The 112,931-nt window shown below is 63.1% G+C and carries 109 protein-coding genes and 1 pseudogene (2 of these 110 only partly in view); 48 read left to right on the top strand and 62 right to left on the bottom strand.

Going from position 1 to position 112,931, the window contains the following annotated elements; all coding sequences use genetic code 11:
• Positions 1-988 carry the 5' portion of an o-succinylbenzoate synthase gene (locus tag AUR04nite_RS04550; RefSeq protein ID WP_141362383.1) on the bottom strand. Its footprint begins 23 nt before the window's first position, so the window shows 988 of its 1,011 coding nt (coding positions 1-988); it begins with the start codon at positions 986-988; the stop codon falls past the left edge of the window.
• Between the two features lie 81 nt (positions 989-1,069).
• On the opposite strand from AUR04nite_RS04550, the gene AUR04nite_RS04545 reads away from it, so the two are divergent.
• Entirely contained in the window at positions 1,070-1,939 is an 870-nt protein-coding gene (locus tag AUR04nite_RS04545; RefSeq protein WP_141362381.1) for a phosphatase PAP2 family protein, read from the top strand.
• Between the two features lie 4 nt (positions 1,940-1,943).
• Here the strand turns inward: AUR04nite_RS04545 and AUR04nite_RS04540 are convergent, their stop codons facing one another.
• From AUR04nite_RS04540 to pdhA, 4 genes are all read right to left on the bottom strand, one after another.
• Positions 1,944-2,885, bottom strand: a complete 942-nt coding sequence (locus AUR04nite_RS04540) for a DUF3093 family protein (RefSeq protein WP_141362379.1) — start codon at positions 2,883-2,885, stop codon at positions 1,944-1,946.
• Between the two features lie 213 nt (positions 2,886-3,098).
• Positions 3,099-4,511 carry a dihydrolipoamide acetyltransferase family protein gene (locus tag AUR04nite_RS04535; protein WP_141362377.1) on the bottom strand — a complete coding sequence of 471 codons (1,413 nt, stop codon included), beginning with the start codon at positions 4,509-4,511 and terminating at the stop codon, positions 3,099-3,101.
• Between the two features lies 1 nt (position 4,512).
• Positions 4,513-5,592, bottom strand: a complete 1,080-nt coding sequence (locus AUR04nite_RS04530; protein WP_141362375.1) for an alpha-ketoacid dehydrogenase subunit beta — start codon at positions 5,590-5,592, stop codon at positions 4,513-4,515.
• A gap of 1 nt (position 5,593) precedes the next feature.
• Complete coding sequence (gene pdhA, locus AUR04nite_RS04525) at positions 5,594-6,757, bottom strand: pyruvate dehydrogenase (acetyl-transferring) E1 component subunit alpha (protein WP_141362372.1); 1,164 nt, start codon at positions 6,755-6,757, stop codon at positions 5,594-5,596.
• A gap of 226 nt (positions 6,758-6,983) precedes the next feature.
• Here pdhA and AUR04nite_RS04520 point away from each other — a divergent pair, with 226 nt between their 5' ends.
• Positions 6,984-7,436, top strand: a complete 453-nt coding sequence (locus AUR04nite_RS04520) for an Lrp/AsnC family transcriptional regulator (RefSeq protein WP_141362371.1) — start codon at positions 6,984-6,986, stop codon at positions 7,434-7,436.
• 85 nt (positions 7,437-7,521) lie between these two features.
• Here AUR04nite_RS04520 and AUR04nite_RS04515 read toward each other — a convergent pair whose 3' ends face one another.
• From AUR04nite_RS04515 to AUR04nite_RS04470, 10 genes are all read right to left on the bottom strand, one after another.
• Entirely contained in the window at positions 7,522-8,544 is a 1,023-nt protein-coding gene (locus AUR04nite_RS04515; RefSeq protein ID WP_141362369.1) for a BMP family protein, read from the bottom strand.
• Positions 8,545-9,155: 611 nt separating this feature from the next.
• A complete protein-coding gene (locus AUR04nite_RS04510; protein ID WP_141362367.1) occupies positions 9,156-9,941 on the bottom strand; it encodes an enoyl-CoA hydratase/isomerase family protein in 786 nt (261 codons plus the stop codon).
• Between the two features lie 13 nt (positions 9,942-9,954).
• Complete coding sequence (gene paaE / locus AUR04nite_RS04505) at positions 9,955-11,115, bottom strand: 1,2-phenylacetyl-CoA epoxidase subunit PaaE (protein ID WP_141362365.1); 1,161 nt, start codon at positions 11,113-11,115, stop codon at positions 9,955-9,957.
• A complete protein-coding gene (gene paaD, locus AUR04nite_RS04500) occupies positions 11,112-11,609 on the bottom strand; it encodes a 1,2-phenylacetyl-CoA epoxidase subunit PaaD (RefSeq protein WP_141362363.1) in 498 nt (165 codons plus the stop codon). The genes paaE and paaD overlap by 4 nt, the downstream gene beginning before the upstream one ends.
• A gap of 40 nt (positions 11,610-11,649) precedes the next feature.
• Positions 11,650-12,510: a 1,2-phenylacetyl-CoA epoxidase subunit PaaC gene (gene paaC / locus AUR04nite_RS04495; RefSeq protein ID WP_141362361.1), complete on the bottom strand. Its 861-nt coding sequence runs from the start codon at positions 12,508-12,510 to the stop codon at positions 11,650-11,652.
• Entirely contained in the window at positions 12,507-12,794 is a 288-nt protein-coding gene (gene paaB, locus AUR04nite_RS04490) for a 1,2-phenylacetyl-CoA epoxidase subunit PaaB (RefSeq protein ID WP_141362359.1), read from the bottom strand. The genes paaC and paaB overlap by 4 nt, the downstream gene beginning before the upstream one ends.
• A gap of 1 nt (position 12,795) precedes the next feature.
• A complete protein-coding gene (gene paaA / locus AUR04nite_RS04485) occupies positions 12,796-13,782 on the bottom strand; it encodes a 1,2-phenylacetyl-CoA epoxidase subunit PaaA (protein ID WP_141362357.1) in 987 nt (328 codons plus the stop codon).
• Positions 13,783-13,969: 187 nt separating this feature from the next.
• Positions 13,970-14,416 carry a DoxX family protein gene (locus tag AUR04nite_RS04480; protein ID WP_141362355.1) on the bottom strand — a complete coding sequence of 149 codons (447 nt, stop codon included), beginning with the start codon at positions 14,414-14,416 and terminating at the stop codon, positions 13,970-13,972.
• 195 nt (positions 14,417-14,611) lie between these two features.
• Positions 14,612-15,346: an amino acid ABC transporter ATP-binding protein gene (locus AUR04nite_RS04475; protein WP_141362353.1), complete on the bottom strand. Its 735-nt coding sequence runs from the start codon at positions 15,344-15,346 to the stop codon at positions 14,612-14,614.
• Positions 15,343-16,740 (bottom strand): amino acid ABC transporter substrate-binding protein/permease, encoded by a 1,398-nt coding sequence (locus AUR04nite_RS04470; protein ID WP_141362457.1) that lies wholly within the window; start codon positions 16,738-16,740, stop codon positions 15,343-15,345. The genes AUR04nite_RS04475 and AUR04nite_RS04470 overlap by 4 nt, the downstream gene beginning before the upstream one ends.
• 293 nt (positions 16,741-17,033) lie before the next feature.
• Here AUR04nite_RS04470 and AUR04nite_RS04465 point away from each other — a divergent pair, with 293 nt between their 5' ends.
• The 6 genes from AUR04nite_RS04465 to AUR04nite_RS04440 all read left to right on the top strand — a co-directional run bounded on the left by AUR04nite_RS04465 (position 17,034) and on the right by AUR04nite_RS04440 (position 23,708).
• Positions 17,034-19,190, top strand: a complete 2,157-nt coding sequence (locus tag AUR04nite_RS04465) for a S9 family peptidase (RefSeq protein WP_141362351.1) — start codon at positions 17,034-17,036, stop codon at positions 19,188-19,190.
• Between the two features lie 24 nt (positions 19,191-19,214).
• Positions 19,215-20,228: a GNAT family N-acetyltransferase gene (locus AUR04nite_RS04460; RefSeq protein WP_141362349.1), complete on the top strand. Its 1,014-nt coding sequence runs from the start codon at positions 19,215-19,217 to the stop codon at positions 20,226-20,228.
• A gap of 116 nt (positions 20,229-20,344) precedes the next feature.
• On the top strand, positions 20,345-20,791 hold the full coding sequence (paaI, locus tag AUR04nite_RS04455) for a hydroxyphenylacetyl-CoA thioesterase PaaI (protein WP_141362347.1): 447 nt from the start codon (positions 20,345-20,347) through the stop codon (positions 20,789-20,791).
• Between the two features lie 49 nt (positions 20,792-20,840).
• Positions 20,841-22,160 (top strand): phenylacetate--CoA ligase family protein, encoded by a 1,320-nt coding sequence (locus tag AUR04nite_RS04450; protein ID WP_141362345.1) that lies wholly within the window; start codon positions 20,841-20,843, stop codon positions 22,158-22,160.
• A gap of 31 nt (positions 22,161-22,191) precedes the next feature.
• A complete protein-coding gene (locus tag AUR04nite_RS04445; protein ID WP_141362343.1) occupies positions 22,192-22,806 on the top strand; it encodes a TetR/AcrR family transcriptional regulator in 615 nt (204 codons plus the stop codon).
• Between the two features lie 209 nt (positions 22,807-23,015).
• Positions 23,016-23,708, top strand: coding sequence for a nicotinamide mononucleotide transporter (locus AUR04nite_RS04440; protein ID WP_170184084.1), 693 nt, complete (start codon positions 23,016-23,018; stop codon positions 23,706-23,708).
• Positions 23,709-23,771: 63 nt separating this feature from the next.
• Here AUR04nite_RS04440 and AUR04nite_RS04435 read toward each other — a convergent pair whose 3' ends face one another.
• Positions 23,772-24,191 (bottom strand): hypothetical protein, encoded by a 420-nt coding sequence (locus tag AUR04nite_RS04435; RefSeq protein WP_141362339.1) that lies wholly within the window; start codon positions 24,189-24,191, stop codon positions 23,772-23,774.
• A 247-nt stretch (positions 24,192-24,438) separates the two neighbouring features.
• Entirely contained in the window at positions 24,439-26,559 is a 2,121-nt protein-coding gene (gene paaZ / locus AUR04nite_RS04430) for a phenylacetic acid degradation bifunctional protein PaaZ (RefSeq protein WP_141362337.1), read from the bottom strand.
• 89 nt (positions 26,560-26,648) lie between these two features.
• On the opposite strand from paaZ, the gene AUR04nite_RS04425 reads away from it, so the two are divergent.
• Positions 26,649-27,071 carry a hotdog fold thioesterase gene (locus AUR04nite_RS04425; RefSeq protein WP_141362335.1) on the top strand — a complete coding sequence of 141 codons (423 nt, stop codon included), beginning with the start codon at positions 26,649-26,651 and terminating at the stop codon, positions 27,069-27,071.
• Here the strand turns inward: AUR04nite_RS04425 and AUR04nite_RS04420 are convergent.
• The gene (locus AUR04nite_RS04420; protein ID WP_141362333.1) at positions 27,068-27,433 is read right to left on the bottom strand and encodes a VOC family protein; all 366 of its coding nucleotides are present in this window, start codon (positions 27,431-27,433) and stop codon (positions 27,068-27,070) included. The genes AUR04nite_RS04425 and AUR04nite_RS04420 overlap by 4 nt on opposite strands.
• A gap of 32 nt (positions 27,434-27,465) precedes the next feature.
• Entirely contained in the window at positions 27,466-28,194 is a 729-nt protein-coding gene (locus AUR04nite_RS04415) for a tyrosine-protein phosphatase (RefSeq protein WP_141362331.1), read from the bottom strand.
• Positions 28,195-28,331: 137 nt separating this feature from the next.
• Between AUR04nite_RS04415 and AUR04nite_RS04410 the strand changes: the two genes are divergently transcribed.
• Complete coding sequence (locus AUR04nite_RS04410; RefSeq protein ID WP_141362328.1) at positions 28,332-29,237, top strand: serine protein kinase RIO; 906 nt, start codon at positions 28,332-28,334, stop codon at positions 29,235-29,237.
• A 91-nt stretch (positions 29,238-29,328) separates the two neighbouring features.
• On the opposite strand, the gene AUR04nite_RS04405 is transcribed toward AUR04nite_RS04410, so the two are convergent.
• From AUR04nite_RS04405 to AUR04nite_RS04395, 3 genes are read right to left on the bottom strand one after another with little or no spacing between them, the layout of a single operon-like run.
• On the bottom strand, positions 29,329-30,201 hold the full coding sequence (locus AUR04nite_RS04405) for a 3-hydroxyacyl-CoA dehydrogenase family protein (RefSeq protein WP_141362326.1): 873 nt from the start codon (positions 30,199-30,201) through the stop codon (positions 29,329-29,331).
• Positions 30,202-30,203: 2 nt separating this feature from the next.
• Complete coding sequence (locus AUR04nite_RS04400) at positions 30,204-30,998, bottom strand: enoyl-CoA hydratase/isomerase family protein (protein ID WP_141362324.1); 795 nt, start codon at positions 30,996-30,998, stop codon at positions 30,204-30,206.
• Entirely contained in the window at positions 30,999-32,222 is a 1,224-nt protein-coding gene (locus tag AUR04nite_RS04395; RefSeq protein WP_141362322.1) for a thiolase family protein, read from the bottom strand.
• Positions 32,223-32,563: 341 nt separating this feature from the next.
• Here AUR04nite_RS04395 and AUR04nite_RS04390 point away from each other — a divergent pair, with 341 nt between their 5' ends.
• The 4 genes from AUR04nite_RS04390 (at position 32,564) to AUR04nite_RS04375 (ending at position 37,076) form a co-directional block, all read left to right on the top strand.
• Positions 32,564-33,970, top strand: a complete 1,407-nt coding sequence (locus AUR04nite_RS04390) for an MFS transporter (protein ID WP_141362455.1) — start codon at positions 32,564-32,566, stop codon at positions 33,968-33,970.
• 30 nt (positions 33,971-34,000) lie between these two features.
• Positions 34,001-34,963: a 1,4-dihydroxy-2-naphthoyl-CoA synthase gene (locus AUR04nite_RS04385; RefSeq protein WP_141362320.1), complete on the top strand. Its 963-nt coding sequence runs from the start codon at positions 34,001-34,003 to the stop codon at positions 34,961-34,963.
• A 19-nt stretch (positions 34,964-34,982) separates the two neighbouring features.
• Positions 34,983-36,110: an AMP-binding protein gene (locus AUR04nite_RS04380; protein WP_141362318.1), complete on the top strand. Its 1,128-nt coding sequence runs from the start codon at positions 34,983-34,985 to the stop codon at positions 36,108-36,110.
• A gap of 78 nt (positions 36,111-36,188) precedes the next feature.
• Positions 36,189-37,076, top strand: coding sequence for a 1,4-dihydroxy-2-naphthoate polyprenyltransferase (locus AUR04nite_RS04375; protein WP_141362316.1), 888 nt, complete (start codon positions 36,189-36,191; stop codon positions 37,074-37,076).
• Positions 37,077-37,178: 102 nt separating this feature from the next.
• Here AUR04nite_RS04375 and AUR04nite_RS04370 read toward each other — a convergent pair whose 3' ends face one another.
• Positions 37,179-37,469 (bottom strand): DUF4229 domain-containing protein, encoded by a 291-nt coding sequence (locus AUR04nite_RS04370; protein ID WP_141362314.1) that lies wholly within the window; start codon positions 37,467-37,469, stop codon positions 37,179-37,181.
• Between the two features lie 53 nt (positions 37,470-37,522).
• Here AUR04nite_RS04370 and AUR04nite_RS04365 point away from each other — a divergent pair, with 53 nt between their 5' ends.
• Together AUR04nite_RS04365 and AUR04nite_RS04360 are read left to right on the top strand one after the other, a co-directional pair.
• A complete protein-coding gene (locus AUR04nite_RS04365; protein ID WP_141362312.1) occupies positions 37,523-37,948 on the top strand; it encodes a PLD nuclease N-terminal domain-containing protein in 426 nt (141 codons plus the stop codon).
• A 140-nt stretch (positions 37,949-38,088) separates the two neighbouring features.
• Entirely contained in the window at positions 38,089-39,723 is a 1,635-nt protein-coding gene (locus AUR04nite_RS04360; RefSeq protein WP_141362310.1) for an HNH endonuclease signature motif containing protein, read from the top strand.
• Positions 39,724-40,400: 677 nt separating this feature from the next.
• Here AUR04nite_RS04360 and ccsB read toward each other — a convergent pair.
• The 5 genes from ccsB to AUR04nite_RS04335 are packed head-to-tail and all read right to left on the bottom strand — an operon-like array spanning position 40,401 to position 45,145.
• Positions 40,401-41,471, bottom strand: coding sequence for a c-type cytochrome biogenesis protein CcsB (ccsB, locus tag AUR04nite_RS04355; protein ID WP_141362308.1), 1,071 nt, complete (start codon positions 41,469-41,471; stop codon positions 40,401-40,403).
• A complete protein-coding gene (resB, locus tag AUR04nite_RS04350; protein ID WP_141362306.1) occupies positions 41,464-43,092 on the bottom strand; it encodes a cytochrome c biogenesis protein ResB in 1,629 nt (542 codons plus the stop codon). The genes ccsB and resB overlap by 8 nt, the downstream gene beginning before the upstream one ends.
• Positions 43,092-43,847 carry a cytochrome c biogenesis CcdA family protein gene (locus AUR04nite_RS04345; RefSeq protein ID WP_141362304.1) on the bottom strand — a complete coding sequence of 252 codons (756 nt, stop codon included), beginning with the start codon at positions 43,845-43,847 and terminating at the stop codon, positions 43,092-43,094. Before AUR04nite_RS04345 ends, resB begins: the two co-directional genes overlap by 1 nt.
• An 8-nt stretch (positions 43,848-43,855) precedes the next feature.
• Positions 43,856-44,476, bottom strand: a complete 621-nt coding sequence (locus tag AUR04nite_RS04340; protein WP_174787858.1) for a TlpA family protein disulfide reductase — start codon at positions 44,474-44,476, stop codon at positions 43,856-43,858.
• A 6-nt stretch (positions 44,477-44,482) separates the two neighbouring features.
• A complete protein-coding gene (locus tag AUR04nite_RS04335; RefSeq protein WP_141362300.1) occupies positions 44,483-45,145 on the bottom strand; it encodes a histidine phosphatase family protein in 663 nt (220 codons plus the stop codon).
• Positions 45,146-45,342: 197 nt separating this feature from the next.
• Between AUR04nite_RS04335 and AUR04nite_RS04330 the strand changes: the two genes are divergently transcribed.
• Positions 45,343-46,101, top strand: coding sequence for a hypothetical protein (locus tag AUR04nite_RS04330; RefSeq protein WP_141362298.1), 759 nt, complete (start codon positions 45,343-45,345; stop codon positions 46,099-46,101).
• A gap of 95 nt (positions 46,102-46,196) precedes the next feature.
• Here the strand turns inward: AUR04nite_RS04330 and AUR04nite_RS04325 are convergent.
• Positions 46,197-46,838: pseudogene (locus AUR04nite_RS04325) on the bottom strand (redox-sensing transcriptional repressor Rex); the annotation flags it as partial.
• A 30-nt stretch (positions 46,839-46,868) separates the two neighbouring features.
• Complete coding sequence (locus AUR04nite_RS04320) at positions 46,869-47,117, bottom strand: glutaredoxin family protein (RefSeq protein ID WP_307723221.1); 249 nt, start codon at positions 47,115-47,117, stop codon at positions 46,869-46,871.
• A 126-nt stretch (positions 47,118-47,243) separates the two neighbouring features.
• On the opposite strand from AUR04nite_RS04320, the gene AUR04nite_RS04315 reads away from it, so the two are divergent.
• Positions 47,244-48,050 carry an HAD family hydrolase gene (locus AUR04nite_RS04315; protein ID WP_141362294.1) on the top strand — a complete coding sequence of 269 codons (807 nt, stop codon included), beginning with the start codon at positions 47,244-47,246 and terminating at the stop codon, positions 48,048-48,050.
• 103 nt (positions 48,051-48,153) lie between these two features.
• On the opposite strand, the gene AUR04nite_RS04310 is transcribed toward AUR04nite_RS04315, so the two are convergent.
• The 5 genes from AUR04nite_RS04310 to AUR04nite_RS04290 form a co-directional block, all read right to left on the bottom strand.
• Positions 48,154-48,252, bottom strand: coding sequence for a 30S ribosomal protein bS22 (locus AUR04nite_RS04310; RefSeq protein ID WP_005504750.1), 99 nt, complete (start codon positions 48,250-48,252; stop codon positions 48,154-48,156).
• A gap of 138 nt (positions 48,253-48,390) precedes the next feature.
• The gene (locus AUR04nite_RS04305; protein ID WP_141362292.1) at positions 48,391-48,615 is read right to left on the bottom strand and encodes a helix-turn-helix domain-containing protein; all 225 of its coding nucleotides are present in this window, start codon (positions 48,613-48,615) and stop codon (positions 48,391-48,393) included.
• 264 nt (positions 48,616-48,879) lie between these two features.
• Positions 48,880-50,223, bottom strand: coding sequence for an NADP-specific glutamate dehydrogenase (gene gdhA, locus AUR04nite_RS04300; RefSeq protein ID WP_141362290.1), 1,344 nt, complete (start codon positions 50,221-50,223; stop codon positions 48,880-48,882).
• Positions 50,224-50,418: 195 nt separating this feature from the next.
• Positions 50,419-50,853, bottom strand: a complete 435-nt coding sequence (locus AUR04nite_RS04295) for an ArsR/SmtB family transcription factor (RefSeq protein ID WP_141362288.1) — start codon at positions 50,851-50,853, stop codon at positions 50,419-50,421.
• Positions 50,854-50,930: 77 nt separating this feature from the next.
• Entirely contained in the window at positions 50,931-52,094 is a 1,164-nt protein-coding gene (locus AUR04nite_RS04290) for an acetoin utilization protein AcuC (protein ID WP_141362451.1), read from the bottom strand.
• 266 nt (positions 52,095-52,360) lie between these two features.
• On the opposite strand from AUR04nite_RS04290, the gene AUR04nite_RS04285 reads away from it, so the two are divergent.
• Together AUR04nite_RS04285 and AUR04nite_RS04280 are read left to right on the top strand one after the other, a co-directional pair.
• Positions 52,361-53,737, top strand: coding sequence for a TrkH family potassium uptake protein (locus AUR04nite_RS04285; protein WP_246055371.1), 1,377 nt, complete (start codon positions 52,361-52,363; stop codon positions 53,735-53,737).
• A gap of 25 nt (positions 53,738-53,762) precedes the next feature.
• Positions 53,763-54,401: a potassium channel family protein gene (locus AUR04nite_RS04280; protein ID WP_141362449.1), complete on the top strand. Its 639-nt coding sequence runs from the start codon at positions 53,763-53,765 to the stop codon at positions 54,399-54,401.
• 16 nt (positions 54,402-54,417) lie between these two features.
• Here AUR04nite_RS04280 and proC read toward each other — a convergent pair whose 3' ends face one another.
• The 6 genes from proC to AUR04nite_RS04250 form a co-directional block, all read right to left on the bottom strand.
• On the bottom strand, positions 54,418-55,260 hold the full coding sequence (gene proC / locus AUR04nite_RS04275) for a pyrroline-5-carboxylate reductase (RefSeq protein ID WP_246055364.1): 843 nt from the start codon (positions 55,258-55,260) through the stop codon (positions 54,418-54,420).
• 16 nt (positions 55,261-55,276) lie between these two features.
• Positions 55,277-56,107, bottom strand: coding sequence for a sugar phosphate isomerase/epimerase family protein (locus tag AUR04nite_RS04270; protein ID WP_141362284.1), 831 nt, complete (start codon positions 56,105-56,107; stop codon positions 55,277-55,279).
• A gap of 51 nt (positions 56,108-56,158) precedes the next feature.
• Complete coding sequence (locus AUR04nite_RS04265) at positions 56,159-57,175, bottom strand: Ppx/GppA phosphatase family protein (protein ID WP_141362282.1); 1,017 nt, start codon at positions 57,173-57,175, stop codon at positions 56,159-56,161.
• A 31-nt stretch (positions 57,176-57,206) separates the two neighbouring features.
• Positions 57,207-59,993: a type I DNA topoisomerase gene (topA, locus tag AUR04nite_RS04260; RefSeq protein ID WP_141362280.1), complete on the bottom strand. Its 2,787-nt coding sequence runs from the start codon at positions 59,991-59,993 to the stop codon at positions 57,207-57,209.
• 147 nt (positions 59,994-60,140) lie between these two features.
• Positions 60,141-60,794 (bottom strand): ArsR/SmtB family transcription factor, encoded by a 654-nt coding sequence (locus AUR04nite_RS04255; protein ID WP_141362279.1) that lies wholly within the window; start codon positions 60,792-60,794, stop codon positions 60,141-60,143.
• Between the two features lie 23 nt (positions 60,795-60,817).
• Entirely contained in the window at positions 60,818-62,407 is a 1,590-nt protein-coding gene (locus tag AUR04nite_RS04250; RefSeq protein WP_141362277.1) for a DUF7059 domain-containing protein, read from the bottom strand.
• Between the two features lie 74 nt (positions 62,408-62,481).
• On the opposite strand from AUR04nite_RS04250, the gene AUR04nite_RS04245 reads away from it, so the two are divergent.
• Complete coding sequence (locus tag AUR04nite_RS04245; protein ID WP_141362275.1) at positions 62,482-63,054, top strand: GNAT family N-acetyltransferase; 573 nt, start codon at positions 62,482-62,484, stop codon at positions 63,052-63,054.
• 75 nt (positions 63,055-63,129) lie between these two features.
• On the opposite strand, the gene trhO is transcribed toward AUR04nite_RS04245, so the two are convergent.
• Complete coding sequence (gene trhO, locus AUR04nite_RS04240; protein WP_141362273.1) at positions 63,130-64,029, bottom strand: oxygen-dependent tRNA uridine(34) hydroxylase TrhO; 900 nt, start codon at positions 64,027-64,029, stop codon at positions 63,130-63,132.
• A 162-nt stretch (positions 64,030-64,191) separates the two neighbouring features.
• Here trhO and AUR04nite_RS04235 point away from each other — a divergent pair, with 162 nt between their 5' ends.
• Both AUR04nite_RS04235 and AUR04nite_RS04230 read left to right on the top strand, forming a co-directional pair.
• Positions 64,192-64,848 (top strand): GNAT family N-acetyltransferase, encoded by a 657-nt coding sequence (locus AUR04nite_RS04235; RefSeq protein WP_141362271.1) that lies wholly within the window; start codon positions 64,192-64,194, stop codon positions 64,846-64,848.
• Between the two features lie 94 nt (positions 64,849-64,942).
• Positions 64,943-67,273, top strand: a complete 2,331-nt coding sequence (locus AUR04nite_RS04230) for a DEAD/DEAH box helicase (protein ID WP_141362269.1) — start codon at positions 64,943-64,945, stop codon at positions 67,271-67,273.
• 11 nt (positions 67,274-67,284) lie between these two features.
• On the opposite strand, the gene AUR04nite_RS04225 is transcribed toward AUR04nite_RS04230, so the two are convergent.
• The 7 genes from AUR04nite_RS04225 to AUR04nite_RS04195 all read right to left on the bottom strand — a co-directional run bounded on the left by AUR04nite_RS04225 (position 67,285) and on the right by AUR04nite_RS04195 (position 71,885).
• A complete protein-coding gene (locus tag AUR04nite_RS04225; protein ID WP_141362267.1) occupies positions 67,285-67,674 on the bottom strand; it encodes an Rv3654c family TadE-like protein in 390 nt (129 codons plus the stop codon).
• Entirely contained in the window at positions 67,671-68,009 is a 339-nt protein-coding gene (locus AUR04nite_RS04220; RefSeq protein ID WP_141362265.1) for a TadE family type IV pilus minor pilin, read from the bottom strand. Before AUR04nite_RS04220 ends, AUR04nite_RS04225 begins: the two co-directional genes overlap by 4 nt.
• A gap of 3 nt (positions 68,010-68,012) precedes the next feature.
• Positions 68,013-68,195 carry a DUF4244 domain-containing protein gene (locus tag AUR04nite_RS04215; RefSeq protein WP_141362263.1) on the bottom strand — a complete coding sequence of 61 codons (183 nt, stop codon included), beginning with the start codon at positions 68,193-68,195 and terminating at the stop codon, positions 68,013-68,015.
• 114 nt (positions 68,196-68,309) lie between these two features.
• Positions 68,310-68,843 (bottom strand): type II secretion system F family protein, encoded by a 534-nt coding sequence (locus tag AUR04nite_RS04210; RefSeq protein ID WP_141362261.1) that lies wholly within the window; start codon positions 68,841-68,843, stop codon positions 68,310-68,312.
• A complete protein-coding gene (locus AUR04nite_RS04205) occupies positions 68,840-69,520 on the bottom strand; it encodes a type II secretion system F family protein (RefSeq protein ID WP_141362258.1) in 681 nt (226 codons plus the stop codon). Before AUR04nite_RS04205 ends, AUR04nite_RS04210 begins: the two co-directional genes overlap by 4 nt.
• Positions 69,514-70,758: a TadA family conjugal transfer-associated ATPase gene (locus AUR04nite_RS04200; protein ID WP_141362257.1), complete on the bottom strand. Its 1,245-nt coding sequence runs from the start codon at positions 70,756-70,758 to the stop codon at positions 69,514-69,516. Before AUR04nite_RS04200 ends, AUR04nite_RS04205 begins: the two co-directional genes overlap by 7 nt.
• Complete coding sequence (locus AUR04nite_RS04195; protein WP_141362255.1) at positions 70,755-71,885, bottom strand: hypothetical protein; 1,131 nt, start codon at positions 71,883-71,885, stop codon at positions 70,755-70,757. Before AUR04nite_RS04195 ends, AUR04nite_RS04200 begins: the two co-directional genes overlap by 4 nt.
• A gap of 1,103 nt (positions 71,886-72,988) precedes the next feature.
• Between AUR04nite_RS04195 and AUR04nite_RS04190 the strand changes: the two genes are divergently transcribed.
• Positions 72,989-74,011: a DUF4365 domain-containing protein gene (locus tag AUR04nite_RS04190; protein ID WP_141362253.1), complete on the top strand. Its 1,023-nt coding sequence runs from the start codon at positions 72,989-72,991 to the stop codon at positions 74,009-74,011.
• Between the two features lie 523 nt (positions 74,012-74,534).
• Positions 74,535-76,193, top strand: coding sequence for a bifunctional 3'-5' exonuclease/DNA polymerase (locus tag AUR04nite_RS04185; RefSeq protein ID WP_170184083.1), 1,659 nt, complete (start codon positions 74,535-74,537; stop codon positions 76,191-76,193).
• A gap of 3 nt (positions 76,194-76,196) precedes the next feature.
• On the opposite strand, the gene AUR04nite_RS04180 is transcribed toward AUR04nite_RS04185, so the two are convergent.
• Together AUR04nite_RS04180 and nth are read right to left on the bottom strand one after the other, a co-directional pair.
• Complete coding sequence (locus AUR04nite_RS04180; RefSeq protein WP_141362249.1) at positions 76,197-76,874, bottom strand: NUDIX hydrolase; 678 nt, start codon at positions 76,872-76,874, stop codon at positions 76,197-76,199.
• A complete protein-coding gene (gene nth, locus AUR04nite_RS04175) occupies positions 76,871-77,665 on the bottom strand; it encodes an endonuclease III (RefSeq protein ID WP_141362247.1) in 795 nt (264 codons plus the stop codon). Before nth ends, AUR04nite_RS04180 begins: the two co-directional genes overlap by 4 nt.
• A gap of 208 nt (positions 77,666-77,873) precedes the next feature.
• Here nth and acs point away from each other — a divergent pair, with 208 nt between their 5' ends.
• The 3 genes from acs (at position 77,874) to aroQ (ending at position 80,973) form a co-directional block, all read left to right on the top strand.
• The gene (gene acs / locus AUR04nite_RS04170; RefSeq protein WP_407646647.1) at positions 77,874-79,850 is read left to right on the top strand and encodes an acetate--CoA ligase; all 1,977 of its coding nucleotides are present in this window, start codon (positions 77,874-77,876) and stop codon (positions 79,848-79,850) included.
• 133 nt (positions 79,851-79,983) lie between these two features.
• Entirely contained in the window at positions 79,984-80,430 is a 447-nt protein-coding gene (locus tag AUR04nite_RS04165; RefSeq protein WP_141362245.1) for a hypothetical protein, read from the top strand.
• A gap of 90 nt (positions 80,431-80,520) precedes the next feature.
• Positions 80,521-80,973, top strand: coding sequence for a type II 3-dehydroquinate dehydratase (gene aroQ / locus AUR04nite_RS04160; protein ID WP_141362243.1), 453 nt, complete (start codon positions 80,521-80,523; stop codon positions 80,971-80,973).
• Here the strand turns inward: aroQ and AUR04nite_RS04155 are convergent.
• Positions 80,970-82,160, bottom strand: coding sequence for a MarP family serine protease (locus AUR04nite_RS04155; RefSeq protein WP_141362241.1), 1,191 nt, complete (start codon positions 82,158-82,160; stop codon positions 80,970-80,972). The two genes, aroQ and AUR04nite_RS04155, sit on opposite strands and share 4 nt — an antisense overlap.
• 204 nt (positions 82,161-82,364) lie before the next feature.
• Here AUR04nite_RS04155 and AUR04nite_RS04150 point away from each other — a divergent pair, with 204 nt between their 5' ends.
• Positions 82,365-83,042, top strand: coding sequence for a Crp/Fnr family transcriptional regulator (locus tag AUR04nite_RS04150; RefSeq protein WP_141362239.1), 678 nt, complete (start codon positions 82,365-82,367; stop codon positions 83,040-83,042).
• Positions 83,043-83,107: 65 nt separating this feature from the next.
• On the opposite strand, the gene AUR04nite_RS04145 is transcribed toward AUR04nite_RS04150, so the two are convergent.
• Positions 83,108-84,010, bottom strand: a complete 903-nt coding sequence (locus AUR04nite_RS04145; protein WP_141362442.1) for an NUDIX hydrolase — start codon at positions 84,008-84,010, stop codon at positions 83,108-83,110.
• A 61-nt stretch (positions 84,011-84,071) separates the two neighbouring features.
• Complete coding sequence (locus tag AUR04nite_RS04140) at positions 84,072-84,548, bottom strand: RidA family protein (protein ID WP_141362237.1); 477 nt, start codon at positions 84,546-84,548, stop codon at positions 84,072-84,074.
• A gap of 225 nt (positions 84,549-84,773) precedes the next feature.
• Here AUR04nite_RS04140 and AUR04nite_RS04130 point away from each other — a divergent pair, with 225 nt between their 5' ends.
• The 4 genes from AUR04nite_RS04130 (at position 84,774) to AUR04nite_RS04115 (ending at position 91,986) form a co-directional block, all read left to right on the top strand.
• Entirely contained in the window at positions 84,774-87,113 is a 2,340-nt protein-coding gene (locus tag AUR04nite_RS04130; protein ID WP_141362233.1) for a transglycosylase domain-containing protein, read from the top strand.
• Between the two features lie 117 nt (positions 87,114-87,230).
• On the top strand, positions 87,231-88,184 hold the full coding sequence (locus tag AUR04nite_RS04125; protein ID WP_141362231.1) for a metallophosphoesterase: 954 nt from the start codon (positions 87,231-87,233) through the stop codon (positions 88,182-88,184).
• Positions 88,185-88,351: 167 nt separating this feature from the next.
• The gene (locus tag AUR04nite_RS04120; RefSeq protein ID WP_141362229.1) at positions 88,352-90,181 is read left to right on the top strand and encodes an ABC transporter ATP-binding protein; all 1,830 of its coding nucleotides are present in this window, start codon (positions 88,352-88,354) and stop codon (positions 90,179-90,181) included.
• Positions 90,178-91,986, top strand: coding sequence for an ABC transporter ATP-binding protein (locus AUR04nite_RS04115; RefSeq protein WP_141362227.1), 1,809 nt, complete (start codon positions 90,178-90,180; stop codon positions 91,984-91,986). The genes AUR04nite_RS04120 and AUR04nite_RS04115 overlap by 4 nt, the downstream gene beginning before the upstream one ends.
• A 99-nt stretch (positions 91,987-92,085) precedes the next feature.
• On the opposite strand, the gene AUR04nite_RS04110 is transcribed toward AUR04nite_RS04115, so the two are convergent.
• From AUR04nite_RS04110 to purD, 3 genes are all read right to left on the bottom strand, one after another.
• Positions 92,086-93,087: an ABC transporter substrate-binding protein gene (locus AUR04nite_RS04110; RefSeq protein WP_141362225.1), complete on the bottom strand. Its 1,002-nt coding sequence runs from the start codon at positions 93,085-93,087 to the stop codon at positions 92,086-92,088.
• A gap of 194 nt (positions 93,088-93,281) precedes the next feature.
• A complete protein-coding gene (locus AUR04nite_RS04105; RefSeq protein ID WP_141362223.1) occupies positions 93,282-94,187 on the bottom strand; it encodes a phosphoribosylaminoimidazolesuccinocarboxamide synthase in 906 nt (301 codons plus the stop codon).
• 10 nt (positions 94,188-94,197) lie between these two features.
• Complete coding sequence (purD, locus tag AUR04nite_RS04100) at positions 94,198-95,484, bottom strand: phosphoribosylamine--glycine ligase (protein ID WP_141362440.1); 1,287 nt, start codon at positions 95,482-95,484, stop codon at positions 94,198-94,200.
• A gap of 130 nt (positions 95,485-95,614) precedes the next feature.
• Between purD and AUR04nite_RS04095 the strand changes: the two genes are divergently transcribed.
• The 10 genes from AUR04nite_RS04095 to AUR04nite_RS04050 all read left to right on the top strand — a co-directional run bounded on the left by AUR04nite_RS04095 (position 95,615) and on the right by AUR04nite_RS04050 (position 103,535).
• Positions 95,615-95,908: a ribbon-helix-helix domain-containing protein gene (locus AUR04nite_RS04095; RefSeq protein WP_141362221.1), complete on the top strand. Its 294-nt coding sequence runs from the start codon at positions 95,615-95,617 to the stop codon at positions 95,906-95,908.
• A gap of 26 nt (positions 95,909-95,934) precedes the next feature.
• Positions 95,935-96,909, top strand: a complete 975-nt coding sequence (locus tag AUR04nite_RS04090; RefSeq protein WP_141362219.1) for an asparaginase — start codon at positions 95,935-95,937, stop codon at positions 96,907-96,909.
• Between the two features lie 59 nt (positions 96,910-96,968).
• The gene (locus AUR04nite_RS04085; protein ID WP_141362217.1) at positions 96,969-97,349 is read left to right on the top strand and encodes a sterol carrier family protein; all 381 of its coding nucleotides are present in this window, start codon (positions 96,969-96,971) and stop codon (positions 97,347-97,349) included.
• Between the two features lie 4 nt (positions 97,350-97,353).
• The gene (locus AUR04nite_RS04080; RefSeq protein WP_141362215.1) at positions 97,354-97,680 is read left to right on the top strand and encodes a hypothetical protein; all 327 of its coding nucleotides are present in this window, start codon (positions 97,354-97,356) and stop codon (positions 97,678-97,680) included.
• Positions 97,681-97,784: 104 nt separating this feature from the next.
• A complete protein-coding gene (gene purF / locus AUR04nite_RS04075) occupies positions 97,785-99,308 on the top strand; it encodes an amidophosphoribosyltransferase (protein WP_141362213.1) in 1,524 nt (507 codons plus the stop codon).
• 84 nt (positions 99,309-99,392) lie between these two features.
• Positions 99,393-100,535, top strand: coding sequence for a phosphoribosylformylglycinamidine cyclo-ligase (gene purM / locus AUR04nite_RS04070; protein ID WP_141362211.1), 1,143 nt, complete (start codon positions 99,393-99,395; stop codon positions 100,533-100,535).
• 72 nt (positions 100,536-100,607) lie between these two features.
• Positions 100,608-101,111 (top strand): VanZ family protein, encoded by a 504-nt coding sequence (locus tag AUR04nite_RS04065; protein WP_141362209.1) that lies wholly within the window; start codon positions 100,608-100,610, stop codon positions 101,109-101,111.
• 63 nt (positions 101,112-101,174) lie between these two features.
• Positions 101,175-101,744: a M15 family metallopeptidase gene (locus AUR04nite_RS04060; protein WP_141362207.1), complete on the top strand. Its 570-nt coding sequence runs from the start codon at positions 101,175-101,177 to the stop codon at positions 101,742-101,744.
• Positions 101,745-101,781: 37 nt separating this feature from the next.
• Positions 101,782-102,456 carry a response regulator transcription factor gene (locus AUR04nite_RS04055; RefSeq protein ID WP_141362205.1) on the top strand — a complete coding sequence of 225 codons (675 nt, stop codon included), beginning with the start codon at positions 101,782-101,784 and terminating at the stop codon, positions 102,454-102,456.
• Positions 102,453-103,535: a sensor histidine kinase gene (locus AUR04nite_RS04050; protein WP_141362203.1), complete on the top strand. Its 1,083-nt coding sequence runs from the start codon at positions 102,453-102,455 to the stop codon at positions 103,533-103,535. The genes AUR04nite_RS04055 and AUR04nite_RS04050 overlap by 4 nt, the downstream gene beginning before the upstream one ends.
• Here the strand turns inward: AUR04nite_RS04050 and AUR04nite_RS04045 are convergent.
• Together AUR04nite_RS04045 and AUR04nite_RS04040 are read right to left on the bottom strand one after the other, a co-directional pair.
• A complete protein-coding gene (locus AUR04nite_RS04045; protein ID WP_246055361.1) occupies positions 103,532-104,452 on the bottom strand; it encodes a Sir2 family NAD-dependent protein deacetylase in 921 nt (306 codons plus the stop codon). The genes AUR04nite_RS04050 and AUR04nite_RS04045 overlap by 4 nt on opposite strands.
• A gap of 163 nt (positions 104,453-104,615) precedes the next feature.
• Positions 104,616-104,834 carry a DUF3073 family protein gene (locus AUR04nite_RS04040; RefSeq protein WP_141362201.1) on the bottom strand — a complete coding sequence of 73 codons (219 nt, stop codon included), beginning with the start codon at positions 104,832-104,834 and terminating at the stop codon, positions 104,616-104,618.
• A 220-nt stretch (positions 104,835-105,054) separates the two neighbouring features.
• Between AUR04nite_RS04040 and AUR04nite_RS04035 the strand changes: the two genes are divergently transcribed.
• Complete coding sequence (locus AUR04nite_RS04035) at positions 105,055-105,735, top strand: septum formation family protein (RefSeq protein ID WP_218024632.1); 681 nt, start codon at positions 105,055-105,057, stop codon at positions 105,733-105,735.
• A 78-nt stretch (positions 105,736-105,813) separates the two neighbouring features.
• On the opposite strand, the gene clpB is transcribed toward AUR04nite_RS04035, so the two are convergent.
• Complete coding sequence (gene clpB, locus AUR04nite_RS04030) at positions 105,814-108,405, bottom strand: ATP-dependent chaperone ClpB (protein WP_141362197.1); 2,592 nt, start codon at positions 108,403-108,405, stop codon at positions 105,814-105,816.
• A gap of 148 nt (positions 108,406-108,553) precedes the next feature.
• Between clpB and AUR04nite_RS04025 the strand changes: the two genes are divergently transcribed.
• The 3 genes from AUR04nite_RS04025 to AUR04nite_RS04015 all read left to right on the top strand — a co-directional run bounded on the left by AUR04nite_RS04025 (position 108,554) and on the right by AUR04nite_RS04015 (position 110,971).
• Entirely contained in the window at positions 108,554-109,051 is a 498-nt protein-coding gene (locus AUR04nite_RS04025; protein ID WP_141362195.1) for a DinB family protein, read from the top strand.
• A gap of 269 nt (positions 109,052-109,320) precedes the next feature.
• Positions 109,321-109,542 (top strand): GNAT family N-acetyltransferase, encoded by a 222-nt coding sequence (locus AUR04nite_RS18265; RefSeq protein WP_246055359.1) that lies wholly within the window; start codon positions 109,321-109,323, stop codon positions 109,540-109,542.
• 235 nt (positions 109,543-109,777) lie between these two features.
• Positions 109,778-110,971 (top strand): TerC family protein, encoded by a 1,194-nt coding sequence (locus AUR04nite_RS04015; protein WP_141362193.1) that lies wholly within the window; start codon positions 109,778-109,780, stop codon positions 110,969-110,971.
• A 58-nt stretch (positions 110,972-111,029) separates the two neighbouring features.
• Here the strand turns inward: AUR04nite_RS04015 and AUR04nite_RS04010 are convergent, their stop codons facing one another.
• Positions 111,030-112,061, bottom strand: a complete 1,032-nt coding sequence (locus tag AUR04nite_RS04010; RefSeq protein WP_141362191.1) for a hypothetical protein — start codon at positions 112,059-112,061, stop codon at positions 111,030-111,032.
• Between the two features lie 34 nt (positions 112,062-112,095).
• Positions 112,096-112,506 carry a YccF domain-containing protein gene (locus tag AUR04nite_RS04005; protein ID WP_141362189.1) on the bottom strand — a complete coding sequence of 137 codons (411 nt, stop codon included), beginning with the start codon at positions 112,504-112,506 and terminating at the stop codon, positions 112,096-112,098.
• A gap of 129 nt (positions 112,507-112,635) precedes the next feature.
• On the opposite strand from AUR04nite_RS04005, the gene trmB reads away from it, so the two are divergent.
• Positions 112,636-112,931, top strand: the start of a protein-coding gene (gene trmB / locus AUR04nite_RS04000; protein ID WP_141362187.1) for a tRNA (guanosine(46)-N7)-methyltransferase TrmB. The gene runs 562 nt beyond the window's last position; the window shows 296 of its 858 coding nt (coding positions 1-296); its start codon is at positions 112,636-112,638; its stop codon lies off the right edge, out of view.

The following is a 112,931-nucleotide window of genomic DNA, read 5'->3' as shown; positions in this document are numbered from 1 at the left end:
CGGCCAGCAGCTCATAGCAGCGGGCCACGCGTTCACGCCACCAGGCGGTGCGCTGCTCCCCGGGGTCCAGCCGCTTCAGATGGTCCATCTCCGGTTCCACCCGGCGCACCGGCAGGTAGCCCGCGGCGGCTAGCAGCGGCTGGCCGGTGACGTCCTGGGCCAGCAGGGTTCCGGTGGACAGTCCGCAGGCATAGGGCAGCTCGGGCAGGGCGCTAGCCAGGGCGGCGGCCTGGGCCAGCCCCACCGAGGTGTCCAGGGCGCTGGAGACCACCACGTCCAGCTGAGCCTGCTTGGCGATGTCCAGCACCGCCTGGATGCCGCCCAGCGGCTGGGCCTTGATGACCATCAGGTCAGCAGCTCCCAAGCGGGAGACCTCCAGCGGGTCGGTGTGCTTGCGCACCGCCTCGTCCGCCGCGATCTTCAGGCCGATGCCGCGGGCGCGCAGCTGTTCGCGCACCTGCGCCAGCCCGGTGATTCCCGGCACCGGCTGTTCGGCGTATTGCAGGTCGAAGCCGCTGAGCCGCTCAAGCGCCTCCACCGCAGTAGGGATGTCCCACCCCATATTTGCGTCAACGCGCAGCGCCGCCTGCGGGTACAGCCGGCGGGTTTCGGCAACGCGGGCCACATCCTCGGCAAGGCTCTGCCCCTTTTCGGCGACCTTGATCTTGATGGTGTGCGGGGCATCGTAGTTCTCCAGCACCCTGCCTACCTGGTCCGCCGGCACCGCAGGCAGCGTCGCGTTCACCGGGATGCTGCTGCGCAGCGGCTTCGGGAACGGCTGGTAGGCGGCTTCGATGCCGGCGGCCAGCCATTTGCAGGCTTCTGCTGGCTCGTATTCAAGGAAGGCGGAGAACTCGCCCCAGCCGGTGGGGCCCTTGATCAGCAGCGCCTCGCGTTCGGTCACTCCGCGGAACTTCACCCGCATGGGCAGGCGGACCACGTGGCTGTTTTCAAGGATTTCTTCAAGACTAGGCAGCTGCAAACTCATAGCTACTAGCCTAGCCATGGTGGCGATAGTTACACGCCGCAGACCTGCAATCCGGGGCCTTAGGTGTGACACCCTAGAACTATGAGCAGCACAGAAACCGCCTTGAACCCGCGCCATCTCCAGTGGTGGTGGGCCGCAGTGCTGGCTGTGTCGATGTTCGCCGTCGAGTACCTGTTCTTCATCCGGCTGCGCGAAGGCCAGTGGGCCGACGAAGTCGGCTACGGCGTCTGGTCCCAGTGGTGGCCTTCAACTTCGCTGCAGCAGCCGGTGCGCCAATTCCTGGATCTGCTGCCGTGGATCTGCGGGGCGATGGCCGCCGTCTTCCTACTCTACCGGGTGATCAGGGACCGCAGCTTCCTGCGCGCGCTGATTGCCATCATCGCCGCCGGCGGCGCCATGGCAACCACCCAGCTGCTCAAGCATTCAGTCCTGGACCGCCCGGACTTCAACTTCGGCACCCCCGGAAATTCATTCCCCTCGGGGCACACCACGGCGGCCGCCGCGGCCATGGGATTAATGTACATCATGTCCCCGCCGCGGCTGCGCCCTGCCGTGCAGCCGGTAGCGTGGATCTTCGCCACGGCCACGGGCCTTGCCACCCTAGTCTGCGGATGGCACCGTCCCAGCGACATCGCCGCCGGGTTCCTGGTGGCCGCCTTCTGGATGGTCCTTGCCAGCGCAGTGCTGCAGAAGATCCAGCCCCTGAGCCACGAGGTGAAGGAAACGTCCTGGTCGCGCACCGCGGGAATCTTTGCCATCATCTGGTGGGTGCTGGTGATCATCCTGTCCTACCTGCTGCCCCACCCTCATATCCAGAAGGTGCCAGAAGCCCTGCAGATCAGCTATGCGGCGCTGGGAATTATCCACGTTTTAGCGGCCGCGGTGATTGCCGGCCTACTGCTGCGCTCGGTGGTCATAGGTCCGGCACGCAGCGAGCCTGCGGCGGATTAACTGCCTATTTGATCAGCGAGTTCAGCTGGGCCGCCGCCTGCGCCGAATTCGGGATGGTCACCGCAAAGCGCCGCTTGTCCTTCAGCTCGATGGCCAGCCCCTGGGAACGCTTCATCACCACGGCCGATCCGCCCGGGAAGAAGCGCCAGCCCCAGCCGCCCCATTCCATCGGCAGGATTTCTTCACTGGAAACCGAGGCGATCTCGCTGGCATCGATGGTGCGCAGCGGGAAGCCGAAGATCGCGCTGGACACTCTCAGCTTGCCGTTCTTGATGGTCACCCTGATTCGCGCGATGCCCAGCACCACCGGGGCGACCACAAGGATCATGACCAAACTGATAACCAGGGCGACCCAGTTTTCCCCGCCCGCTGTGTCGTCGATCCCCGCCAGCGTGAACAGGCCCATGCCGAAGACAAAGACCCCCAGCAGCCAAAGCCACCATGGCGCGGCAGCGGTTTCGTCGAATTCGCCTGAAGCCAATGACGCCGGAGCGGCCTGCTTGGCAGCCGGCGCAGTTCCCTGGGCCTTGGCAATTCGCTGCCTGCGTTTGGCATGGGAGCGGCGCGAATACTCTTGGAAGATCCCCGAGAGCCACAGCGGCGCCAGCGCCACCAAGGGCATGAGGACCGAAGCGATGATCCATGGCCCGTTATCCGCAAGCGTCGGATCCCCGGCAATCGCGGTGGGAACAGCACAGGTGATGACCAGTGCCGCACTGGTCCACGCGGTCATGCCGCCGACCAGGAGCAGCACAAGGATCAGCAGCGGGTTGCGCCTCAGGGCGATTCCCGCCAGGCCGAGCACGCCGCCGATGATGCTCAGAGTCGTGTTCACTGCGAAGAACACCGACGTTGCGGTGAACCCGTCCGGGTAGCGGCTATCGGACCAGTGGGTTGCGGTGATCTCCGGCAGCGAGCCGCCCAGGAACACCCGGGTGAGCACCACGATGATCAGCGGAAGAACCAGCAGGGTCGTCAGCAGTGAGCGGTTTTTGACGTCAAAGGGTTCGCTGGAAATGATGGTTCCTCTCGCCGGTGCCGTACAGCATCAAACTACTACGTCCCAGTCTATGAAAAATTGACGTGACTAGGAAATATCCGGTTAACGAACGATGCCCTCGAAGCCTTTGGGAGGTTTCGAGGGCATCGTGGCGTCCGCTTAGAGCGAGGCCAGGGCCGACTTAGGATCGGTCATGGCGTCGGCAACGTAGCGCAGGAAGCCTGCCGCGGTGCCGCCGTCGCAGACGCGGTGGTCGAAGCTCAGGGTCAGCTCGCAGATGGAGCGGACCTTGATCTTGCCGTTGACAACCCATGGCTTCTCAACGATCCGGCCCAGTCCAAGGATTGCCGCCTCTGGATAGTTGATGATCGCCGCGGAGCCGTCCACGTTGAACACGCCGTAGTTGTTGATGGTGAAGGTGCTGCCGGAGAGGTCGGTGACCCCTGCCTTGCCTTCACGGGCAACGGAAGCCAGGCGGGCGAACTCTGCAGAGAGCTCCTTGGCGTTCAGCTTGTGGGCGTCGCGCACGTTCGGAACTACCAGGCCGCGGTCTGTCTGGGCGGCGAAGCCCAGGTTCACGCCGTTGAACAGGGTGTGGCGCAGCGAGCCGTCGGCTTCCACGTCAATGCGGCTGTTCAGCTCAGGGAAGCGCTGCAGGCCTGCCACGGCGAAGCGGGAGATCAGGGCCATGATGCTCGGGGCCTGGCCTTCTGCTTCCTTGATCTTGGTGCGCAGCTTCAGCAGCTTGGTGACGTCCACGTCCACCCATACGGTGGCCTCGGGGATCTCGCGGCGCGAGGTGCTCATCGCATTGGCGATGGTCTTGCGCACGCCGGACAGGACCTGCGAGGAAGCCACCGGCAGGCCGGTGCGCTTGTCTGCACCGCCAACTGCTGCTGGTTCCACAGCCGCAGCCGGTGCGGCGGCAGCTGGTGCCGCAGGAGCAGCGACTGGCGCAGCTGCGGCTGCAGGGGCGGCGCCAATCAGCGCCTCGACGTCGCCGCGCAGGACCAGTCCGTCAGGACCGGTTCCCTTGACCTGGTGGATGTCAATGTTGTTCTCGCGGGCCAGCTTGCGCACCAATGGGTTGATGACGCGTACTGCCTGGGTGCTGGTCTCCGAAGATGCGGCGGCGGTGGTGATGCCTGCACGCGGACGGCGACGGCGGCTGGTCTTCTTGGCGGCGCTGGTGCCATAGCCAATCAGCACATTGCCGCTACCCTCGTCCTCTTCTTCTTCGGCCGGGACCTGGGTGCCTGCGAGCTCTTCTTCACGGTAGGACAGCGCGCCCTCGGAAGCTTCAGCGGCTGGTGCAGCAGGCTCATCTTCTCCCCCGGTGTTGACGGAGAAGAATGGCTCGTCGACCAACATCATCTGGCCGGCTTCGCCGTGCAGGGTGGAGACGGTGCCCTCGAAGGGGCTCGGGATCTCCACCAGCGACTTGGCGGTTTCAACTTCGGCAATCGGCTGATCGATGGCTACGGCGTCGCCTTCGGCGATCATCCAGCGCACCAGCTCGGCTTCGGTCAGGCCTTCGCCGAGATCCGGCAGCAAGAAAGTCTTGATGGCCACTTTATGCCTCCCACTGCAGCTGGTCGAGGGTGTCCAAGATGCGCTCGGCGCTTGGCAGGTTGTACTTTTCCAGCGTTGGCGCTGGGAATGGAATGTCGAAGCCGGTCACGCGCAGCACGGGAGCCGCCAGCGAGTGGAAGCAGCGCTCCTGGACGCGGGCGACGATTTCGCTGGCCACCGAGGCGAAGCCCTGGGCTTCTGCCACGACGATCGCGCGGCCGGTCTTGCGCACCGAGGCGCTCACGGTCTCGTCGTCGAATGGAACGATGGTGCGGATGTCCACGACCTCAAGGCTGATGCCTTCTTCGGCCGCCAGCTTGGCAGCTTCCATGGCCACCGAAACGCTCGGACCGTAGGTGATCAAGGTGGCGTCCTTGCCGGCGCGGGCGATGCGTGCAACGCCCTCGGTCTTGGCGGCCTTGCGTGCCTCGTACTCGGCTGCCAGAGCTTCCAGATCAACCTGTTCCTTGGACCAGTACAGCTTCTTCGGTTCGAAGAAGATCACCGGATCCTCAGAGTCGATGGCTTCGCGCAGCATCAGGTAGGCGTCTGCCACGGTGGAAGGGGTGAAGACCTTCAGACCCGGGGTGTGCGAGTAGTAGGCCTCGGAGGAGTCGCAGTGGTGCTCCACGCCGCCCACGCCACCGGCGTAAGGAATGCGGATGACCATTGGCAGCGGCAGGCGGCCCTGGGTGCGGTTGCGCATCTTTGCCACATGCGAGTTGATCTGCTCGAAGGCAGGGTAGGCGAAGGCGTCGAACTGCATTTCGATAACCGGGCGCATGCCGTTCATCGCCATGCCCACTGCCATGCCGACGATGCCGGATTCTGCCAGCGGGGTGTCGAAGCAGCGTTCGTTGCCGAAGCGTGCAGTCAGTCCGTCGGTGATGCGGAAGACGCCGCCGAGGGTTCCTACATCCTCGCCGAAGATGACAACTGACTTCTCAGCAGTCAGGGCGTCGGCCAGCGCAGTGTTCAGCGCCTTGCCGAAGGTCACCGGCTGGTTCTTGGCTGCAGCCTGTGCTGCTGCGCGGGCGGTAGCGTCGGAGACGTTGGGGTTTACCTGCGAAGTGGTAGTCATCTTAGGCCTCCTCACGGTCTAGTTCGTCGACCAGCAGCGCCTGCTGCTCGGCCAGCTGTGGGGTCTTGGTGGAGAATACGTGCTCGAAGAGCTCGCGCGGATCGGTGTTGGCGTCCTGGTTCATGCCATCGCGCAGGTCCTTGGCAACTGCTTCGGCCGCCTCGGTGATCTTTGCGGCTGCTTCCTCGGTGAGCAGTCCTGCATCGTCCAGGTAGGCCTGCATGCGGGTCACCGGATCCTTGGCCTTCCATTCGATGACCTCGGCGTCCTCGCGGTAGCGCTTGTCGTCATCCGCGTTGGTGTGGGCCTGCATGCGGTAGGTGTGCGCTTCGATCAGCAGCGGGCCGTTGCCTTCGCGGGCCAGGCGCACGGCGCGGGTCATGACCGACATCAGTGCCATCAGGTCGTTGCCGTCCACGCGCTCGCCTGCCATGCCGTAGCCGACAGCCTTGTGGGCCAGCGATGGTGCGGCGGACTGCTGGGAGAACGGCACGGAGATGGCGTACTTGTTGTTCTGCACGAAGAAGATCACCGGCAGGTTGAACACCGCGGCGAAGTTCAGTGCTTCGTGGAAGTCGCCTTCAGAGGTTGCGCCGTCGCCGCACATGGCGACAACTACGGTGTTCTCTCCGCGCAGCTTGGCGGCGTGGGCCACGCCCACTGCGTGCAGCAGCTGGGTGGTGAGCGGGGTGGCCATCGGTGCGCAGTTGTAGGCCTTTGGGTCGTAGCCACAGTGCCACTCGCCGCGGAAGCTGGTCATGACCTCCATTGGGGCGACGCCCTTGGTCAGAACCGCTACGGTGTCGCGGTAGGTAGGGAACAGCCAGTCGCCGTCTTCCAGACACAGTGCGGCCGCCACCTGGCAGGCTTCCTGCCCGTGGCTCGATGGGTACACTGCCATGCGGCCCTGGCGAACCAGTGCCGAGTTCTGGTCGTTGACGCGGCGGCCGGTCACCAGAGCCGAGTAGGCTTCCATAAGGCGGGCCGGGCTTGGCAACGGGTATTCGTGGCCTGGTTCGGTGCCCTGCTGGTCTTGTGGACGCAGGGTGCCGTCTGGATCCAGAAGGTTGATCATGTGGCGCGCTGGCAACATGTAATCTTCAGGGCTAATCCCGAACTTCTGGCTGACTTCTGAGATGCGATCTGCGGTAGCGTCAGTGCTCATGTTCTCCCACCTTTCGTGGCGCAGGTGGAGGCACAGGACACCATTGTCCGTGACTCGTTTCACCTAAACATCATTTGCCACTAATTATGCGGATCAGTAGCAATCTGTATCCAGTCAAAGCGTCAATCGTGGAAAGTTGAGCATGAGATCCGTATACTTGTAGACGATTTGCATCAGTATTTTGTGTTTGGCGAAGACTCGTCCGACCCGTGTTTTAGGAGTGTCAATGGCCGCGGAAGCGGAACTCAAACTGGATGATGTCGACCGTGCGATCTTGGCCGAACTCACCAGCGACGGCCGCCAGTCCGTCACTACCGTGGCGCAGAAGGTCCACGTGTCCCGCGCACATGCCTATTCGAGGATTGCCAAGCTTCAGGATGCGGGAGTCATCACCCGCTACACCGCGGTCATTGATCCGGTGAAAACAGGCCTTAAAGCCAGCGCCTACGTCACTTTGAAGCTGCGCCAGCACTCGTGGCGCGAGCTTCGCGACCACCTCGCATCGATCCCCGAGGTGCATCACATCGGCCTAGTCGGCGGTAACTTCGACGTCATCCTGCTAGTGCGTGCCAAGGACAATTTAGATCTTCGCCGCGTGGTTTTCGAGGAGCTGCAGTCGCTGCCAACGGTCCTTGATACGCAGACGCTGCTGATTTTCGAGGACACTGACACCCGCTGAAAGTGTTTATGCATAAAAGACGAACTGCCCTGAAGTCATAGGCTCCAGGGCAGTTCGTCTTTTGGCTTTGGGCAGTCACATTCGTTCAGGAGACTTCAAATTCCGGACCGTTATACTCCGTCTTGACTTCAATCTTGTCCTCAATGATCTGCTTTGACAGCTTTTCAACTTCATTCTTAACGTTTTCCGGGACATCTGGCGCCAACGTCAGCTTCACCGCGTCGGGGTTTTCCAATCCGATTTGAATGCTCTGTTCTGGTTTGTAGTCGCCCTGCACAAAATCTTCGATGGCTGAGAACGCAGCCGCTCCTGAATCCGCAACTGCCGATCCAACGAAAATCTCCGGGTCGTCCTGGGTGAAGTCCCGCACGTTTCCAAACTGCCGCGCTTTCCCCGTCTCCTTCATAGCTTCAGCCACGCCGGGCCGACCGGCGTTGAGCATGGTAAAGATATTGTCAGCACCGGCTTCAATTTCAGCCAAGGCAATCTTTTTTGCCAGCGCTACGTCGTCTTGGTCTCCGGAAAAGTTAGTCAGCACCTTTGCACCGGGATTCGTGTGCTTCACTCCGTCCACAAAAGCAGCTCTGCCTTTCAGTCCAGGCACAGGTCGAATGCCGGACATGTGGCCAACCACGTCACTCTCGGTCAACAAACCGGCCGCAGCCCCAGCCAGCCACGCAGATTCTTCCTGCAGTACTTCATAACTGGACAAGTTTGAACCCTTAACTCCTGACTGAGTCACGACAAACTGAATTTGCGGGTATTCGGCCGACACTACCTCGGCAGCAGCCGAGTTTTGCCCGCCATGGGCGATGATCATGTCGACACCAGTCTCCCCAAGATCTCGAAGCGCCTTTTCGAGCTGCTTCTGCTCAGGCTTCACCCCTTCGATGTGGCTGATCTTCACCCCAAGATCCAGTTCGGCGCGCTGCAAGCCGCGATATCCCGATTCCATGAAACCGCCATCGTCTGAACTGCCGGCCAACAGCATCGCTACGCGGATCGGCTCTGAGGCTGGTGAGCTTGGTGGCTGTTCGGCTTGAGGGGCTGCGCTGCATCCGGTAAGTGCGAGAGCGGCGATTGCCGCTATAGCCAATCGACGTGCCATCTAGTGTTCTCCTGTGCTCGAGAAGTAAAAAAACCGACGTCAAATGACGCCAGCTCATTACAACCCTGCCCGCTGCTCACAGGTCGCGTGACCTAAGTCACTCAATGGGAGAAAAGGTACCATGACAGGATCAGAACCATAAACTCCATTTCACCTGCTGTTCCGAACTCGGCACAGTTAATGGATCAACCCATGTTATTTTCAACCGACTACAAAATTCATTGTAATATTGCGTAGTTCGGCAGGTGGAAAACTGCAATTCACGCCAGACTGGTCGTCAATTCGCACCTTCATGAATTCTGTTAATCCATTCACGCGCAATCACGCCTATAGTGAATGACTATCCCGGTGGGGCGAACACGATTCCACGAGACTTTGGAGTTGAAGCGTTTCTGTATCGGTCCTTTTTTGCACCTTGATAGCCGCGTCTCATCAGCGCGCCCTCGAATATTTCGGACTCGCTCTCAGATCATGAAGACGCCAGCCAAAAGAGACAGCCAACACATGATCTCCGACCATCACCGTCGGAGCATCATCCTGCAGCTTCATGTTCCATAGATGCCACAGTGCCCGGCAATCCTGATCGGATTGCCGGGCACTGTGGCTTTGAACTACTTCTTGCCGGTGAATTCCGGCTTGCGCTTCTCTTGGAAGGACTTGAAGCCTTCCGCATAGTCGGCGGTGTCGCACAGGGCGGCTTGGGCACGGTTCTCGTTGCGCATCGAGGCCCACAGTCCCACGCGCTGGTCGCGGATCTCTGCAACCAGTTCCTTGGAAGCTACGAACGCCTGGGTGGCTCCCTGGGCTACCTTGGCAATGATGTCGTTGCCGCGCCCTGCCAGCTCTTCAGCCGGGAAGGAGCGGGAGAACAGTCCCGAGCGTACGGCTTCGGCGCCCGAGATCAGTTCGGCGGTGTAGATCATGTCCAGTGTGCGGTGTGCCCCCAGACGCTCGGTGAACAGCCAGTGTCCACCGGAGTCCAGGGTTGCGCCGAGGTTGGCGAACGGCGAACCGATCTTCGCATTCTCGGCAACGTAGACCACGTCGGTGGCGATGGCCAGGCCCAGTCCCACGCCCAAGCAGGCGCCCTGCACGAGGGCAAAGGTCGGGGCCGGGAAGCTGGACATTTTCTCCAGCAGCGGCTGGACCTTGCCTTCCAGGTAGCCGATGACATCATCGTCTGCCGGGTTGACGCCGGAGATGTCGCGTCCGGCGCAGAAGCCGCGGCCTTCGCCAGTGAGCACCAGCGCGCGCACTTCCCCGGTTTCCACGGCGGCTGCCGCCTTGTCGAAGGCCTCGGAGAGCTCAGCCAGCGCTGCCTCGTCCAAAGAGTTCATCTTCTTCGGGGCATTGAGCACCACGCGGGCAATCGAGTCGTCAATCGTCAATTCGATCATGAAGTCAGCCTTCCTAGGCGTCGAAGTCGACGCTGAGCTTTTCGGTGGTCGGGTGCGACTGGCAGGTCAGCACATAGCCTGCCTCAACCTCGTCCGGTTCCAGCGCGTAGTTCTCAGCCATGGTGACCGAGCCGCAGGTGACCTTGGCGCGGCAGGTGCCGCAGACGCCGCCGGCGCAGGCGAACGGTACATCCGGGCGGACGCGCAGCGCCGCGTTCAGCACGGTCTCGTTGGCGCGCACTGGCGACTTGACCTCGCCCTGCAGGCCGTCGAGGGTGAAGCTGATCTCGTAGCTTTCCTCGTCCTCTGACACCTCGACCGGGCGGCCGATATGGCCCTGCGGCTTGTTCGGCTCACCAGTGGTGAACAGCTCGAAGCGGACCTTCTCGGCAGGAATCTCCATGCCCGAAAGCTGGTCGCGCACCAGTTGCACCAGCTCAAATGGTCCGCACAGGAACCATTCGTCGACGCTCGGGGCCTGGACCACGGTGTTCAGCAAGGTGGTCAGCTTCTCGGAGTCGATGCGGCCCGAAAGCAGCGGCGAAATGCGCTGCTCGCGGCTGAGCACGTGGTGCAGCGCCAGACGCGATGGGTAGCGGTCCTTCAGGTCTGCCAGTTCTTCAAGGAACATGACGTCCATGGCCGCCTTGTTCGCGTAGATCAAATCGAAGCGGGTGTTCTCATTGGCTTCGAGGATGGTGCGGGCAATGGCCATCACCGGAGTGATGCCGGAACCAGCGGCCACCGCAACAAAGTGGTCCTGGTTGGTGGTGTCGATGGCCGACGGATCGTTGATCTCGGTCAGACGGTGCTTGGAGATGAAGGCACCGGCAGGGCTCATCACGTCGATCTGCTCACCTGCTTCCAGCGATTCATTGGCCCAGGTGGAGAACAGGCCGCCGAGGTCGCGCTTGATGGCGACCTTGATCTCGTCGCCGGTCGGCGCGGCGCAGATGGAGTAGGAGCGGCGCAGCTCCACCAGTTCGCCTTCGGCGTTTGGCAGTTCCTTGCGCAGCGCCACGTACTGGCCTGCAACGTAGTCGTATTCTTCGCTCAGTTCCGCTGGAACAGCGAAGGTGACCTCGATGGAGTCCTTGGTCAGCCGGCGGACATTGGAGACGGTCAGTCGGTGGAAGGAGGCGCGGCGACGGGTTGGTGTGGTTTGTTCGGTCATGAGAGCACCTTGAAGTAGTCGAAGGGTTCCAGGCAGTCTTTGCAGGTGTACAACGCCTTGCAGGAAGTGGATCCAAAACGGGCCAATTCGCGGGTGTTCAGCGAATGGCAGCGCGGACACTTGACGCTCATGCCAAGTGTCACGCGCCCGGCATGCCCCTTCCCTGTGGGAGGGGCAATGCCGTAGGCTTCCAATTTCGCTTTGCCTTCTTCTGTCATCCAGTCGGTGGACCAGGCGGGGGTCAGCACAAGCTTCACTTCGACCTGCTCGAATCCCGCCTCGCCGAAGACCTTGTACAGGTCCTCGGAAATGACGTCCATGGCCGGGCAGCCGGAGTAGGTGGGGGTGATGACCACCTGCACGGCGTTCCCCTCCCCCACGTTGACCTCGCGCAGAATGCCGAGGTCCGCGATGGACAGCACAGGGATTTCCGGGTCGCTCACCTTCGAGGCGATGGCGAACAAATCCTCGGTGTCGGCGATCAGCTTGCTCAAGACTGTTCCCCCTTATCGGGCAAAAGCATTGGTTAATTGGTTACCAGGTGGCACCGGGGTGCTTGCGTGCGAGTACCTGCATCTCGGCGAGGATGTAGCCAAGGTGCTCGGAGTGCTCGCCGCGGCGGCCGTGGGCCATGGCCTGTCCGGTGGCCGGGATCTCAAGTCCGGCATCTGCCAGGACCGCAGAGATTTCCTTGTCCCAGTCCTCGCGCAGGCTCGATGGCAGCACTGCCACCTCCGGCAGCGTACGGTGGATCTCTTCGTCCAGGAACATCTCATCGACGTATGGCCACAGGATTTCCAGCGCGTGGCGCATCTTCTCTGCCGACTCTTCGGTGCCCAAACCCAGGCGGATGGTCCACATGATGGAGTGGTCGCGGTGGTAGTCCACTTCCTTCACTGCCTTGGCTGCGATGGCGGCAAGGGTTTCATCAGCGGATTCAGCCAGCTTGGAGTACAGCAGGTGCTGGTAGATCGAGAGGATCAGCTGGCGGACGATGGTGACGCCGAAGTGCCCGTTGGGCTGCTCGACCATCCACAGCGAGGTGAATTCCTCTTCCTCGCGCCAGTAGGCCAGGTCGTCCTCGGTCTTGCCCATGGCAAGTCCTGCGTAGGTGAGGAATGAGCGGGCGTGGCCCAAAACGTCCAGGGCAATGTTGCCCAGGGCGATGTCCTCTTCCAGCTCCGGGCCGCGGGAGATCCAGTGCGAGAGGCGCTGGGCCAGGATCAGCGAATCGTCGCCCAGGGTCAGCGCGTAGGCGGCAACCTCGTCGCTGGGCGCAACGCCGTCCACTGCGATGTCTTCCGGACGCAGGGCGTTGCCCGGGGTGACGCGGGTGGCGGAGGCCAGCGCATCTCCGAAGCTGTCCAGGGTGGCATCTAGTTCGTCGTGGTTCACAGGTGCTTCACTCCCTCGCTGGCCTTGTAATAGGTCGCGTGGCGGTAGTCCTTGCCCTGTGGGGATTCGAAGAAGGCGTCCTTCTCATCCGGATCGGAGCTGATGATGTCGCTGGACTTTACAACCCACAGGGACACGCCCTCGTTGCGGCGGGTGTATAGGTCACGGGCGTTGCGCACTGCCATTTCGGCATCCGGTGCGTGCAGCGATCCGGCGTGGACGTGGGAGAGTCCGCGGGAGGAACGGACAAATACTTCCCACAGGGGCCAATTGCTCTGGCTCATGTTAGGCAACCTCACTTTGTGCTTGCTTTGCGGCGTAGGCGGCGGCGGCTTCGCGGACCCAGGCGCCTTCGCGGTGTGCTTCGCGGCGGCGCTCCAGGCGCTGGGCGTTGACCGGGCCGTTGCCCTTGATCACTGCCATGAACTCGTCCCAGTTCAGATCCTTGTGGATCCACTGCTTCTTCTCTTCGTCGAAGCGCAGCTCGGGATCCGGCAGGGTCAGGCCAAGGACCTTGACCTGCTCGGCAATCATGCCGACGAAGCGCTGGCGCAGTTCGTCGTTGGAGAAGCGCTTGATGTTCCAGGCCATGGACTGCTTGGAGTTCGGCGACTGGTCATCCGGTGGGCCGAACATCATCAGCGACGGCTCGTAGAAGCGGTTGACGGCGTCCTGGGCCATCTTCTTCTGGGCTTCGGTGCCGCGCGACAGCGAAAGCAGGATCTCGAAGCCCTGGCGCTGGTGGAAGGATTCTTCCTTGCAGATGCGCACCATGGCACGGCCGTAGGGGCCGTAGGAGGCGCGGCACAGCGGCACCTGGTTGGCGATGGCGGCGCCGTCGACCAGCCAGCCGATGGCTCCCATGTCAGCCCAGGAGCGGGCCGGGTAGTTGAAGATCGACGAGTACTTGGCGCGGCCGGTCAGCAGCTGCTCGTTGAGCTCGTCGCGCGGCGTACCCAGGGTCTCGGCGGCCGAGTACAGGTACAGGCCGTGGCCTGCCTCGTCCTGGACCTTGGCCATCAGAATCGACTTGCGCTTCAGCGATGGGGCGCGGGTGATCCAGTTGGCTTCCGGCTGCATGCCGATGATTTCGGAGTGGGCGTGCTGGGAGACCTGGCGGGTCAGGGTCTTGCGGTATGGAGCAGGCATCCAGTCGCGTGGCTCCACGCGCGAATCCTTGTCAATCAACGCATCAAACCGAGCCTGCGCTTGCTCTTCCTCGTAGCTTGGGACGGCATTTAGTCCCGGCTCCTGCGGTGTGGTCGGGGCCATGGGTTCACCTCACTGAAAACTATTTACATACTGACCGTTCGTTCAGTATGTCAGAGTGGGATCTGTCACGTCAACATGCAACCCTGTCTTTGCCCATGTTTCAAGAGCCGGCGGCCGCCCGAACCCGCCGAACGGCGCACAAAGGCCCCGGGGGAAATTTCCCCCGGGGCCCGATTCGCGCCCTGCGCTAGGCGGCGGCAGCTGCCAAGCTGGCGCGCTTGCGGCCGAAGAGCAGGTGGTCGACGGCGAACTTGCCAGGTCCGGCGAGCGCAATGGCGATGCCTGCCGCGGCAAGGATCGCCACCAGCTCATAGCCTCCCTGGTCGACGAAGACGCCGGCCGAGATGTGCACGGTGAACAGCGCGCCGAGCATATCCAGGGCGATCAGTGCGGCGAAGACGCGCGAGAGCACGCCCAGCACCACGGCGATGCCGCCGGCCAGCTCGATGACTGCGACCACGGGGGCCACAACGGCGGCCATCGGCACGCCCATCTGCTCGAAGGAGGAGGCAGTGCCGGCCAGCGTGTACTCGGAGAACTTCTGCCAGCCATGGGCGATGAGGATTCCGCCGAGCGCGACGCGCAGCACCAGCAGGGCAACGGAAGTCAGCAGTGGGTTGTTTCGGTTGGTCATTTCAATCTCCATTGGTCATTCATCGGGGACGAGCGGCTTCGCAACAACTCGTCCACCACGCTACCCATAAAACTTGAAGCTACAATTATAGTTTGCTGTGCCTGCGCTGTGCATGTCCACCTGTATTAAATAACGCCGCCCCGCGGAGGAATTCCCTCCACGGGGCGGCGCCGGGCGCATCGTGCAGTTTGGCAGCTAGAGCACCTTGGACAAGAAGTCCTGCGTGCGGGCCTGCTGCGGGTTGCCGAAGAGGTCCTCCGGCTTGCCCTGTTCGCAGACCACTCCGTCGGCCATGAAGACCACCCGGTCTGCCACCTCGCGGGCAAAGCCCATTTCATGGGTCACCAGCACCATGGTCATGCCGGAGTCCGCCAGCTCCTTGATGACCTGCAGCACCTCGCCAACCATCTCCGGGTCCAGCGCACTGGTCGCCTCGTCGAAGAGCATGATGCCGGGGGCCATGGCCAGCGCGCGGGCAATGGCCACACGCTGCTTCTGGCCGCCGGACAGGGACGAGGGACGGGCGTCGGCCTTTTCCTTCAGCCCCACACGCTCCAGCAGCTCCAGGGCCTTGGCCCGGGCCTCGGTGCGGTTCATCTTCTTCAGCTCCACTGGGGCGAGCATGATGTTCTCCGCCACGGACATGTGCGGGAACAGGTTGAAGTGCTGGAACACCATGCCCACATGGCGGCGCACCTCGTTAATGTCCACCTTCGGGTCGGTGACGTCGAATCCGTCCACCACGACCTTTCCGGAGGTGATGTCCTCCAGCTTGTTCAGGCAGCGCAGCAGCGTCGACTTGCCGGAGCCCGACGGGCCGATCACGCAGACCACTTCGCCCTCGGCGATGTCCAAGTCGATGCCCTTGAGCACGTTGTTGGAGCCGAAGGACTTGTGCAGGTCGCTCACCTGGATCTTGACGTTGCTCACTTGTTGAACCTCTTGTCAGCGTAGTTGGCCAGCTTGGTCAGCGCCATGATGGCAATGAAGTAGATGAAGCCCACGATCAGCAGGGTTTCGGTGACGCGGAAGTTCGCCGCGTAGATCTGCTGGCCCTGGTAGAGCAGTTCGGTGAAGCCGATGGCCAGCAGCAGCGAGGAGTCCTTCAGCGAGATGATCAGCTGGTTGATCAGCGACGGGGTCATCATCTTGAATGCCTGCGGAATGACCACCTTCTGCATCGACTTGCCATAGCCCAGGCCCAGCGAGCGCGAAGCCTCCAGTTGGCCCGGATCCACCGACTGAATGCCGCCGCGCACGATTTCAGCAACATAGGCGCCTGCGTTCAGCGACAGGGTCAGGATGCCTGCGGTCCAGACGCTGATGCCCACGCCCAGCAGCTGCGGCAGGCCGAAGTAGAACATGAAGGCCCACAGCAGCAGCGGGGTGCCGCGGAAGATGTTGATGAACGTGGTGGCGATGCCGCGCAGCACGATGTTGGAGGAGATCTTGAAGAAGCCGAAGAGCAGGCCCAGCACCATGGCGATCGCGAAGGACGCTGCGGTGACCACCAGGGTGTGCCACAGGCCTGTCATCAGCGCCGGGAAGGACTTGGCCACCAGGTCGAAGAAGTTGCTCGGCGCGGCCGCTGCGGGATCTGCAAGGTACTTGTCAAGGATCTTCTGGTACTCGCCGTTGGCCTTCATCTTGGCCAGGCCGTCGTTGAAGGCCGCCAGCAGCGCGGTGTTCTCACCCTTGTTCACAGCGAAACCGTAGGAGCCGCCGGGGACCTTGTCCGTCACGGTCTTCAGGCCATTGCCCTGGGCGATGCCGTAGGCGAGGACCGGGTAGTCGTCGAAGACCGCCACGGCGGAGCCCGACTTCACCGACTCGTACATGGTGGCCGACTGGTCAAGGGACTTGACCTGGAATCCGTACTTGCCGGCAATCGACTTGGCGTAGGTTTCGCCCTCGGAGCCGGTCTTGGCGACGACGGTCTTGCCCTTGAGGTCCTCGTAGCCCTTGATGTCCTCGTTGTTCTTGGCAACAGCCATCTGCACGCCGGATTCGAAGTACGGCTCGGAGAAGTCGTAGATCTTCTTGCGTTCATCGGTGATGGACATGCCGGCGATCACGCCGTCCACCTGGTTGGCGGACAGGGCCGCCAGTGCGGCGCTGAAGCCCAGGGAGCGGACCTCGACCTTGAAGCCCTCTTCCTCGGCAATGGTGTTCAGGATGTCCATGTCGATGCCGGTCAGTTCGCCGTCCTGGCGGAACTCGAAGGGCGCGAAGGTGGTGTCGGTGCCGATGACGAAGGTCTTGCCTTCGACGCTGTCGCTGCCCTGGGCCAGGGAAGCCGGTGCACCGGCGACCAGTGCCAGCATGCCGATGGCCAGTGCGGCGATCCATCGGGTCAGCAGGCGCGGCCGGGGCGCTGTCTTTGTGTTTTCCACTTATCTCAATCGCTTTCTCATAGGCTGGGGCGAGTGGCCCGCGGTGCGGATTGATTCCTATCCCTGTAAGCCTAGGGCGAACAGGTGCCTGAAAAAACCCTTTCGGCCTTTCCCGCGCGTCACCGCGCCCAACTCGCACATTCCCGCACTCGCCGGCACCCGGACTTGTCCGCGCTGAGCATAGCTTCGTACCGCACCGAATTGATCTGGGATTCAATAGGAGTATGACTTCTGAACCGCGCGCGGCAGCCGCGCCTATTGCGCCGAAAATCCCCGTCACCCGCACCTTCCACGGCGACGCCTTCGTCGACAACTACGAATGGCTGCGCGAGAAGGAGAACCCGAAGGTCATCGAGCACCTGCAGGCCGAGAACGCGTACACCGATGAAATCACCGCCGGCCAGCAGCCGCTGCGCGATGCGATCTTCAATGAGATCAAGGCCCGCACCGTGGAGACCGATCTGTCGGTGCCCACCCGCCGGCGCGGCTGGTGGTACTTCACCCGCTCGGTAGAGGGCAAGCCCTACACCCTGCAGTGCCGCGTCAAGGCCCATGAGTCTGCCGAGCTGCGCACCGGGTGGACTCCCCCGGTCATCGACGCCGCCGCGGCGCTGCCCGATGAGCAGGTGCTGCTCGACGGCAACGCGCTGGCCGAGGGCCAGCCCTTCTTCTCACTGGGCGGCATGGCGGTGAACGAAGAGGGCACCCTCATGGCCTACTGCGTGGACAACGCCGGCGACGAGCGCTTCACCCTGTACCTCAAGGACCTTGAAACCGGCTCACTGCTGGAAGACAAAATCGAGGGCGTGTTCTACGGCCTGGCCTTCTCTCCGGATTCCTCCACGGTGTTCTATACGGTGGTCGACGAAACCTGGCGCCCGCACCAGATCCGCGCCCACAAGATCGGCAGCTCCGCCGCCGAGGACGCAGTCATCTTCCAGGAAGACGATCCAGGCATGTGGCTGGGCTTCGAGCTCTCGCCCGACCGCACCAAGCTGATGATCTCCAGCGGCAACTCCGAATATTCGGAAACCAGCGTGCTGGACCTGCTGGACCCGCAGGCCGGAATCCAGCTGCTGGTCCCGCGCAGCCTGCGCATCCTGCACGGCCTGGACCTAATGCCGGGCGACGACGCCCGCGCGGTGATCACCCACGACTTCAATGCCCCGAACAACATGGTGTCCCTGGCAGCCCTAGACCAGCTGGGCGCCGACGCCGACCCGGCCGCCTGGATGAGCATCGTCGAGCACCAGGACACCGTGAAGATCGAGGGCACCGTGCTCACCGGCTCGCACCTAGTGCTCTCGGTGCGCCGCGACACCTGCGAGCGCGTGCAGCTGATCGAACTCAACGCGCTGGGCACCTCCGCGCAGCTCCCCGCCATCGAGCCGGAATTCGAGGACGAGCTGTTCACCGCCAGCCCGGTGTTCGCGGATCTTGAGGCCCCGCTGATCCGCATCAGCTACACCGCAGATTTCACCCCAGCCCGGGTCTACGACCTGTGGCTCGATGACCTGCAGCTGGAACTGCGCAAGCAGTCCCCGGTCAACGACTTCGACGCCGCCAACTACATCTCCACCCGCGACTGGGCCACCGCGGCGGACGGCACCAAGATCCCGCTGACCATCATGCGCCGCGCGGACCTGGACGCCTCCAAGCCCGCCCCGGTGCTGATCTACGGCTACGGCTCCTACGAGGCCTCCATGGATCCGGGATTCGGCATCCCGCGCCTGAGCGTGCTGGACCGCGGCGTCATCTTCGTCATCGCCCACGTGCGTGGCGGCGGCGAGTTGGGTCGCAACTGGTACCTGCAGGGCAAGAAGCTGCACAAGAAGAACACCTTCACCGACTTCATCGACGCCACCCGGCACCTGGTCGACGCCGGCATCGCCGACCCGCAGCGCATTGCAGCTCTGGGCGGCTCGGCCGGCGGCCTGCTGATGGGCGCCATCGCCAACATGGCTCCCCAGTTGTACACGGCGATCGTGGCCCAGGTACCGTTCGTGGACGCGCTGACCTCGATCCTGGATCCGGACCTGCCGCTCTCCGCCCTGGAATGGGAGGAATGGGGCAACCCGATCGAGGACAAGGAGGTGTACGACTACATGCTCTCCTATTCCCCCTATGAGAACATCACCGCCCAGGCCTACCCGAAGATCGCGGCGGTCACCTCGCTGAACGACACCCGCGTGCTCTACGTGGAGCCTGCCAAGTGGGTGGCCAAGCTGCGCGAGATCGGCACCGGCGCCGAGCCGATCGTGCTGAAGACCGAGATGGACGGCGGCCACGGCGGTGCCTCGGGACGCTACGAGTCGTGGAAGTCCCGCGCCTGGGACTACGCATTCATCCTCGATGCCCTGGGCTGCAGCGAACTGAAGTAAGCAACCACCACTAGGAAGGCGGCCATGCGCCACATTCAGATCAACGACTACCGCGAAGATCCGGCAGTGCGCGAACTGCTGGCGCTGGCCGCCGACCCAGTGGACGAACCGGCCCTGCAAGGATTATTCGACCACTGCGCGGGCCTGCTCGTCCTCGTCTGCTTCGATGAGGAAGAGCAGGTCATCGCCCTGGCCGCCTACCGCCACAGCGATGCCTACGCGCTGTGCGTGGAATATCTTGCGGTGCTGCCCGGGCACCGCCAGCAGGGCCTGGCATCCCGGCTGATGAATGAGCTGCGCGCCAGCTATCGCAAGGCGGTGTGGGCCACCACCGACGACGACGCCATCGAGTTCTACCGCGCCATCGGCTGCGTCATTTCAGATTCGGCCGCCGATCCACGCTGGCCGGGCACCCAGCGCTACCTGTGCACCCTGCCCCACTCGCAGCTGTTGCTTGAACAGCCCACCGAAGACCCCCGCTATGAGGAGGTCGACGGCGCGCTCTCCCGCGGTCTGGTGAAGATCGTTGAGCCCCAAGCACGCTGGGGCCAGGACTTTGCAGACATCCGCCAAGTCATCGCCGCGGCGCTGGGAGCCTCGGCTCTTGCCATAGAGCACACCGGCTCCACCTCGGTCTTGGGCCTGCCCGCCAAGCCGATCATCGACGTCACCCTGATCGTGCCCGATGCTGATGACGAAGATCGCTATGTTCCCCAACTGCGCGCAGCCGGACTGGTCTTTTGGCACCGCGAACCTGGCTGGTACGCGCACCGCATGTTCAAGCCGGGCGAAGCAACGAATCTGGCGCCGGCCAACATCCACATCTTCAACCCGGGCAGCCCGGAATATCTGCGCATGCTGCTCTTCCGCGACCACCTGCGCACCGATGCCGCCGACCGCGCCGCCTATGCGGCAGTCAAGCGTGAAGCCGCCGCGGCACTGGCTGCTTCCGATGGAGAGAACGGCCTAGTCATGGACTACAACCGGACCAAGGAGCCCTTCATCCTCGCGCTGCACAAGGATCTTTTCGGCGCCTAAGACTTTTTGCTTCCTTCGCGCCCATCATGTAGACGATAGCTGTCCGAAACTTGACTTAGCTCACATTTTGTTATTACCTAATGATCGTTCGGTAAATAAATCGGCGAAGGAACTCAATGAGCGAAACACAGGTTGAAAAGCCGCTGCCTCACGCAATTCTCGAAAACGACTACGCCTCCGAATGGATGGGGATCCAGGTCGTAGAAGTCTCCGACGGCAAGGCCGTCATCACCATGACATTGAGACAGGAAATGCTCAATGGATTCGGCATTGCCCACGGCGGAATGATCTTCGCCTTCGCCGACACCGCCTTCGCCCTGAGCTGCAATCCAGCCGAGGGCTCGGATGAGACCATCACCGTCGCTTCCGGAGTGGACATCAATTTCCTCAAGCCGGGCATCCCGGGCCGACTGCTGACAGCCAACGCCCGCCGCGTTTCGCAGCAGGGCCGCAGCGGCATCTACGACATCACCATCACCCAGGAACGCCCCGACGGCACGGCTGAAACCATCGCCGAATTCCGCGGACGCTCGCGCACCGTCCCCAAGCCGCAGAGCCGCTGAGCCACACGGCTGCCGCACCAACTCGCCACACCCACACGAAAGAACGAGCATGTCCCAGAACACTGATCGCGATTCGCTGCCGAATCCGCTGGATCCAGAAGAAATGATGAGCCGCGACGAGATCGAATCGATCCAGCTCACCCGCTTGAAGGAAACCCTCCACCACGCCTACAACAACGTGCCGTACTACAAGGAAAAGTACGACAACGCCGGCGTGCACCCGAACGACCTGAAGGTTCTGGACGACCTGAAGATCTTCCCGTTCACCGAGAAGGAAGACCTGCGCAAGACTTACCCCTTTGGCATGTTTGCTGTGCCGCAGCATGAGGTAGTGCGCATCCACGCTTCATCGGGCACCACAGGACGCGCCACCGTGGTCGGCTACACCCAGCAGGACCTGGACGACTGGGCCAAGCTCGGTGCACGCTGCCTGCGCCTGTCGGGCGTCAAGCCGGGCTGGAAGGTCCACAACGCCTACGGCTACGGCCTGTTCACCGGCGGCCTGGGCGCGCACGCAGCGGCCGAGCGCCTGGGCACCACCGTGATCCCAATGTCCGGCGGCCAGACCGAAAAGCAGATCACGCTGATCAAGGACTTCGCCCCGGATGCCATCCTGTGCACCCCCACCTACCTGCTGACCATCGGCGACGCCATGCAGCGCATGGGCCTTGACCCGCGCGCCACCTCGCTGAAGGTGGCAGTGCTGGGTGCCGAGCCGTGGACCGAGGAAATGCGCCACGAGCTTGAAGAGATGTTCGACATCGACGCCTGCGACATCTACGGCCTGTCCGAGGTCATGGGCCCGGGCGTGGCCGGCGAGTCCAACGATCGCAAGGACGGCAGCCACATCTGGGAGGACCACTTCCGCCCGGAGATCCTCGACGCCTTCGACGAGACCAAGGTGCTGCCGGACGGCGAGCACGGCGAACTGGTCTTCACCTCGCTAACCAAGCAGGCCCTGCCGATCATCCGCTACCGCACCCACGACCTAACCCGACTGCTGCCCGGCACCTCCCGCCCTGGCCACCGCCGCATGGGCCGCATCACCGGGCGCAGCGATGACATGATCATCCTGCGCGGCGTGAACCTGTTCCCAAGCCAGATCGAGGAGCTGATCCTCAAGGTGCCGGCCCTCTCGCCGCACTTCCAGCTGGTGCTCACCCGCCCGGACCGCATGGACCAGCTGGCGGTCAAGGTGGAGCGCCGCGCGGATGCCAGCTCCGAGGACTGCGTCAACGCCGCCAAGCAGCTTGCCAAGCTGATCAAGATCCACGTGGGCTCCTCCTGCGCGATCGACGTGGTCGAGCCGGAGTCCCTGGAGCGCTCCATGGGCAAGCTCAAGCGCATCTACGACCTGCGCAACAACTAATTGGAAAGGGACGTGGAATAATCGAGGAGTTATGGAATCTACCCACACAGTGACACAGCCAGCCAAACGAGGCCGTCCCGGCTACGACCAGGAAACCGTTCTGCAGATCGCCGTCGAGGCGTTCAATGAGCACGGCTACGATGCCACTTCAATGGGTAAGCTCGCTGATCGCCTAGGGATCAGCAAGTCCGCGATTTACCACCACGTCCCTTCCAAAGAAGACCTCTTGCGTCTGGCGCTCGACGAGGCGCTGATTCCGCTGGAATCGATGATCGACGAGGTCAACAAGCACGAGGGCAGCGCAGAAGAGCGCTTGGAATTCTTCCTTCGCTCCACCGTGCGCATCCTAATCGCCAAGCGCGCCTACGTCACCCTGCTGCTGCGGCTGCGCGGGAACACCGAGCTGGAGCGCACAGCCCTGCAGCGCCGGCGCGAGATGGACCGCCAGCTCTCCGAACTGGTGCTGCTAGCCCAGCAGGACGGGCAGATCCGCCAGGATCTAGAGCCCCGGTCCACTGCCCGCCTGCTGTTCGGAATGATCAACTCGGTCGTGGACTGGTACCGCCTCGATGGTCCGATCGACGCCGTAACGCTGGAAAACCACGCGATCACGTTGCTCTTCGACGGGTTGCACCCCAAGCACTAGCCATCAATGCCCCGGCCACCTAGCCGGGGCATTGATGCGTTGTGAGCTAACTCGCACCGGCTGAACCGGGGTCAAGGCGAATTAACTTGTGCTCCTCACAGGATTCACAGCTAGCATCGTATCGGTGCCTTGCGCGCCCGTCGAGCCATATTCAACTGACCTAAAGAAGCATTGTGGAACAAATTTTAGATAGTCTTTTCCAGCTGAATTTGAGCACCGATTCTGGCGTCCAGATCGTGCTCTATGCAGTCAGCGCACTGTTCGTGGTGATCTCTGCCTTCCTGCTGGCGCACCGCAACGACCTCGGCTGGTGGGCTTTGATCATGGCGGTCTTCGCCGGTCCAATCATCAACGCCATGAAGTACGACCTCTTCGCCCTGTTCTACGGCATTCCGCTGCTGCTGCTGGCGATCTTCGGGCTGTGGCGCTTCTCCCGCTTCGAGCTCAAGGGGAAGTTCATCCGCAAGGTCACCAAATCCCCGCTGACCATCACCGCAGTCGTCGGCCTCATTGCCGGGGTCATCCTGCTGGTGGCGCTGCGCTTCAACGTCTTCTTGATCAGCGGCACCTACCTGAGCGCGACCAAGGAAATCTGGGTCATGTACTTTGCCGAGGCAGTGCTATTTGCCTCCTTCGTGCTGATCGCCCGCGGCGTGCGCGCAGGCTGGCTGTTGCTGGCCGTCGGCGCCATCGTCAACGTCGTTGTCTACTTCATTTTGAACCCCGTGCTCGGCATGCTTGGCCTCCAGGTCTTCACCGCCATCGCGGCGCTCTACGGATTCTTCCTGTGGCGCGGCCTTCCTGCAGCGGCCTCTGAGACCGAACCGACAGAAGAAGAACTCGCGCTTCAGGCGGCAGCCAAGGCCGCCTTGGACAAGCTCAACGAGAAGAACAAAAAGTAGTTTTCCCCTCACACCGCGCAAAGGCACCAGCTTCACAGCTGGTGCCTTTTGTTTGTCCTACGGCTACGGGTCATCGATATGGAAGTACTTCTCCAGCGCACGCATCGCACCCTGAAATGTCAGGCGGCCGCTGCTTGCCACGATATCGCCTACCGCCGCCCGTGCCGCCAGCTCATCGAACTCTTCCATTTCTATGCACTGCTTTCCGATGAATCTCGGGTCCGTTTCGACAAAGCCCGGCGACTTGATCCTTATAGAGAACAAGTCGCCAGTCCTCTCGAATTGGGAGGGAAAGAAGATCGCGCGGTAGCCAATCCGCACGTCGAACATCGTGGCCCACGCGGTGCTGGCAACGCCGAACGGAGCATCCATTGGGTACCTGAGATTCTCTTCAGGCTCGTCCCCCTGCAGGTTCTCTTGAAAGGGCTCCTCCATGGCATCTACCTGCAAGCGAATTCTTGGAATTTTCATCGCAGTGAACACCTCCCGTCCTTTCCCAGCGGCCAGATGAATTGCCGCCCCTCGAACTTCGCGAAACGGAACTGCATTGAGCAGCTTGATGGTGGAACCTTACCGCGGTTTCCTCGCTGCATCACTGAATCGAGAACGCCGTGAAGCAGGCAACCACCTGTTTCAACGCAGCCCCATTGCTAGTGCTAACGGCAAAGGCTCCGCTTGGCAGCAGTTCACACTGCTGCCAAGCGGAGCCTACGGCTGTTCGGGCTGGGTTTTAGCCTTCCCAGTTGGCATAGGTGGAGTCGGTCTTCTCCACCAGGGTCAGCACGTCATAGGTTGCGACCAGTTCGCCGTTCTGGTTGTTCAGCACGGCGTCCCAAGCGACCTCTCCGTATTCGTCGGTGACGCGCGGGGTGATCTTCTTGGCGGTCAAAGTGACGCGGATCGAGTCGCCGGCCGCCACAGGGGTAATGAAGCGCAGGTTCTCCAGGCCGTAGTTGGCAAGCACCGGACCCGGAGCTGGCTGGACGAACAGTCCGGCAGCCCAGGAAACCAGCAGGTAGCCGTGGGCTACGATGCCCGGGAAGAACGGGTTGGCTTCGGCGGCCTTCTGGTTGGTGTGGGCGTAGAAGGTATCTCCGGTTTCGTTGGCGAAAGCGGTGATGTCTTCCAGCGTCACTTCGCGCAGCGGCGAGGCGAAGCCGTCGCCGATCTTCAGCTCAGCCAGCGACTTGCGGAACGGATGCACGTTCTCCGCCTTGCCGCCGAACTCCTCGGCGCCTGCCAGCTGCTGGGCGGCGCCGGTGTGCCACACGCCGGTCAGGGCGGTAATCATGTTCGGCGAACCCTGTACGGCGGTGCGCTGCATGTGGTGCTTGACCGAGCGGATGCCGCCCAGCTCCTCGCCGCCGCCTGCGCGGCCTGGTCCGCCGTGGACCAGGTGTGGCACCGGCGAACCGTGGCCGGTGGTGGAACGCGCGGTTTCGCGGTTCAGGATGTGCACGCGGCCGTGGTGGCCGGCGATGCCCAGGCTCAGTGCGCGCACTGAGCCTGGGTCGTTGGTGCACACGGTGGCGACCAGCGAGCCGGAGCCCATGGCGGCCAGCTGCACTGCTTCCTCGATGCTGTCGTAGCCGATCACGGAGCTGACCGGGCCGAAGGCTTCGCGGGAGTGCACGATCGGGTTCTTGGCATCGTTCCAGCGCAGCACCACTGGGGACATGAAGGCGCCCTGCTCAGCCACTGCATCCTTCTCAGGCGCCACGCGGACAGCAGGTGCATCCAGCCGGCCGTAGGCGAGCTCGCCGCCGGCAGCCAGCATGTCCTCGACCGCGGCGCGCACGTCATGCAGCTGTTCCAGGGATGCCAGAGCGCCCATGGTGACGCCCTCGACGCGGGGATCGCCGATGACCACGCGCTCGTCGATGCGCTTGCCGATGGCTGCGATGACGGCATCCACCTGGCTTGCAGGCACGATGTTGCGGCGGATGGCGGTGCACTTCTGGCCTGCCTTGGCAGTCATCTCGTTGACGACAACCTTGATGAAGGCGTCGAACTCGGGGGTGCCCTCGACAGCATCCGGGCCCAGGATGGCGGCGTTCAGCGAGTCGGTTTCTGCACTGAAGCGCACGCCGCCGTCGATGACATTCGGGTGGGACTTCAGCTTGCTGGCGGTGGAGGCCGAACCGGTGAAGGCGAAGACATCGCGGTAGTCCAGGTGGTCCATCAAATCGCGGGCCGAGCCGGAAAGCAGCTGCAGCGAGCCGTCCGGCAGCAGGCCGGAGTCGAGCATCAGGCGCACGACAGCTTCGGTGAGATAGCCGGTCGGGGTGGCTGGCTTGACGATGGTCGGCACGCCGGCTATGAAGGCCGGGGCGAACTTCTCAAGCATGCCCCACACCGGGAAGTTGAAGGCGTTGACCTGTGCGACGACGCCGGTCAGCGCGGTGTAGATGTGGGTGCCGATGAAGGACCCGTCCTTGCTCAGCGGCTCGGTCGGCCCGTCGAGGATGACATTGCTGTTGGGCAATTCGCGGCGGCCCTTGGACGAGAAGGTGAACAGCACGCCGATGCCGCCGTCGATGTCCACCATGGAGTCGATCTTGGTGGCGCCGGTCTTGAAGGAGATCTCGTAGAGTTCCTTGCGGTGCGCATTCAGATGAAGTGCAAGTTCCTTCAGCTTCAGGGCACGCTCGTGCAGTGAAAGCTTGGCAAGTTCGCGCTGGCCGGTGGTGCGTCCGTACGCCACGGCACCTGCGACATCGAGGGGTTCTTTGGTCACGGTGGCCAAGAGCTCACCGGTGTTAGCATCAAGCACCTCGGTGCCGCCGGCGGCGGGGGTAACCCACTGTCCTGCGATGAAACTAGGTACTACACCAATCTGGGCTGTCGTCATCGACGCAATTCCTTCCTGAACGGTCGGTCAGTATTACTGTTAACCATAACAGCCAAGCGTGATAGCCGACACCCCAAAGGACCAAAGATATGAGCAATCAGGAGCAGCACGAAGCCGCAAGCGAGCCATGGATCATCAAGCTGGGCGAGCTCGACCGGAAAATGGGCGTACGCATCATCGAGGAATCGGTGGAGAAAGTCGTTGCTACCATGCCGGTGCGCGGCAATACCCAGTCCTTCGGGCTGCTGCACGGCGGCGCCTCCCTGGCCGTCGGCGAGGCAGTGGGCTCATGGGCCGCGGTGAAATATGCGTCCACCTTTGGCAAGGCAGTGGTCGGCGTCGATGTGAACGCGACGCACCACCGCGGCGCGCGGGAAGGAGTCATCACCATTACCGCCACCCCGATTCGGCTCGGCCGGCGCATGACCAGCCACGAAGTCGTCATCACCGATGAGCAGCAGCGCCGCATCTGCACCATGCGCATCAGCAACATGGTGGTCGACAAGCCCTAGTGAGTCCCCCAGACGCCCAGCTCATTGCCGGCGGGGTCGACGAAGTGCAGCCGCCGTCCCCCTGGAAATTCATAGGCTGGTGTGCTGATCCATCCCCCGGCGGCCTCAATCGCCGCAGCCGAGGCCTCAAGGTCCTGCGAATAGAGCAGGACGAAGGGGCCTCCCACTGGTTTGGGCTGCGCGGCAAGCAGCAGCCCTCCGGATTCTGCGCTGCCGCCAGGGGTGGTAAACCCCGCATATTCGGGCCCGTAATCGGTGAATTTCCAACCGAAGGCGGCGGCATAGAACTCCTTCGCCGCGGCCAAATCCGTGACCGTGAGTTCTACGTAGTTCAGTCCATGATGCACAAGCTGTCCGTCCATGCCACGAGCCTAGCGAAATACAGGCCGCGCTGTCAGCCCATTTCTGTTGTTGCCAGCTGCTTCAAACGCTCCAGTCGGGCCAGCGGCAATCCCACGCCGCGCAGGTACTCTTCCGCGCTGCCCAGCCAGTCAATAAACCGCTCCAGCTCCACGGCGCGTTCTGCGATCATCTGGGCCAGCTCCGCTTCGCCGCGGTGGGACTCATAGGGATGCTTGCGCGGCGAAACCCTGTGCCATTCGTTGATCCCCCGCACCGCCAGCTGGTCATGCATGAGAATCTCATCCCGGCGCCCGGCAAGATCCAGCAGCAGCGTGGCCACCAGCCCGGAGCGGTCGCGGCCTGCCGAACAGTGGATGACGCTCTTTCCCTCGCCCCGGGACAGTTCCTCAAAGACAGCTCGCAGATGCCCACCGAATTCTTCGCAGACCAGCCGGTACATGCTCGTGTGGTTCATATAGGGAATTGCCACCGCCTCAAAGCGCTGGTTGCCAGGCTCCTCGAGGGGAAGATTGACGATCCTGATCCCTCGCATAGCGTCTTCTGAAATCTGCGGATCGAAGTCCCGGCGGTGCACCTCGCCGAGGTTTCTCAGATCGATCACTACTACCACGCCATCCTCGCGCAGCTGTTCCCAGCCGCGATCGGTCAGCCATTCCTGGCGGCCCATGCGATAGAACGGCCCGCAGATGTGCCGCGCATTCACCGCGCCGTCCCAATGCAGATCCTCGTCCTGTTTGCGGTAGTCCACTGCCTCGCTCATAAATCCATTGCATCACAGCCGAGAAATACTGTAGAGTTCAAGTCATTGATATTTACCAATGACTCTATCTAAGGAGGGGTACCGATGATTGTTCGTTGCCTTTTTGCGCATTCTTCCCCTCTTTTTAAGGACTCATTGTGTCTTACACTTTCGGCGAATCCGCCACAACTAACCACCTGAACCACAGCACCTTCGATCTCGAAGAAACCAGCGTCAAAAACCTTCGCCGCAAGCCGGTCTGGGACGAAGTCGACTACGACGAGCTGGGCGACAACCAGCGGCATTCAACCTGGCCTTCGGTGGAGAAGGGCTGCCGCGGCCCTCAGCCCTACCCGTCGTGGCTTATCGAGGATGCAGCCGCCATCGATACCGAGCTGGGGATCCTGAAAACCGGCAAGGAAGGCGACGTCTTCCTTGTCGAGCGGGCCACCGAAGAGCGCAGCACGCTGCTGGCGGCCAAGCGCTACCGCGGACGCGAGCATCTGCAGTTCAGCCGTTCCCAGGCCTATAGCGAGGGCCGTTCGGCCAGGCGCTCGCGCGATAACCGCGCGGTGAAAAACAATTCCGCCTACGGCAAGGAAGTCTCCTCGCTGCAGTGGGCCAGCGCCGAATGGACCTACCTGCGCCGCTGCCACGAGGCAGGGGTCCCGGTCCCCTACCCGGTGCAGATCGACGGCACCGAAATCCTGATGGAGTTCATCGCGGATCCTGACAACGAGCGCGCCGCGGCGCCCCGGCTGCAGCAGATTCCGCGCCACGATCCCCGGCTTGCTTCCCTGTGGGAACAGCTGGCCGGGGCCATGGAATCCATGGTGAGTCTGGGCATTGCCCATGGCGACCTCTCGGCCTACAACATGCTGGTGGCCGGCGAGCGCCTGGTCATCATCGATGTGCCACAGTGCGTGGACCTGTTGGGCAATGTGCAGGGCTTGGACTTCCTGCACCGCGACTGCATCAACGTCTGCGACTTCTTCACCTCAAAGGGACTGGAACGCGACGCTGAACAGCTGTTCTCTTCGCTGCTGGCAACCATGTTCGTCTAGCCAGGTTTCGGCGCACATAAAAACCGCCCGTTGATCTCGCAAAGAGTTCAACGGGCGGTTTTTGCCGGCGGTGCATCCAGCCGACAGGTTCCTACCAGGTGTAGAAGCCCTGGCCGGTCTTGCGGCCCAGCTTGCCCTCGGCCACCAGGTCCTTGAGGATCTGCGGCGGGGCGAAGCGGTCGCCCAGGGTCTCATGCAGGTACTCGGCGATACCCAGGCGCACGTCCAGGCCGACGATGTCGGTGGTCTTCAGCGGGCCGGTCGGGTGCTTGTAGCCGAGCACCATGGCATTGTCGATGTCTTCGGCGCTGGCCACTCCCTCTTCCACCATACGCATGGCTTCCAGCGCGATGGCTACGCCAAGGCGCGAGGAGGCGAAGCCGGGGGCGTCGTTGACCACTACAGCGGTCTTGCCCAGGCCCTGCACCCAGCCGCGGGCGGCGTCGACGAGCTGCTCATTGGTCTGCTTGCCGATGACCACCTCGATCAGGGTGGAGGCCGGCACCGGGTTGAAGAAGTGCAGGCCCAGGAAGTTCTGCGGGCGCGCCAGCTCTTCGGCCAAGCCGCTGACCGAGAGCGAGGAAGTGTTCGATGCCAGCACTGCGTCCTGGCCGATCACCGCTTCTACCGCCTTGAGCGACGTGAGCTTCAGGTCCCACAGCTCGGGCACTGCCTCGATGACCAGCTGCGCCGGGGCGAAGTCGGCATACTGGGTGCTGGTCTTGAAGCGGCCAAGGATCTGCTCGCGCGGCTCATTCACGGCGCCGCGGGCAATCGACTTGTCCACTGATTCAGCCACGCGCTCGTAGGCCGCGGCAGCCGAGTCCTCGTCGCGCTCCACCACGGTGACATTGCTGCCGCTGACCAAGAAGGCGTGGGCAATGCCGGCGCCCATGCGTCCGCCGCCGAGCACGCCCATGGTTTCAGGCAGCGCGCCTTCGATGAAGTTCTTCTCTTCGCTCATGCTTACTTCTTCTTTCGATCTAAGAATGCCTGCATACGGTCAAATTTTGCCTGCGACTCGAACAGCATGCCCTGGGCCAACGTATCGATGACCGGGTGCACCTCGCGAGGGGTGTGGAATACCGACTTGGTGATGCGCACCGCCAGCGGGTCCTGGGCGGCGATCCGGTCAGCGAGCGCCTCGGCCGCGGCATCGAGCTCTTCGGCGGGGTGCAGTTCGGTAATCAGCTTGGCCTCAAGGCATTCGGCCCCGGTGAGCACCTTGCCCGCCAGCAGGATCTCCTTGGCCAGCGGCTCGCCCACCAGCTCCTTCAGCCGCCAGGTGGCTCCGGCGGCGGCCATGATGCCCAGGTTGGTCTCCGGGTTGCCCATGCGCAGATCCTCGGTGCCGATGCGGAAGTCGGCGGCGTAGGCCAGCTCCGCTCCCCCGCCCAGCGCGTAGCCGTCAAGGGCGGCGATCACCGGCATCGGCAGCTTGGCGATGCGGTCGAAGATGGTGGAGTTGATGCCAGCCAGCGCGTCGTCGCGGCGGCGCTCGCGCAGCTGGGCGATGTCAGCTCCGGAGGCGAAGATGCCCTTGGAGCCGCGCGGCTTCTGCTCGGTGGGGGCGGTGCCCGGGGTGCCGGCGAGAATCAGGATCTTCGGCTCGCGTTCCAGGTAGCTGCACACCTGGTGCAGTTCGTCGACCATGATCTGGTCGATGGCATTGCGGACCTCGGGGCGGTGCAGCCGCACCCAGACGCGGTCGGGGCCTTCGCTGATCTTCAGCGTGGCGAAGGCCTGTTCGATCAAGCTCATTTAGACGCCCTCCACCAGCAGCGCGGTGCCCTGGCCGACGCCCACGCACATGGTGGCGACGCCCAGCTTGCGGCCCTCGCCCGAAAGTTCGCGCTCCATGCGGTTCAGCAGGGTGATCACAATGCGCGAGCCCGAGGAGCCCAGCGGGTGGCCTAGGGCGATGGCGCCGCCGTCGCGGTTCACGATGGCCGGGTCCACGCCCAGCTCGTTCATGGAGGCCAGCGACTGGGTGGAGAAGGCCTCGTTGATTTCCATGGCGCCGATGGCTGAGATGTCCAGGCCCGCGCGGGAGAGCACCTTCTGGGTGGATGGGACCGGGCCCATGCCCATGATTTCAGGGGCCAGCGCGGCGGCCTGGCCGTCGACGATGCGGGCGCGGGCCTTCAGCCCGTACTTTTCAATGGCGCGCTCGGAGGCGACGATGATCGCCGAGGCGCCGTCGTTCAGCGAGGAGGCGTTGCCCGCAGTGACCACCGAGCCGCCTGCGACGACAGGGCGTAGCTTGGAGAGCACCTCAAGGGTGGTGCCCGGGCGCGGGCCTTCGTCGGTGTCCACGATCGTGTCGCCCTTGCGGCCCTTCACGGTGACCGGGACGATCTCGTCCACGAAGTGACCCGCCTCGATGGCCGCGATGGCCTTGGCATGGGATTCGACAGCGAACTGGTCGGCCGCCTCGCGGGAGATGTTGTAGACCCGGGCCACCTCTTCGGCGGTTTCAGGCATGGAGAAGGTCGCCTTGCCGCCGCGCGAGTATTCGCCGGAAAGGAACTGCGGGTTGGTGAAGCGCCAGCCGATAGAGGTGTCGAAGGTGGCACCCGGCTTGGCGAAGGCCTTGGAAGGCTTCTCCATGACCCATGGAGCGCGGGACATGGACTCCACGCCGCCGGCGACGACGATGTCAGCCGCGCCGGCCTTGATCATGTGGCTTGCCATGGTGATGGCACTCATGCCCGAGGCGCACAGACGGTTCACGGTGATGCCCGGGACGGTGTCCGGGAAGCCCGCCAGCAGCCAGGCCATGCGGGCGACGTTGCGGTTCTCCTCGCCAGCGCCGTTGGCATTGCCGTAGATGACCTCGTCCACCAGGGCAGGGTCGATGCCTGCGTCGTCGATGACCTTGCGGATAGTCAGCGCCGCCAGATCGTCCGGACGCACCGAGCTCAGTGCTCCGCCATAGCGGCCTACTGGGGTACGTGCTCCGCCTACGAGAAATGCCTCGGCCATGATTGCTCCCTTGCGCCAAAATTTGTAGTGATGCTCAACACCCTAACTTACCGACCATTCGTTCAATAATAAAGGCGGGGCACGTCACACTTTCTGCCAGCTACCCTAGGCCAGCGCCCGTTTTGCCGCCTAGCCCGCGTCGGCTATCGGGGTGTTTATCCGAATGCAAACCTTATGAAAACCTTGTCAACCATTGAATTTACAAAAAGCAATGCGTATTCTCGGTGGCTGACCGACTCCGGGCCATGCCCGGATCGTGGACCGTCACCGGGGCTGGAAAATTTTTCACCGCCGCCCCGGGCATCCGGTCGACGGAAAAGCTGAGAAACATCGGAGCAGATATGCAACCGGAGAACAGCCAACCATTCACCCCGGACCTCGAGCACGAGATCGGCCCGGATATGACAACCTCTGCAGGCCGCGCCGAGGTGCGCAAGGCCACCGCCGCCTCGGCCATGGGAAATATGACCGAGTGGTTCGACTACGGCGTCTATGCCGTGGCAGTCACCTACATCACCGCCCACTTCTTCCCTACCGAGGGCGGCACCATCATGGCGCTGGCCACCTTCGCCCTCTCCTTCCTGGTCCGCCCGCTCGGCGGACTGGTCTGGGGCCCGCTGGGCGACAAGCTCGGGCGCAAGAAGATCCTTGCGCTGACCATCCTGATGATGTCGGGAGCCACCTTCCTGATCGGCGTGCTGCCCACCTACCAGTCCATCGGCGTGATCGCCCCGGTCCTGCTGGTGCTGCTGCGCATGATCCAGGGCTTCTCCACCGGCGGCGAGTACGGCGGCGCGGCCACCTTCATGGCCGAATATGCGCCAGACCGCAAGCGCGGATTCTTCGGCTCCTTCCTTGAATTCGGCACCCTGGGCGGCTTTGCGCTGGGCACCGCCGTGATGCTGGCCCTGCAGCTGTCCCTGAGCGAAGAGGCAATGATGGCCTACGGCTGGCGCATCCCGTTCTTCCTGGCGCTGCCCATGGGCCTGATCGGCCTGTACCTGCGAAGCAAGCTGGAAGACACCCCGGTGTTCCAGGAACTGGAAGAGGCAGGCGAAACCCAGGACAGCGGCACCCTGAAGGAACTGGTGCTCACCTACTGGCGCCCGATCCTGACCATGGCAGGGCTGGTCATCGCGCTGAACGTCGTGAACTACACGCTGCTCAGCTACATGCCCACCTACTTTGAAACCCAGCTGGGCCTGAGCTCCAGCGCCTCTCTGGCCACGATCCTGATCGGCGAGGTCGCCATGATGGCGGTCATCCCCTTTGCCGGCTCCCTGTCCGACAAGATCGGCCGCAAGCCCATGTGGTACACCTCGGTGATCGGCCTGTTCGTGCTGGCACTGCCAATGTTCTGGCTCATGGGCCAGTCATTCGGCCTGGCGATCCTGGCCTTCGCGATCCTGGGCCTGCTGTACATCCCGCAGCTGGCCACGATCACCGCCACCTTCCCGGCGATGTTCCCCTCCCATGTGCGCTTCGCCGGCTTCGCGGTGACCTACAACGTGGCCACCGCGCTCTTCGGCGGCACCGCCGCCATGGTCAACGAGGCGGTCATCAACTCCACCGGCTTCCTACTCTTCCCCGCCGTCTACATGATGGCTGCCTGCGTGATCGGCGTCGTCGCCGTGAAGTTCATGCCGGAAACTGCCGGCGCCTCGCTGCGCGGCACGCAGATCCCCGACGCGCTGGACACCGGCATCCTGGCCACGGTGCCGCATGGCGAAGACGCGCAGAAGGAGTAATTCGCGGCGCAAACGGCTAGCATTCATAGGGTGAGTAGCCAGAATAATTCAGCATTGCCCGCCAAGGTTTCCGACACCTTCGACCCCGTGCGCTGGCGCGTGGTCGAAGGCTTCGGCTTCACCGACATCACCTACCACCGGCAGGTGGAACGCGATGAGAACGGCGGGATCGTCCGCGACCTGCCCGCGGTGCGCATCGCCTTCGACCGCCCCGAGGTGCGCAACGCCTTCCGCCCACACACCGTGGACGAGCTCTACCGAGCCATGGACCACGCCCGCATGACCAGCGACGTGGCCACCGTCATCCTCACCGGCAACGGCCCCTCGGAAAAGGACGGCGGCTTCGCCTTCTGCTCCGGCGGCGACCAGCGCATCCGCGGCCGCGACGGCTACCGCTACGCCGAGGGCGAGACCCGCGAATCCATCGACCCGGCCCGCGCCGGGCGCCTGCACATCCTTGAGGTGCAGCGCCTGATGCGCACCATGCCCAAGGTGGTGCTCTGCGTGGTCAACGGCTGGGCCGCCGGCGGCGGGCACTCGCTGCACGTGGTCTCCGATTTGACCATCGCCTCGAAGCAGCACGGCAAGTTCAAGCAGACCGACGCCACCGTCGGCTCCTTCGACGCCGGCTACGGCTCGGCCCTTTTGGCCCGCCAGGTGGGCCAGAAGGCGGCCCGCGAGATCTTCTTCCTGGCCCGCGAATACTCGGCCGATGACATGGTCCGCATGGGCGCAGTCAACGAGTCGGTGGACCACGAGCGCCTCGAAGAGGTCGCGCTGGAATACGCGGCGGACATCGCCCGCCAGTCCCCGCAGGCGCTGCGCATGCTGAAGTTCGCCTTCAACCTGGCCGACGACGGACTGGCAGGCCAGCAGGTCTTCGCCGGCGAGGCCACCCGCATGGCCTACATGACCGACGAGGCGGTGGAGGGGCGCGACGCATTCCTGGGCAAGCGCGACCCTGACTGGTCCAACCACCCGTACTACTTCTAGGCAGCCAAGGAGCACCGCGATGGACGCACCCCACCTCACCCTGCTTCAGGCCCTGGCCAACGCCGCGAACGACGGCGGGCCGGCGGTGGAAGTGGTGGCGGATCCCAGCATGCCCGCCGGGTTCAGCCTTAACCTGCTCGATGCCCAGGCGCTGCCCGGGTTCGACGAGCCGATGGTGGTGGTGCGCACCTCCGGGTCCACCGGCAGGGCCAAGCGCACGGTCCTGAGCGTGACCGCGATGGCCTCCAGCGCGCAGGCCACCGCCGAGTTCCTGGGCTTCGAGGGCCAGTGGCTGCTGGCCCTGCCGGTGCACTACGTCGCCGGCATCTCGGTGCTCACCCGTTCGCTGTTCGCCGGCACCAAGCCGGTGGTCATGGAGTCCAATGGCTCCTTCTCCGCCGAGGACTTCACCTCGGCCGCGGCGCAGATGGTCGATTCCAAGCGCCTGACGGCCCTGGTCCCCACCCAGCTGGCCCGGCTGCTGGACAACCCGAGCGCGCAAACCATCGCCGCGCTCAAGCGCTTCGACGCAATCCTGCTCGGCGGGGCGCGGGCCAGCAAGGACCTGCTCGCCGCCGCCCGCCACCACGGGCTGAAGATCTTCCAGACCTACGGCTCCGCGGAAACCTGCGGCGGCCTGGTCTACAACGGCACTGCCCTGCCGGGGGTCAAGTTGCGCGAAGAGGACGGCCGCATCCTGGTCACCGGACCGATGCTCGCCGACGGCTATGCTGACAATCCGCAGGCCACCGCGGAGCACTTCGTGGAGCGCGACGGCGAGTGCTGGTACCTGACCGACGATTTGGGCACCGTGAACGGCTCCCGGCTGCACATCGAGGGCAGGATCGACGACGTCATCAACACCGGCGGCGTCAAGCTCTCCGCCGCCAAGATCGAGGGCCTGCTTGAGGAGTTCTTCACCCAGGTGCTGGTGGTCGCCGTGCCCGATGCCCAGTGGGGCCAGGCCGTCGGCCTCGCCTACTCCGGGCCCACCGCCACCGCGGAGGCCTTCGAGGCACTGCGCCAAACCCTGGGCAAGGAATCAGTTCCCAAATACCTGCGGCACTACCCCCACGGCCTGCCGCAGCTGCCCAACGGCAAGTACAACCGGCAGGAAGTCATCGGCGCGCTGCGCGGGTCGAAGTAGCCCCCGATTCGCCTTGCCAAGGGTTTCGCGGGAAACTAGAGGGTACGAATTTTTTGGTTCGCCGCGAAAGGATCGAAAGTGGCCACACTTTCCCAGTGGGTTGCAGGTGCCCGGCTACGCACCCTGCCCATCGTCATTGCCCCGGTAGTCATCGGAACCGCCGCAGCCGTCGGCGAGACCGGCGTCTTCCACTGGGTCAACTTCCTTCTTGCCCTGCTCGTGGGCCTGCTGCTGCAGATCGGCGTGAACTATTCCAACGACTATTCCGACGGCATCCGCGGCACCGACGACGCCCGCGTGGGCCCGCTGCGCCTGACCGGCTCGCGGCTGACCGAGCCGAAGAACGTGCGCAATGCGGCGTTCGCCTGCTTCGGGGCTGCAGCCGCCCTGGGCCTGGCGCTGGTCGTGCTCTCCCAGACCTGGCCGCTGCTGATCATCGGCGTGGCCGCGATCTTCGCCGCCTGGGGCTACACCGGAGGCAAGAACCCCTACGGCTACCGCGGCTGGGGCGATGTCTACGTGTTCATCTTCTTCGGCCTGGTCGCCACCATGGGCACCACGCTGACCCAGATCGGGCACGTCAACCCGGCTTCGATCCTCGGAGCGGTGGGCACCGGCCTGATCGGCTGCGCGCTGCTGATGGCGAACAACGTGCGCGACATCCCCACCGACAAGGAAGTCGGCAAGATTACCCTGGCCGTGCGCCTGGGCGAGCACAATGCCCGCCTGAGCTACGTGCTGATGCTCGCCATCGCCATCCTGCTTCCGCTGCTGGTCACCGGAACCTACCCGTGGATGTGGCTGGTGCTGGTGACTTTCCTGCCTGCCATTGCGCCCTCGCTGACCATGCTGCGCGAACCGGAACTGCGCAAGCTCGTGATCGTGCTCAAGCAGACCGGCATCGTCAACATGGTCTACGCGCTGCTCTTCGCCGGCGCAATCATCCTTCCGCTGTGGCTGGTCTAGCCGCTCCTTAACCACGCAACAAGAAACGCTCCGCCGCTTCAACAATCACGTTGAAGCGGCGGAGCGTTTCTTCTCGGCCCCTGCATGGCAGGGACGGTTCGGCTATGCCGTAGGATCCGTAGGATTGCGCCGCGCGTCGTCGAAGGCATCCTCGACCGCCTCATCATCCAGCTGCTTCTTGGTCTTGCTGGCGCTGGTCTTGTTGAACGCCCTGCCGACGTCCTGGCCGGCGCTGATGCGCAGCTTGTTGAAGAACAGGTAGGACACTGCGAAGGCAACGATCAGGCCGATCAGGCCAGCGACGAAGATCGGCCACTTCAGGCCCATCCACAGGCCAAGGAACACGACCAGGAAAATCCCCAGTCGAAGCACGGTATATTTCAGAAGCTGCATGCTTTAAAGTCTACCGATGAACCTGTGAGGAGTATTTTCATTAGACTGGAAGCATGGTCCGCTTCTTAATTTTCGCTGCATTGATTTCGGTCGCGTTGATGATCTACACGCTGATTGAATGCGCCCGCTCTGATTCGCAGGAAGTTCGCTCACTGCCAAAGCCCGCTTGGTTCGCGGTGATCGTCTTCCTTCCGCTGATCGGCGCCGGTTTGTGGTTTGCCCTGGGCCGCCCGCAGAACACCTCGAACTACAATCCGCAGACCACCCACGCTCCAGACGACGACGAAGATTTCCTCCGCCAGCTTGAAGTCTGGCGACGCCAGCAGCAGCGCGAAAACGAGCTGAACGCCCGTGAGGAAGAACTCAAGCGACGCGAGGCCAAGCAGGAGGATAGCAAGCCTTCGGAACGTCCTTCTAAGGGAGGCAAGGACAAGAACGCTTCGAATGACGGCAACGGATCGGCTTCCTCCGACAACTAGATTCGACGTCAGTTCGACGTTCCCGGCACAGCATTTCGTTGTTGAATCGCAATCTTATATTCGAATGCATATTCGATTGATACCTTATTGATACACCCAAAACCATACACACCATCGGGTTTTCGCGGGATAATTAACCCATGGCATACAACAGATATCACCCCGACAGCGACGATGATGAACCGCTGAATCCCAACCTTCTGCCCGGCCCTACACCGGGACAGCGCAATACCGCCGGCAATGACGGCGATTGGGGTTCCGCCCTCACCCAAGACCTCTATTTTTCCCGGCTCAAGGACACCGTTGAGGAACTTGCCGGCATCACTCCCTCCTTGGACCCCGCAACTGGCCTCACCCGTCTAGCGCTCATCAGCCGGCTGCGTTCCATGATTGATGCCTCTGAATCTGTGCTCATGGCAGATTCCTTCGAATACTTGTGCCGTGCGGAAGCAGCAGTCCGCTCCGACAACGCACGGATCGACGAACCCGGCGCGCTCACCAAGGAAGAAGCACTCGCCCAGGGCATGAGCGAAGCGGACTGGCTGACCAATGTCAGCGAATTTTTCTACCGCATCAATACCGACGACGCGAACACCGCTCGCACCTCGTTCGTCGCCGAAGCTGCCTTGGCAACCCGGGAAACTACTTCGCATACTTTCTCCCGGCTTGCCGAGGCCGAAACCCTGCGGCATCTTCTGCCGAATACCTTGGATGCCTTGGCAAGCGGTATCATCACCAGCAAAGCGGCCTCGAACATCGTCAAGTACACCCGTGGCCTTGACGAACAAGACATGGCGCGCATGGAACATCAGCTGTTGCCTGCAGCCAAGGCGCATATCACCGACACTGCGATTGCCCAGCGAGCTCGCCGTCTTCGCGAAAAACTGCACCCCACCAGCTTGGAAGAACGCCACCGTAAGAGCGCCAAAGACCGCAAGGTCTCCTATTGGGCCGAAAAGAACGGGATGGCAGCCATACTGATGCGCGGTCCTGCTCCTGATCTCATCGCTGTCATGAACACGTTGAACCACCATCTCAAAGACCTCAGCACACTGGAGAAAGAACAGCCAGCCGACGCACGCCGCACTGCCGACCAGCTGCGCTTTGACTCTCTCCGCGACGCACTTATCGATGGATGGCCGGCAGGGGGCGGAAGCACGCTGCACACGAAAGTGGCCGTCACAATTCCCGCTATAGAGCTGCTCGCCGACAAAAAGAAGGGGTTGGCAGAGTTGGAAGGCTACGGGCCAATTCCCATGGGCGTGGCCCTCAAACTTGCCGCAGACGCCCCATCCATGCTGCGAGTGCTCACAGATCCTTGGACTGGAGCGGTTATCGACGTAGAACGCAGCAAGTACCGCCCGCCACAGGCCATGCGGGACCTTCTGCGTTACCGCGACCAGTGCTGCCAATTTCCCGGATGCAACCGGAGTCCGGAGCATTCAGAAGCAGACCACATCGACGACTGGGCCAAAGGCGGGTCGACGAACCGTAAGAACATGAAGCTGCTGTGCAAGCAGCATCAGATGTTCAAGCATGCTCTGGGCTGGAACTACCGGTACACGCCGGATGGAGCAGCAACGTGGTACTCGCCGATGGGCCAGACCTGTGTAGAAGTCCCAGGTTCGGTTATGAGCATCCAGAACTTCGACTGTGTAGCCAGCAAGACTCCAGAACGTCCGCGGATGGAAATCACCCGTCACTTGCAGTGGCTCTTGGGAATTGATGACGAGGACCGCATTGACGGGCCCAACCTATATTTTGTCGGCGAATAGCTGCCGCCCAGAGACGACCATCCCCGACGGTTTCAACTACTCTCATCACAGAGCCCAGAAACCCTCACGCAAGCCAGTGAGCGATTTTTCTGTTCATTCTTAATGGGCTTTCACCGTCCCATAGCCAGCTGCGCTCGTGTCTCTTCCCCTACCGCGTACAAAAGTTGCTGTTGGCAGGCGCAAGCGTCCCAGAATTACTAGTGAAAGAAATTTTCGTTCACTTTCATCGGCTTCTTGTTGTCCCTCATGCCTTTGCGCAGTGTTCTCTAGGGATCGGCTGTCTGAGTGCTTCAAAAACTGAGCAAGAGTCCATCCCAGATTTACAGTGAACGATTTTATCGTTCATTGTTGTCCAAAGGCTTGTACTGCCGGGCGACACATTCTGGCCGTTTCCCCCACCCTCTGTCAGCTTGGGTATTGGCAAACTCTGTCCAAGATCGCCAGTGAACGCTTTTTTCGTTCATTTCAGTCTCTCTGCTCGTCGCCCAAGGCTCGGGTTTGCCGAAATGGGCTTCACCGATTCAGAGGCTTCGTAAAACTGACAAAGTCACTCGCAGACCAGAAATGAACGATTTTTCTGTTCATTCCGATGCCCAGCGTCAAAAGCAATCCCACTAACAATGACAAGAGCCCAACCTTTCGGTTGGGCTCTTGTCATAGTGTTTCTTGCTTCGGTTCTACACGCCTGCGTAGGAATGCAGGCCGTTGAAGAAGATGTTCACGATAGTGAAGTTGAAGACCACGCAGAGGAAGCCAATGATGGACAACCAGGCGGAACGTGGGCCTGTCCAGCCACCTGTTGCGCGGGCGTGCAGGTAGCCTGCGTAGACGACCCAGATCACGAACGACCAGACTTCCTTTGGATCCCAGCCCCAGTAGCGTCCCCATGCGGCTTCTGCCCAGATTGCACCCGCAATCACGGTGAAGGTCCACATAACGAAGCTGATGGTGTTGATGCGGTAGGCGAAGTTCTCTAGGGCGCCGGCACCAGGTACCAGACGCATGAAAGGCAGCTTGTCCTGCTGGCCGGTCGCGATTCGCTTCATACGTGCATGCTGGATGAGCTGCAGCACATTCATGGCAAAGGAAATCGCGAACAAGGCTGAAGCAGCCACTGCAATGGATACGTGGATGACGATCCATGGCGACTGCAGCGCTGGCACCAGGTGGCCAACTGGAGTTGGGAAACCGATGGTGGCACTGCAAAGCATCAGGGTAACAAGGCCTGAGATGAAGCTGCCGACGAACCGCAGATCCTTGAAGAACAGCACCACAAGGTACACGACAGAAACAACCAGTGCGCCGGTGGTCATGAACTCGTACATGTTGCCCCACGGCACACGGTGGGCCGCGAATGCGCGAGAGACCACTGCGAAACCGTGCAGCAGCATCGCAAGCCACATCAGGGCGACCGCGATGCGAGCCATCGGACGGTTTGCCGACAGCTTCGTATAGTTCATCTTGTCGGAGACGATGTCTTCGCTGACACGGTCCGGACGAACTTCTTCGCCACGACGTCCGCGGCCCATCTTCGAGACAGAGCCTACCCCGGCTCCAACCAACAGTTTCTCATCTTCTTTGAGAGCCGCTGCGTCCATCTCGGCAATGGTCTTGTTCGACTTGGCCAAATCCAAGGCGAAGAATACGAACACCACAACATATGCCATGGCTGCCAGCAGCATAAACAGCTGGCTGTACATTCCCAGTGTTTCGTTGATCGGCTCCAACGCGCCTGCGTTACTACCCATTTACGGCTCCTAGATCCTGTTCCTGGCTGGCTAGCGGCCAGGCCTTGTCAAAGATTTTCTGTAATTCGACGGCTTCACGTTCTAGACGGGGGTCTTCGCCTCGGGCTAGGAGCGCATATTCGATCTTACGCTTGCCGTCTTCGTTGATCAGCTTGACCCATACGCGGCGGCGTGGGGTGAACATCGAAACGATCAGGCCAAGCAATGCTAGACCTGCGAAGATCGCGATCGGAAGTTTTCCTGGATCATAATTGACATCCAGTGCGACGTAGCGTTTCAGATCGTCGAAGGTGATGCTGCCGAGGTTGTTCGGCAGCTCGTAGGTTTCCCCAGCAGCCAGCGAGATACCGCCAGCCTTCAGGTTCCGGTTGTTCAGCTCCTTCATCTTGTCGGTATCCAAGACGTAGACGTTCTGCGGGTTGCCGGAATCCAGTCCGAGGTCTCCGTAGAAGGAGTTGAGCTGCAACAGCGGGTTGATGGCATTGGGGTCCGCCGAGCGGGAAATGTTGTCCTCACCGATCACTGCGGTGGGCAGCAGGAATCCTTGGAAGCCCAGCTGCTCGGGCGATGCATCAGGCACCTTGAGCACCATCAGCGAGGTGTACACCGAGTCCTGAGGCACGGATACCAGCGGACCGGAGTAGGAGATATTTCCCTTGCCGTCACGCACAGTGACCACTGGAGCGTAGCCGTTGCCTACGAGGTAGACGTCGGCACCATTGATGCGCAGCGGCTTGTTGACCTTCAGCTCCTCTTCGACCGGCTGGGAATCGGCGTCTTTTCGAACCTGTACGTGTGCAGTGAAGTCGATCGGCTGGCCGAAGTAGTCCTTGGACTCGCGGTCGAAGACGATGTCAAACTTATCCAGCTTCACCGAGTAGCCTGGCAGGTCATCGGCGGAGAAGCTGGAGCCCGGAGTGAACGAATCGTAGGCAACCAGGGAATTGACGAAGGTCTCCCCCTCAACCAGAACGCGCTGGCCCCCGTAGCCGAAGGACTGTCCGATACCTGCGGCGGCGAGCACACCCAGCAGCGAAACGTGGAAGAGGATGTTGCCGATTTCCCTGATGTAGCCGCGTTCAGCAGCAACCGAGCGGCCGGTGGCATCCTTGCGGCGCTCCACCCGGTAGCCGCGCTTCTTCAGGATCTTGTAAGTATCCTCGATGACCTGGTCGTCATCCGGGGTGTCGGATTCGCCCTCGATGATTTCCAGCGAAGTGTACTGCGGCAGACGCTGCATCTTGGCTGGGGTGCGCGGCGGCGGAGTGCGCAGCGCCTTGGCATGTTTTTTGATGCGCGGCAGGATGCAGCCAACCAGGGAAATGAACAGCAGCAGGTAGATCGCGGAGAACCAGACCGAAGAGTACACCTCGAACATCTGGAACTTATCAAGCCAAGGGCCTGCCACCGGATGCTGTTCCAGGTACTGGACGACAACCTCGGGATTCGCCGAACGCTGCGGGAAGATCGAGCCCGGCACCGCGGCGACTGCCAGCAGCAGCAGCAGGAACAGCGCGGTAGGCATCGACGTCAGCTGCGTCCAGATCCACCGCATGGATCCGACGAAGCCAAGCGCCGGGGCATCCCCCGCGTTCTTGGCGTTTCGCTTGTTCTTCGCCATTAGATTGGCAACCTCACTTCATTGGCAAACCAGTTTTGCAATTCGGTAACCCAGTTGCCCCACAGGCCGGTCACCATCACTACGCCCAAAAGAATCAGCAGACCCCCGCCCAGCCGCATGATCAGCAGCTGGTGGCGGCGGAAGAAGTTCATTGCCTGCATTCCCCGCTGCAGCCCGAAGGCGATCAGCAGGAACGGCAGTCCGAGCCCCAGACAGTAGAACACCGTCAGCAGCGCGCCTCGGCCCACGTTCGCGTCCACGCCGGTGGACATGATCAGCACCGCGGACAGGGTCGGGCCGATGCACGGCGCCCAGCCCAGGCCGAAGGTCAGCCCCAGCACCGGGGCTCCCCACAGTCCTGCCGGCGGGCGCTTGTGGATCTTGGCGTCCCGCTGCATCCACGAGAAGCCGCCCATGAACACGATGCCCATGAAGATCACTACCAAGCCCAGCGCCTGGGTGACCCAGCCGCCGTTGAAGCGCAGCCATGCCGTGGCCTGGCTGAACAGCACTCCGGCGGCGATGAACACCACGGAGAAGCCCAACACGAACAGCAGCACGCCCAGCACGACGCGGCCGCGGCGGTGCTCCTTGAGGTCGGCTCCGGTCAGGCCGGTGACGTAGCCCAGGTACCCGGGCACCAGCGGAAGCACGCAGGGAGACAGGAAAGACACCAGTCCGGCCAGCAAAGCCACCGGAGCGGCAAGCAGCAGCGAGCCGTCCAGAACGATGTCGGCAAAGGGATTAGAGGTCAACGCTCAGCTCACAGCTCTTCAGTCATGGCGGTGTTGATCAGCGCCTTGAGCGTGCCCGGTTCCACGGCGCCGATGACGCGGGCCCGGACCCGGCCCTTGCGGTCAAGGACCAGCGTGGACGGCACCGCCTGCAGCGGCACATACTTGGTCATGGCCAGCTGGATATCTCCGCTGGTGTCCTGCACCGATTCGTAGGGCAGGTTGAAGGTGCGTTCAAAGGCTTTGGCCGCCTCTGCTTCGTCGCGCACGTTGACGCCCAGGAAATGCACCTTGCCCTTGAATTCGTCCGCGAGCTTCTTCAGATCGGGAGCTTCAATGCGGCACGGGGCGCAGGCCGCGTACCAGAAGTTCAAGACAACCGGCTGGCCCTGCCATGCAGCGGTGTCCACCTTGGTGCCGTGGTAGGTCTCGGTCTTGATGTCCACTGGGTCTGTGCGCTGGTCCAACGCGTATTCCTGGACCGCGCCGTCGCCGGCAATATAGTTTTTGCCATCGCCGCTGTTTGCCTGCTTGGTCAGGGAATCTTCCTTCGCGCACGCCGCCAGCGGCACCACTGCCGCGGCGACCATCAGCGAACGCAGCATGGTGCGCCGCGACAGCGATCGAGGATTCTGCACAGGATCAATCATTTTGCTCTAAGCTCCAGGAATGTTCGCGGCGCCCGCCAAAAGCTCGGGGCACGGTTCGGTATAACGCACGGAGACGAGCTTGTCCCCTTCAAAATCAAAGCTGGTAATCGATCCCAAGGTGCACTCGCGCTTGCGCGGATCGTGCCACAGCGGCTTGCCTTCGGCATCGCGGCGGGTCACCCAGATCGGCAGCTGGTGGCTGACGATGACTACTTCGGCGTCCGGGCCGTGCTCCTGCACCGCTTCGTGGCGGTGGAAGTCCATGGCCTCGCGCATGCGGGCGACCTGCTGCTTGTAGGGCTCGCCCCATGAAGGCTTGAGCGGGTTGACCAGCAGCGGCCAGTATTCCGGCTTCTTCAGATGCGTGGCCACGTTCGACAGGCCCTGCAGCTTGTTCTCGGCTTCGATGACGCGGTCATCGGTGAGGATCGGCAGTTCAAGCGCCTGCCCGGTGGGAGCGGCGGTCTGCTGGGCCCGGATCAACGGCGAGGCGACCAAGCGCACGATGCGGCCGCCGCGTTCCTGGTGCTTGGCGAAATAGGCGCCAGCCCCTTCGGCCATCTTGAATCCGAGGTCGGAAAGCCCGAAGCCTGGGATTCGTCCATACAGAACGCGGTCTGGGTTGTGAACTTCCCCATGGCGCAACAAATGAACAGTCGATAAAGGCATGCTTCCAGTGTCTCAAAGAATCAACCTTAAAGATGAATAATGTGGCCCCCGTCAACGATTCACAGGGCTTGCATGGGATTCGCAAATAGAAAAACCATCCTTTGGGATGGGGTGCATCACTATCTGCGGCGACTACGCTTGGGATTAAGCAAGCACATCGGCACATCAACACCTGCACCAACCTATCGAGGACGGTTATGAGCAACTACGATCCGAACCAACCGGGCCAGCCCTACGACCCCAATGCCGGGTCCAATGCTTCAAATCCCTACGGCCAGAACCCCTATGGCCAGCAGCCGGCGCCGTACGGCCAAAATCCCTACGGGCAGCAGCCTGGCCAGCCGCCTGCCTTCGACCCCTATGCACAGCAGCAGGGAGGCTATGCCGCAGTACCGCCACCGGCAGAGCGTCCGCAGACCCTGCAGTGGGCTTTCCTGCTGATCCTCGCCGCCGGCGTGATCAGCGCGGTCGCCAACTGGCTGGTCTTCCAGTCGGACCTGTTCATGAACATGTTCAGCTCCCAGTGGAGCGCCATCAAGGATGAGTTCGACCGTCAGATGGCCTCGACACCGGGTGCGTCCGAGGATCCGATGATCCAGCAGATGATGAGCAGCCCTGAGGCATTCGTCAACGAGATCCACTCGACGCTGGCAGGGTTCATGGTGGTTTCCCTGGTCATCAGCGTCGGCCTGTACTTCTTGGTCGGCTTCTTCGTGGGCCGCGGCGTGAACGCGATGCGCGTGGTTGCCACCATTCTTGCCGTGCTCTCGGTCATGGGTGTTGCCAGCACCCTGGCAGCCATTGCCACCTTCGGCGGCGGCCAGGCCGGACTGCTGATCGCGCTGACTCTGCTGGGCGTCATCTGCGGAGTGGCAGGAGTCGTCTTCTCCTGGCTGCGTCCGTCCTCCGAGTACATCATTGCCCGCCGCAGGGCCCGCATGGCCGGCTACCGCTAAAGAGCCAGAGACTGCGAACCGCAGCTGACAACGGGTGGTGCCCGGTATCCGCAAGGATGCCTGGCACCACCCGTTTTTAACTACGCTCAGCCGATTCAGGATTGGACGGCAAGATAGGCAAGAATCTGCAGCTCGGTGGACAGGTCCACCCGGCGGACGTTCATTCCGCGCGGTACCACCAGAGGCTTCGGCGCGAAGGAAAGCACTGAATTCACGCCAAGGTCAGAGAGTTCATAGATCAGGTCCTGGGCTGCCTGCCCCGGCACCGCGAGCACCGCGATGTTGATCTCTTCGCGTTCGACTACCGATGCCAGATCGCGGCTGTCTTCAACCTGAAGCTGGCCAACGCGCGAACCGATCATTGCAGGGTCAACATCGAGGATCGCCTGGACCTTGAAGCCGCGGATCGCAAAACCGGCATAGCCGCTCAGCGCACGGCCCAAGTTGCCGGCTCCGAGGATCAGCACACGCCAATCCCGGTTCAGTCCCAGGGTGTTGTTGATGTGTTCGGCCAGCTCTCGCACTACATAGCCCACGCCGCGGGTCCCGTAGGAGCCGAGCCACGAGAGATCCTTGCGGAGTATTGCGGGATTCACTCCCGCTTCCTTGGCCAGGACTCCGGAGCTGGTGCGTTCAAGGCCCTGCGCCTCCAGCGCATTCAGCGCCCGCAGGTAGTGCGTCAGGCGTGCGACGGTAGCCTCGGGCAGCACCTTTGCTTCAGCCTCGGCCACGGCAGCTCTCCTGTCCTGGCGGAAGTTCGTACAGGCTCATGATGTTTGTAGCAGGCGCTCTAGGCGCGCGCCGTCGATGGTCCAGAAGTCGCGGACCTGCCCGTCGATCAGCAGGACGGGAACCTCTTCATGATGGCGTTCAAGCAGCGCTGGATATTCGTCGATGTCCAATTCGGTAAATTGCATGCCCAAGCGCTGCGTCACGTCGTGGACGGTTTCCCGCGCAGCCTGGCACAGATGGCATCCCTGGCGGACAAGCAGCTGAATTTCATGCAAAGTACTCACCTATTCATAATCTCATGGGCCTTGGAGGGTCTTAAACTCGACGACGTTTTGCACCCCGGTGATCCGTAATACAACGGTGATCTCCAAAGGCCAGGGCAGGAGCCGCGGATTGATAAGCTAGAGCAAATGTCTTCCACCAATCCTGCTTCCGCCACTGCACCGACCGACGGCGCCGAGGGCGTTGCCGCCTTCTTCGACGTCGACAACACTCTTGTCCGGGGCGCCTCGGCCTATCTACTGGCCCGAAAGCTCCATGAACGCAAGTTCTTCCACCTGCGCGAGATCATGTGGTTTGCACTCAAGCAGCTGCGCTTTGTCGCCCGAGGCGAGCACCTTGGCGATATCCAGGCCATCCGCGACCGTGCGCTGCTTCTGGTTAAAGGCATCCTAGTCGCCGATATCGAAAAGATCGGCGAGGAAATCTACGACGAGTACATCGCGCCGAAGCTCTGGCAGGGAACCGTAGCGATCGCCAACCAGCACCGGGCAGTGGGACGCGAAGTATGGCTGGTCACCGCCACCCCGGTGGAAGTCGCTAATGTCATTGCTTCGCGGCTCAACCTCTCTGGAGCGCTCGGCACCGTGGTCGACCGCGAGGACGGGTTGTATACAGGGTCTCTTGCCACGCCGATTCTTCACGCCGCCGAAAAGGCGCAGGCTGTGCGGGAGCTGGCCAAGGAACGCGGGATCTCCCTATCCAATTCCTGGGCCTATTCGGATTCCTACAACGATGTGCCCCTGCTCGAAGCCGTCGGGCATCCGGTCTGCGTCAACCCCGATGCGCGCCTACGCGCCTATGCCAAGCGCAGAGGCTGGCAGGTCTACGACTTCCGCAAGGGCCAGCGGGCCGCAAAGCTGAGCCTGAAGGCCGCCGGAGTCATCGGATTCATCTGGGCGCTCAAGCGGTCCTTCAAGGACCGCAGCGGCTTCTAGGCGGCCGGGCCGGGCCAAACAGGAAAAAGCAATCGCCACCGTCCAGGAGTAAATCCTGATGCGGTGGCGATGAATGCCTAACGGCAAGCTGCTCGAAGTAAATTTACTTCTTGTTGCGACGCTGGTGGCGGGTCTTACGAAGCAATTTGCGGTGCTTCTTCTTCGACATACGCTTGCGGCGCTTCTTGATAACAGAGCCCATACTGGTTCCTCACAAACTAAATAAATGCGCCAACCCAAAAGCACCACATGCATTGCGGCATACGGAAAGGTTGACCGGACGTTAAACGTTCCTTAATAGATTACCCGCTTTTCGGCCATACTCTGACCACCGCTGGGCTTATCGACCGAGAGAACCGGTGCCGCGCTGCGGATCAATAGCCGCAGACTGCAGGTAGGACTCCACAGCGTTTTCTGGAACGCGATAGGAGCGACCGAACTGAACCGCAGGAAGATCACCTGCGTGGATCAGGCGATAAACGGTCATTTTGGAAACACGCATCATGTCGGCCACTTCGGCCACCGTCATGAAACGGGCTCCTGCAAAATTCTGTTTATCCTGCATGCGGGATATTCTCCTGACGCTGATCTCTGATTCGTCGCGTGACTAGCGCACGTGAACTTACACGACTGAGGATCAACAACGGCGATCAGATTCACGTTTGCTTTGTCCTAGTCTAATCGCACTTTGGTAACTTTCGCATCACGAAACACATGAGCGACGACGCAAAACGAATAAATTGTTGCAAAAATGCAATCACCCGAGATGCGCAGAGTGATATTGCACTCATTACACCCCGGGTGATCGGAAGGCAGCGGCTGCTGGGGCCTAGATCAAGCCCTGTGCCAGCATTGCGTCGGCGACCTTCACGAAGCCTGCAATGTTGGCGCCGGCAACGTAGTTGCCCGGCATGCCGTACTCGTCGGCGGTAGCTGCACAGCGGTCGTGGATGCCGACCATGATCTCGCTCAAGCGGCGCTCGGTGTGGTTGAAGGACCAGGAGTCGCGGCTGGCGTTCTGCTGCATTTCCAGAGCCGAAGTAGCCACGCCGCCGGCGTTGGCCGCCTTGCCTGGAGCGAAGAGAACTCCGGCGTCCTGGAACACCGAAGTAGCTTCGGCAGTGGTCGGCATGTTCGCGCCTTCAGCCACGGCTACGACGCCGGCGGCCACCATCTTCTTTGCAGAGGCGGCGCCCAGCTCGTTCTGGGTGGCGCATGGCAGCGCTACGGTGCCTTGGACATCCCAGACGTTTCCGCCTTCGACGTAGGAGACCTTCTTGCTTCCGCGGCGCTCGGCGTATTCGGAGATGCGTCCGCGTTCAACTTCCTTGATCTGGCGCAGCAGGTCCAGGTCGATGCCCGCCTCGTCGACGATGAAGCCGCCGGAGTCCGATGCCGTGACAACCTTCGCGCCCAGTGCCTGAGCCTTTTCGATGGCGTGGATCGCCACGTTGCCGGAGCCGGAAACGACGACGCGCTGGCCGTCAAAGCTCTGCCCGCGGGTCTTGAGCATCTCTTCGGTGAAGATGACGGCACCGTAGCCCGTAGCCTCCGGGCGGACCAGGGATCCGCCCCAGGTCAGACCCTTGCCGGTGAGCACGCCCGACTCGTAGCGATTGGTAATGCGCTTGTACTGTCCGAACAGGTAGCCGATCTCGCGGCCACCCACGCCGATGTCGCCTGCTGGGACGTCGGTGTACTCGCCGATGTGGCGGTAGAGCTCGGTCATGAACGACTGGCAGAAGCGCATGACTTCTCCGTCGGAGCGGCCGCGCGGATCAAAGTCGGAACCGCCCTTGCCGCCGCCGATTGGCATGCCGGTCAGGGAGTTCTTGAAGATCTGCTCGAATCCGAGGAACTTTACAATGCCCAGGTACACCGATGGGTGGAAGCGCAGGCCACCCTTGTATGGGCCGAGCGCCGAGTTGAACTCGACGCGGAAACCGCGATTGATCTGAACCTTGCCGTTGTCGTCGGTCCAGGGCACGCGGAAAATGATCTGGCGTTCAGGTTCGCACAAACGCTGCAGGATAGCCGCTTCAGCATACTCAGGATGCTTGATGGATACGGCTTCAAGGCTTTCAAATACCTCGGTGACTGCCTGGTGGAACTCTGCTTCGCCGGGATTGCGGCGGAAGACTTCGTCGCGAATCGTCGCTAAGTGCTTATCCAAGTTTCTCTCCTCATCACTTGGGGCAGGCACTGGGCCAAGACGGGGCCACAAAGTACCCGGCGTCACTGCCCCAAACACGAGAATGCCACGGAGAGCAATCGGAAGAAAAATTTCGCGTTATAAAACCGTATGGCCCGCGTAACGTAAAATTTTGGACATTTTGTAAGCTAGGGCATCGATTCACTAGTCAAATGTCTACTTGCGCCGTCCGAAGCGGGGAAGCCGGTCGAAGAATTCCTGCGCCCTTTCGGTGACTTGCTCCAGTCCACGTCCCACGCTGCGGCTCAGCTGCGCGGCCGCCTGACCCTGGGCTCCGGAGTGTTCCTCGGGCAGAAGCTCGACCTCGGACTCCTGTGCTTCTTCGGCCTGCTGTGGCACAATATGCGCGCACCACAGCACCAGTTCATCGATCGCCGCGGCATCGACGCTGTAGATTCTGCGCTGGCCGGCGGCCGTCATTCCCACCAGATTCGCCTCGCGTAGGACCTTCAAATGCTTTGAGACCGTCGGCTGGGAGATCTCCAGTTCGGTGACAAGGGTGCCCACCGCCTTGGGTTCCAAACGCAGTGCTTCAATAATTCGGCGCCGGGTAGGTTCAGCGAGCGCGGAAAAAACTTCATCAATAGCCACACACATAACCCTAGCGGCATATGACTAAACCGCAACGTCAGCCCCCGAGCAGTTTTGCCAGCGGGGCATATATGCGGCTAATCGAACCAGGGATCGAGCCCGAACAGCGGGAAGACTTCCTTGCGTGTGGCGATGATGGTGCGGTCCACCGGGTCTGCCGGATCGTAGCCGATCTCCCAGTTGCGCCACCACAGCTGGGCGTCGTCGCCCATCAGGTACGGCATCGCGCGGCCATAGGTTTCAAGGACATGGCGCCGGAAGGTCTCCGGGACGTAGGTGCGCAGCGGGATGGGCTTGCCCGCGGCGATGGCCGTCAGATGGGTCCAGGTGCGCGGCACCACGCCGGTGACGTTGTAGCCACCGCCCCCTGTGGCAAGCCAGCGGCCCTCGCACAGCTCGTCGGCCAGCTGGGAGATGTCAAGGGCGGCCTGGCGCTGGGCGTCCACCGAAAGCTTCAGGTTGGTCATGTCGTCGTCGCGGTGCGCGTCGCAGCCGTGCTGGGAGACGATGATCTCGGGCTTGAAGGCGCGCACCAGCTGCGGAATGACCGCGTGGAAGGCGCGCAGCCACCCGGCGTCGCCGGTCATGGCGGGGATCGCGATGTTCACCGCAGAGCCCTCGGCATTCTTGCCGCCGATCTCGTTGGCGAAGCCGGTCCCAGGGAACAGCGACAGGCCCGATTCGTGGATAGAGATGGTCAGCACGCGCTCGTCGTCCCAGAAGATGGACTCGGTACCGTCGCCGTGGTGGGCGTCGACGTCGATGTAGACGATGCGTTGTGCGCCGCGTTCAAGCATGCGGAAAATTGCGGCCGCCGCATCGTTGTAGATGCAGAACCCGCTGGCCTTGCTGCGCGCCGCGTGGTGCATGCCGCCGGCGAAGTTCACCGCGCGCACGGTGCGCTCGTCCATGATGGCTTCTGCCGCGATCACCGAGCCGCCGACGATCCGCGCGGCGGCCTCGTGCATTCCGGCGAAGACCGGGTCGTCTTCGGTGCCGAGACCGAACTCCTCGGCCACCAGCGTTGGATCGGCGCTGACCTTGCGGACCTGGTCGATATACGACTGTTCGTGGACCGTGGCGAGCACCGCGTCCTCGGCGACTTCCGGCGGGGCCAGGCTGACATTCGGCGCGTTGAAGACCTCAAGCTGATCACTCAGCCGGTGGGTCAAGTCCAAGCGGCAGGGGTGCATCGGATGCCAGTCGCTGAATTTGTATTTCAGGTACTGCTCATCCCACATCACCAGGGTGGGCCGCGGGGCATGCTCAGGCTCTAACACGCTTTCAGGCTACCGGAAAGCACCGGAACAAATGCGGTTATTGGGCGATTAATGCCCCCGCTTTGCCGATTTGGCGTGCTGAAGCAGGGCGAAGCGCCCGTTGACCGCGTACATTACATGATGAGGCATTCTCGCCACAGCAAGCCACAGGGAAAGTACGAGCAGGGTAGATGAGCAGCAGCAGCGGGCCAGGAGCAAACCTGCATCGCGTTGAACGGCGCGATGAAATGCGCCGACGGTGGTTGGCGCTGCGCACCGCCATGGCAAACTTCACCATCCGCTCCCCCGCGCGCCTAGCCCTGGGCACCTTCCTGGTGGTGATCACGATTTTCACCTCGCTGCTGGCAGCGCCCTTCTCCTCTGCCGACGGCAAGCCGACGCCGTTGGAGGACGCGCTGTTCACCGCCGTCTCCTCGGTGTGCGTGACCGGGCTGACCACCGTGTCCACGGCGACCCACTGGTCGTTTTTGGGGCAGCTGGTCATGATCGTGGGCACATTCGTCGGCGGCCTGGGCATCTTGACCCTGGCATCGATCATGTCCCTGGCGGTTTCCCGCAAGCTGGGCGTGCGCGCCAAGCTGATGGCGCAGAACTCGATGAACACCACCGACGCCTCCGCGCTGGGCGATGTGGGCTCGCTGCTGCGCATCGTGATCCTCACCGCGATCGTGCTGCAGGCGATCATTTCGCTGCTGCTGATCCCGCGCTTCTACATCCTGGGCGAGAGCCCGCTGTCGGCGATCTGGCATGGGGTCTTCTACGCGATCTCCGCCTTCAACAACGCCGGGTTCACCCCGCACTCCGACGGGCTGGTCCCCTACGAAACTGACCTGTGGATCCTGGGCCCGCTGATGGCCGGCGTGTTCCTCGGCTCGCTCGGCTTCCCGGTGATCATGGTGCTGCTGGCGCACCGCTTCAACACCAAAAAGTGGAACCTGCACACCAAGCTCACGCTGCTGGTGACCACCATCCTGCTCTTCGCCGGCGCCCTGATGTGGCTGCTGATCGAGTGGAACAACCCGCGCACCATCGGCTCGCTGAGCGTCTCCGACAAGCTGATCCACGGGTTCTTCGCCTCCGTGATGACCCGTTCGGGCGGCATGAACCTGGTGGACCAGAACGATATCCACCAGGCCACGATGCTGCTCACCGACGCGCTGATGTTCGCCGGCGGCGGCTCGGCCTCCACCGCCGGCGGCATCAAGGTCACCACCATCGCGGTGATGTTCCTGGCCATCTTCGCCGAGGCCCGCGGCGACTCCGAGACTCGCGCCTTCGGGCGCAGCATCCCGGAGGAAACCATGCGCGTGGCCATTTCGGTGGTGGTCATGGGCGCCTCGCTGGTAGCGGTCTCCACTGGGCTGCTGGTGCTGATCGACGAGTCGGTGGGCATCTCCCGGGCGCTGTTCGAGTCGATCTCGGCCTTCGCCACGGTGGGCCTGAGCACCGGCGTCTCCGAGGAAATGCCGCCGGCCGGCAAATATGTCTTAAGCTGTTTGATGTTCGCCGGGCGCATCGGCTCCATCACCCTTGCCAGCGCGCTGACCATGCGCCACCGCGAATCGCTGTACAAGCTTCCAGAAGAAAGGCCGATCATTGGCTGAGAAACACATCGACCACAATGCTCCGGTGCTGGTCATTGGGCTCGGCCGCTTCGGTGCCTCGGTGGCCGAAACCCTGGTCAAGCAGGGGCGCGAGGTGCTGGCCATCGAACGCAGCCCGGAACTGGTGCAGCAGTGGGCCAGCACGCTGACCCACGTGGTGGCCGCGGATGCCACGAACATCGACGCCCTGCGCCAGCTCGGCGCCCAGGAGTTCTCCTCCGCCGTGGTGGGCGTGGGAACCTCCATCGAGTCCTCGGTGCTGATCACCGTGAACCTGGTGGACCTGGGCATCGAGCACCTGTGGGTCAAGGCGATCACCCCGTCGCACGGCAAGATCCTGACCCGCATCGGCGCGAACCACGTGATCTACCCTGAGGCCGACGCCGGGGTGCGCGCGGCCCACCTGGTCGGCGGGCGCATGCTCGACTTCATCGAGTTCGACGACGGCTTTGCGATCGTGAAGATGTACCCGCCCAAGGAGACCCAGGGCTTCACCCTGGCCCAGTCGCAGGTCCGCTCGAAGTACGGCGTGACGATCGTGGGCGTGAAGTCCCCGGGCGAGGACTTCACCTATGCGTTGCCGGACACCATCGTGACCCGACGCGATATGCTCATCGTTTCGGGCCACGTGGATCTGCTGGAGCGCTTCGCCGCTAGGCCTTAATGCCGCGCTGCAGGACTTAGCCCACCTCCTCGCTCAGCTGTGCGGCGCGGGCCGCGGCCGCTGCGGTGCCGTCCTTGATGATCTGCGGGATGCCCTGCTCGTCGTACACGGCGATGGCGCGCTCGGTGGTGCCCTTGGGGCTGGTCACCGCCCTGCGCATGGCTGCGGGGTCCGCCTGCGGATCGGCCAGCATCTTCCCTGCCCCTGCCACGGTGGCACGAGCCAGCGCGATGGACAGCTTCTCATCCAGCCCTAGGGCCACGCCGGCGTTGGCCATGGCCTCGGCCAGGTAGAAGGCGTAGGCGGGGCCGGAGCCCGAGATGGCCGAGAGCGCATTCTGCTGCTCCTCGTCGATCACGTGCACATCCCCGGAGCCGGCGAACAAGGCGCTGACCGAGTCCACCTGCGCCTGGCTCACGCTGGCTGCCGGCGAAAGGCCCACCACGCCGGCGCCCACCATCAGCGGGGTGTTCGGCATGGAGCGGATCACCGGCTGGCCGGCCGGCAGGTGCGCCACCATGCTCTCAAGGGTGATGGCCGCGGCCACGGAGACCACCACGGAGGCAGGGTCCAGGGCAGCCGAGATCTCATCGCACAGCGCGGTGATGCCCACCGGCTTCACGCCGAGGAACACCACGTCGGCGCCGGCCGCAGCGGTGGAGTTCGCCTGCGGGTCTTCGGCGCCCACCAGCACGTTCACGCCCAGCTCGCGCAGTTCGGCGGCGCGGGAGTCGCTGCGCAGGGTGGCGGTGATCAGCTTGGGGTCGTGGCCCGAGGCGATGATGCCGCGCAGAATCGCGCCGTTCATCGAGCCGGTGCCGAGGAATGCAAGTTTCAGGTTGTTAATCGCTTCGCTCATGCATTCCATCTTGTCATCATTTCCAGCCGGTGACCTGTTCAGTGTCGTTGTTAACCTGCAGGTGCTCCCGGGCGAAGGCCAGCGTGCGCCCCAGCCATTCTTCCTTCTGGCCCGCATTCTTGGCCTTGCGGGTGGAAACCTCCACGGCAACGACGCCTTCCCAGGCGCTGTCGCGCAGGAACTGCAGGGACTGGGCCACCGGCTGGGTTCCCAGGCCCGGCACCAGGTGCTCGTCCTTGCCGTTGTCCAGCCCGTCGCACAGGTGCACATGGCGCAGCCGCTGCCCCAGGTCCTGCAGCGCCTGGTGCGAGTCCATGTTGGCGATGGCGGCGTGGGAGAAGTCCCAGGTGACGTTCTGGTAGGGCTGCGGCACCGGGTTCCAGTGCGGCAGGTACATCTTCGCTTCGCGGCCGCGTGCGCGCCACGGGTACATGTTCTCCACCGCGATCTTCATCCCGGTGGTATCGGTCAGCCGGCGCACGCCGTCGACGAACTCCTCGGCGTAGCTTCCCTGCCATCTGAAGGGCGGGTGGGCGACGACCACGTCGGCCCCGACCGCCTGCGCCAGGATCACCGAGCGCTCGATCTTCGCCCAGGCCGAACCCCAGACTTGCTGGGTCAGCAGCAGGGTGGGCGCGTGGATGGCGAGGATCGGCAGCTGGTACTTGTCCATCAGGGCGCGCAAAGCGGTGGCGGACTGGCTTGCGGCGTTGCCGGTGATCAGCACCTCCAGCCCGTCGTAGCCCACGTCCTTGGCCATGGCGAAGGCGTCGTGGACGGTCAGCGGATAGACCGAGGCACTGGAGAGCGCCACCGGTACCTTAGGCGAGTGTGCTTCCATTCTCATGCCCTCCCATCCATGCCGGCGTGCAGCCGGAAATTTTCCGCGCGGGTCCCTCTAGGCCTTGGGCTCGGCCATGCGCTGCGCCCCTGATCCCAAGGCTACCTCGCCTACTCCAACGCTACTACTGAGCGGCGTCGATGAATCGAACATCACATGGTCGAATCTGCGCAGCATCAATCCCTCGCGGATGGCCCACGGGCAGATGCGCACGGATTTCAGCTTCAGCGCACTCATCGCCTCATGGGCGACGATGGCCCCGGCCAGCAGCTGCGGCGCGCGCACCTCGGAGACGCCGGGCAGCTCGGCGCGTTCGGACCAGCTCATTGCTGTGAGCCGGTTGGTCCACAGCTTCAGCGCGTCGCGGTGCAGCACCCGCTTGACGTAGGGGCCCTCGGCGCTGGGGGCCGCCCCGGTGATGCGGGCCAGCGAGCGGAAGGTCTTGGAGGTGGCGGTGGCCAGGGTGGGCTTGCCGTACTGGCGCAGCTCCGTGGTGGGGTCCGAGAGCACGTCGCGCACGTAGTTGCGCAGCTCGCGGACCTCCTTCATGCCTGGCAGGTCCTCGGGCAGCCATTCGCGGGTCAGCCGCCCGGCGCCCAGCGGCACGGAGAAGGCCACCTGCGGGAACTCGTCGGTTCCCCAGGCAAGTTCCAGCGATCCGCCGCCCATGTCCAGGTTGAGGATCGACTCGGAGGACCATCCGAACCAGCGGCGCACCGAGTAGAAGGTCATGCCGGCTTCTTCCTCGCCGGTCAGCTCCATCAGGGTGACCCCGGTTTCCGCCTTGACCCGTTCCAGCACGGTGTTGCCGTTGGAGGATTCGCGGATGGCCGAGGTGCAGAAGGCCATGAAGTCTTCCACCTGGTGGTTGGCGGCGAATTCGGCGGCCTCCGCGATGAAGGAGAGCAGTTCGCTCTGGCCTTCCTCGGTGATGGCCCCGTACTCGTTGAGGTAGCGCACCAGCGACAGCGGACGCTTGTGCGAGGCATAGGGCACCGGGCGGGCGCCCGGGTAGGCGTCGACCAGCAGCAGGTGGACCGTGTTGGATCCGATGTCCAGTACGCCAAGTCTCATGGTGCGCTCCTCAACAGGGAATCGGCGGGAATTACTTCTCGGTCTTCTTCGCGGCCGGCTTCTTGGCAGGAGCCTTCTTGGCGGTGGTGGCCTTCTTCGCCGCAGGCTTCTTGGCGGCAGGCTTCTTCGCCGTGCGCTTGACCGGTCCGCGGGCGCGCTTGTCCGCCAGCAGTTCGATCGCCTGCTCGCGGGTCAGCTCCTCCAGGGAGGTGCCGCGCGGGACGGTGATGTTGGTGACGCCGTCGGTGATGTACGGGCCGAAGCGACCGTCCTTCACCACGATGTTCTTCTCGCTGGTCGGGTCCACGCCGAACTCTGCCAGCGGCGGCACCGCTGCCCGGCGTCCGCGCTGTTTGGGCTGCGAGTAGATCTCCAACGCCTCGTCGAGGGTGATGGTGAAGATCTGCTCCTCGGACTCGATGGAGCGCGAATCGCTGCCCTTCTTCAGGTACGGGCCGAAGCGGCCGTTCTGCACGGTGATCTCTTCGCCTTCGGCATCCGTCCCGAGCACGCGCGGCAGGCTCAGCAGCTTCAGCGCGTCCTCCAGGGTCACGGTCTCCACGCTCATCGACTTGAACAGGCTGCCGGTGCGCGGCTTGATTTTCGCTGGCTTCTTCGGCGGCTTGGGCTTGCCGTTCTTGTAGTACTCCACCGGCAGCGCGGCGATCTCTTCCTCGGTCAGCTCCGGGATGATCTCGGTGACATAGGCGCCGTAGCGCCCGTCCTTGGCGACGATCTTGCGGCCGGTTTCCGGGTCGATGCCCAGTTCCTTCTCCGAGACCTTGGAGTTGGCGAACAGCTCCTCAGCCTTTTCGGCGGTCAGTTCGTCAGGTGCCAGGTCTTCTGGCACATTGGCGCGCTGCGGCTCGGTGCCTTCCTCGGCGCCCTCGGGCAGGGCGCGCTCCAGGTACGGTCCGAACTTGCCCACACGCAGGGTGATGTCGTCGGTGACGCGGATGGAGTTGATGGCGCGGGCGTCGATGTCGCCCAGGTTGTCCACCACGTGCTTCAGGCCCTCGACGCCGTCGTTGCCGAAGTAGAACAGGCTCAGCCAATCGGTGCGGGCGCGGTGTCCCTTGGCGATCTCATCCAGGTCGTCTTCCAGGCGCGCGGTGAAGTCGTAGTCCACGTACTTGGCGAAGTGCTCTTCGAGCAGGCGGATCACGGAGAAGGCGATCCAGCTCGGCACCAGAGCGCCGCCGCGCTTGGTGACGTAGCCGCGGTCCATGATGGTGGAGATGGTCGGCGCGTAGGTGGACGGGCGTCCGATTTCGCGCTTTTCCAGCTCTGCGACGATCGATGCTTCGGTGTAGCGGGCCGGCGGGGTGGTCTCGTGGCCCAGCGCGGTCAGCTCGTCGCCGGCGAGGTTCTGGCCCACTGCCAGCTGCGGCAGGCGCGCCTCGGCGTTGGCGTCGGTGTTTTCTGCCTGCGATTCGTCCTTGCCTTCCTCATAGGCGGCCAGGAAGCCGCGGAAGGTGATCACGGTGCCGGAGGCAGAGAATTCGGCCACGCGGGCATCGCTGGCGGTGCCGGCGAGCTTGATGGTGGCGGTGAAGCCCTTGGCGTCGGCCATCTGGGAGGCGACGGTGCGCTTCCAGATCAGCTCATAGAGCGCGTACTCGTCCTTGGACAGCGAGGAGCGCACGTCGGTAGGACGGCGGAACATGTCGCCTGCCGGGCGGATGGCCTCGTGGGCTTCCTGGGCGGCGTCGGACTTGGCCTTGTAGACGCGCGGCTTGGCCGGCACGGCGTCGGCGCCGTAGAGTTCGGTGGCCTGCTTGCGCGCGGCGGAGACTGCCTCGTTGGACAGGAACACCGAGTCGGTACGCATATAGGTGATGTAGCCGTTTTCGTACAGACGCTGGGCGATCTGCATGGTCAGCTTGGAGCTCCAGCGCAGCTTGCGGCTGGCTTCCTGCTGCAAGGTGGAGGTGGTGAATGGGGCGGCCGGACGACGGGTGTACGGCTTGTCCTCCACCGAGGTGACGGCAAAGTCGGTGTTGGCCAGGTTGGCCACCAGGGATTCGGCGGCTTCCTGGTTCAGGTGGGTCAGCGCGGTGCGGGCGGTCTTGAGCTGGCCGCGGTCGTCGAAGTCGCGGCCGGAGGCCACGCGGGCGCCGTCGACCGCGGAGAGCTTGGCGGCGAAGGCCTCGCCATTAGAGGTGGCGAAGGTGCCCTTGATGTCCCAGTAGCCGGCGGAGATGAACGCCATGCGCTCGCGCTCGCGCTCGACGACCAGGCGGGTTGCCACCGACTGCACGCGTCCTGCGGACAGGCCGCGGGCCACCTTGCGCCAGAGCACCGGGGAAATTTCATAGCCGTAGAGGCGGTCAAGGACGCGGCGGGTTTCCTGCGCGTCGACCAGGTCGGTATCCAGCTCGCGCATGTTTTCCAGGGCGCGGGCGATGCCTTCCTTGGTGATTTCGGTGAAGGCCAGGCGGCGCACCGGAACCTTTGGCTTGAGCACCTGCAGCAGGTGCCACGCGATGGCTTCGCCCTCGCGGTCCGCATCTGTTGCGAGGTAGAGTTCGTCGGCTTCTTTGAGCTTGGCCTTCAGTTCCGCGACGCGCTTCTTCTTGTCAGGGTAGACCACGTAGTACGGCTCGAAGTCGTTGTCCAGGTCCACCGCGAACTTGCCCACCGAGGTCTTCTTCAGCTCGGTCGGCAGCTCGGAAGGCTGCGGAAGGTCTCGGATGTGGCCCACCGAAGCGTCCACGTCGAAGCCCTCGCCCAAATATTTGGCAATTGACTTCACCTTGGCAGGAGACTCCACGATCACGAGTTTCTTACCGGTCTTTTCCTGGACCTTGGCGGGCACGGCTCTCCTTCAAACATTGCGGCCGCCGAGAACCGTTGCCGGTTCGTTCAGGCTGCCGCCAGCGCGTTGTCTTCTTGTGCCTAATTTTCTAGACCCAATTCCCGATGATCTTACACCGCGAATTCAGCTGGTCCGGCGCTAGGCTGGTTATTCGGTTCCTGGTTCCCCGGGGCTCGGGTACTCAGGAAGCAATGAGATTAAGTAGAACATACGCCGCGAGTCAATGCTGCGCTGGTCCGCAGTGGCCATGGCCTCATATTCATAGACGAGGTCCAGCAGTCGGCGGTTGAATTCACGCTGCTTTTCCTCCGGAAGGAACACCAACCCGCTGGTCAGCATGGGCGGACGTTCGGGATCCGGCTCGATTCCCGCCTTTGCTTCGGCTTCGCGGCGCTGCACCTCGGCATTGAGCCTAGTGCGGAATGCGTTCAACTGCACATTCAAGTAGGCGGTCTTGGCGTTCGAGGAGTCGATCTGCGTGTTCAGCTCCAGGCGTGCGCCGGCTGCGCGCCAACGGCGTTCGCGGGCGTCGCCTTCGCTGGCTGCCCTCACGACGTACCCGTACTTTTCCAAGGCACGCAGATGGTAGCTCATGGCGCTCGGGGTCAAATCGCACAGCGATGCCAGTTCGGTGGCGGTGCGGGTTGCCTGCGAAGCAAAGAGCTCATCAAGCACAATCAGTCGAGCATCGTGGGCAAGTGCTCGAATCGCCTGAGGGTCGGTAATCGAGACAACTTGCGGGTACTCTCCGTTGGCTTCCAAGGTCTCGGTTTCCTGCGCCTCAGTTGTGTTCCGTGTCATACCGAAAAACTTTAGCGCTTGTTTCACACTTTACGAAAGAGACCGTGTCGCAATAGCCGTGAAATGGCTTCATAAAGCTTGTCTGCGAACTCATGATCCCCTTCTGAAATCAGGGAATCAAGGGCTACCACCAATTGTGAAACGCTCAGCTCCCCATCGCTGGCCGAGGCGAAGCCAGCCTGCGCGGTATCCAGCAGCTCGGTACGGCGCAGACCAGCCCCCTGGCGCAGCAGGATGACCCCCGGGTGTTCGGCTCCAGGACGCTGGTGGCGTTCTTCGGTGACGTCGTCGGCAACTTCAAGATGCCAGTTCTTGAAATCCTCGCCGGCGGCCGCCAGTTCGTCGTTCATCGCGATATCGCGCTGCAGCGTCGGGGCGACAGGCTGCTCAATCGGATGGGTGATCTGCTCAAAGCGGCGCAGCGTGGCACGGCCATTGGCAGGCTTGCGGAAGTAGACGAGCCCGAAGCCCACGGCGCCGACGCCGCGGGAATCGAAGTCGTCCAGGTAGGCGTTGTAGGCGGACGCATAGGAGGAGCTGTCCTCGGTCTGCGAGGCATCGCGCAGCCAGGTTTCAGCATAGAGGCTCGGGCTGGTCTGCTCGCGCTCGATAACCCACACGTCCAGGTCCTGCGGGAACCAGCTTTCCACCCGGCGGTTCCAGGGCTCAATCGTGCCGTCCTCTAGAAGATGAATCTCCCAGTTTGAGAGCATCTGCATTGAGGCGCCCGGGCGCAGATACTCCGGAGCCTGCGAAATCAGGGTGCTGACCAGCCGGTCGCCTGCCATGCCGCCGTCGCGATAGGTGAAGCGGTCCTTCTGGCGTTCGGCCTTCTTGCGCGGGGTGATCACGAAGGGCGGATTGCTGGCAATCAAATCGAACTGCTGGCCAGCCACCGGCTCGAATAGGCTGCCCTGCAGCAGGGTGACGCGTTCATCAAGGTTGCGCGGGTCGATCTGCAGCACCTTGTGGTTAAGCAGCAGGTTGAAACGGGTGAAGGCCAAGGCCCTAGTGGAAAGATCGGTGGCCGTCACATGCCTGCAATGCCCCAGCAGGTGGAACAGCTGGATGCCGCAGCCGGTGCCCAGGTCCAAGGCAGTGTCCACCTTCGAGCGGATGGTGATTTGCGCCAGGGTCAAAGAGGCTTGCCCAATGCCCAGCACGTGGTCGGTGCGCAGCACGCCGGGGCGCTGGTGCGCTCCCAGGTCATGCGCCACCCACAGCTCACCGTCGGCATCCGAGGAGTGCAGCGTCAATGCCACCGTCGCCCGGAAGCCGGCAGCCCACGGTTCGATCAGCCCGAGCTTGAGCAAGCCGTCGAGCTTCAGCCGCGGAAAAGCCTTGTTAAGCATTGCCGCTTCCTCGGTCTGCCCCAGCTGGAAGAGCCTGAAGACGCAGCCCAGCACGGTGTCGGCCGCCTGCTGCTCGATCACCCGAAGCGCCGGGACGATCTGGTCGCGGTCAAAGGCTGACTTCGCGTCCTCACCGAGCAGCTCGCTGACTGCTTCATAGGTGAAGTTCATTTCGGTAAGGTCTTCGGAGAGCTTTTCGATCAACTGCAGATCTGAACTCTGCGGGGCGTCTTCAATCGAGGAAAATTCGGCGGCATTCACGCAGTCAAGTCTAGCCAGTTCATCGGCCCGTTCTAAAGACTGCTTTGCTTTCAGTACTGCCTATGATGGTGCCCATGACCAATGTCACCATCACGTACCTGCAATTGCTCTCCCCCGACCAGATCAAACCTTCGTCCCGACCTGCGCCCGATGACGTGCGCATCGAGCTGGTCAAGGACATCAGCCCGGAATATTCGAAGTTCCTCTACCGCAGCGTCGGCAGCGAGCTGAACTGGGCCGACAGGCTCGAATCCACCCGCGAACAGTGGGATGCAGTGCTGCGCCGCGACGGCTCGGAAACCTGGGTCATCTACCGCGGCGGGGCGCCCAAGGGCTACGTCGAGCTAGTCACCGAGGTGGTCGATGGGCGCAGCGACGTTGAGGTGTTCTACTTCGGTCTGTTCCCCGAGGCCATCGGCCAGGGGCTGGGCGGGTTGCTGCTGACCCGCGCGTTGGAGGAAGCGTTCAAGGTCAACCAGCGCTGCCCTTCGCTGCCCGAGGTGCGCAGGGTATGGCTGCACACCTGCTCGCTGGACGGCCCGGCGGCGCTGCCCAACTACGAGGCGCGCGGATTGTCCGTCTACAAGCACGAGACCGAGGACACCGAGGTGAAGGACGCCTCGGTTGGGCTGTGGCCTGCGCCCTGAGCCGTGCTTTAAATGGCCAAAGGCGGCGGGGAATGCTTGAGCATTTCCCGCCGCCTTTGCCTCTAGCTTCTGGCGCTAGGCGGCATCCGCCTTGCAGTCAGGGCAGGTGCGCAGGGTCTCGTCCTTGGCGCAGTCTTCGCAGAAGAGACGCAGGTTGCGGCACGAAGGGTTCGAGCAGTTTTCGAACTTGTTCGTCGGCTTGTGGCAGCCGACGCATTCGCCGATGGTCAGCGCATCATGGCTGAACTGGGTGTGCATGCGCTTGTCGAAGACATAGAGCGAGCCTTCCCACAGGCCAGCGTCGCCGTACTTCTCGCCGTAGCGCACGATGCCGCCCTGCATCTGGTAGACCTCTTGGAAGCCGCGCTTGACCATCAGTGCGGAGAGCACCTCGCAGCGGATGCCGCCGGTGCAGTAGGTGACGATCGGCTGGTCCTTGAGGTGGTCGTACTTGCCCGAGTCGAGTTCGGCGACGAAATCGCGGGTGGTTTCCACATCGGGGACGATCGCGTCCTTGAACTTGCCGATCTGCGCTTCGAAGGCATTGCGGCCATCGAAGAAGTGCACCTGCGTGCCCTCCTTCTTCTTGGCGTCGACCAGCTCGTGCAGTTCTTCGGGGCGCAGATGGGTGCCGCCGCCGACGACGCCGTTCTCGTCGACTTCCAGTTCACCCGGTGCGCCGAAGGTGACGATCTCGTCGCGGACCTTGACCGAGATGCGGGGGAAGTCTTCCCGGGCGCCTTCGGACCATTTGATGTCCATCTTTTTAAAGGGAGGGTATTCGCGAGTTGCCTTGACGTACTTTTTGACGTCTGCAAGATCGCCGCCGACGGTTCCGTTGATGCCGTCCTTGGAAATGATGATGCGTCCGCGCAGGTTCCAGCGCTCCAGCAGCGAGCGCTGCCACAGGCGGACGGCTTCCGGATCGGCAAGCGGAGTAAATGCGTAATACAAGACAATGCGTTGAATGGCCACCAGACAAGTTTAGTGGTTTTCAGGCATGAAACGCCGTGCGGACGAGCAAGATCACATTCTTTTCCCGCAATCTAGGCACGGAGCGCGAAACAATAATTTCAACTAGGCAACGATTAGCCCAATGTCAGCTAATTCCTAGCCAATACAAGGTAGGGTCAAGGCATGGCATCTAACGCAAGCGATGAACTGATTGGCACCTGGGTTGCCGGCTGGGCAGGAGCCCGCGGATACGAAACCCGTAATGAGGGACGCGTCCACGCGGCGCTGCGTCATGACACCACCGAAGACTGGGAATATGTCATCTACGGCCCTTCCAAGGAAGAGCTGGCAGCAGTAGCTGAAACCCTGAAGAAACATCCAACCCGCCGCCTGACAGCATTTGACACCTCCGTCGACGAGCTGCTGGCTAACGCGTCTTCGGCAGGCCTGAAGGTCGTCAGCGACGACGAAGCGCTCATGGTCACCGAATTGGCGGTGCACGACGTCGAGGTCCCGCTGCCTCCGGACGGCTTCGTCTTCCAGATCGAGCGCGACGGCACCCATGCTTATGTCTCCCTGCATCCCGAAGCTAACCAGGACGTTGTTGCGGCCTCCGGCCACGTCTCGGCAGTGGAAGGCTTTGCAATCTTCGACCGCATCATCACCGGCCCGGACTTCCGCCGCAAGGGCCTGGGAACCCTGATCATGCGCGCGCTGGCCTCCCTGGCGCAGGAGCACTACGTCGACGAAGGCCTGTTGATCGCCTCGGTCGATGGACAGCAGCTCTATGCCTCCCTGGGCTGGACCTCGCTGGGCCAGGTAGTAGTCTTCAAAGCCTAAGCAGCACGCGAAAACCCTTATCGCCGCGAGAACACAGGTTCTGGCGGCGATAATCTTTTAACCAACCGATCTTTGGCGGCGAAAGGCAAATCCAGTGAAGTCCGTGCGTGCACTGCTTGATCCATATGACCGCACCAACGACCCCGAGGCGCTCAAGCATCGGCGCAGCGTCGCCGCCAAGGATGAAATCACCGCACCGTGGCCGCAGTGGCTGTCCCCCGAACTGGTGCAGGTATTTGAGCGCCTGGGCATCCGCCAGCCCTGGCTGCACCAGGTGCAGGCCGCGGATCTGATCCATGCAGGGAAGAACACGATCATTTCCACTGGCACCGCCTCGGGCAAGTCATTGGCCTACCTGATGCCGGCGCTGGACCTGCTGTTCCGCGCCCGCGGCAGCGCCATGAACGATTCCGAGGCGCAGGGTGCGGTGCTGTACATCTGCCCCACCAAGGCATTGGCCGCCGACCAGCTCTCCGCGGTTGAAGCGCTGCAGGTCCCCGGGGTCCGCGCCTGCCCCTATGACGGAGACACCGACCAGGGAACTCGTGCCTGGGCCAGGTCGCACGCAAATTTCATCTTCACCAATCCAGACATGCTGCACCGCGGCATCCTGCCCAACCATCCAGGGTGGGCGCGGTTCTTCAAGCGTCTGCGCTATGTCGTGATCGACGAGGCCCATTCCTACCGGGGCGTGTTCGGCGCCCACGTGGCGAACCTGATGCGCAGGCTGCGCCGGATCTGCGCGCACTACGGCAATGAGCCGGTGTTCATCGGCGCGTCGGCCACCAGTTCTGATCCCGAGGCCTCCTTCGGCCGGCTGATCGGCGCCCCGGCCAGCGCAGTAGCCCACGACTTCTCCGCCTCCGGCGAGCTGGTCATCGGGTTGTGGGAGCCTCCGCTGTCAGATCGCACCGGCGAGAACGGCGCCCCGGTGCGGCGCACCGCCATCGCCGAAAGCGCATCGATCCTCACCGACCTGATGGCCGACCATGTGCGCACGATCGTGTTCATCAAATCCCGCCGCGGGGCGGAAACCATTGCCTCGCTGACCCGCAAGCACCTGGAGAAGTTCGCGCCCGAGCTTTCGGTGCGGCTGGCCGCCTACCGCTCGGGCTACCTTCCCGGCGAGCGCCGCGAGGTGGAGCGCAAGCTGCGCTCGGGCGAGCTGCTGGGGGTCACCTCCACCTCCGCGCTGGAGCTGGGCATCGACATCTCGGGCTTGGATGCGGTCGTGGTGGCCGGCTGGCCGGGCACCCGCGCCTCGTTCTTCCAGCAGATCGGGCGCGCCGGGCGGTCGGGCCAGGATGCGCTGGCGATCTTCGTCGCCGCAGAGGATCCACTGGACACCTATCTGGTCAGCCACCCTGAAGCCATTTTCGATCTGGGCGTGGAGGCAACGGTCTTCGACCCGCAGAACAAGTATGTGCTCAGCGGCCATTTGTGCGCCGCCGCCCAGGAGAATCCACTGCGCCCCGAAGAGCTGGAGGCCTTCGGCCCGCACACCGAGACGCTGCTCGACTCCCTGGTGCAGCGCGGATACCTTCGCCGCCGGCCCGCTGGTTGGTTCTGGACCCACCCGCAGCATGCGGCTGCGATGTTCTCCATCAGGGCCGACGGCGGCGGGCCGGTGGACATCATCGATGCGGAAACCGGCGCGCTGCTGGGCACCATGGATTCTCCGCAGACCCACTACCAGGCCCACCCCGGCGCGATCTATGTGCATCAGGGGGCCAGCTACCACGTGGAGGAGCTGGACGAGCAGAACCATGTGGTGCTGGTTTCCCGGGTGAACCCCGACTACTACACCACCGCCAGAGACCTGACCACGGTGGCCATCCAGGAAGAGGAACGGGCCAGCAAGCACCATGAGCTGCAAGTGTTCTTCGGCGAGGTGGTTGTCACCACCCAGGTGGTCTCCTTCCAGCGCAAATCCATTGCCTCGAACGAGGTGCTCTCCGAGGAGCCGCTGGAGCTGGAGGCGCGGGACCTGCATACCAAGTCGGTGTGGTTCACGCTGACAGAGCAGCGCCTGCTGCGGGCCGGGCTGGGAGTCGACCAGTTCCCCGGGGCGCTGCATGCCGCGGAGCACGCGATGATCGGGCTGCTGCCGCTGGTGGCAACCAGCGACCGCTGGGACATCGGCGGGGTGTCCACCGCCCTGCACATGGATACCGGCCATCCAACGATCTTCGTCTACGACGCCCAGCCCGGCGGGGCAGGCTTTGCCGAGCGCGGATTCGAGCAGTTCACCACCTGGGTGCGGGCCACCAGGGATGCGATCCTTGCCTGCGAATGCTCTCATGGCTGCCCCAGCTGCGTGCAGTCCCCCAAGTGCGGCAACCGCAACAACCCGTTGGACAAGGGCGGGGCGGTGCTGCTGCTGTCCGCGGTGCTGGAGGATGTCCAGCCGCGCCACCACTTCTAGCCAGTGGTTTTCTAGCCATCAGCCAGCGGCGGGGCGCCTGCCCTAGCCTTGGCGTGCGCCTGGTAGAGCGTGATGCCCAAGGCGGAGAAGTGCAGCGGAACATCCACCGCCACCCTCACCGTGGTCCCGTCGGCTTCCACCTGGCAGCTGGACAGCTGCGCGCCGTTGGCCGAGGCGAGCTGTCCGGCCACGGTGCAGGGGTCCCCTGCACGCAGTCCGCGGGCGGCATCGGCGGCTGCCAACGCCGACAGATCCGCCGCGGTGCCGGCCTGCATGGCGGCCCGGCTGGCGGCCCCGAAAGCCAACAGCGCGGCGGCCAGCAGCAGGACCGCGGCGACCAAGCCCGCCACGGCGACGGTGCTGCTGCCGCGCTGCTGATCAGACTGTGGCCAGTGTGTCATTGTTCGTTCGCCACACTTGCTTTGCCGTGGACCATCACCGGGCCGACCAAAGGGATCCTCACCGTTTTGGCGACGCTCACCGTGGAGTAGTCCCCGCCCGAGGAGATCCGGAAGGCGGCCTCGCTTCCGGCCAGCCGTGCGCCGCTGGCCCTGGCGGTGCCTGCATCTTCGCCACGGGCCAGTTCCCTGGCCGCGGCCCCGGCCGCCTGCTGGACCTGGATCTGCTGCATGCCAAGCACCCCGAAGCACAGCAGCAGGCTGAGCAACAGGGCCACCGCCGGCAGCAGCACCGCAAATTCTGCGGTGCTGCTGCCCCTCTCGTCGTTGAGGTCCATGGCCTAGAGCGACAGCGCCTTGCTGATCAGCCCCATCAGCATGCCGCGCACGTCACCGCTGGAGAGGATGCTGATCAGCAGTCCCGCGAATGCCACGGCGGCCAGAGTGACCATGGCAAATTCTGCGGTGGTCGACCCTTGGTCGTCGTCGAGCAGTTCCATCAGCTTCTCGTAGGATGCATTCATCATTCTGCCTTTCATTAGTTCGTTCTCCGCCGCTTGTGTGGCGGAGCTGGTAGTTTCAGCTTCGCAAGGCTGCCGGCGGTGGCGGGTGGGATGCTTGCGAGCTGGGCATAACTTTCAACCCATGCTGGGAAAGAGTGCGATGATCAGCGGCACCACGCCCAGGGCGATGAACGCCGGCAGCGCGCAGGCGCCCAGGGGCAGCACCAGCCGGGTGGCGAACTGCGCGCCGAGCCGGGCGACCTTTGCCTCGCGCTCCCGGCGCTGCAGCACCGCGGTATTGCGCAGCAGATCTGCTGCCGGCGCGCCGGTCGAATGGGCGAATTTCAGCGAGCGCTGCAGCGGCCGCAGCCAGGATGGGACCAGTTCGAACGCCTTGTCCCAGTCCATGTTCAGCTCCAGACAGCGGGCCACCGTGCGCAGCACCGCGCAGCAGGGAATGATGGACCCGATGACATCAAGCAGTTCGGTGATCGGCAGCCCCGAGTCCATGAGGCTGGCCGCCAGGTCCAGGACCAGCTCGATGGGTTGCTCTTCTGCCGGAGCCGGGGCATGCCTGGCCTTCTTCCGGCCGCGGGGAACACTGGACGCGGCAGATGAGCCAAGCAGCAGCATCCCGCCGGCCAGCAGCGCACCGAGCAGCCACATCATGACAGCGCCCGGGCGGTGGTGGAGGCCAGCAGCCGCTGGCACCAGATGCGGTTGGCGGCCCACAGCAGCGCCCCGCCTGCCACGCTCAGTTGGGCAGCGGGCGACGCTGCGAGCGTGTGCAGCACGTCAATTCCCAGCAGGAATCCTGCACCCAGCCCGATCACCGGCAGCCAGGTCAGTAGCTTGGTGGTGGCCCTGGGCCCTGCCATGGCCGCGTCGAACGACTGGCGCGCCGCCACATCCGCTTCCAGGTCCTGCGCCAGCTGTTCAAGCACTCCTGCCAGCGGTGCCCCGCTGCGCGAGCACAGCTGCAGGCACCACATCAGCCGGCGCACCGAGCTGGACTGTCCGCGTTCCGGGCCTAGTGCTGCCGGCCCTTCGAGCTTGTAGTTCGCCTGGATGTTGCGCAGCGCCTGCAGCACCGGGCTCGGTTCGCTGCGCACTTCCAACAGCGCCTGCGCTGCCTGCTCGAACAGCATCCCGGAACGCAGCAGGGCGGCCAGTTCGCGCAGGCATTGGGCATCGCCGGCCAGTTCCAGAAGGGGCGGCCGCCTGGTTCTGCCCAACAGCTGAGGCCTGAACCGGTGCTGCACTGCCGCGGCTCCGGGGACGCGGCGCGGAACCCAGAACAGGCAGATCCCCGCGCCCAGGAGCAGCAGGAGCAGCAAGATCAGCATGGCGTGCCCTTCCGGCCCGCCGGACACCGCCAGTCGCGCACCGCGGCGGCAACCGGTGTGCCAAGCTTGTCCTCGATGGCGTCCAGCGCCGGAGCCGGGACAGCATCCTGGCAGTGCAGGTCGAACAGCGTACGGACCGACAGTCGCCCCTCGTCATCGGTTTCCAGCAGGCCCAGCACGGCCGGAGCGCGTCCTCCCCTCCCGTCGCGCTCCATGTGGATGACCAGGTCCAGGGCGCTGGCTGCCTGCAGCGAGGTTGCCTGCAGGCTCCAGCCGGCCAAGGCACCCAGGGCCGCGAGGCGCGCAGGGACCGCCTGCGGGTGATTGGCGTGCAGCGTACCGCAGGCGCCCTGGTGGCCGGTGTTCATGGCCGCCAAAAAGTCCCTGATTTCTGCCCCACGGCACTCGCCGACAACCAGCCGGTCCGGCCTCATCCGCAGGGCCTGGATCACCAGGTCGCTCAGCTGCACCGATCCGGCGGATTCGGTATTGGCGTTTCGTGCCTGCAGCCCGATCACATGCGGGTGGCGGATCTGCAGCTCCTTGGAATCTTCGATGACCAGCAGCCGCTGGTCCGGCCGGACCTGGCCCAGCATTGCCTGCAGCAGGGTGGTCTTGCCGCTGCCGGTGCCCCCGGTGATAAGGAAGTTCAGCCTGCGCCGCAGCACCTCGCCCAGCAGCGGGTCCCAGAAGCCGGCGGCGTGTTGAAGCACCTCGGACAGTTCCAGTTGGCGGGCGTTCTTGACGCGGATGGAAATCAGCGGCCCTTCGGTGGCGATCGGCGGGATCACCGCGTGCACTCGATAGTTGTTCAGGCTCATGTCCATGAACGGGCTGGCGGTATCCAGCCGCCGGCCTGCCAGCGTTGCCAGGTGCACCGCCAGGGCGCGCACCTGCTCGGCGCTGTCGAAGCTGAATCCGGTGGGCTGCAGGCCGCGCGGCGAGTCGGTCCACACCTGGCCGCGGCCGTCCACCAGCACATCGGTGACTCCCTCCTGCTGGGCGAAGGGTTCAAGCACCGACAGGCCGGAGACCTCGTTCTGCAGCGCCTGCAGGGAGGCGGTGGCCCCGCCGGATCCCAGTGCCGCCCCTGAATCATGCACCGCCGCGGCCAGCGCCACAGCGTCGAGCTCGCCGCCGCTGGCCAGCGCCCGTTCGCGCACCGAGTGCAGGATCTTCTCATCGATGGCCCTACCGGCCAGCACCCGGGCGGCGGGCAGGTGGCGTCCCGGGCTCATGCCGCGCTCCGTGCATCTTGGGCGGGCTGCGGGATCAGCTGCAGATCGGCCAGCTGCTGGCGCAGGGATCTGGACTTGAAGCAGTCGACCAGCTGCCCGCGGGCCGCCGCCCTGGAAATCCGGGTGCTGTAGCTGAAGCTGCCGAGGCATCCTGGCTCGCCCGCCGTGCGCGGCCTGCGTTCCTGTCCGCACAGCACGTAGTCCCCCGCCGCGGTGCCCGGCTGCTGGCACAGGGTGATGCCGCGGTCGACGAAGTGGTCGATGGCCTGGGCCTGCGGATGCCCGGCCCGCCCGGTGTCCAGCACCAAAAAGTCAAAGCCCTGCCGGGCGGCGGACAGCAGCCGCGCGATCAGCTGCTGTTCCAGCTGCCCGCCGGCCGAGGACTGCTCCCAGGTCACCACGCTGGTGCCGCAAACCTGGGGCAGGGCCGCGCGCAGCTGGTGCGCCGCCAGCGACCCGCCCGAGCCGCGCAGCGCCTCCCAGCCTGCCCCTGCCGGAGGAGCGGCGCAGATCCGCTGCCACAGCCCGGAGGAATGCGGGTCAAGGTCGATCAGCACGCTGCGCAGCCCGCACAGTGTTCCGGCGTGCGCCAGCAGGAAGCACAGGGTGCTGGCCCCGATGCCGCCAGCCGCGGAGCCCACCGCCAGGGTATGCCCGTGCCCCGCTCGCATGCCCTGCAGCCCTAGGTATTCGCCCAGCCAGCCCTGGGCTCCGGGCAGGATTGCCACCCGGGCCAAGGGCAGCGCGCTGGCCGCCGACCACAGGGCCGCTGCCTGTTCCTCGGTTCCGATCAGTACGTCGGCGCGCCGCGCTGAATCCACGGCAGCCGCCGCCGCGTCGGCGCCCCACAGCACCGGGGTTCCCGGGTCCGCCTCGATGGCTTCCTGCGGGCCGCACTGGGCCAGCCGCACCGCCGCGCCCAGCGCGATGCCGGCGCACCGGGCCGCCAGCTGGCTGTCGGCGCTAACCAGCAGGCAGCTGGGGCCCTGCGGATCCGCGGACGCCCGCACCGGCGGGGAGGCTGCCGGGGCTGGCCGCGGCGACAGCGCGTCGTCAAGCCCCCGCGGGACATAGCGCGAATCGGCCGCCGCGGGAGCGGTTCGAGCTTTGATCGATTGCCATTTCATGCATCGAGCATGCGCCCTGCCGGTGCGTGCCCGGCGGCCGGGGCCGCGAACTGGGGATATCGCCGCGCTGGGTCATGCTGCGCACCGTGCTCTGCCTCCGAGCATATCGACGACTTCGATCATTAATAAGTGTTGCTGTTCAGTAGCCACCAGGAGCCTCCAAAAATTACTTTAAAAATTACTTTAAGATGCCAATTACTGAGCGGATATAACATCTCATAAGGTCCAATGCTGGTTTTGTCATACCAAGATTGGAAAATGGAATCTCTGGCTTCGGATTTAACCTCTATGACAGATGTCCTAGCTAGCTCCGGGCGGACCATTGCCGGGGCCCACAGGACACGGCGGTGATTATCGGACAATCCGATAATGCGAGCTCAACAAAAAGGGCCTCAAAGCAATCGTTGGAGGCAAGTCGCGAGTCAATTGATGCTAGCGCCACAACCGTAGATAACTCGGCAACAAAGCTACGAAAGCGGCGCTCTTAAACACCACCCTCGACGCGTACCAAACGATTCATTCGCAGATCGTTAAATGAGAGATTAGCGTCCGAAATGAGTTCGCTATCGGGCAAAGTCAAGACCCTAAACGCGATGCGTACGCAAATTGGATCATTCTCAGGAGCGGCAAGGCCACACTTCTGCTAGAGAGACTTATCGCCGTAACTTTAGATATATTTCGGAAACTTGACGAATCTGCACAGAATTCCGACTTATACGATCTACAGGCGCACGAGCTCAACGTCGATAGCCACGAGAGAATAACCAGCAGGCAAACGGCAAGATGGAGCAAGACAGAATCACCCTGTTGGTGAACTTTAGAGCAAAGCAAGCTGACAAACCGAGCACCAGCGAGAATCACTTCAGATTGACACAGATTCAACTGGCTGACTCGTAAGCAGCAGTCACGCCGCCAAAATACATTAATTTGTCAGCCTCTGAGTCATCCACAATAGCGCATCCGTTGGCATTCCGTGCGTTTGAAGTTGCATTACTTACCCGTCCCGGGCCCTTCCATCACATCCTCACGCATTGACTGACGAAAATTTTGCGAAACTTCTGACGGGAAAGTCCATTTTATTGAAAGTGTGAGAACCTAGTCCAATGCATATTCCTCGAACAAAGCAGCGGCATATTAACCACATCAATGGCGATAAAGGTATCGACATCGTGATGCGAAGCTTGCCAGAACACTGGGTTACTCGGGTGATTACCCCGGACTATGGACTTGACTTACATGTTGAAGTTTTCGAATCTGATTTGCGGGACCCCCGTAGCGCAAATACTCTGGGCGAGCACTTCTATATCCAAGTGAAGTCTTCTGAGAACATTGAACAAACGCAAATTACCGTGCGTAGTCGTCTAAATGTGACCAAGTATGATCCGGACCCGAATCTAGGCGATACTCTCGAAATCAATGTCGTGAAGATCAATCTCGAGACATCGGAATTGCTTACAGTTGAGACAATGGGCGCTGCTGTCCCTGTAGTACTTTGTTACGTCGATCTCTCGACGGAAGACACCTACTACGTGTGCCTGAATGACTACCTCTCAAAATCACTTCTACCCTATAAGCATTCTTACGAGCTCCAAGGCTCAGTTACCCTTTATTTACCATCATGGAACGTACTTGATAAAGATGACCCGAGTTTCTCATACTTTCGACTTCTAGCGCGTAGAAGCAAGTTCTATGCAGCATTCAACACATTTTCTTATCAATTTAGGGAATTGCAGATTGCCTTCCCAAGTTTTATCGAGACTCATGATGAGCAGAGTTCCGACATGGTTTTGCCAGCATCTAGTTTTCTAACCATGGCTAGGACATTCCTTCGTTCTGCGCTAAGGCTTGCGATCTGGGAGCCAGTCGGTGATGCCTTCTGGTCCCCGCTGAGCGATGTTCAGAAGGAACTTTCGCAGTTGGAGAAGGATCTTCCCCAACACAATCAAACCGTAGCGAAAGCAAACCTGAATGCATATATGGAAGCTTTGTACAGAGGATTTTATCGAGCGGCCAATCTAGGTCGGATGTATGAGGAGCTTGTTCGAGAGTGGAGACAACCGACATTTCTTTCTACTAACTTGGACTACAACAAAATCCACAAGCACAATCCTCCAGAGTGGCCCTAGCTAGATTCTCATTCGCTACTCCCAAGAGGAGGGTTTCTTCCTAAACTACAGCCCTTCGTTGAATGAGAACAAAAATGATTAGTCGTATCTTCAACACGCCCCATACGGAGCGGATTAGCAAGATGATCCGGGGACGAGTCATACAGCAGTGACCCACACAGCAAGGTCGCCGCCTATGAATGAAGCGACTCGATCTCAGCGGGATTTCGACATCAGCCAAGCCGTATAAAGAATATGCTCGAATGCACAGATCTACTACCACAGCAGTGAGGAATTCGGGTCAGGTTCGAAGATCACGCTGTGCAGCCCACCATGCATACGTTCGTGGGCGAGTAGATCGACTGGGGGGGTACTTGGCCACGATGATACCGACGGCAAACCACAGCGCGTAAGCGCCCACAGCTCTGGGGATCCCGGACCCGCCTCAATGACCTCCTGCGGGCCGCACTGGCCCTGCCGGTGCGCGCCGGTCGGCCGGGGCCGCGAACTGGGGATATCGCCGCGCTGCGGGCACAATGGAAGCATGTCCCCCACCAGCGCCCTGGCCTTTATCGCCGAAGACCCCGAAGGCTTTGCCCGCATCGGCCTGTACGCGGAGGATACCGGGACGGTGCTGGCCCCGGCCCGCACGGTGGACAAGGAGAGCTTCTGCGCGGTCGTGCAGCAGCTTGAGAGCCGGCATGCACCGCGCTGGGTCATGCTGCGCACGCGCGGCTGGTGCGAGCTCTTGGCCGCCGCCGACGTCTACCTGGCCAAGGCGTACGTGCTCTCGCTGGCCCAGCGCATCCTGCACCGCAGCCCGGCCGCCGGGCAGATCGAGGACTTCGATCTGGAAAGCGCCCCCTCCCCCAGCAGCCAGCCAGAATTCCAGGACGCACTGTTCGCCGCCCCGGCCAGCGGCGAGACGCTGGAGGAGCTGCTGGCCATGTACGCCGCACAGCAGGCGGCGATGCCGGCAGATCCGGTGCTGCGCGCCAAGCTGCGGCTGCTGCTCAACGCCGAATCCGTCGGCGCCCTGATCGCCAGCGAAATGGAAAACACCGGGCTGTCTTGGGATGAGCGGGCCCACCGCGCGCTGCTGCGCGAACAGCTGGGCCCGCAGGTACCCGAACACCACCGCCCTGCCAAGCTCGCGGCGCTGGCCGCCCAGGTGGGAGCGGCGCTGGGCACCCCTGGACTGAACCCGGATTCCCCGCAGGAGCTGCTGCGCGCCCTGCACAAAGCCGGTTTCGCGGTGCAGTCGGTGCGCGCCTGGGAGCTGGAGCACATCAACCACCCGGCGATCGCGAAGGTGCTGGAATACAAAAAGCTCTCCCGGCTGGCCAGCACCCACGGCGATGCCTGGCTGGACCAGTGGGTGGCCGACGGGCGCTTCCACCCGCACTATGTGCTGGGCACCGTCGCCTCCGGGCGCTGGGCGGCCTCCGGCGGCGGGGCCCTGCAGCTGCCCCATTCCATCCGCCAGGTGGTCCGCGCCCCGGCCGGCTCTACCTTCGTCGTGGCCGACGGGCGGCAGCTGGAGCCGCGCATCCTCGCCGCGATCTCCCAGGATGCCAACCTGCAGAAGGCGGGTGCCCAGGACGACCTCTATCAGTGGCTCATTGACGCACAGCTGGTCAGGGACCGGCACGACGCCAAGCTCGGCATGCTCTCGGTCATCTATGGCGGCTCTGCCGGGGGCTCGGCGGCGGTGGGCGCGGCGCTGAAGAAGAACTTCGGGACGGCGATGGACTATGTGGATTCGGCCGCCCGGGCCGGCGAGCGCGGCGAAGGGGTGCACAGCTTTTTGGGCCGCGGCTGCCCGCCGGCCGATGAGCGCTGGATGCGGGCCCAGCGCTCCACGCGCGACGAGGCCTCGCAGCGCGCCGCCGACGCGGCCGCCCGCTCCCGAGGCCGCTTCACCCGCAATTTCGTGGTGCAGTCAACGGCCGCCGAATGGGCGCTGGTCTGGATGGGACATGCCCGCCACCTGATCCACCAGGCCGGCTACAGCCAGCTGTGCCGGCAGGTGTTCTTCGTGCACGACGAGATCGTCTTCGAATGCCCGGTTGAATTGGCCGATGAGCTGGCAGGCATGATCCGCACCGCCGCGGCGCTCGCCGGGCGCACCCTGTTCGGCGCGCACAGCGTGAACTTCCCGGTGAGCATCGCCGTCACCGCGAACTACGCCGATGCAAAGTAACACCTAGTTCATGCGGATTTCGCGGGAGTCGTCCCACTGCCTGGTCCAGCCCAGTTCGGTGAACAGCTGGTCGACGACAATCGCGGTGAAGCCCCAGATGATATGCCCGCCAACCTCGAAGGCCGGGGACTTGAACTTCCGCCCGTCGCGCTGCACCACGCCGGTGAGCCGGTGGCGCGGGTCGAGCATCTGGGCCACCGGCGCGCGGAACACCGCTGCGCTCTCCCCCGGATCCACCGGGTAGACCTTGGACTCGGTGTGCCACCAGCCCAGCACCGGGGTGACCAGGAAATTGGTGACCGGCAGTTCGGTTTCCGCCAGCGAGCCCAGGACCTCGATGCCCGAGGTCTGCACGCCGGTCTCCTCCCAGGCTTCGCGCAGGGCGGCATCGGCCGCGCTGCCGTCCTCCGGGTCGATCCCGCCGCCCGGGAAGGAGACCTGCCCAGCATGCTTGCGCAGCGTGGAGGCCCGCTGGACGAAGAGCAGGTCCAAGTCCTCCGGGGCCGCCGTCTCGGACAACCGCTGTTCGCCGGCCGCTCCGAAGAGGATCAGCACCGCCGCCTTGCGCGCCCCGGCAATGTCCTCGGGGGCGAAGTTGATGTCATTGCGCAGCCTGCGCGGAGCCCCCGCATAGGTCTTGTGCCGGGAGATAACCCGTTCCAGTTCTTCACGTGCGCTCATGCATCAAGTCCATATCCTTCGGCCCGCAGCTCGCGGCGGGTGGCGCCTGCCAGCATTTTCGCCAGCAGCTCTTCGCGGCCCGGGGCCAGCTCGTATTTAAGCAACGCCTTCGCCTTGGCAGGTATTTCCTCGCCGATCCCGTAGGAGGGGCACAGCTTGGCCAGCACGCAGGCACCACAGGCAGGCTTGCGGGCGTGGCAGACCCGGCGCCCGTGGAACACCACGCGGTGGCTGAGCATGGTCCAGTCGCGCTTCTCGAAGAGCTCGCCCACGGCGAATTCAACCTTCACCGGGTCGGTTTCATTGGTCCAGCCAAAGCGGTTGGCCAGCCGGCCGAAGTGCGTGTCCACGGTGATCCCCGGCACCCCGAAGGCATTGCCCAGCACCACGTTGGCGGTTTTGCGCCCCACGCCCGGCAGCTTGACCAGTTCTTCCAGTCGTCCCGGCACCTGCCCGTCGAAGCGCTCGACCAGGGCCGCTGAAAGCCCCAGCAGGGAGTCGGTCTTGGCGCGGTAGAAGCCGGTGGGCCGGATCAGCTCCTCGATCTCCGCCCGGTCGCCCTGGCTCATCGCCTTCGCGTCGGGGAAGCGCGCAAACAGCGCAGGGGTGATGGCGTTGACACGCACATCGGTGGTCTGCGCGGAGAGCACGGTAGCCACCAGCAGCTCGAAGGGGTTCTCAAAATCCAGCTCCGGCACCGCATAGGGGTAGGCGTCCGCCAGCAGCCGGTTCATCTTGCGGGCCCGGCGCTTGAGCCCGAGTTCTGTCTCTACTTTTGCGTTCTGTGCCACGCATCGATCCTGCCACTAACCAGCGCAGTTTTCACCTTTTGCCAAGCCGGGGCCGCCTCTGCAGTTCGGCGCTGACTTTTGACCGTTCAGCGCAGAATCCGCTCAATCCCGCGCTCGCCGGTGACATAAACCACAAAGCAGGGCGGCGGAGCGTGTAACTTTGATCACAGAGCGAAAATTTGCGTCAACTTGGAAGGACGAGATCACCGTGAGCGAATCCAAGACTTTGGATAACCTGTCGACCGAAACCCGGTCGTTCGCACCGAGCGAGGAATTCAGCAAGAATGCTGTCGCCACGCAGGCAAGCTACGACGCGGCCAAGGCGGACCGCCTGGGCTACTGGGCCGACCAGGCCCGCGGCGTGCTTACCTGGGACACCGACTTCACCGAAACCCTCGACTGGTCGCAGGCTCCGGTGGCCAAGTGGTTCGTCGGCGGCAAGCTGAACGCCGCGTACAACGCGCTGGACCGCCACGTGGAAAACGGTCTGGGCGACCGCGTGGCCATCTACTTCGAGGGCGAGCCGGGCGACACCCGCTCCTACACCTATGCGCAGCTGACCGAAGAGGTCAAGAAGGCCGCCAACGCCTTCGAATCCCTGGGCGTGGCCAAGGGCGACCGCGTGGCGGTCTACCTGCCGATGATCCCGGAAGCCGTCATCACCATGCTCGCCTGCGCTCGCATCGGCGCCATCCACTCGGTGGTCTTCGGCGGCTTCTCCGCCGACGCGCTGCGCAGCCGCATCGACGACGCAGATGCCAAGCTGGTGGTCACCGCTGACGGCACCTGGCGCCGCGGCAAGCCGAGCCCGCTGAAGCCTGCAGTGGACGCCGCCCTGGCGGCCCCGGGCCACACCGTGCAGAACGTGCTGGTGGTCAAGCGCAACGGCGAGCCCACCGAGTTCGGCGCGCTGGACAAATGGTGGCATGAGGTCGTCGACGCGGCGGGCACCGAGCACACCGCCGTGGCCCACGACTCCGAGCACCCATTGTTCGTGCTGTACACCTCCGGCACCACCGGCAAGCCCAAGGGCATCATCCACACCACCGGTGGCTTCCTGACCCAGACCGCCGTCACCCACCGCGACACCTTCGACCTGCACCCGGAGTCGGATGTCTTCTGGTGCACCGCAGACATCGGCTGGGTCACCGGCCACTCCTACGTCACCTACGCACCGCTGGTCAACGGCGCCACCCAGGTCATGTACGAGGGCACCCCCGACACCCCGCACCAGGGCCGCTGGTGGGAGATCGTCGAGAAGTACGGCGTCACCATCCTCTACACCGCGCCGACCGCCATCCGCACCTTCATGAAGTGGGGCCGCGAGATCCCCGACGGCTACGACCTGTCCTCGCTGCGCGTGCTCGGCTCGGTGGGCGAGCCGATCAACCCCGAAGCATGGATGTGGTACCGGGATGTCATCGGCTCCAACAACGGCAAGAACGGGGAGAAGAAGCAGAACCCTGCGCCGATCGTCGACACCTGGTGGCAGACCGAGACCGGCGCGCACATGATCGCGCCGCTGCCTGGCATCACCCACACCAAGCCGGGCTCCGCCCAGGTGGCAGTGCCGGGCATCAGCATCGACGTGGTGGACGAGGAAGGCAAGTCGGTTGATAACGGCCAGGGCGGCTTCTTGGTCATCCGCGAGCCGTGGCCTGCGATGCTGCGCGGCATCTGGGGCGACATGGAACGCTACAAGGACACCTACTGGTCCCGCTTCGATGACATGTACTTCGCCGGCGACGGCGCGAAGAAGGACGACGACGGAGACATCTGGCTGCTGGGCCGCGTGGACGACGTCATGAACGTCTCCGGCCACCGCCTGTCCACCACCGAAATCGAGTCCTCGCTGGTGGCGCACCCATACGTCGCCGAGGCCGCCGTGGTCGGCGCCAAGGACGACACCACCGGCGAGGCAGTGGTCGCGTTCGTGATCCTGCAGACCGAGCCTGAAGAGGGCGAAGACGTGGTGGCCACCCTGCGCAACCACGTGGGCAAGGACATCGGCCCGATCGCCAAGCCGAAGCACGTGCTGGTGGTCCCTGAGCTGCCGAAGACCCGCTCCGGCAAGATCATGCGCCGCCTGCTCAAGGACGTTGCCGAGGGCCGCGAGGTCGGAGATGCAACGACCCTCTCGGATTCCACCGTGATGTCGCAGATCGCGCAGTCGCTGAAGAAGTAGTCTTCTGCAACGCCAGACGCTGATTGAGACCAGCAGGCCGCTGTCCTCTGGGTCTTCCGCCGATTTCCTTTCGGCGGATGGTCCAGCTGACAGCGGCCTGCTTCGTGAAGTGATACCTGGAAAGGCAATGCCCATGCGCGCACGGATCCTTGCGGCGGCAGTGATGGCCGTCCTTCCGCTGGCCAGCTGCGTCGAGGTGCAGTTTGAGCCCGGCCCGCGCACCGCCCCTGCGGTGGCTCCGTCCGAGGCCAGGCGGCTGCACAACGAGCAGGAGCAGCAGCTCCAGGGGCAGGAATGGGCAGACCAGATCCGCTGGGACTATGAGCTGGCTGCCGAAGACTACCTGATCGAGGATCTCACCTCGGGCTTCTACGACCGGCAGCTCATCGCCTGGGGCGCCAGCGACGTGGGGCATCTAGAAGTCTCGGTGCCGCAGTCCAGCGCGGAGGACGCCTACGAAGACCTGGACTGGATGGCCGCGACGCTGCTTGAGCGGCTGGATGCTTCGGTGCGATCGGTGACCATCACGGTGCAGGGCGAGCAGGCAACCGGCTACGCCACCCGGGATCTCGGCTCCTAGCCGAGCTGGCCGCTAAGGATGGGCCGGTCGGGGAGGGCAAATTTCGTCATGCATCACAGTGAACGCGCGGCGCTGTAATAGATTGAATGCATGACTGTAAACGCCTCACGCACCATCTTGCTGCTCAATGGACCAAACCTGAACCTGCTCGGAACCCGCGAGCCTGATATCTACGGCCGAGACACCTTGGCCGACGTCGAGCAGCTGGCCCGGGAAACCGCCGAAGAACTGGGATTCGAGCTGAAGGCACTGCAGTCGAACCACGAAGGCGTGCTGCTTGACGCGATCCACGAAGCGCGCGGCACCGCGGCGGGCATCGTCATCAACCCCGGGGCCTTCACCCACACCTCCATCGCCCTGGCCGATGCCATCAGCGGTGTGAGCCTTCCAGCCATCGAAGTGCATATTTCGAATGTGCACCAGCGCGAGGCCTTCCGCCACCACTCCTACATCTCCCCCGTGGCAAGCTCGATCATCATCGGCGCCGGGGTCAACGGCTACAAGCTGGCAGTCCAGCAGCTGGCCCACCTGATCAGCGGCTAGTCGCTGATGCAGGTGCCGGTCTTGATCGACGTGGTCCGGTGCCCGCCCGCATCTAGGGCCTTCTGCATTTCCTCAAGGCTCAGCGCGAAGCCGACATCCTCATTGCTGCGGGACTTGGCGAAGATCAGCCCCGCGACGTCGCCGTTGGAATCCACCAGCGGGCCGCCGGAGTTGCCCTGGGCCACCTGCGCGGACAGCTGGTAGACCGAGAGCCGTCCCGGGTCCTCGCCGTAGATATTGGCAATCGACACCGTGGCCATGGAGGCGACCACCGCGCCGTGGATCTGCTGCGGGCCGCCGGCAGGGTAGCCGATGAACGCCGCCGAGTCACCGCGGCTCAGATCATGGTGGGCCAGCGGAATCGGCTCGGCTTCAAGCCCGTCGACGTGAAGCAGCGCGATGTCGGCCTGGGGGTCGAAATAGACCACCTTGGCACGGCGCAGCTGCTCGTCGCCGATTTCAATGGTCGCTGCGCTCAGGCCTGCCACCACGTGCGCATTGGTCATGACCAGCTCGTCGTCGACCACGAATCCGGAGCCGGTGAGGTTGACGCCGCACTGCACGGCGGTGCCTGAAATCTTGGCCACCGACTTGGCAGCGGCCCGCTGGATGTCATTGGCCTTCCAGTCGGTTTCTTCCGCCGGGGCGACCGGCGGGGCGAAGGGCTCCAGGAAGGCGGGGATGGTTTCGGCCATGACCGCCGAACGGGCGGAGGAGATGGCGGAGGTGACGAAGTCCGGGGTCAAGCCGCGGATGGTTTCGATCATCTTGGACTTGGCGATTTCGGCGGAGAGCCGCGGGATGCCCATGCTGGAGGCGGAGAAGGCCAGCGCGCCGATGATCGTGGCGGTGATCAGCACCGACAGCGCGCCGCCGGCCAGCCGGTCGGCCGAGCGCAGAAAGTCGACGTTCATCCAGTGCCTGATCTTGGTGGCGATGAACCGCCCCAGCGCCTGTCCCAGGATGATCAGCACGGCGGCCACCGCGACCATGAGGCTCAAGCGCCACCACGGGTTGGACGCAAAGGTGGATACCAGGGGAATCGCGAAGAAGGCAGCGATGCCGCCGACCACAAGGCCGACCATGTCCCCCACGGTCAGCAGGAAGCCGCGGCGGATCCCCAAAATGAAAAACGTGAGCAATACAGCGCTGATGACAACGTCCAGCCAGCTGAATGTTCCCAGCACTAAGTCTCCACTTCATTCACTTAAACCGTATTAATCCAAGGTACCCTTAGTAGCTGATGGATTTCTGCGAGGATATTCGTGAGTTTTGAACGAATTTGCGTGATTTTCAACATTTTCTTGGTTAAACCACGTGTGGAAACTGTCACATTGTTACCGAATACGGCACAATGAAGTGAGCGCTTACTACTGTTGACAGGAGATTTAATGGATATCGAGGTACTCCGCCGAGCACCGCTTTTCGCGTCGCTTGGTGATGATGTATTCGCCACGCTAACCGAAGAATTGACCGAGGTTGATCTGTCCCGTGGTGCGTCGGTGTTCCGTGAAGGCGATCAGGGTGACCGTCTCTACTTCATCGTCTCGGGCAAGATTAAGCTGGGCCGCACCTCTTCGGACGGACGCGAAAACCTGATCGCCGTACTCGGCCCAGGTGAGCTGTTCGGCGAAATGGCTTTGTTCGACCCACACCCACGCAACGCTACTGCCACCGCAGTGTCGGAGACCCGACTTGCTGGCCTGAGCCACGAGAACATGCGCAAGGCGATCTTGAACTCCCCTGAGGTCTCGATCCAGCTGCTGCAGGCTCTGGCTGCACGCCTGCGCCGCACCAATGAGTCGCTGGCCGACTTGGTGTTCTCCGATGTTCCAGGCCGCGTTGCCAAGGCGCTGTTGGATCTGGCCGACCGCTTCGGCCGTCCAGCCACCGATGGCATCTTGGTTGCCCACGAGTTGACCCAGGAAGAGCTGGCCCAGCTGGTCGGCGCTTCCCGCGAAACCGTGAACAAGGCCCTGGCCGAGTTCGTACAGCGCGGATGGCTGCGTTTGGAAGCACGCGCGGTCGTGATTCTGGATATCCAGCGTCTGCGCCAGCGTTCACGCTAGACGGTATTAGCTGAAAGAGTCGAAATCCTTGATTGGATTTCGACTCTTTTTGTTTACCGTGGGTTTCAGACCCGCCAGGAGCGTGCGGTGCTGGTGTTCTGCGAACTTGTGACCTCTAGGTAGTAGGTGGCGTCGCGGACCAGAACGTCCGGGTGCAGCAGGTCGAAGGAGCGTACCCGGGAAAGATAGGCGACCACGCCGTTGGCATCGGCCATATGTTCAAGCATCATTTCCACTGCCGGGTAGGTGATCTCGGACAGGGTCAGGCCATTGGTCTCGGGCTGGCCGACGATGTCACCCAGCTCGCTGGTATTGCGGGTGCCGAGCACCTTTGCCGCGCAGCACCAGCGTCCCCACCGACCCTTGCCGCGAAGCAGCGACGGCTCTTGGCGCATGGGCACCGTTGCTGCGAAGTACCAGGTGTCAAAGCGCCGGAAGGCAAAGTTGGGGCTGAGCCAGTGGGCGATGGGGCGCAGCAAGTCGGTGCGCAGCCCCAGGCCACGGCGGCGCAGGAATTCATCGAATCCTAGGTCCTGCCCGGCAATGGCTTCGCGGGCGCTCATCCAGTCTTCGGGATCTGTCATTTCAACTACCGACTGGGAATCGGTTCCGGCCAGCAGGATGCCTGTCTCTTCGAAGAGTTCACGGATCGCACAGACGATATGCGCCTGCACCAGCTGCTGGTTGATCACGTCCATGCGCTTTGACCATTGGGACAGGCTCGGGCCGAACCATTTGTAGTCAGCCCAGTCGCTTTCCTCGTGGCTGCCTCCTGGAAAGGCTACGTTGCCCAGTGGAGAGCCTCCGGGACGGAAAGTGAGGTAGGTTTCCACGCCATGCGAACTGTCGCGTATGAGGCTGACTGAGGACGCCCTGCGTGAGGCGCGCGGTGTGCGCGAGCCGAAGGCGAACCAGTTCTCCGCCGCGGCTGTTTCATGCGGCGGCAGGAGAAAGACCCTGCGCACCACGCCGGTGCGCGGCCCCGAAGGAAATTCCCTTCGGGACCGCGCCACGGAGTCGGGTCGTGAATTATTCAAATTCAGCGATGACCTCGACCTCGACTGCAGCGTCCAGTGGCAAGACTGCGACGCCCACTGCCGAACGTGCATGCAGGCCTGCATCACCCAATACTTCGCCGAAGAATTCCGAGGCGCCGTTGACCACTGCCGGCTGGCCGGTGAACGATGGATCGGAAGCTACGAAACCGACAACCTTCACGATGCGCTTGACGCGGTCGAGGTCGCCGATAACGCTCTTGATGGCCGCCAATGCGTTCAGCGCACAGGTCTGAGCCTGGGCCTTTGCATCCTCGGCGGAGACCTCTGCGCCGACCTTTCCTACGGCTGGGAGTTCACCGTTAATCAGCGGAAGCTGACCTGAGGTGTAAACGTAGTTGCCGGTCACCAGTGCAGGCAGGTAGGCGGCTACCGGCTTGGCAACGGATGGAAGGGTCAGTCCAAGCTCGGCAAGTCGAGCTTCGACACGCGAAGAAGTGGCTTCTTGCATGGGGTTTTACTCCTTTTTTCGGTGATGTGAATTTACTGCTTTGGACGCTTTAAGTATGCAACCGGAGAGCTGCCGTTCGGGCCTGGAACAACGGTTACCAGTTCCCATCCGTCATCTCCCCACTGATCCAAAATCTGCTTCGTAGCGTGGATCAGCAGCGGCAATGTGGCGTATTCCCATTTAGTCATACTCGATACGTTAGCGCGTCCTTGTAAACTAGTGGGTATGGCAGCTAAGAAGTCACCCTTTTTTGATACAGCTACCACTCTGGGCAAAATCGTCGCATTCTTCGGAATCAGCGCCCTGTGTGGTTTGCTGACCGCAGGCATGATGGTGCCCGTGGCGGCTCTCGCAAAAACCGGCATGACCACCGGTAACAACATTGTCACAGCACTCCCGAGCTCATTCGAGGCGCTCCCGATTTCGGAGCCTTCGCAGATCTTGGACGCCAAGGGCAAGACCATCGCGACGTTCTATGAACAAAATCGCGAACCGGTGAAACTTGACGAAATTTCTCCTTACATGCGCAAGGCGATTGTTTCCGTTGAGGATGAGCGTTTCTACGAGCACAAGGGCATCGATCCCAAGGGCATCGCCCGTGCAGTGGTAGGCAACCTCACCGGTTCTTCGCGCTCGGGTGCTTCGACCCTGACCCAGCAGTACGTGAACAACCTGCTGGTGAACAACCAGGAACTCACCGGCTCAGAGGAAAGCACCGTCTCCGGCCAGAAGGACTTGGCTGCCAAGATCCGCGAGCTGAAGTACGCGACGTCGATCGAGAAGACCATGTCCAAGGACGAAATCCTGGAAGGTTACCTCAACCTGGTGCTGTTCTCGGGCCGCGAGTATGGAGTACAGGCTGCCTCGCAGTACTTCTACTCTGTCGATGCCAAGGACCTGAACCTTCAGCAGTCGGCCATGCTTGCAGGCATGGTCCAGCTGCCAAACGTCTACAACCCGATCAACAACCCCGAGCGTTCCCTGGACCGCCGCAACAAGGTGCTGGGCAATATGCTGCGCACCGGTGCGATCACCAAGAAGGAATACGACAAGGCGGTCAAGTCGGGTCTTGAACTGAAGCAGAGCAAGTCCCCTTCCGGCTGCATCGCCGCCGGCGACAACGCCTACTTCTGCGACTACGTGACCAAGCTGATCACCAGCGACGAGTCCTTCGGCAAGACCAAGAAGGATCGTGAAAACCTGCTGTACCGCGGCGGTCTGCAGATCAAGACCACGCTGAACAGCTCGCTGAACAAGCAGGCAGCCAAGGACGCCCGCAAGTCGATCGATCCCAAGGCGAAGTCGAACACCGACGTTGCTTCGGCCATCGTTTCGGTCGAGCCGGGAACCGGCAACATTCTGGCCATGGCCCAGAACACCGAGTACGTCCCGGACAAGGGACTTGGCCAGACCATGCTGAACTACACCGTTGAGCGCGCCTACGGCGGCGCCGGCGGCTTCCAGGCTGGCTCGACGATGAAGCCGTACACGACTCTTGCGTGGCTGAAGGAAGGCCACCACATGTACGACAAGATCAACGCCAAGCGTCCGTACTTCTCGCCAACCTCGACCTGGCGCGCCTCGTGCCTTCCGGGCGGGCAAACCATTACCGGCGGAAGCCAGCCGTGGCAGCCGCGCAACGCATCGGCTGGCTTCTACCGCACCATGACTGTCGACACCGGCCTGTTCTGGTCGATCAACTCGGCAACCATCCAGGAAGCCAACCGACTGGATCTGTGCAACATTTCCGACTACGCCAACGCGCTGGGACTTGTTGACTACGACGGCGGCGAAGGAAAGCCGATTTCGCCAAAGAGCCCGTCGTTCATCATTGGTACCCCTAAGGTCACCCCGCTGGCTCAGGCCGCCGCCTTCGCAACCTTCGCCAACAAGGGCGAGTTCTGCGAGCCGCGTGCACTGACCAGCGTGACCGACAAGTCGGGCAACGAGTACAAGGTCAAGCCAACCACTTGCTCCCAGCAGGTGGATCCGCAGGACATCTCGGATTTGAACGGCACCCTGCAGAAGATCGCCACCAAGCGCGTCTCCAAGGGCCGTGTAGCCGGTCCTATTGCCGGTAAGACCGGTACCAACAACTACTCGACCTCCACCTGGTTTGTTGGCTACACCACCGGCATCTCCACTGCCGCATGGGTTGGCCGCGTTGACAAGACTGCTGCTGAAGAAGCAAACACCCTTCAGGGCTCGATGATCAACAACGTGCGTGCTCCACGTACTCTTGACTCCTCGACCTATGCCGCCCCGCTGTGGGTCGACTTTATGGAAGAGGCAGTTCTCGAGTACGACCGTTCGAGCCTCGGCGCGGCCCGCCGCGCACCGGTGGTGAAGAAGGAAACCAGCTCCGATTCCAGCTCGTCATCTGATTCCAAGTCGGATTCTTCCTCGAAGTCTGATTCTTCGAAGGAATCCAGCTCGGACTCGAAGTCATCCAAGTCGGATTCCTCGTCGAAGTCTGACTCTTCGAGCAAGAGCAGCAAGTCCGATTCCGGAAATTCTGGGAATAACGGAAATGGCAAGGGCAAGGGCGACAAGTCCGACGACTAGCCCTAGAAACCTGTGAAGGCCGCGTTCAACTTTGGTTGAACGCGGCCCTTCGGTTTAGATTGGCTTATTGAAGGCTTTCGCGCGAAGCCATTTTGAAAGGACGATGACAAACAAGTCATGGCGGAACAGAAGAACTTTGCCTCGGCACTGGGCCACGCTGCGGGAACCGCGGCCTTGCTGGCCACCGGTGCGCTGGCCATCGGCACGGCGGCGCTCGGATACGGCATGTACGAGACCCAGCAGTTTGGGCTGCGCCGTGAAACCTTGAAGGTGCTCCCCCGTGGCGCCGCGGACATCCGCGTCCTGCACCTTTCGGACATCCATATGGTTCCCGGCCAGCAGGTCAAGACCAAGTGGATTCGCAACCTGGCAAAGCTGAACCCCGACTATGTCATCAACACCGGAGACAACCTCAGCCACCACGACGGCGTTCCTGCGCTGCTGAACGCGCTGGAGCCGTTGATGCACATCCCCGGCGCATTCGTCCCGGGATCGAACTGCTACTTCGGACCGCGCGCCAAGAACCCGCTGCGCTACTTCAAGCGCAACCGCGGGGTTCCTCACCTCTCCCATCGAGATGCGCTTCCCTTCGAAGTCATGCACCGCGCCTTCGGCGCGGCCGGCTGGGTCAACATGTCGAACAAGGCCTACTCGACCGTGCTCAACGGCATCCGCTTGGACCTTACCGGCGTGGACGATCCGCATATCGCCCGCGATAACTTCGCCGGCTGGCCCAAGGGATCATCCACCAGCGCCTCGGCGCCGCATGTGCGCATCGCACTGGCCCATGCCCCCTATCAGCGGGTGCTTGACCAGTTCACGGATGCGGGAGCGGATGTCATCTTTGCAGGACACACCCATGGCGGCCAGGTCTGCATCCCCGGCTACGGCGCCCTGGTGTCCAACTGCGATCTTCCGACCTGGCGCGCCCGGGGCCTGACCTACTGGGAGCACGTGGGAAACACCGTCCCGTTGAATGTTTCTGCAGGATTGGGCAATTCGCGCTTTGCGCCGTTCCGCATCGCCTGCCCGCCCGAGGCAATCCTGGTCACGCTGACCGCTAAGGACTAGATTTTCTGAATTCTGCGCCGCGCCCGCCGTTTGCACAACGGCTGGCGCGGCGCCGTTTTATTCCAATATGAAGCACTTCTTTCTTAAAGTGTCCCATTGATTGAATTCTCCCAACTAGTGAATGTAGGCTATAGCCCTACTTAGACTTTGGGTGATTGCGGGGTATCGTGGCGCGGAGAAAAAATGCAGGGAATCAGGAAGCGATTCCGCTGTCGACCACACTCAAAAGACTCAAACCGTTTGTCGCACCGGTGCTCCCGCGGCTGATCGGGGGCTTCTTCTGTGCGCTGGGCGCAGGCATCGTCGCACTGGCCATCCCCCAGGTGCTGGCCAAGCTGGTCAACGAGGTGCTGCACTACAACGGCGCATCGGGCGAAGTATGGTTCGCGGTAAGCATCATCGCCGCGCTCGGGTTCCTTGAAGCTCTGCTGATCTTCCTGCGCCGGCAGTTCGTGCTCAAACCGGCGGCCGGCGTCGAAACCGACATGCGCATCCACTTCTACCAGCATCTGCAGCGCCTGCCGGTGTCCTTCCACGAGCGCTGGGGCTCCGGACAGCTGCTCTCCCGCTCGATGTCCGACCTGTCGCTGCTGCGCCGCTGGCTGGCCTTCGGCGCCATGATGCTGATCGTCGACACCGTCACCGTCATCACCGGCCTGACCCTGATGTTCTTCCACTCCTGGATCCTGGGCCTGCTCTTCCTGCTCGGCTCGATCCCCATCGCCATCAAGGCCTACCACTTCCGCAACGACTTCCGCGCCGCCAGCCGGCTGAGCCAGGACCAGGCAGGCGATCTCGCCACAGCGGTGGAAGAGTCAGTGCACGGCATCCGCGTCATCAAGGCCTTCGGCCGCGGGCGGGACATGTACGAGGGCTTCAACGCCCAGGCCAAGAGCCTGCAGGAAACCGAGCTGTCAAAGGCCCGCACCCTTGCCAGCTTCCTGCTCACCGTGGTGGCAGTTCCGGAGGTCATCCTAGGCATCGGCCTGGTCATCGGCATCGCCCAGGTGGCGGCCGGGACCCTGAGCGTGGGCTCGCTGGTGGCATTCTTCGCCATCGCCGCCGTCATCGCGATCCCCGTGGAAGCCATGGGCATGCTGCTGGGCATGACGCTGAGCACCAAAACCGCGCTGGACCGGCACTTTGAGGTCATGGACGCGGTCAATGACATCACCTCGCCCGACTCCCCCGCCACGCCCGGCGAATTCACCGGGGCCGTGGAACTGGAGCATGTGCGCTTCAGCTACCCCGACGAGGCAGGACGTGCCCGCCCGATCCTGGCAGACATCAACCTGGAGATCCGCCCGGGCGAAACCATGGCACTGGTGGGCATCACCGGCTCCGGCAAATCCACCTTGCTGAACCTGGTGCCGAGGCTGCACGACGCCACCGCCGGCACCGTCAAGGTCCACGGCATGGACGTGCGCGACTGGGACCTGGAGAAGCTGCGCACCGAGATCGCGGTGGCCTTCGAGGACACCACCTTGTTTTCCACCACGATCCGGGAGAACGTGCTGATGGGCGCCCCGGCAGGCTTGGACGAGCAGCAGCGCGAGGCGCTGCTGGCCGAGGCGCTGGACGTGGCCCAGGCGCAGTTCGCCTACTCGCTGGCCGACGGCGTGGAGACGCTGATCGGCGAGGAGGGCCTGTCCCTGTCCGGCGGCCAGCGCCAGCGCATCGCCCTAGCCCGCGCCATCGCCGCCCAGCCGCGCGTGCTGGTGCTCGACGACCCGCTCTCCGCGCTGGATGTGCGCACCGAGGAGGCGGTCACCCAGAGGCTGCGCGCGGTGCTGGAGGGAACCACCACGCTGGTGGTCGCGCACCGGCCTTCCACCGTGATGCTCGCCGACCGGGTCGCGCTGCTGCGCGATGGCAGGATCGACGCCGTGGGCAGCCACGCGCACCTGCTGAGCACCAATGAACACTACCGCTACGTCATCGCCAGCCTTGACGATGACGAGCAGGAATCCCAGATCCCCTCGGAGGTCAACCGATGAGCCAGCCGCTCGGCGTCGCCAACGAAGACGCCATCAAACTCACCGGCGCCGAGCGCAAGGCGGTGCGCCAGCGCTCCTTCAGGCTGCTGGCCGCGCTGGCGCTGCCGCAGAAGAAGATGTTCGCGCTGACGGTGCTGCTGGTGCTGGTTTCCAACGCTGCCCGGGTGGCGCTGCCGCTGCTGATCGCCTTCGCCATCGACAGCACCCTGCCGGCGGTGCGCGAGGGCAACTGGGCGGCGCTCGGGCTGACCGGCGGCGCATACATCCTGTGCGCTGTCACCGCCGGGGTCATGCTCTCCTGGTACATCAACGCCGCCGCCCGGATCTCCCAGGCGATGCTGCTGGACCTGCGGCTGCGGGTCTTCCGCCACACCCAGCGGCTGAGCCTCGAATTCCACGAAAGCTACACCTCGGGCAGGATCATCTCCCGGCAGACCTCTGACCTGGAGACCCTGCGCGAGCTGCTTGACCAGGGCGTTTCCGAGCTGGCCTCCTCCTGCGTGTTCATCGTGTTCACGCTGGCGTCGATCTTCATGCTCGACTGGCAATCGGGCATCATCGTCTGCTTCGCCGCGATCCCGGTGACGGGCCTTTTCTACTGGTACCAGAGCCGCTCCGAGGTGCTCTACCGCGAGTCCCGCGTGGTCTCCGCCAAGGTCATCTCCACCTTCGTGGAAACCATGACAGGCATCCGCGCGGTCAAGGCATTCCGCCGTGAGAAGGCCAACGATCAGAACTATGCGGACCTGGCAGAGCAGTACCGGGCGAACAACGTCAAGTCCTTCAACCTCTTCGGCATCCTGCAGCCGGGGCTGGTGCTGCTGGGCAACCTGACGGTGGCCGGGCTGCTGGCCTTCGGCGGCTTCCGCATCCTAGACGGCACCATGCAGGTCGGCGTCATGGTCGCGCTGCTGCTGGCTTCCAAGCGCATCTTCCAGCCCATGGACGAGATCGCGATGTTCTACTCCTCGCTGCAGTCCGCCACCGCAGCCCTAGAAAAGGTCTCGGGGCTGCTCGAAGAGGAGCCCACGGTCAAGGAGCCCCCGGCTCCGCGCAGCATCGAGCAGGTGCGCGGCGAGCTGGCCTTCAAGGACGCGGTCTTCGGCTACGGCGACGGGCCGGTCATCATGGACCGCTTCGACCTTTCCATTCCCGCCGGCCAAACTGTAGCAGTGGTGGGCCAGACCGGCGCCGGCAAGTCCACGCTGGCCAAGCTCATCGCCCGCTTCTACGACCTGCGCTCAGGCAGCCTGACCCTGGACGGCGTGGCAATCAAGGACTTGAGCAACGAGCAGCTGCGCCGCCATGTGGTGATGGTGACCCAGGAGGCGTTCCTCTTCTCCGGCTCGGTGGCGGAGAACATCGCCCTGGGGCGCCCCGGCGCCTCGCTGCAGGAAATCCAGGACGCCGCCAAGGCGGTGGGAGCCCACCAGTTCATCCTGGACCTGCCCGACGGCTACGACACGGATGTGAACAAGCGCGGCGGCCGTGTCTCCGCCGGACAGCGCCAGCTGATCTCCTTCGCCCGCGCCTTCCTGGCGGATCCAGCGGTGCTGATCCTCGACGAGGCGACCAGCTCGCTGGACATCCCCTCGGAGCGCGCGGTGCAGCACGGCCTGCAGACCCTGCTGGGCAACCGGACAGCCCTGATCATCGCCCACCGACTGTCCACGGTGCAGATCGCTGACCGCGTGCTGGTGGTCCACGGCGGTAAGATCGTGGAGGACGGCAGCCCCCAGCAGCTGATCGCCGACGGCGGGCGCTTCGCGGCCCTGCACAAGGCCTGGCAGGACTCGCTGGTCTAGCCGACACCACGCGACTGGCCCCCAACCGAGCTCTTGCCTGCTTGGTCGGGGGCCAGCTTTGCGCCGCAGGAACATTGCCGGCGCGGCAATCGCCGCTTCCTAGGGCAGGTGCGGGTCAACCTTGAAGTGCTCGGCCACCTGGGTGATCACCTCGTTCGCGCCCTGGATCGACACCGAGGTCAAGAAGATCTCGTCGGAAACTTCCAGCACATTGCCCTCCAGCCGGGACCACAGCGGGTTCGCGGTGAAAGAGCTCGCCTGGGCGCGGGCGGCGTCGCCCTCCGAGCCTTCCGGAGCGGACGTCGCCTGGAAAACCACCGTGGCGTCCGCGGTGAGGATCTCTTCCGGGGACAGCTGGGTGAATACCGTCTGGTCCGTATCAGGAGCACCTGTTGGGCGCGGAATGCCCATATCTGACATCACTTCGCCGATGAACGACTTAGAGGAATACAGGCGTGCGGTGTCTTCTCCCATGAAGCGCACCAGCGTATAGGTCGTTTCGCTGTTCTTGGCGAGGATTTCCCTGCCCACCGCAGCTGCCCGCTCTTCGTAGTCGGCCACTGCCTGCTTCGCCTGGGCTTCCTTGCCCAGCGCTTCGCCGAGCAGCACGATGTTTTCCTTCCAGGTGGCGCCGACAACCTCGGAGAATACCGTAGGCGCGATCTTCTGGAACTGGTCAAACAGCGGGCCCTGGCGCAAGTCGGCGGAGATGATCAGGTCGGGTTCCGCGGCAAGAAGCTTTTCCAGATCGGGTTCCTGCAGAGTTCCCACGCTGACTGCTTCGTCGGTGAGCTCCGAGACATCGCCAAGATAGGCAGGAAAGCCCTGGCTCCTCAGGCGGTATTCGGGATAGGCGACCACTTCGGCGCCCAGCAGCAGCGCACCATCTACATATGAAGTATCCAAGGCCGCTATGCGTATCGGTCGTTCGGGAATCTCGGTGGTACCACGGAAGTGTTCAATGGTGCGCGGGAACCCTGCCCCGCTGTTGGCGGCGTCCGAGGACTCCAAAGCTGCGGGTGCTGAGCCGGCGCAGCCGCTCAAGGCGAGCCCGGCAAGGGCAAGCAGGGCGCTGGCCCGCAGAACGCGAGAATGTTTCACTAAAATTCCTTCATTACGGCAATTCAATATGGAACGCGTTCACTAATTAGCTTAGGGTCACCTCAAACGCGATTAGTACCGTAGCACGAGGAAAATGGTATTCCAAAAGTGGTGCGACGTGGCGCCGACACATTCACATCAGATGCGGCAAGGCCCCGTACAGCAGGTGCTGTACGGGGCCTTGCCGCACGGAATTAGGCGCTGAAGCTGCGCCCGGTCAGGCGCTCATAGGCTTCGATGTAGCGGGCGCGGGTCTTCTCGATGATTTCCGCTGGAAGTGCCGGCGGCTCTTCACCGGAATTCTTATCCCAGCCCGAAGCCTCGGAGGTCAGCCAGTCACGCACGAACTGCTTGTCGAAGCTCGCCTGGGCCTGGCCCGGCTTGTAGGCTTCCGCATCCCAGAAGCGCGAGGAGTCGGGGGTGAGCACCTCATCGCCCAGGGTGATTTCGCCGGTGGCTGGATCTGCGCCGAATTCGACCTTGGTGTCCGCAAGGATGATGCCGCGTTCGCGGGCGATCTTCTCCGCCTGCTCGTACAGCGCCACGGTCTTCTCGCGCAGTGCCTCGGCCACCTCGGAGCCCACGCGGTCCACGGTCTGGGCGTAGGAGATGTTCTCGTCGTGCTCGCCCACCTCGGCCTTGGCCGAGGGGGTGAACAGCGCCGGCTCCAGGCGCGAGCCGTCCACCAGGCCGGCTGGCAACGGCAGCTCGCACACGGTGGAGGACACCTTGTACTCGGCCAGGCCGGAGCCGGTGAGGTAGCCGCGGGCGATGCACTCGATCGGGTACATGTCCAGCTTCTTGCAGACCATCGCGCGGCCGGCAACCTCGGTAGGCACCTCGGTGGAAATCACGTGGTTGGCGAAATCGCCCAGCTGTTCAAACCACCACAGGCTCAGCTGGGTGAGCACCTTGCCCTTGTCAGGGATTTCGCTGGTGAGCACAAAATCGTAGGCGCTGATGCGGTCGGAGGCCACCACCAGCACGCGGTCGGTGTCCTCGAAGCTGACGCCGGCCGGCACGTAGAGGTCGCGCACCTTGCCCGAGTAGAAGTGGTCCCAGCCTTCAAGGGTGAGTACGTCGGTCTGCAAACCTGCCATGGATCTTCCTCTACTTGCTTTCGTTCGCGACGATGATTTCGCCGCGTTCTGCCTTCAGGGCGATATCGCTGCGCGACTGGGCGCCCGGCCAGCTGATTTCTGCCACGCCGGCATAGGCCGCCTTGCGGGCCGCCGCCAGGTCATCGCCCAGGCCGACTACCGCCAGCACGCGCCCGCCGGCCACGGTGATGTTGCCGTCTGCGTCGGCTGCGGTGCCGGCGTGGGCCACGTGCACCGAGTCGATGGCGTTGGCGGCGTCCAGGCCGGTGATTACAGCGCCCTTGACCGGGGTGTCGGGGTAATTCTCCGCGGCGATAACCACGTCCACCGCAGTCTGCTTAGACCAGGTCAGCTGTTCTGCATCGTCCAGTTCGCCCTTGGCGGCCGCCAGCAGCACGCCGCCCAGCGGGGTCTTCAGGCGTGCGAGCACCGCCTGGGTTTCGGGATCGCCAAAGCGGGCGTTGAATTCGATGACGCGGATGCCGCGCTTGGTGACCGCCAGGCCGCAGTAGAGCACGCCGGTGAAGGGGGTGCCGCGGTGTTCCATCTCGCGCAGGGTCGGGTAGGCCACGCGTTCCATGACCTCGTCCACGAAGCCTGCAGGCAGCCACTCAAGCGGCGAGTAGGCGCCCATGCCGCCGGTGTTAGGGCCTTGATCATTATCGAAGATGCGCTTGAAGTCCTGGGCTGGGGACAGCGGGACGGCGTGCTTACCGTCGCAGATCACGAACAGGGAAACTTCTGGACCGTCCAGGAATTCCTCGATGACCACGGTGCCGCCGGCTTCGAAGCAGGCTTCGGCGTGGGCCAGGGCCTCGGCGCGGTCGGAGGTGACCACGACGCCCTTGCCGGCTGCCAGGCCATCGTCCTTGACCACGTAGGGGGCGCCGAAGTCGTCCAGCGCGCTTTCGGCTTCCGCGGTGTTGGTGGCCACGTGGGCCATCGCGGTGGGCACCTGGGCCGCGGCCATGACGTCCTTGGCGAAGGCCTTGGAGGCTTCCAGCTGCGCCGCGGCCTTGGTCGGGCCGAAGACCGGGATGCCGGCGGCGATCAAGGCGTCGGCGACGCCTGCCGCCAGCGGAGCTTCGGGGCCGACGACCACCAGGTCGCTGGCCAGCTGCTGGGCCAGGGACACTACCGCGGCAGGGGCCTGGGCGTCGATGGAATGGGTGGTGACATCCTGCGCGATGCCGGCGTTGCCGGGGGCGCAGTGGACTTCGTTGACGTAGGGGTCTGCACTCAGTGCTCGGACAATTGCATGTTCGCGGCCGCCTGGGCCAATAACCAGAACCTTCACAGCCAAAAGTTTACCGGAGAAATACTCACCGGCCTCGGCCATGACTTTTTGCCGTCCTGCAGTACACCGCCCAGTGATTTCCGATCCCGCCAGGGCTAGAATGATCTGTTACGCATTGAAAGGGCCGGACGTGGAAATCAGACATGAAAATCAGGTAGAGCTGCACGTCGAACTCGATGTTTCGATGGTGGATGCCGTCGCGTCCTTGGTCGATTCCGGAAGATACGCCACTCAGAGCGAAGTCGTTGTGCATGCGCTGAGTCTGCTCTTGTCCACGACGCAGCCCGTGGAGCAATGGCTGCGCGGCGAAGTCGCCGCTGCCTATGACCAGATGCAGGCTTCACCTGGGCAGCTGCTGACATCACAGCAGGTCCGCACGCAGGTGGCCCAGCTGCACTGGGGCAGCGTCGCAGATCCGCGCTGAGGCTTCGGCGCCCTAGACTGGGGCTTATGCATCCAGCTCTTGACATCGCCGACTGCGCCGAACTGGTCCGGGTCACCCGCAATTCCATCATCGAATCCCGCCATCTGGGCATCGCTGTGGTGCTGGGGCCGGATGGAGAACAACTGGCGGCCTTCGGCAATCCGCAGGCGCTGGTCTTTCCGCGCTCTGCGCTCAAGCCTTTCCAAGCCATCGGCTCGCTGCGCGCCGGGGCCAAACTGTCCGACGAGGCCACGGCCCTGGCCTGCGCCAGCCATGTGGGCACCAGGCAGCACCAGGAACTTGCGGCCAGCATGCTCGCCCAGGCTGGGCGGTCACAGGAAGACCTGCAGTGCCCGCTGTCCTGGCCTGGGGATGCGAAAACCCGCCAGCAGATGATCAGCGGCAACGAGCCGAAGAACCACCTGGCGTTCAACTGCTCGGGCAAGCACGCGGCCTTCCTAAATGCCGCCATTGCCCTGGACCAGGATCCCCACACCTATTTGGATCCGGCAGGCGCCGTGCAGGCCTCGGCCCTGGCCGCCATGGAAGAATTCTGCGGCCCGATCAGATTCCTGGGCACCGACGGCTGCGGCGCCCCGGCCCCTCAGATGTCGCTGCATTCGCTGGCCTCCGGCTTCCACCGGCTGGTGGCCAGCGAGGATGCGCACGCGCTCCAGGTGGCCTCTGCCATCCGCCGGCATCCCTGGGCCATCCGCGGCCCAGGCAGCCCCAACACCCTGGTGGCCGAGCGCACCGGGATCATCGCCAAGCTCGGCGCCGAGGGCGTGCTGGCCATGGCGGCTCCCAGCGGACACAGCGTCGCGGTGAAAATGCTCGACGGCTCCCAGCGCGGCACCGACCTTTTGGCGTTGGGCCTGCTGGCTTCCTTCGGTGCACTTGAGCCGGAAGACCACAACTGGCTGGTGGACCAGTTGACGCCTGAAGCGGCCACCGCCGGCGCCAAGGCGGCTGGACTAGAGTTGAAGGGTATTGATTTCTAGCGCAGATGCTTAGCGCGCAATTATGACGCGAAGGCGTCTCACAAGCGAAGGCAGGTTCCATGGCAATCAAGCGGCGCATCGATGAAGCCGAAGGGCGCGCGGCGCTGCGCGAATGGGCGGGCGCCTACCGCGAATCTTCCAAGCCAGCGCGCCCGGTGCTTGCCATGGCGGTGCGCTTTGCGCTGGAAGAACTGGCGTCGAAGGCCGAGGGCAACTCGGTGGAGGTCAGGGTACCGCCCTTCGGTGTGACTCAGTGCATACCCGGGCCCCGCCATACCCGGGGAACACCGCCCAATGTGGTCGAAATGCCTGCCGAATTATGGCTTTGCCTAGCGACAGGAAACACGACGTGGGATGAGGCTTTGCAAACTGGGCAATTGCACGCCTCCGGACTTAGGGCAGACTTGTCCGCGCATCTGCCATTGATTGAGTACCCTTAAAGGTATGGAGCAACACCCCGCTACCCCCTCATCCGCTGACCAGCCCATCGAAGTGCAGGTTCACACCTCACCGAAGTTCTGGCCATTCATCCTTACCTTCCTCGTCGTAGGCGCGCTGGTGGGGCTGATTGTCGGCATGTTGGGCGCACCGTCCGAAGAATATACCCGTGCCTCGGCCTCCGGGTTCTTTGCCATGTTCTGCGGCGGGCTCGGTGCGGGCATTGGCGCACTGGTGTACGTGATCATCGACCGCGTCACCTCGCGTAAATCCACCAAACATCTGGCGGTTCCTCTGGCCGAGGACACCGATACCAGCGCTCAACAAGGCTAGGCAGCCCTTCCCCTCATTGGAAGGCAGGCGGCCGCGCACCTGGCCGCCACCCACCACACATTTGGTCGGTGTCGACCTAAGAGAAACATGAGAGAATAAAAGACATGGCGCGTGGCGATGGAATGCTCAATCACGACCTGCTTCCAGGCGAGAAGGGGCCGCAGGATGAATGCGGCGTCTTCGGCGTTTGGGCACCAGGTGAAGAAGTCGCAAAACTGACCTATTACGGTCTTTATGCCCTGCAGCACCGAGGCCAGGAATCAGCGGGTATCGCCACCTCCGACGGCGCCCGCATCAACGTCTACAAGGACATGGGCCTCGTCTCCCAGGTGTTCGACGAGAACACCCTAAACTCCATGAGCGGACAGTTGGCCATTGGCCACTGCCGCTACTCCACCACCGGCGCAAGCCACTGGGCTAACGCGCAGCCGACCCTGGGGCCCACCCAGACCGGCACCGTGGCACTGGCTCACAACGGCAACCTGACCAACTCCGCAGACCTGGCCGACATGGTGTCCGCCAAGCTGGCCGCCGAGGGTGGAAAGGTCCGCGGCGAGATCGCCCAGGGCAACACCACCGACACCGCGCTGGTCACCGCGCTGCTGGCAGGCTCCGAAGGCCAGAGCCTTGAAGACACCGCGATGGAGCTGCTGCCCAAGATCGAGGGCGCATTCTGCTTCGTCTTCATGAACGAGACCACCCTGTATGCGGCCCGCGATCCGCACGGCGTGCGCCCGCTGGTGCTCGGCCGCCTTGACCGCGGCTGGGTCGTCGCCTCCGAGCAGCCTGCACTGGCCACCGTCGGCGCCTCCTTCATCCGCGAGATCGAGCCGGGCGAAATGATCGCCATCGATGAGAACGGCGTGCGCTCCACCCACTTCGCCGAGGCCACCCCGAAGGGCTGCGTCTTCGAGTACGTGTACCTGGCCCGTCCGGATGCCACCATCGCCGGCCGCTCGGTCTACGAGTCCCGCGTGGAGATGGGCCGCCAGCTGGCCCGCGAGAACAGCGCGGAAGCCGACATCGTGATCCCTGTTCCGGAATCCGGCACCCCGGCCGCCATCGGCTACGCCGAAGAGTCAGGCATTCCGTTCACCCACGGCTTCGTGAAGAACGCCTATGTGGGCCGCACCTTTATCCAGCCTTCGCAGACCCTGCGCCAGCTGGGCATCAAGCTCAAGCTCAACGCGCTGGAGACCGTGCTGCGCGGCAAGCGCGTAGTGGTGGTTGACGACTCGATCGTGCGCGGCAACACCCAGCGCGCCGTGGTGCGCATGCTGCGCGAGGCGGGCGCCGCCGAGGTGCACGTAAAGATCTCCTCGCCTCCGGTGAAGTGGCCTTGCTTCTACGGCATCGACTTCGCCACCCGTGCGGAGCTGATCGCCAACGGCGCGGCGGTGGATGAAATCGCCACCTCCATCGGCGCAGACTCGCTGGCCTACATCTCCGAGGACGGCATGATCGAGGCGACCCGCCAGCCGCGCGAGCGCCTGTGCACCGCCTGCTTCACCGGCGACTACCCGATCGCGCTGCCGGATGCCAACCGCCGCGGCAAGAACCTGCTCGAAGGCGCGAACCAGGCTGGCTGCGAGCCGGGCCCGGATTCCGAGCTCGAAGCAACCCTCTAGCCCACACTTCAGCCACCGGCACTTCGGTGCAAGCACGCCGGCCCACCCCAGCCGGTAGTCACGACAGATAAGGAACCCTCTGCCATGAGCGGCACGCAAGAGCAGCCAACCTCCATCACCTATGCCGGCGCAGGCGTCGACGTCGAAGCCGGCGACCGCGCGGTCGAGCTGATGAAGGGCGCCATCAAGGCCACCCACAACTCTTCGGTCATCGGCGGCGTCGGCGGCTTCGCCGGCCTGTTCGACGTCTCCTTCCTCACCGGCTACAAGAAGCCGTACCTGGCCACCTCCACCGACGGCGTCGGCACCAAGGTCGCCATCGCACAGAAGCTGGACATCCACCACACCATCGGCCAGGACCTGGTCGGCATGGTGGTTGACGACATCGTCGTGGTGGGCGCCAAGCCGCTGTTCATGACCGACTACATCGCCACCGGCAAGGTCGTCCCGGAGCGCATCGCCGACATCGTGCGCGGCATCGCCGAGGGCTGCAAGCTGGCAGGCACCGCACTGGTCGGCGGCGAAACCGCCGAGCACCCGGGCCTGCTGGCCGAGGACGAGTACGACGTAGCCGGCGCCGCCACCGGCGTCATCGAAGCAGACCAGCTGCTGGGCCCTGAGCGCGTGAAGGCCGGTGACGTAGTCATCGGCATGGCCTCCTCCGGCATCCACTCCAACGGCTACTCGCTGGTGCGCCGCGTCATCGCCCACGCCAAGTGGGAGCTTGACCGCGAGGTCGCCGAGTTCGGCCGCACCCTGGGCGAGGAGCTGCTGGTTCCAACCCGCATCTACACCAGCGCCTGCCTGGATCTGGTCGGCGCACTGAACGACGGCGAGAACTTCGGCGTGCACGGCTTCAGCCACGTCACCGGCGGCGGCCTGGCTGCCAACCTGGCCCGCGTGCTCCCACAGGGTCTGATGGCCCGCGTGGACCGCTCCACCTGGGCGCTGCCAGCGGTGTTCTCCACCATCGCCCAGCTGGGCAATGTGCCGCAGCCTGACCTTGAGCGCACCCTGAACTTGGGCGTGGGCATGGTCGCCGTCGTGGATCCTGCCGTGGCAGACCGCGCGGTGGAACTGCTCAACGCAGCGGGCATGGGCGCCTGGGTCATGGGCCAGGTCGAAAACCTGGATCCATCGGCGGCAGATGCCGGCCTGGACTTCGTCCAGGGCGCCAAGGGCGTGGACGGCGGCGCGGTGCTGCTGACCGGCAGCTACGCCAAGTAGCATCCAGCACTCGACGAACACCGGCGGGCCTTCGGGTCCGCCGGTGTTCGCGTATCAGAAGGAAATTCTGCCATGGCCGAACCACCGGCAGCCGCCCTGCGCGCCAGGAGCTTCATCTTCGCCGGGCTGTACCTGTTCTTCCTCTCCTGGATCATCCTCTTCAAGCTGAATCTGCCGCATCTTGGCAGCGGTGAGCTGCGCTCCATCAAGCTGGTCCCGTTCATTGCCGACGGCCGCTATGCTGCCAGCGGTATGAAGGAAAGCATCGTCAACGTGCTGCTGTTCATCCCGGCGGGCTTGAACCTGCGGCTGCTGCTGCCTCGGCTGCGCTGGATTCAAGCGGCGGCCGTGGGCCTGGGAATCTCCGCGCTGCTGGAAATTGCGCAGTATGTCCTTGCAGTGGGAAGCAGCGACACCACGGACCTGCTCACCAACGCTGGCGGCTGCCTTATCGGCTTCGCCGCGGCCAAGCACCTTCCGACGCTGCGCGGCATCTGCGCCTGGCTCGGCATCAGCTTGGCAATCCTGTCGCTGCTGTTCATCGCCTCGCCGATCAGGTTTGCTGCGCCCGGATAATCCCCCTCGACGATGCGGCCGCTCTTTACACTGGCTTAACACCGCTTTTGATGTGCTTAGTCCATGAGAACAACACGAGCCATCATCCTCTGGTCCTTCGCCGCCGCCGGCGCCCTGCTCCTGGCGGCCTGCACCGCCCTGACAACAACTACTGTGCAGGCTCCGGGAACTTCGAAAGCCTCGTCGCTCTTTGCGCCCTCGGATGCTGCGAAGCTACGCGATTCCCAGGTGGACCCCTTTGACGACAACCATCCGGCAATCAGCAACCTGGACCCGCAGCTGCGCGCGGCCCTGCAGCAGGCCGCCGCGGCGGCAAAGCAGCACGGCGTCAAGGACTTCTGGGTCACTTCCGGCTGGCGGTCGGAAGACTACCAGCAGGAGCTGCTGGATAGCGCTGTGGCCAAATACGGCAGCAGGGCCGAAGCCGCCAAATGGGTCGCCTCCCCCGAAGACTCCTCCCACGTGACCGGAAGCGCGGTGGATGTGGGCCCCACCAACGCCGCCGATTGGCTCTCGCGCAAGGGCCAGCGCTTCGGCCTGTGCCAGGTGTACGCGAATGAGCTGTGGCATTATGAACTGCTCACCAGCCCGGGCGGGCGCTGCCCCGCAATGCGGCCCAGCGCGGCAGGCTAGGAATGGCACGACGCCGCAGGCGCATAGGATGGCAGCTATGAGAGTACTGCTCATCGAAGATGAACCCTATATCTCCCAGGCCCTGGCCCAAGGCATGGAACAGGCGGGGATCGCCGCCGACTGCGCCATGGACGGGCACCGGGCCATCGAACTGCTGAGCGTCAACGACTACGACGTCGCAGTGGTGGACCGGGACATCCCCGGACCCAGCGGGGATCAGGTGGTCGCCTGGATGCACGAGCAGCGGCTGGGCACCCGCATCCTGATGCTCACCGCCGCCGCGCAGCTGGACGACGTGGTCAGCGGCTTCCAGCTCGGCGCGGACGACTACCTTGCCAAGCCCTTCGCCATGAAAGAGCTGGTCATGCGCCTTGTGGCGCTAGCCCGCAGGCCTGCCGCCAGCGTTCCCCCGGTGCTTGAAAAATACGGGGTGTCGCTGGATCCCTTCAAGCGCACGGTCCACCGGGATGGCACGCCGATCGCGCTGTCCAAGAAGCAGTTCGCCATTTTGCAGATCCTGCTGGAAGCCGACGGCGGGGTGATCAGCGCGGAGCAGCTGCTGGAGCGGGCTTGGGATGAGCACGCCGACCCGTTCACCGCGGTGGTGCGGGTGACCATGTCTTCGCTACGCAAGCGCCTGGGTGCCCCACCGATCATTGAAACGGTGACGGGCACCGGCTACCGGCTGAGCGCCGCCCAGGAGGACTCGTGAACCGGTCGCCGCGAACCCCCGGGGCCAGCGTCAGGGTCAAGCTGACTATCGTCATGAGCCTGCTGGTGATCTGCACCGGGGTGCTCATCCTGGCTCTGGTCTACCTGTTCCTGCTGCGCTATATCCCCGAAGGAAATCTGAACACGGTCCGCGGAGACTTCGCTCCCAGCAGGCGGGACTTGGCGCAGGCATTCGTGCCCCGTGCGCTGTGGGCGCTGTCTGCGCTGGTGCTCGTCTCTGCCGTCGGCGCCTGGCTGCTGTCGGGGCGGCTGCTGCGGCCGCTGAACCAGCTGCAGTCCACTTCGCTGAAGGTGGCTGCCGGGCAGCTATCCAGCCGCGTGGAGCTTTCCGGACCGCGCAACGAGTTCAGCGACGTGGCCGATGCCATGGACAAGATGCTCGACGAGATCCAAGCCCAGGTGGACCAGCAGCGCCGGTTCGCCGCGAATGCATCCCATGAGCTGCGCACCCCGCTGGCCGCCCTGCGGGCAACTCTTGATGTGGGGATCCAGGGCGCCGGAGGAGAAGAAGAGTTCATGAGGCGTCTGGGCAGCATCTCCGCCAAGGCAGAACGCACAGTGCAGGCGCTGCTGACCCTCTCGCGGGCCGAATCCGCGGCGCTGCACCCGCGCAGCACGGACGTTGTCCTGCTGGTGGAAGACGTCGTGGAGCAGCTGCTTCCGGCGGCCATCGCCGCCGGCTTTGAGATCGACGTGCAGCTGCCCGAGGACCTGCGTGTAGAAGCCGATGCCGACCTGCTGGAGCACGCACTGTCCAATCTGGTGCGCAATGCCATTGCCTACGGACGCGGCGCCATCAGGATCGCCGGCGGGGCCAGCGGTTCCATGGTGCTGCTCAGCGTCGAGAATGAGGGCGGAATGCTCGGCGAAGCCCAGCTGTCCCAGATGGTCGAACCTTTCCAGCGGCTCGACCGGCTTGGATCCGTGGAAACGGCCGGAGTGGGCCTGGGCCTGTCGATTGTCGACGCTGTGGCCAGGGCGCACCACGGCGAACTGGTACTCTTGGCCCGCAGCGCCGGGGGCCTGTCGGCAACCCTGAGGCTGCCGGCAGCCGGCTAGCGCAGCTGGCTCAGCGCGTGATCCAGCGGCACCCGCCAGCGCCAGGTGGCCTTCTCTTCGCCGCGTACGTGTCCATTGGTCACCAGCGCCACCGGCAGGCCGCGTTTCACGAAGTCCAGCAGGATCCTGTAGCCGCTCATCACTGCCAGGGATGAGCCGAGCACCAGCAGCGAGCTGGATTCGCTCTCCAGCGCATGCATTGCCTCCTTGCGCTCCGCCGGGACGCTTTCCCCAAAGTAGACGACGTCCGGCTTGAGTACTTCGGAGCCGCAGTTCATGCAGTGCACCATGACGAACCGATCCACCAGGTATTGCGGCAGCTCGACGTCGCCGTCCGGGTTGACCGCTGATGGATCGATTTCCACTGCTTCGAGGTAGCCGACGTTGGCCGCCTGCAGCCGGGCGTCGAACTGCTGGCGGTTCTCGCTGTATCCGCAGTCGAGGCAGCGCACGATCGACAGGTCACCGTGGACCGGGACCACGCGGCGCGAGCCTGCCTGCTGGTGCAGTCCGTCGACGTTCTGGGTGATGATGCCCGAGATCCGGCCTTCGCGCTCCCACTGCACCAGCCGGCGGTGGATGTCATTGGGCTTGGCCTTGTCCATGTGGCGCCAGCCGACGAATCCGCGGGCCCAATAGCGCTGCCTTGCTTCGGGGCGGTAGCGGAATTCCTGGTAGGTCATGGGCCGGTGGCGCTGCAGCGAACCGTTGGGGCCGCGGTAGTCGGGAATCCCTGAGTCGGTGGATACGCCGGCTCCGGTCACGACGAGCACTTTGCCGGCATCGAGCAGCGACTGCACACCGTCGCGGGCCACGGGCTCCGGGTCGGCTTCTGCCTGTTCTTGGACGATCCGCTGCATGGATCGGATTGCCGAATGATGAGCCATCTGGATAGACAGTTCTTCTGGCGTGCTCATGTATCGCCTTCCGGGGTTCGTGACACGACAAAGGCCGCAACGACCTAGTAGCTAATTTAGCTTAGTCGCTGCGGCTTGTCGTAAAAATGTACTGAAGAGCTGTACCACTAAATAAAAAGCTGTGGCACTTCGAGCCAAGAACTCCCGGCGCTGGATGACGAGGTTAGTCGTCGTCCTCGTCTTCGGAGTACTTCTTAGTCAGCTCGTCGTAATCCGAATAGTCATCGTCATACGAAGTTTCATGACGCTCAGGTTTCTGAGCATGATGATCGGACCCGACACCCAACTCGCGTTCGAGTGCCGAAAGGTCTGTCGAGGGCGAGTAGTACTTGATATCTCGCGCTTGACGCTGTGCTTTAGCCTTTTGACGGCCGCGCCCCATGGCGTGACCCCCTCTTTTCAGTAGAGTCGGGAGGTGGTCCACCTAATAGGTGAAGGCCCCCGAATATGTGATCAGTTCTTTCGTAATTAAAGGTTAACACGATTCACCGGCGAGCGCTTAACGCAACACTCACCCGAACCGCTAGACTGTCAATTAGTCCAATGACTTTTTGATGCGAAGTTCTGCTTTCGCGCGAACGCACGACGAAGGAGCACATCAGGTGGTGGAACAGAATCTGCCCGAGCCGCAGGCGGCGCTGCCGCCGCTGCGCCCGGAGCCGCCAAAGCCAAAGCGCCAATTTGGGCAGTGGTTCCTGCTTGTCGCCGCGGTAATTGCGCTGGCGGCCGCGATTGTTTTCCTCGTTTTGCGTTTCATCGATCCCCCGGCCCAGCCGGGTGCCGACACCGTTGAGCGCAACCAGACTCCCGGCCTTGACGGAGTCATCGCCGAAAATATGCCTCCAGAGCAATTAGTCCTTGCCGACTGCCTGCGCGGCTTCAAATCTCCGCTTGACCCGCAGACCGTCGTCACCTGTGAGTCTTCACACAACGCGCAGCTGATTGGCTCCTTCGACGTTGAAGAAGGCGCGGATGCCGAGTATCCGGGCCCCGAGGAACTGCTGGCCCACTCAGAGGACCTGTGCAAGTCGGTAGCCCTGGACCCGAGCGCAGGCATCGACTCGACTTGGACCTACCATTTCTCCCGTCCATCCAAGGGCACCTGGGCTGAGGGCGACCGCACGATCACCTGCTTCCTAAGCCTGTCCGAGGGCAACATCCGCACATCGCTGCTTCCGGCAACTGACTCGGATTCGGCTGATTCAAATTCAGCAGACGCGTCGAAGTCCTCGACTCCGGAAGCTAAAGAACCCCAGGACCAGAATTCGGGCAACTCCAATTAGCCTTTGGCAGGCATTAAAAGAATGGCGTGAAAGCTTTTGCTTTCACGCCATTCTTTTGTCCTTCAAGGCCTGAATCGGCTAGAGGCTTTTACGCCCCACCGACAGCCTGTCGTTGGCCTCGTCCAGGGTTACCGAGACCGTGTCTCCGTCCTGGATTTCGCCGGCAAGGATTTCCTTGGCCAGCCGGTCGCCGATCTCGCGCTGCACTAGGCGGCGCAGCGGGCGTGCACCATAGGCGGGATCGTAGCCGGTCAGCGCAAGCCACTCGCTGGCTGCCGGATCCACATCCAGGGTGAGCCGGCGTTCGGCAAGCCGTTCTCCCAGCTGGTCGATCTGCAGCTTGACGATGTTTCCCAGCTCCTCGATGCTCAGCGGGTCGAAGAGGATCACCTCGTCCAGGCGGTTCAGGAACTCCGGCTTGAACGAAGCATTCACCACGTTCATGACCGCGCTCTTCTTCGCCTCGGCATCCAGCGTCTGGTCGACCAAGAACTGGGAGCCAAGGTTGGAGGTCAGGATCAGGATGGTGTTCCTGAAATCCACCGTCCGGCCCTGTCCATCGGTCAGCCGCCCGTCGTCGAGCACCTGCAGCAGGATGTCGAAGACCTCGGGGTGGGCCTTCTCCACTTCGTCGAGCAGGATCACCGAATACGGCCGACGGCGCACCGCCTCGGTCAGCTGTCCGCCCTCTTCATAGCCCACGTATCCCGGAGGGGCGCCGACCAGCCGGGAGACTGCGTGCTTCTCCGAGTACTCGGACATGTCGATCCGGACCATGGCCCGCGGGTCGTCGAACAGGAAGTCGGCCAGCGACTTGGCCAGCTCGGTCTTGCCCACGCCGGTCGGGCCGAGGAATAGGAAGGAGCCCGTCGGCCGGTTCGGGTCAGCGATGCCTGCACGGGTGCGCCGCACCGCGTCCGAGACTGCCGCCACGGCTTTCTGCTGTCCCATCAGGCGGTGCCCGATGATCTCTTCCATGTTCAGCAGCTTCTGGCTTTCACCCTGGAGCATGCGTCCGGCAGGGATGCCGGTCCAGGCGGAGATCACCTCGGCAATGTCATCCGCTGTCACCTCGTCGGCCACCATGGTGTGGGCCTTGGCCCCGTCGGCTTCCGCCTCCGCGGCGGCTTCCAGCTCGTGCTGCAGCGTCGGGATCTCCCCGTAGAGCAGCCGGGAGGCATTCTCCAGGTCGCCGTCCCGCTGGTACTTCTCTGCCTGCGAGCGCAGCTCGTCGAGCTTGACCTTCAGGTCGCCCACCCGGTTCAGCCCCGCCTTTTCCGACTCCCACTGGGAGTTCAGGGCATCGAGCTTCTCCTTCTTGTCCGCCATGTCCTTGCGCAGCGCTTCGAGGCGCTCGACCGACGCCGGATCGGTTTCATCGCTCAGGGCGAGTTCTTCCATGGTCAGCCGGTCGACCTCGCGGCGCAGCTCGTCGATTTCCTCCGGAGCGGAGTCGATCTCCATGCGCAGCCGGCTGGCCGCCTCATCCACCAGGTCGATGGCCTTGTCCGGCAGCTGGCGTCCGGAGATGTAGCGGTTGGACAGGGAGGCGGCGGCCACCAGCGCGGAGTCCGCGATGGACACCTTGTGGTGCGCCTCGTAGCGTTCCTTCAAGCCGCGCAGGATGGCGATGGTGTCATCTACGCTCGGCTCTCCGACGAACACCTGGGCGAAGCGGCGCTCAAGTGCCGGGTCCTTCTCGATGTTCTCGCGGTACTCGTCCAGGGTGGTGGCGCCGATCAGGCGCAGCTCACCGCGGGCAAGCATCGGCTTGAGCATGTTGCCGGCATCCATGGCGCCCTCGGAGGCGCCAGCGCCGACCACGGTGTGGATCTCGTCGATGAACGTGACAATCTGTCCGTCGGAGGCCTTAATCTCTTCGAGCACAGCTTTCAGGCGTTCTTCGAATTCTCCACGGTACTTGGCTCCCGCCACCATGGCTCCCAAGTCCAGGGAGATCAGGGTCTTGCCGCGCAGCGATTCGGGCACGTCACCGGCGATCATGCGCTGGGCCAGGCCCTCGACCACTGCGGTCTTGCCGACGCCTGGTTCGCCGATCAGCACCGGGTTGTTCTTGGTGCGGCGCGAGAGCACCTGCACCACACGGCGGATCTCGCGGTCGCGGCCGATCACGGGGTCAAGCTTGCCGGAACGGGCCAGCGCCGTCATGTCGGTGCCGAACTTCTCCAGCGACTGGAACGTCGCTTCAGGGTTGGGGTTGTCTACCTTGCGATCGCCGCGGATGGTCGGCAGGGTGGCCAGCAGCAGTTCACGGGTGGCGCCCATCTCTCGCATCGCTTCACCGGCCTTGGTCTGGTCGGTGGCAAGTGCAATGAGCAGGTGCTCAGTGGAGACATAGGTGTCCCCCATTTCCGCTGCAACTTCTTGGGCATGGTTGACCACCTGGAGCAGCTGGCGGGAGAACTGGGCCTGGGCCACGGAGGATCCCGAGCTTGCAGGCAGGGCCTTGATTACCGAGCTGGCCTTGACCGAGAGCGCGTCGACATCCAGCCCTGCGGTTTTGAGCAGGGCTACGGCAACCGAGTCGCGCTGGTCGAGCAGCGCCTTAAGCAGGTGTGCCGGTTCGATCTGCGGATTTCCTGCGGTTGACGCGTTCATCCCGGAAGCTGACAGAGCCTCTTGGCTCTTGGTTGTGAGTTTGGTGTCCACGCGCATCCTTTCTCTAACGAGGGTGAACCCTTATAAACTTGAGTCTACTTAACTCAACTCTTGGCTTCCACTACTTATTCCATGAGATCTGAAGTTTTTTCGGATAATTTTCTTGCTTCCCATCCACGGCTCTGGACACACTATCTTCATGGGAATACAGGCATTCAGCGACTACACGAGCACCGATCACGACCAGCTGGTGTGGAAGTTCATCAACGAACACCGTGCAGCTCTTGCCTCCTGCCTCGACGGCATGAGCGAGCAGGAAGCTCGGGCACAGCTTGTCCCCTCCAAGACAACCCTGCTCGGGCTGGTCAAGCATGCAATCTTTGTTGAGCGTGTCTGGTTTGAGGAAGCACCTACCGGATTTTCCCGAGAGGAGCTGGGGCTTGAAGCTACTCCCGATGAATCTTTCGAGCTGACCGACGAGGATACAATCAGCAGCGTCAGCGAAAGATACCGGCACGCTTTGGAAGTATCTGCGGCCGCTGTCGAGGGCAAAACCGGCAAGGACATCTTTAGAGGCAACCGGCGCGGGACGATGTCGCTAGCCTGGATCCAATTGCATCTGCTCAGGGAGCTCGCCCAACACTGCGGCCACGCAGAGATTCTCCGCGAGCAAATCATCGCCGCACGCAACAACTAGCAACTTTGAATAAGCTTGGCTCATGACCCTTGCCCTAGTTCCATTGCCAGCCGAACGATTCGAACGCTGGCTGGAGCGAAGCACTCAGGAATACATCCGCGACCTCATCGCTACCGGCCAGTCTGGACCTCAGGCCGAATCCGCCGCACGGCAAACCATGCAGCAAGCCTTCGAAGGCGCAGGCCCTACGGGCAAAAATGCAGTGTTCGATGTCGTTGACGACGAACTAGGTATTGTCGGCTACCTCTGGGTCGGCACCGACGCATCCGATGATCCGAGTTCGTGGTTGGATCTGGGACATCCTCATCGAGGACGAATTCCGCCGCCGAGGCTTCGGCAAGTCCGCGATGCTCCTCGCGGAAAACTACGCGAGCTCGCAGGGAGCAGCAACGCTGGGGTTGAACGTCTTCGGGTTCAACACAACGGCGCGCCGGTTCTATGAGTCGGTCGGCTACAAAACCACCAGCCTGAAAATGCGCAAGACACTCTAGCCAAGGGTAGGACCGGACGAGTAGGTTACAAATCACCTCGTCATCTACCGCCCTCGTGTTTCCAGAGTCCGAAGATTCAGGTTAGGCTAGTAAGCACGTAAGGGAGTATTCACAAGCGTTTGACCCGTCAATACGTGGAACACCATTGTTCCGCCGGGCCTCACGGTCAGCTTCAGGGCTGGCGAAGAGACTTACACGGATGGCTTGTACCCAACTTACGAAAGCAGGATTCCCCATGGGAGTTTCTCCTTTAATCTGGACGATCACCGTTGTCGTCATCTTGGCCCTTCTGGCCTTTGACTATTTCTTCCACATTCGCAAAGCCCACGTGCCGTCGCTGCGTGAAGCCGCGATCTGGTCCAGCATCTATGTGGGCATCGCCCTGGTCTTCGGTGTTCTGGTGCTGATCTTCGGCGGCATTGACATGGGCGCTGAATACTTTGCCGGCTACATCACCGAAAAAGCCCTGTCGGTCGACAACCTCTTCGTCTTCCTGATCATCATCGCCAGCTTCCGCGTACCGCGCGAGGACCAGCAGAAGGTGCTGCTCTTCGGCATCGTCTTCTCGCTGATTGCCCGCACCGCGTTCATCTTCGTCGGCGCCGCACTGATCAACCAGTTCGCCTGGGTCTTCTACATCTTCGGCATCATCCTGCTGCTGACCGCAGGCAACCTGCTGAAGAAGGACGACGAGTCCGACGAAGCGAACAACTTCATCATTCGCCTGGCAAAGAAGCTCTTCCACACCACCGACACCTACGACGGCGACAAGCTCTTCACCAAGGTGGACGGCAAAAAGGTCCTGACCCCGATGCTGCTGGTGATGGTGGCCATTGGCGGCACCGACATCCTCTTCGCGCTGGACTCGATCCCGGCAATCTTCGGCCTGACCCAGAACGTGTACATCGTCTTCACTGCCACTGCCTTCTCCCTGATGGGACTGCGCCAGCTCTACTTCCTGCTCGACGGCCTGCTGGACCGCCTGATCTACCTGTCCTACGGTCTGGCCGCAATCCTCGCATTCATCGGCGTCAAGCTGGTCCTGCACGCGCTGCATGAAAACAACCTGCCGTTCATCAACGACGGCCAGCACGTCCCGGTCATTGAAATCACCACCGGCCTCTCGCTCAGCGTCATCATCGGCGTCCTGGTGCTCACCGTGCTGGCTTCGCTGTTCAGCAAGGCAGGCAAGGCGCAGACTGCAGTGAACAACGTCCGCCGCCACGCAAACAACTACCTGGACCTGTCCTACACCGCCGACCTTGCAGAGCGCGAGCACGTCTACGCACAGCTGGTTCAGGAGGAGGCCTACGTCGACACCATGGACAAGAAGTACCGCGACAAGGTCAAGGACATCGAGCAAATCAGGGCCGAAGTAGCCCGAGCCCATCACGAACACGACGAGTTCCGCGCCAGCGGAAACATCTAGCAGCCGCACAGGGGCCGCCGGCATTAGCCGGCGGCCCCTCGTGGCTTCATCGAGCCGGTTAGTGCCTGTCGAATCCTGCAGGCCGGAGATCGGTTGGGCCTATGGCCGCCGCCTGTTTCTGTGCTTCGACTATGACCGCCAAGGCACCCAGTCCACACAGCAGCCCGAGCACCAGCGACAGCGACAACTCCCAGAAGTCCTGCTGGCCCGGTGCAGTTCCCGCCCCGAGGCTCATGAGAACCAAGGCATAAAGCGCACTGCCCGCTATCGCGGCGCCGCCTCCGGACAGTAGGAGGATCGGCCACCAGCGATGGGAAGAATCGTGGTCGCCGGGTCCGTCTTGATTCCCCAGCCGCCTGGCCACCAGCACCAGCAGCCCTATCACTGCGCAGGCCGCGAAACCCGCGTTGGCAACATCGCTGAGCCATAAGATGCCGCCCCGCAAGTCTGCGGATTGCGCCTGCAGCGCCGTGGCCGCCCGGACGATCCAGCGCAACCCCAAAAAGACCAAGGCGGCAGCAACGACGCCCGCGGCGCTAAACACGGCCCACTGCCCTTTAGTTCGAACGCGCACCAGGCCCTGCGAGCTGTGAGATTCCAAGGCTCGACCCCAGCGCCGCCGCAGGTACCAGCCGAGTACCAGCACCACGCCAATGGCCTGTATCCCGAAGCTGAGATAGACCAACGGGCCGACCCAATCAGACAGCGATCCATCAGAGCTGCCCGAACCGCTGGCCACCATAGCGGCGATCACCGGCCCGGTGAAAATGAACGGAAGCAGCAGCCCGGCGGCAAACCAGGCGGGGATGAGGATCAGCCACCAGGGAATCTTCAAGGCCGCCCGGCGGCCCAAAGCGACAACGATCGCTACCAGCAGCACATCCAGTGAAGCCGTGATGATATTGCCCATCAGCACCACCGTGCCATCCAGCTTCGACGGACTCTCGATTCCCCACTGCGAGCCAAAGATCCAGGCCAGCTTCAAGAGAAAATACGGCAAGACCCCGATAGCAGTCAGGACCGCCAAAAGCTTCGGAAAAATCCTGGAGTCCTGCGCTCGCCGGCTCAGCGGCGATGTCAGTTGTTTCATTTTTACTACCCAACTTTCATCGCCGCGGTGAAATTTAGCGGCGTACCGAACCGATGTAGTAGTCGGAGGGGACGATGACCTTGCCCAGCGGCATCAGCGATACCGGAATCATCTTCAGGTTGGCGATGCCCAGTGGAATACCGATGATCGAAACGAACATCGGAATGGCGGTCAGGATATGGCCAATGGCAATCCAGATGCCGGCGACAAGAACCCAGATCACATTGCCGATGGTGGAGAAGGCGCCGACGCGGCCGCGGTCGACGACGGTCCGCCCGAAGGGCCACAGCGCGTAGCCCGCGATGCGGAACGAGGCGATGCCAAATGGGATCGTCACAATGAGCAGGCAGCAGATGATGCCTGCCAGGACATAGCCGAGCGCCAGCCACAAGCCGCCGAAGATCAGCCAGATAATATTGAGGATGCCTCGCACTAGATCAGTCATACCCCTAGTCTGGTCTACTGCGTCCGCAGCATCCATAGGGTAAACCCCCGATTCTTCCCTGAATCACGTGGCCAATCCCCTACCCTTCGGCGTTCTTGCAGCACGGCGGCTCGGCTAGGATTAATAATCATGAGCGATTCGAGCGAAGAACAGCAGCATCCCGAGGCATCCGCCACACGAGACCCAGCACTTTTCAGGGCTGAGCCGGTCTCATTCGTCCGCCGCGGCAACCGTTTGCAGGGCCGCCGCGCAAGCGCCTGGGAGCGCAATGCAGATCAGTACGTGATCGAGCCTCCCCGCAAGATCGCTGATACTTCTGTCGCCGATGACTTCGAGCTGAACCCTGACGAGGCTTTTGGCCGCACCGCGCCGTTGATCGTCGAGATCGGCACCGGCCTGGGCGAATGCATCGCCAACGCCGCCAA

Source organism: Glutamicibacter uratoxydans (assembly GCF_006539925.1).
Classification (GTDB): domain Bacteria; phylum Actinomycetota; class Actinomycetes; order Actinomycetales; family Micrococcaceae; genus Glutamicibacter; species Glutamicibacter uratoxydans.
Note: the sequence above shows the minus strand (reverse complement) of the source record. Positions and strands in the feature narration are given on the sequence as shown.

Bases quoted from the DNA above. Each gene is read 5' to 3' on its own strand.
- AUR04nite_RS04040 (WP_141362201.1), bottom strand. From the start codon at position 104,834: ATGGGGCGCGGCCGTCAAAAGGCTAAAGCACAGCGTCAAGCGCGAGAT.
- AUR04nite_RS04415 (WP_141362331.1), bottom strand. From the start codon at position 28,194: ATGAGCGAGGCAGTGGACTACCGCAAACAGGACGAGGATCTGCATTGG.
- AUR04nite_RS04205 (WP_141362258.1), bottom strand. From the start codon at position 69,520: ATGCTGATCTTGCTGCTCCTGCTGCTCCTGGGCGCGGGGATCTGCCTG.
- AUR04nite_RS18265 (WP_246055359.1), top strand. From the start codon at position 109,321: ATGATCCGAGTTCGTGGTTGGATCTGGGACATCCTCATCGAGGACGAA.
- AUR04nite_RS04190 (WP_141362253.1), top strand. From the start codon at position 72,989: ATGCATATTCCTCGAACAAAGCAGCGGCATATTAACCACATCAATGGC.
- AUR04nite_RS04365 (WP_141362312.1), top strand. From the start codon at position 37,523: ATGGTCCGCTTCTTAATTTTCGCTGCATTGATTTCGGTCGCGTTGATG.
- AUR04nite_RS04530 (WP_141362375.1), bottom strand. From the start codon at position 5,592: ATGACTACCACTTCGCAGGTAAACCCCAACGTCTCCGACGCTACCGCC.
- AUR04nite_RS04055 (WP_141362205.1), top strand. From the start codon at position 101,782: ATGAGAGTACTGCTCATCGAAGATGAACCCTATATCTCCCAGGCCCTG.
- purF (WP_141362213.1), top strand. From the start codon at position 97,785: ATGGCGCGTGGCGATGGAATGCTCAATCACGACCTGCTTCCAGGCGAG.
- AUR04nite_RS04235 (WP_141362271.1), top strand. From the start codon at position 64,192: ATGGCATCTAACGCAAGCGATGAACTGATTGGCACCTGGGTTGCCGGC.
- proC (WP_246055364.1), bottom strand. From the start codon at position 55,260: ATGAGCGAAGCGATTAACAACCTGAAACTTGCATTCCTCGGCACCGGC.
- AUR04nite_RS04130 (WP_141362233.1), top strand. From the start codon at position 84,774: ATGGCAGCTAAGAAGTCACCCTTTTTTGATACAGCTACCACTCTGGGC.
- AUR04nite_RS04065 (WP_141362209.1), top strand. From the start codon at position 100,608: ATGGCCGAACCACCGGCAGCCGCCCTGCGCGCCAGGAGCTTCATCTTC.
- AUR04nite_RS04340 (WP_174787858.1), bottom strand. From the start codon at position 44,476: ATGATTGATCCTGTGCAGAATCCTCGATCGCTGTCGCGGCGCACCATG.
- AUR04nite_RS04545 (WP_141362381.1), top strand. From the start codon at position 1,070: ATGAGCAGCACAGAAACCGCCTTGAACCCGCGCCATCTCCAGTGGTGG.
- paaE (WP_141362365.1), bottom strand. From the start codon at position 11,115: ATGACCGAACAAACCACACCAACCCGTCGCCGCGCCTCCTTCCACCGA.
- AUR04nite_RS04315 (WP_141362294.1), top strand. From the start codon at position 47,244: ATGTCTTCCACCAATCCTGCTTCCGCCACTGCACCGACCGACGGCGCC.
- AUR04nite_RS04480 (WP_141362355.1), bottom strand. From the start codon at position 14,416: ATGACCAACCGAAACAACCCACTGCTGACTTCCGTTGCCCTGCTGGTG.
- AUR04nite_RS04045 (WP_246055361.1), bottom strand. From the start codon at position 104,452: ATGAGCACGCCAGAAGAACTGTCTATCCAGATGGCTCATCATTCGGCA.
- AUR04nite_RS04405 (WP_141362326.1), bottom strand. From the start codon at position 30,201: ATGAGCGAAGAGAAGAACTTCATCGAAGGCGCGCTGCCTGAAACCATG.
- AUR04nite_RS04520 (WP_141362371.1), top strand. From the start codon at position 6,984: ATGGCCGCGGAAGCGGAACTCAAACTGGATGATGTCGACCGTGCGATC.
- AUR04nite_RS04470 (WP_141362457.1), bottom strand. From the start codon at position 16,740: ATGCTGGCACTGGTCGCCGGTGCACCGGCTTCCCTGGCCCAGGGCAGC.
- AUR04nite_RS04005 (WP_141362189.1), bottom strand. From the start codon at position 112,506: ATGACTGATCTAGTGCGAGGCATCCTCAATATTATCTGGCTGATCTTC.
- AUR04nite_RS04220 (WP_141362265.1), bottom strand. From the start codon at position 68,009: ATGGACCTCAACGACGAGAGGGGCAGCAGCACCGCAGAATTTGCGGTG.
- AUR04nite_RS04225 (WP_141362267.1), bottom strand. From the start codon at position 67,674: ATGACACACTGGCCACAGTCTGATCAGCAGCGCGGCAGCAGCACCGTC.
- paaI (WP_141362347.1), top strand. From the start codon at position 20,345: ATGAGCGAAACACAGGTTGAAAAGCCGCTGCCTCACGCAATTCTCGAA.
- AUR04nite_RS04215 (WP_141362263.1), bottom strand. From the start codon at position 68,195: ATGAATGCATCCTACGAGAAGCTGATGGAACTGCTCGACGACGACCAA.
- AUR04nite_RS04090 (WP_141362219.1), top strand. From the start codon at position 95,935: ATGCATCCAGCTCTTGACATCGCCGACTGCGCCGAACTGGTCCGGGTC.
- AUR04nite_RS04360 (WP_141362310.1), top strand. From the start codon at position 38,089: ATGGCATACAACAGATATCACCCCGACAGCGACGATGATGAACCGCTG.
- AUR04nite_RS04125 (WP_141362231.1), top strand. From the start codon at position 87,231: ATGGCGGAACAGAAGAACTTTGCCTCGGCACTGGGCCACGCTGCGGGA.
- AUR04nite_RS04465 (WP_141362351.1), top strand. From the start codon at position 17,034: ATGACTTCTGAACCGCGCGCGGCAGCCGCGCCTATTGCGCCGAAAATC.
- AUR04nite_RS04010 (WP_141362191.1), bottom strand. From the start codon at position 112,061: ATGAAACAACTGACATCGCCGCTGAGCCGGCGAGCGCAGGACTCCAGG.
- AUR04nite_RS04245 (WP_141362275.1), top strand. From the start codon at position 62,482: ATGACCAATGTCACCATCACGTACCTGCAATTGCTCTCCCCCGACCAG.
- AUR04nite_RS04425 (WP_141362335.1), top strand. From the start codon at position 26,649: ATGAGCAATCAGGAGCAGCACGAAGCCGCAAGCGAGCCATGGATCATC.
- aroQ (WP_141362243.1), top strand. From the start codon at position 80,521: ATGACTGTAAACGCCTCACGCACCATCTTGCTGCTCAATGGACCAAAC.
- AUR04nite_RS04015 (WP_141362193.1), top strand. From the start codon at position 109,778: ATGGGAGTTTCTCCTTTAATCTGGACGATCACCGTTGTCGTCATCTTG.
- AUR04nite_RS04395 (WP_141362322.1), bottom strand. From the start codon at position 32,222: ATGGCCGAGGCATTTCTCGTAGGCGGAGCACGTACCCCAGTAGGCCGC.
- AUR04nite_RS04460 (WP_141362349.1), top strand. From the start codon at position 19,215: ATGCGCCACATTCAGATCAACGACTACCGCGAAGATCCGGCAGTGCGC.
- AUR04nite_RS04270 (WP_141362284.1), bottom strand. From the start codon at position 56,107: ATGAGAATGGAAGCACACTCGCCTAAGGTACCGGTGGCGCTCTCCAGT.
- AUR04nite_RS04180 (WP_141362249.1), bottom strand. From the start codon at position 76,874: ATGAGCGCACGTGAAGAACTGGAACGGGTTATCTCCCGGCACAAGACC.
- AUR04nite_RS04080 (WP_141362215.1), top strand. From the start codon at position 97,354: ATGGAGCAACACCCCGCTACCCCCTCATCCGCTGACCAGCCCATCGAA.
- AUR04nite_RS04025 (WP_141362195.1), top strand. From the start codon at position 108,554: ATGGGAATACAGGCATTCAGCGACTACACGAGCACCGATCACGACCAG.
- AUR04nite_RS04265 (WP_141362282.1), bottom strand. From the start codon at position 57,175: ATGAGACTTGGCGTACTGGACATCGGATCCAACACGGTCCACCTGCTG.
- AUR04nite_RS04515 (WP_141362369.1), bottom strand. From the start codon at position 8,544: ATGGCACGTCGATTGGCTATAGCGGCAATCGCCGCTCTCGCACTTACC.
- AUR04nite_RS04420 (WP_141362333.1), bottom strand. From the start codon at position 27,433: ATGGACGGACAGCTTGTGCATCATGGACTGAACTACGTAGAACTCACG.
- AUR04nite_RS04185 (WP_170184083.1), top strand. From the start codon at position 74,535: ATGTCCCCCACCAGCGCCCTGGCCTTTATCGCCGAAGACCCCGAAGGC.
- AUR04nite_RS04380 (WP_141362318.1), top strand. From the start codon at position 34,983: ATGGACGCACCCCACCTCACCCTGCTTCAGGCCCTGGCCAACGCCGCG.
- purM (WP_141362211.1), top strand. From the start codon at position 99,393: ATGAGCGGCACGCAAGAGCAGCCAACCTCCATCACCTATGCCGGCGCA.
- AUR04nite_RS04510 (WP_141362367.1), bottom strand. From the start codon at position 9,941: ATGATCGAATTGACGATTGACGACTCGATTGCCCGCGTGGTGCTCAAT.
- AUR04nite_RS04305 (WP_141362292.1), bottom strand. From the start codon at position 48,615: ATGCAGGATAAACAGAATTTTGCAGGAGCCCGTTTCATGACGGTGGCC.
- AUR04nite_RS04140 (WP_141362237.1), bottom strand. From the start codon at position 84,548: ATGCAAGAAGCCACTTCTTCGCGTGTCGAAGCTCGACTTGCCGAGCTT.
- AUR04nite_RS04200 (WP_141362257.1), bottom strand. From the start codon at position 70,758: ATGAGCCCGGGACGCCACCTGCCCGCCGCCCGGGTGCTGGCCGGTAGG.
- AUR04nite_RS04445 (WP_141362343.1), top strand. From the start codon at position 22,192: ATGGAATCTACCCACACAGTGACACAGCCAGCCAAACGAGGCCGTCCC.
- AUR04nite_RS04450 (WP_141362345.1), top strand. From the start codon at position 20,841: ATGTCCCAGAACACTGATCGCGATTCGCTGCCGAATCCGCTGGATCCA.
- AUR04nite_RS04165 (WP_141362245.1), top strand. From the start codon at position 79,984: ATGCGCGCACGGATCCTTGCGGCGGCAGTGATGGCCGTCCTTCCGCTG.
- AUR04nite_RS04370 (WP_141362314.1), bottom strand. From the start codon at position 37,469: ATGCAGCTTCTGAAATATACCGTGCTTCGACTGGGGATTTTCCTGGTC.
- AUR04nite_RS04285 (WP_246055371.1), top strand. From the start codon at position 52,361: ATGCGCCGACGGTGGTTGGCGCTGCGCACCGCCATGGCAAACTTCACC.
- AUR04nite_RS04290 (WP_141362451.1), bottom strand. From the start codon at position 52,094: ATGTGGGATGAGCAGTACCTGAAATACAAATTCAGCGACTGGCATCCG.
- AUR04nite_RS04195 (WP_141362255.1), bottom strand. From the start codon at position 71,885: ATGAAATGGCAATCGATCAAAGCTCGAACCGCTCCCGCGGCGGCCGAT.
- AUR04nite_RS04115 (WP_141362227.1), top strand. From the start codon at position 90,178: ATGAGCCAGCCGCTCGGCGTCGCCAACGAAGACGCCATCAAACTCACC.
- AUR04nite_RS04310 (WP_005504750.1), bottom strand. From the start codon at position 48,252: ATGGGCTCTGTTATCAAGAAGCGCCGCAAGCGTATGTCGAAGAAGAAG.
- AUR04nite_RS04085 (WP_141362217.1), top strand. From the start codon at position 96,969: ATGGCAATCAAGCGGCGCATCGATGAAGCCGAAGGGCGCGCGGCGCTG.
- AUR04nite_RS04105 (WP_141362223.1), bottom strand. From the start codon at position 94,187: ATGGCAGGTTTGCAGACCGACGTACTCACCCTTGAAGGCTGGGACCAC.
- resB (WP_141362306.1), bottom strand. From the start codon at position 43,092: ATGGCGAAGAACAAGCGAAACGCCAAGAACGCGGGGGATGCCCCGGCG.
- AUR04nite_RS04210 (WP_141362261.1), bottom strand. From the start codon at position 68,843: ATGATGTGGCTGCTCGGTGCGCTGCTGGCCGGCGGGATGCTGCTGCTT.
- AUR04nite_RS04400 (WP_141362324.1), bottom strand. From the start codon at position 30,998: ATGAGCTTGATCGAACAGGCCTTCGCCACGCTGAAGATCAGCGAAGGC.
- paaA (WP_141362357.1), bottom strand. From the start codon at position 13,782: ATGGCCCCGACCACACCGCAGGAGCCGGGACTAAATGCCGTCCCAAGC.
- ccsB (WP_141362308.1), bottom strand. From the start codon at position 41,471: ATGGGTAGTAACGCAGGCGCGTTGGAGCCGATCAACGAAACACTGGGA.
- AUR04nite_RS04255 (WP_141362279.1), bottom strand. From the start codon at position 60,794: ATGACACGGAACACAACTGAGGCGCAGGAAACCGAGACCTTGGAAGCC.
- paaZ (WP_141362337.1), bottom strand. From the start codon at position 26,559: ATGACGACAGCCCAGATTGGTGTAGTACCTAGTTTCATCGCAGGACAG.
- AUR04nite_RS04330 (WP_141362298.1), top strand. From the start codon at position 45,343: ATGAGCAACTACGATCCGAACCAACCGGGCCAGCCCTACGACCCCAAT.
- pdhA (WP_141362372.1), bottom strand. From the start codon at position 6,757: ATGAGCACTGACGCTACCGCAGATCGCATCTCAGAAGTCAGCCAGAAG.
- paaB (WP_141362359.1), bottom strand. From the start codon at position 12,794: ATGAGCCAGAGCAATTGGCCCCTGTGGGAAGTATTTGTCCGTTCCTCC.
- AUR04nite_RS04060 (WP_141362207.1), top strand. From the start codon at position 101,175: ATGAGAACAACACGAGCCATCATCCTCTGGTCCTTCGCCGCCGCCGGC.
- AUR04nite_RS04335 (WP_141362300.1), bottom strand. From the start codon at position 45,145: ATGCCTTTATCGACTGTTCATTTGTTGCGCCATGGGGAAGTTCACAAC.
- AUR04nite_RS04150 (WP_141362239.1), top strand. From the start codon at position 82,365: ATGGATATCGAGGTACTCCGCCGAGCACCGCTTTTCGCGTCGCTTGGT.
- AUR04nite_RS04390 (WP_141362455.1), top strand. From the start codon at position 32,564: ATGCAACCGGAGAACAGCCAACCATTCACCCCGGACCTCGAGCACGAG.